The following is a 110,948-nucleotide window of genomic DNA, read 5'->3' on the forward strand; positions in this document are numbered from 1 at the left end:
GTTGATCGCGCGGGGGTTCTCGTTCCGCGCGCCGGCGCAAGTCTCAAACGCGCTGCCCCGGCCCGATTTCGTAGGGATGGGCGATACGCCGGAGGTACTCGGCGGGTCCGCGCGAAAGGCTCAGCGCCCCGCGTGAAAACGGCTATGCAGGGCCCGCACTCGCTCGGTCAGCTCCGGGAACGGTCCGGCGACAGGCACATTCGGGGCGACCTCATTGATGGCCAGCGGCGCCACCGGGGCGGGCGGTGCACCGAGCTCGGTCAGCCAGCCGACGAGTTGCTCGGTGGAGGCGGCATAGACGATGCGGCCCAGTCCGACCCAGGCATGCGCCGCCGAGCACATGGCGCAGTGTTCGCCGGAGGTGTAGACGGTCGCCGCGGCGCGCTCGGCCGGGGCCAGATGCTGTGCGGCCCAACGTGCCAGCGCGAATTCCGGATGCTGAGTGTGATCGCCGTCGGCCACGCGATTGCGATCCTCGGCGAGGACGCTGCCGTCAGCCGCGACCAGCAGGGAGCCGAAGGGTTCGTCGCCCGCATCGAGCGCCTCTTCGGCCAGTTCGACGCAGCGCTCGAGATAGCTCAGATCGTTCGCCATTCGACCAGTGTCGCCGAAGAACAGCGCCAGTTGTCCGCTGAGCGCCTGGTCGGAAGTTCTCCTCGTCATTCCGGCATGCTTTTGGTCGGAATCCACTGCCGTTCTCGGAGATCCCGGCCAAAAGCATGCCGGGATGACGGTGCGGTGTGCTCAGACAGCGAGCGGCGATCGGCCGAGCTCTTCGCGCAGTCGGTCCAGCGCCCGATGTTGCATCAGGCGGATCGCGTCGGGGCTGGTGCCCATGGCCGCGGCCGTGCGGTTCACGTTCCAGCCCAGGCCGACTCGCAGGAACAGCACGGTGCGGTGCAGCGGGCGCAGTCCGGCCATGGATTCGCTGGATAGCGCCCGCAGTGCGGTATCGGTCGGCCGATCGATGAGCCGCTCGGTCATGGCCGCACCTCCACTCGCATCTCATCGGGTTGTCCGCCCCGCATGCCGCCGCGATCCCAATCCGGCTGGCCGCCGGTCATACCGCCGCCATGCCAGTCGGGCTGCCCGCCGGTCATACCGCCGCGATCCGGGACCCACGGGTTGGCGGACCCGGGCGATCCGCTGGGCAGGAAGGCGTGGGCCGGGGCGGCCAGGACGACGGCGGCGCAGGCGCCGGCGAGGCCGGTGGCGAGGGCGCGGCGGACGGTGAACAGCGGCATGATTCTCCTGGTCGGAAGGGCGATATCGCCGGGTTGATCGGTTGCTTCCAGCCTAGGAACGGTGCTGTTCAGGGACGGCTAGCCGTTGGATAGAGATCGGTTAGAACGTGGTGGCGCTGACGGGTGAGCACCGGATGCGGGTACCGCGTGGCCCGTGGCTACTCGCGGTGGTATCGCTCCTGGGCGGTCGTGATGGCGCCGATATTGGACTCCAGGATCTCGATCAGGCCGATGAGCTGATCGGCGACCTGTGCGCCCAGATCGGTGAGGGTGTATTCGACGTGCGGCGGAATGGACTGCTGCACTTCGCGATGCACCATGCCGTCGCGTTCCAGGGTTTGCAGGGTCTGCGACAGCATGCGTTCGCTGATGCCGTCGACGCGCCGGCGCAGGGCGCTGAAGCGGTAGGGCCCGTCGCGCAGGGCGGCCAGGGCGAGCACGCCCCAGCGGCTGGCGACCTCCTGCAGGACGGGGCGGGAGACGCAGTTACGGGCGAAGACGTCGGCCTCCAGGGTGGGGTCGGACATCTCGGCCGGATCCGTGCTCATCATCCGAGATTACCTAACTTCCGGGTAGCGGTTCGGGAATAGCATGTGCTAACTATTAGTTAGTACATGCCGAGAGTGCAGTTCATTCCCTTACTCACCTGGAGGTAGTCATGACCGTCGCAGTCACCGGAGCCAGTGGTCAGCTGGGTCGTCTCGTCGTCGAGGCGCTGTTGAAGGAGGGGGCGAGCGTCGTGGCGGTGGTCCGCGATCCCGCGAAGGTCGCCGATCTCGCCGAGCGCGGCGTGGACGTGCGGCAGGCGAGCTACGACGATCCGGCCGCGCTGGACCGGGCGTTCGCGGGCGTCGACCGGGTGCTGCTGGTCTCCGGCAACGAATTCGGCAGCCGGGTCGCCCAGCACACCAATGTCGTGCGCGCCGCCGAGCGGGCCGGGGTGGAACTGCTGGCCTACACCAGCATTCCGAAGGCCGAGACGAACCCGATGATCCTGGCGCAGGAGCATCGCGGCACCGAGGCGGTGCTGGCGGAGGCGAGCGTGCCGACCGTGCTGCTGCGCAACGACTGGTACTGGGAGAACTTCGCGAGCGGCGTGCAGCAGGCGGCGCAGGGCGGCGTGCTCTACGGTGCGGCCGGGGCCGGCCGGGTGTCGGGTGCGGCGCGCGCCGATTACGCCGAGGCGGCGGCCAAGGTGCTGACCACCGACGGCCATGCCGGCAAGGTGTACGAGCTCGGCGGTGCGCCGCGCACCTATGACGAACTGGCGCAGGCTGTTTCGGAGGTGGCCGGCAAGCCGGTCCGCTATCAGGATCTGCCGCAGGCGGATTACGCGGCCGCGCTCGAAAAGGCCGGTCTGCCCGCCGATTACGCCGGTGTGCTGGCCGATGCCGACGCCGGGATCGCGAACGGCGTGCTCGATATCGACAAGGGTCATCTCGAGCAGTTGCTCGGCCGTCCGGCGACGCCCGCGGCCGAGGTCTTCCGCGCCGTGCTGGGCTGAGCGCCGTACTGAGCTGAGCTCGAAAGCGGCTCAGTACCAGTGGTTCGCCTGCCAGAACGCCCATGCGGCGTTCGGGCTGCCGTAGCGCTCGTTCATGTACCGATAGGCCCAGCGGAGCTGGGTGTGCGGATTGAACAGCCAGTCCGGTCCCTCGACGGTCATCTTGTGCGCGGGCAGGGCCTGCGGCAGCCCGTAGGCGCCGGAGTGCGGGTTGACCGCGAAGACCCGCCAACCGCTTTCGCGGGTGATGATCTGGTTGAACGACCACCACTGATCGGCCGGGACGATGGTGGCGGCCATGGCCTGCAGCGCCGGCCGCGGATAGTCGAAGGTGGGCTCGAGGGCGCTGCCCACCGAGGTGAGCACCGCGGCCATGCCCCGTCCGACGAGCGGGTCGGCCAGTAGCAGGTTCAGGGTGGTCGCGGCGGATCCGGCCCGGGTGGTCGCGCCCGCGAGGGCGTCGCCCAGTCCGGGATGGAATTCGGACAGGACCGCGGCGGCCTCGGGCGTCAGCTCGGACAGGGCCGCGAGGATCGCGGGATCGACGGGGGCCTCGGCCCGCGCGGGCGGGGCGGCCGCGATCGCCACGGCCGCGATGGCGGCCACGAGCAATCCGAGGCGACCCGGCATGTCCTGTCCTTTCGTGTCTGACGGTATTGATGCTGGTCACGCGATCACGAAAATCAGGACGAAGAGTATTTAAGAGCTGGCAGGACCGTCCAGTTGCTAACTCGCCGCGCCGGTCGGCGCGGCGAGTCGCATCCGTTTCACACTGGTCCGGCGACCGGTTACACCCACTGCACCAGCTGGATGACGATCCCGTTGGGGTCCTGCGCCTGGAAGTAGCGCTCACCCCACGGTTCGGTCTCGATCGGCGTCACGATCGGCACGCCCTCGGCGCGCACCCGCTCGTACTCGGCGTCGATGTCCTCGACCACGAACACCACGAGCAGCCCCTGTCCGGCCGCGCTCGCAATGCTCGCGGGCTTGAAGGTCGGCAGTCCGGTGCGCAGGTAGATGACAGTGAGGCCGGCGTCGTCGCGGCCCAGGGAGATGAAGCCGTCGGCCGACATCTTCTCGGCGAATCCGAAGTGGTCGATGAGGAACTGCGCCGAAGCGGTCGGATCGGCCACGTTCAGGGAGATGGCGGATTCGGTGATTTTCATGGGGCCCTCCTCGGCGTCGGTAATCTCTGTACTAAGTACGATATACTTTGTACGTAAATTCCCGCCGGGGTGCACTGTGACGCACCTCACGCCGATACCATCGCGGATGGAGGTGAGGCATGGGCGCACGTGAGCGAAGCGGTGCCGGAGACCCGGTGCGCACGCTGGAACTGCTGTGGCGCGAACCCGGACAGGGCGGTCCGGCGCGCGGGCCGAAGCAGCGCACGACACTGGATGCCGTCATCGCGGCCGCCATCGAGATCGCCGATGCCGAGGGGCTGAACGCGCTCACCATGCGGTCGGTGGCGGCGAAGCTCGGGGTGACGCCCATGGCCACCTACACCTATGTGCCGGGCAAGGCCGAACTCCTCGATCTCATGCTCGACACCGTGTACCAGCGGATGGAACGCACCGATCTCACCGGAATGCCCTGGCGCGAACGGGTTTCCGCGATCGCCGCCGAGAATCGCGCCATGCTGGCCGAGCATCCGTGGGTGGCGTACCTGCCCACCACCCGGCCGCCGCTCGGCCCGGGCGTGACCGTCAAGTACGACCATGAGCTGCAGGCCTTCGACGGTCTCGGGCTCAGCGATCTGGATATGGATTCCGCGCTCACCCATGTGCTCGGCTTCGTGAACTCGGTCGCGCGCATCGCCATCGACTCCGCGCGCGCGGCCGCCGACAGCGGGGAGAGCGATCACGAGTGGTGGGAGCGTGCCGCGCCGTTGCTGGAGCGCGTGTTCGACGCCGGCCGCTATCCGCTGGCGGCCCGGGTGGGCGCGACCGCCGGCCAGGCGCACGACAGCGCGTACAGCGCCGAGCACGCCTACCGGTTCGGATTGGCCCGCGTGCTGGACGGTTTGGCCGCCCTCATCGAAAACCGGTGAATCGCGCGCGACGCGCGGGCAGAATTTCAGCTATGCCGCATTCCATGCCGGCAATAGTCGCCGCCGAGATCTTCACCAAGGCAGCGCAGCCGGTGCTGCCGGTGGGCGAGGGCCTGGTGTTGCGGCCGTGGCTGCGCCGGGACGGGCCGGAGGTGTACGCGGCCTTCCAGGATCCGGCGATCCGGCGCTGGCATGTGCGCACCGCCGATTCGGTGGCCGAGGCGCAAGAGTGGGTGGAGACCTGGGCGCGCGCGTGGACCGGGTGCACGGACGCCAATTGGGCTGTGGCGGACAGCCGTTCGGGCCGGGTGCTGGGGCGGGTCTCGTTGCAGCACATGGTGCTGGCGCACGGTCAGGCGGCGGTGGCGTACTGGACCACGGCCGTGGCGCGCGGGCGGGGGATCGCACCGCGCGCGGTGCTGGCGCTGTCCGAATGGGCCTTCGAGGAGGCCGGATTCCATCGGCTGGAACTCCGGCATTCGGTGCACAATCGGCAATCCTGCCGGGTGGCGGCGAAGGCCGGATTCACTCTCGAGGGCGTGAATCGCAGCAGCTGGCTGCATGTGGACGGCTGGCACGACATGCATCTGCACGCGCGGGTGTGCGGCGATCCGATCGGCGCGGAGCGCGACGGCTACGACGATCAGTCCCGGGTGGTGACCAGGCCGATTCCGCGCACCCGGCGGCGGCACTGATGCGGAGCTAGTGGTCGGTCTGGATGCGCAGCGCGGTGATGGTGCTGGCCAGGCCCTCGTATTGGTTTGTCAGCAGCACGATTTCGATGAGCCGGCGCTCGTCGTAGTGCGCGGCCAGCGCCTTCCAGCCCTCGTCGTCGAGGTCGCGGGTGGTGACCAGCTGGTCGACGGCCGACAGCAGCGCGCGTTCCCGATCCGACCAGCCCGGGGCGGCGGGTCCGACGCGCAGGCGCTCGAGGATCTCCCGGGTGACCCCGGCGCGCTTGCCGAGCCGGATGTGATGCTCCATCTCGTATTCGCACTGCCGCAGATGGGCGACGCGCAGGATGACCAGTTCGGTGTCGTAGCGGCGCAGGCGGCCGCCGGGCATGAGCCGCCCGGAGTAGTGCAGCCAGCCGCGGAACAGTCCGCGGGTGCGGCCCAGCGTGCTGAACAGGTGGGCGTCCTCGGTGCCCGCCGCGCGGGAAAGTACCTGCCAGACGACCCAATTGATCGGTCCGAGCTCCCGGAAGCGGCCGGGGGCGATACGTGGCTCCATCGACACCATGCCTCACGCTAACAGGGTGTCCCAGTCAGCGGCTACCGCACGATCGGCCACGTCCCGGCGCGGTAGGGGTTACTCCCGTACGGCCTGTGCGAGTTTGGTGAGCTCCAGGGCGCGGCGGGCGCGGGTCAGCACGTGCGCCCGGGAGCTGGTGAGGTGGGCGTGCAGGGTGCGCAGGGCGGTATCCAGGTCGCCGGAGACCAGGTTCGTGGCAATGCCGATGTGGTCCTCGGTCATGGCGGCGATGCGTTCCGGGGTGGGCATGTCCAACGCGCGCACCGGCCGCACCCGGGCGTAGACCGTGTTCAAGGCGTCGGTGAGGGCCGCATTGCCGGAGGCCGCGAGCAGGGTGAGGTGGAACTGCTCGTCGGCGGCGGTGAGTTCCGCGCCGGGTTCGGGCGGCTGGTCGCGGAACCGCTGCCAGATATCGAGTTCCTTCTCGATGGCGGCGATATCGTGCCGCCGCGTGTGCGGTTCGAGATGGCGTTGAATTCCCCTGGACTCCAGCACTATCCGGAGTTCGTACAGGTCGCCGAGTTCGTCCACGCGCGGCCGATAGGGGTACAGGCCGTCGGGATGTCGTTCCAGCAGTCCGTCGGCGTAGAGGCGGGCGAGGGCCTCGCGGACGGGAGTGCGTGACACACCGTAGTTTTCGGCGAGCCGTTCCTCGCCGAGCCGTTCGGTGGGCACCAGCACCCCCGCCGCGAGATCTCGTTGCAGGGCCCGGTAGACCCGTTCGGACAGCGGGATACGCCCCCTGCGCGCCATCTCCGCGTCCGATCAGATCGCCATGGCCAGGCGCACGGCGGATTCCGCGCCCGCACCGCCCGCGCCCGAGGAGGTGACGCGACCCGATTGCAGGACGTAGTACTGGTTCGCGGCCTGCAGGGCGAAACCGATGTGCTGCTCCACCAGCAGCACGCTCAGGCCGCCGCGCTGGGTGAGATCGATAATGGTGCGTTCGATCTCGGCCACCACGGAGGGCTGGATGCCCTCGGTCGGCTCGTCGAGGATGAGCAGCTTCGGTTCGGTGATGAGGGCGCGGGCGATGGCCAGCTGCTGGCGCTGACCGCCGGAGAGCAGGCCGGCCTTGCGGGACAACAGCTCCCGCAAAGCGGGGAACAGGTCCAGGGATTCGGCGATCAGCTCCTTGCCGCGCTTGCGGCCGTCCGCGACCACTTGCAGGTTCTCCATGGTGGACAGCTGCGGGAAGGACTGCTGTCCCTGCGGCACATAGGCGATGCCCCGCTTGACCCGGCGCGACGGCGACAGCTTGGTGATGTCGTCGCCGTCGAAGCGGATGCGCCCGGACTTGGCGGGCAGCAGGCCGACGGCCGCGCGCAGCAGGGAGGTCTTGCCGGCGCCGTTGTGGCCCATGACGGCGACCACGCCGTCGGCGGGAACCGTCAGCGAGACACCGTGAATCACCTCGGTGCGGCCGTACGCCGTGTGCAGGTCAGTGATCTCCAGCATCGGCGGCCTCCTGTTCGTCGGCGGAGTCCGGGGCGGACTCGGTGCGGGTAGTACGGTCGGCGGCGGGCGGGAGTTCACCGGCGGCGGCGGTGCCGAGGTAGACCTCCTGCACCTTGGGATCGGCCTGCACCTGTTCGACGGTGCCCTCGCTGAGCACCCGGCCGCCGGCCAGCACGGTGACCGAGGTGGCGAAGGCGCGCATGAAGTCCATATCGTGCTCGACCACGATGACCACGCGGTCACCGCCGATGCGGTGCAACAGGTTTCCGGTCTCCTCGCGTTCCTCGGCGCTCATGCCGGCGACGGGTTCGTCGAGCAGCAGCACCGAGGCGTTCTGGACCAGCAGCATGCCTATCTCCAGCCACTGCTTCTGGCCGTGCGCGAGAATGCCGGCGGGCTTGTCGCGCAGCGCGGTGAGGCCGATCGTCTCGAGGGCTTCCTCGATGGCGGGCAGCACCGATCTGCGCCGGCGCAGCAGGGTCAGCGCGGAACGCCCTGCGCCGGCGGCGATATCGAGATTCTGCAGGACGGTGAGCTGCTCGAAGACGCTCGCGGTCTGGAAGGTGCGGCCCACGCCGAGGCGGGCGATCTGGTGCACCTTCTTGCCGATGAGTTCGGTGCCGGACTTCTGCGCGGAGCCGGTGGCGGGGACCAGGCCGGTGATGGCGTCGATGAGCGTGGTCTTGCCCGCGCCATTGGGTCCGATGAGGAACCGCAGATCGCCTTGCAGGACAGTGAGATCCACGTCGGAGACGGCCTTGAAGCCGTCGAAGCTGACCGACAGGCCCCGGATTTCGAGGTAGTCGCTGTCCATGCCGGCATTGCCGCCGATTTTGGGTTCGTGCACGGGGGCGGTCATCGCGCGTCCACCTTTTCTTCCGCGGGTGCTTCCGGTTCCGGGCTCTCGGCCTCGGCGACGATGGCCTCCGCCTCGTTCACCGGGGATGCGGTCTTCGCGGGCTTGGCTCCGCGCACCTTCTCCACCAATTGCTGTGCCAGCGAACCGAATCCGGCGAGACCGGCGGGCAGGAAGCCGACCACCACGATGAACAGCGCGCCCTGCAGATAGGTCCAGGCCGACGGGAAGTTCTCGGAGAAGGAGGTCTGCGCCCACGCCACGCCGATGGCGCCCAGCACCGGGCCCAGCAGGGTGGTGCGGCCGCCGATGGCGACGCCGATCAGGAAGGCGATGGAGGGGACGACGCCGATATCGGCGGGGGAGATGATGCCGACGATGGGGGTGAACAGCGCGCCCGCGATACCGGCGAAGAACGCGGCCACCACATACGCGACGATCTTGATATTGGCCGGGTCGTAGCCCAGGAAGCGCACCCGCTCCTCCTGATCGCGCACGGCCACCAGCAGTTCGCCGTAGCGGCTGTGCATGAGCTGGCGCGCGATGGCCACCACCGCGAGCAGCGTGCCCGCGGCGATGAAGAACAGCATCTGCCGATTCACCGGATCGCTGAGCCGGAATCCGAAGAAGGAGCGGAAGTCGCTGAGGCCGGTGAACCCGCCGATGGTCTGCTGCCCGGTGAGCAGGATGGCCAGCGCGGCCGCGAGCGCCTGGCTCAGGATTGCGAAGTACGCGCCCTTGACGCGGCGCTTGAACACCCCGTAGCCGAGCACGGCGGCAATGGCGGCGGGCAGCACCAGAATGCCGAGGATCGCCACCAGCGGAGACTCGAAAGGCTGCCAGTACGAGGGCAATTCGGCGATACCCGCGATCACCATGAACTCCGGCAGGCCCTCGCTGGACTTGGCGGCATCGGCCATCTGCATGTGCATGGCCATGATGTAGGCGCCGATGCCGAAGAACACGCCCTGGCCCAGGGTGAGCATGCCGCCGCGCCCCCAGGCCAGGCCGATGCCGACCGCGACGATGGCGAAGCAGAGGAACTTCGCGAGCAGGCTCAGCCGGAAGTCGCTGAGCACGGCGGGCGCCAGGCCGAACAGCAGCACGGCCGCGACCGCGAAACCGCCCCACACTCGAAGGGAAGACTGTGCGCCGAGACGCTGGACGATGGTCATGCCAGGCTCCTCGTACGGACGGTGAACAGACCTTGCGGGCGCACCTGCAGGAAGATCACGATCACCACGAAGACGATCACCTTGGCGACCGACGCGGTGGTCGAGTATTCGACGAACGAATTCAGCAGGCCCATGCCGAAGGCCGCGATGACGGTGCCCTTGATCTGGCCGAGGCCGCCGATGACCACCACGAGGAAGGCGTCGACGAGATAGGACTGGCCGATGGTGGGGCTGGTGGAGCCGATGAGGGTGAGCGCCACCCCGGCCACGGCGGCCAGGCCGGAGCCGATGAAGAAGGTGCTCACATCGGTGAAACGGCTGGAGATGCCGGAGGTTTCGGCGAGACTGCGATTCTGGACCACGGCGCGAATGCGGCGGCCCAGCGAGGTGGTCTTGAGCGCCATGGCCAGTGCGATCACCGCGATGACGGCCAGCACCATGATGAAGATGCGGGTCTTGGGGACCACGGTGCCGAGAATGTCGATGCCGCCGGTGAGGAATTCCGGGATCGACACGTTCTTGGCCTGTGCGTCGAAGATATTGCGGGCGGCCTGTTGCAGGATCAAGCCGACGCCGAAGGTGACCAGCAGGGTGTCCAGCGGCCGGTCGTACATCCAGCGGATGAGCCCCATTTCCAGGGCCGCGCCCAGCAGGCCGCCGACCAGGAAGCCGGCGAAGAGGGATATGATCAGCGCCACGCCCGTGGACGAAACCACTTGCTGCACAACGAAGGTGGTGTAACAGCCGGCCATGATGAATTCGCCGTGCGCCATATTGATCACGCCCATCTGACCGAAGGTCAGCGATAGGCCCAGCGCGGCGAGCAACAGAATCGAGCCGAGACTCAAGCCCGTGAAGAGCTGTCCGACAGCGACTTCCATGATGTGTACCTCGTGAGATCTTGCGGTGGGCGGAGCCGCCGAACGGCCGGTGCGACGCCCCGCACCGGCCGCCCCCTCATCGGCGGCTACCGAATTACTTGAGGCCCTTGGCCCACTCGTAGGACTTCAGGTACGGGTCGGGCTGCACGGCCTTGCCGGAGTCCCAGACCGTGTAGATGAGGCCGTCGGCGCGGATCTCGCCGATGCGCGCGGTCTTGGTGATGTGGTGGTTGGAGCCGTCGATCACGACGGTGCCCTCGGGGGCGTCGAAGCTGACGCCGTCGGCATTGGCCTGAATGTCGGCCACGGCGAAGGACTTCGCCTTCTCCACGGTGTTCTTCCACAGGAAGACCGAGGCGTAGGCGGCCTCCATCGGATCGGAGGTGGGCTTGCCGGCGCCGAAGGCGGCCTTGTACGCGTCGACGAACGCCTTGTTGGCGGGGGATTCGACGGTCTGGTAGTAGTTCCACGCGGTCAGCTGGCCGACGATGTTCTGCACGCCGATGCCCGCGACCTCCTCCTCGGCGATGGACACCGAAACCACCGGCATGTCAGCGGCTTTCAGGCCCGCATTGGCGTACTCGCGGAAGAAGGCGACATTGGAATCGCCATTGAGGGTGTTGAACACCGCGCCCGCCTTGGCGGAACGCACCTTGTTCACGATGGTGGAGAAGTCGGTGGAGCCCAGCGGCGCGTAATCCTCGCCCTTGATCTCCATGCCATTGGCGGCGGCCCAGGCCTTGATCTCGCGATTGGCGGTCTGCGGGAAGACGTAGTCCGAGCCGACCAGGTAGAGGGAGGTGACGCCCTTCTGCTTCAGGTAGTCCAGCGCCGGAATGATCTGCTGATTGGTGGTCGCGCCGGTGTAGAAGATGTTCTTGCTGTCCTCCAGGCCCTCGTACTGGACCGGGTAGTAGAGCAGCGAGTTCAGCGATTCGAACTTGGGCTTCATGGCCTTGCGGGACGCGGAGGTCCAGCCGCCGAACACCGCGGCCACGCAGTCGGAGGAGATGAGCTTCTCGGCCTTCTCGGCGAAGGTCTTCGGGTCGGACGCGCCGTCCTCGGTGACGATTTCGATCTTCTTGCCCAGCACGCCCCCGGCCGCGTTGATCTGGTCCACGGCGAGCTTGGTGGAGTTGGCGACGGTGACCTCGGAGATGGCCATGGTGCCGGTCAGCGAGTGCAGCGAACCGATCTTGATGGTGTCCTTCGAGGTGTCCACGCAGGACTCGGCGCCGGATCCGGTCGCGGTGTCGCCATCGCGCGACCCGCAACCGGTGATCAGCACCGCGGACAGCGCCAGCGCGGTAGGAATGGTGATCGCCTTGATCAGGCGCCGCGAGCGATCTCGGCGGATGGAATCTTGCATGGGGCGGACCCTTCTCACTTCACGATGTCCGGCAGCACCGAACCTTCCGAATACCGCCGCGTATACAGCGGTGTATTCGTGGGCAGAACGGTAAACGGGAAGTGTTGCGCCGGAATGACTCTCGGTGACACTCCGATTGCTGATGTTTCCGCGGCGTGAATTTCCGCTCACCGCGCTCCGATTCGAATCGGCAGGTGCGGTGTCGGCGCAGGTGAGAAGCCGGACGTCAGTGAATGACGTAGGGGGAGATGGAGCTTCGGTGTTCGCTGATGTCGAGGGTTTTGCCGAGGGGCGGGAAAGCGCGCTGGGGGCATTTGGTGCGCTCGCAGACGCGGCAGCCGGCGCCGATGGGGGTGGCCTTGGGGTCGTTGAGGTCCAGGCCGTCGGCGTAGACCACACGGCCGGCATGGCGGAGTTCGCAGCCCAGGCCGATGGCGAAGATCTTGCTGGGTTCGCCGTAGCGGGTGGCGCGGCGTTCGACGGTGCGGGCCACCCACAGGTATTTGCGGCCGTCGGGCATTTGGGCGATCTGGGTCATGATCTTCGCGGGGTAGGCGAAGGTCTCGTACACATTCCACAGCGGGCAGGTGCCGCCGGAGGAGGAGAAATGGAAACCGGTGGCGGACTGACGTTTCGACATATTGCCCGCGCGGTCGACGCGCACGAAGGAGAAGGGGACGCCGCGTAGTTTCGGGCGCTGCAGAGTGGAGAGGCGGTGACAGATCGTCTCGTAGCTCTGGGTGAAGAAGGCCGACAGGCGCTCGATGTCGTAGCGGAAGTCCTCGGCCACTTCGTGGAAATGGGTGTAGGGCAGGACGGTGGCCGCGGCGAAATAGTTGGCCAGGCCCAGTTTCGCCAGCACCCGGGATTCGGGGCTGGAGAAATTGCCCTCCTCGACGAGCTTTTCGATGAGGTCGCCGCATTCCAGATAGGCCAGTTCCGCGGCCAGTTTGAAGACCCGCTGGCCGCCGGAGAGATGCGGGGCGATCTCCAGGCGGCGCTGCTCGGGATCGTAGCGGTGCAGCACGCCGTCGCCCAGGTCGATGCGCTCGACGATCTGCACGCCGTGCGCGGTGGTCAGCCGGCGCGGGATCTCGCGTTTGAGATCGCCGCCGTGGAAGCGCATGCGATTGGTCAGCTCTTCGGCGGCGGTATCGAGTTCGTGAATGTAGTTCTGGCGCTGATAGAAGTAGTCGCGCACTTCCTCGTGCGGTTTGGAGATGGCGCCGGAACCGGAGCCGTCGGGGGCGAAACGGTCCTCGGTGGCGGCGGCCAGCTGCGCGGTCGTATTACGGTAGCGCCGGTGCATATTGACCATGGCGCGGGCCAGACCCGGGTGCGCGGACACCATTTCGGCGATTTCCTGGGCATCGGCCTCGATGCCCAATTCCTGATCCATGACGACCTCTTGCAGTTCCGCGATGAGGCGGGTGTCGTCCTGGGAGGAGAAGAAGCCGGCGTCCACCCCGAAGACCTCGCTGATACGCAGCAGGACCGGTACCGTGAGCGGGCGGACGTCGTGTTCGATCTGATTCAGGTAGCTCGCCGAAATCTCCAGCTTCTTGGCCAGGGAGACCTGGCTCAGCCCGCGTTCGGTACGCAGCTGGCGGAGCCGCGCGCCGACGTAAGTCTTGGCCATGTGCCCAGTTTATGGGCGGTTTCGCAGGCGTGCCAATCGGGAAATTAGCACTGCTGCTCGCGGCCCGGATTCCGGGCACGACGGCGAAGTCACGCAACCTGTCGGGGCTTGGGGATACCGTCGAATCGTGCTCTTGTCGGATGTGGTGGAAGCGTCGGCGGCGGTGCGGGCCACCTCGTCGCGGAAAAACAAGATCAAAACTTTTGCCGAGCTGCTGGGTGCGACCGCGCCGGAGGAATTGGCGCAGGTCGTGGCCTGGCTTTCCGGTGAATTGCCGCAGGGGCGGATCGGCACCGGATGGCGAACGCTGACCGCCATGGAGGTGCCCGCGGCGACGGCCCCGACCCTCACCGTCGGGGATGTGGACGCGGTCCTCACCGAACTGGCCGCGGTGAGCGGCAATGGTTCGACGGCCCGGCGGCGGGAATTGCTGGCTACCCTGTTCACGGCCGCCACCCGGGACGAATACGACTTCCTGCTGCGCCTGCTCACCGGGGAGATGCGGCAGGGCGCGCTGACCGCCATCGTGGCCGAGGCGGTGGCGGTGGCCTTCGGGGCGCCGATCGAAGCGGTCCGGCGGGCGCACATGCTGTCCGGGCGACTACCGGTGACCGCGGTGGCGGCGCGCGCCGGCGGGGCGGCGGCGCTGGCCGCGTTCCGGCTGGAGGTCGGGCGTCCCCTGCAGCCCATGCTCGCCTCGCCGGGTGCGGCGCTGGACGCGGCCATGGCGGAATTCGAGGGCGCGGTCAGCGTCGAGCACAAGATGGACGGTGCGCGCATCCAAGTGCATCGCCAGGGTGACCGGGTGTGGGTCTTCACGCGCACGCTGCGCGACATCACCGCGAGCGTGCCCGAACTGGTGGGACTGGTGCGCAAGCTCGACTGCGCGAGCGTGGTGCTGGACGGAGAAACGCTGGCGCTCAACGATTCCGGGCGGCCCCGGCCCTTCCAGGAGACCATGAGCCGGTTCGGCGCGACCAGCGCGCAGGAACTGCTGCTGCATCCGTACTTCTTCGACTGCCTGCACCTCGACGGCGTGGACCTGCTCGACGCTCCGCTGCGAGAGCGGCGCGCGGCGCTGACCGAAGTGGCGGGCGGGCTGAGCATTCCGGCGCTCATCACACCGGATCCGGAGGCGGCCGCCGAATACTTCGACGGCGCGCTGGCGGCCGGGCACGAAGGCATCATGATCAAATCGCTGGACGCGCCCTATGCCGCCGGGCGGCGCGGCCGCGCCTGGCAGAAGATCAAACCCACGCACACCCTCGATCTGGTCGTCCTGGGCGCGGAGTGGGGCTACGGCCGCCGCACCGGCTATCTGTCCAATCTGCATCTGGGCGCGCGGGATCCCGACGGCGGCGAGCCGATCATGGTCGGCAAGACCTTCAAGGGCCTCACCGACGCCCTGCTGCAGTGGCAGACGGCGGAATTCCCGCGCCACGAGCGCGAGCGCGACGCCACCACCGTCTACCTGCGCCCGGAACTGGTGGTCGAGATCGCCATCGACGGCGTGCAGGTCAGCCCCCGCTACCCGGGCGGCGTGGCGCTGCGCTTCGCCCGGGTGGTGCGGTACCGCCCCGACAAGGAACCCGACCAGGCCGACACCATCGACGCCATTCGCGCGCTACTACCCAAGGGCGCGGCCGCGATAGCCGACGCTGCGGTCGAGGCCTGACCACCTGGCCACAGCCCCCTCCCTGGTCATTCCGGCGTGCTTTTGGCCGGAATCCACACCGTGGAGCGAGATTCCGGCCAAGAGCACGCCGGAATGACAGTGGGCAGCACGCCGGAATGACAGTGGGCAGCACGCCGGAATGACAGTGGGCAGCACGCCGGGATGACGGTGGGCAGCACGCCGGGATGGCGGTGGGCTGTTCAGTACTCGTACTCCCGATTCCCGGTGAGGTTGGGCAGTCGCCGCCGCCCCGCGGCCAGTTCGTGCGCCAGATGCTCGTAGGCGATGGCCAGTTCGGTGAGGCGCTGGGCGGCCTCGTCCACCGCGTCGTCCGGGGAGGTGGCCAGGGTGAGGTAGGCCAGCGCCGAGAACTGGGCCAGCCGGTCCACCACCGTGCCCACGGTCTCGGTGTGCAGGTGCGCGTCCCGCTCCGCCTTGGGCAGCTCCGCTGCCACCCAGCGGTCGATATCGTGCACCAGCCGGGCGCGATCGTGGTCGATGTGACCGGTGGCCCCCGCCGCCGCGGTTAAACGCCGCTCGTGCAGATCCGCGAGTAGTCCGGCGCAGCGCAATACCGGGTGGTTGTCGGGCGGCAGTCCGCGGCAGGCCTGCAACAGCAGGTGTTTGGGTGGAAGCGAGTGCACGGCGGCCATACTGCCCCGCCAATATCTCCGATTGGCAACAAAATTCACTATGGCCTTTGCACGGCGGTAGTTCGCCCGGTGAGCGTTCCAGGAAACCGGGCATTGTGCCCAAATCGCAACTGCCGGTTGACACTCGGCGTCAGGGCAGGCCGACCATCCCGACGCGCCGGGTGAATTCCGCATAGGGCGTGTCGGCTCCTCGCCAGAGGTGCTGCGCCATGATCGGCAGGCGGGCGCGGACGGGGGCGATCATCTCCTGTTCGGTCTTGGCGTTCGGGTCGTCGCACCAGATGAAGACCTTCGAGCCGAGCAGCCGGGAGCGCTGATCGGGACGCAGGCGGGTGCCATTGACGAAAAGGCCGGGATCCCAGGCGTAGAGCAGTTCCGGCGGCGAGTTCAGATTCGCGGCGAGACCCCCGGTGACCCAGTAGGTAGGTGTGAAGGCCGCATTGCTGAGGGTGTAGCCCTGCTCGGCGAACGATTCCGGGCCGTGCTCAGTGCCGATCCACGGCAGGCGACCGCTGCCGGAGGTCCAGAAGTCCACGATGACCGAGCGGTCCACGGCAATGCGGCCGTGCGGGACGCCGTCGTTCCACATGCGCGCGGTCTTGCCGTGGGAACGCACGATGTCATTGGCCCGGTTGAAGAGATCGGCCACCAGATCCGGACCGTCGAACTCGGGTCCGAGCGTGGCGCGTGCGTACTCGCCGAGCTGCGGGAATCGGCCGAAATCGCTGATGTATTCGTCGCCGCCGAGATGGAAGTAGCGGCCCGGGAACAGCGGCAGGAACTCGCGCAGCAGGTCTTCGATGAGCGGGCGCGCATCCGGGTGGGTGATATCGATCCGCCCTTCCGCCGTGCCCGCGAGCAGCGCGTCGGTGAGGGCGTCGACCGGGCTGGTGGTCGCCGGATGCAGGACCAGTTCCGGATGCGGGGCGAGAATGGCGTTCATATGCCCCGGGAAACCGATCTCCGGCACCACCTCGATGCCGTATTCCTCTGCGTAGGACAGGATTTCGCTGATATCGGCGCGACTGTAGTGCTCGGCCGAGGTGATCTCGGGATGGGATTCGCTGGCCAGCCGGAACCCGTAATGGTCCGAGAGATGCAGTTGCAGCAGGTTCATCCGGTAGTAGGCCATCTCGCGAATGCGCTGCTTGATCCAGGCCACGCCGAGGAACTTCCGGCCGACATCCAGCATCAGCCCGCGCTCGGCATAGTCGGGCCAGTCGGTGACGGTGCCCGAGGGCAGTGTCGTGGTCTGCGAAAACCATTGCAGCAGTGTCTGCGTCGCGTACACGACGCCGCGATGGGTGCGCGCGGTCGCGGTCACGGTGTCGCCGATATCGATGCGGTACGACTCGTCCTGCGGCGGAGCGGAATCGTCGATGCGCAGCACGACATCGCCCGCACTCGGCGCGCCGAAGGCCACGGTCGCGGGGTGACCGGTGCGCGCCATATCGTCGGCCAGGCGTTGCGCGGTCGCTCCGGCGGCTCCCGAGGTCACGATGCGCGGGTGCGCGGCCAGCGTGAACTCGCCTGGGCGAGCGTCGAATTGCCGAACGCCGGGTACGGACACCGGCAGCGCGGAGACCTCGTCCGCGGCAGCGGGCGGCACGGGCAGCAGCGGCAGCACGCACAGGCTCACGGCGGCCCTGCCCAGCATCCGAATCAATTCGCATCGCATGGGCCACCCTGTCCGTAGAAGAGTTGATCAGGAACGATCAGACGAGGTCGACACGGACGCCCGCCTCCCGTATCCGCGCGACCGCGTCCGGATCGGCGTCGGTGTCGGTGACCAGCACCTGGACCTGATCGATCGGGCAGATTCGCGCCAGGGCGGAGCGGCCCAGCTTGTCCGAGGTGGCCGCCACGATCACCTGCTGCGAGCGGCGCACCATCTCCGCGTTCACGCCCGCCTCGCCCACGTGCGTGCACTGCGCTCCGCCCTCGACCGACAGGGCATTCACGCCGAGAATCAGGGTGTCCAAACGCAATTCGGCCAGGGACCGCTCCGCCAGCGGGCCGTGCAGCTCATAGGATTCCCGCCGCGCCATGCCGCCCAGGCAGATGGTGCGCAGCTGCGGCCGCAGTACCATCTCGGCCGCGATGTTCAGCGCATTGGTGATGACGACGAGATCGCTGCCCGATTCGGTGCGCCCGGCCAGGGCGCGCGCGGCCGCGGTCGTCGTGGTGCCGCCGTTGAAGCCCACCACGGCGTCCGAATCCACCAGTGCCGCAGCATGTTCGGCAATCCGCTGCTTCGCGCCGTCGCCCTGCCGGTAGCGGGCGGGCAGATCGTAGGCGACCGAGGTGGCCACGATCCCGCCGTGCGTGCGGGTGGCCAGCTGCTGATCGGCCAGCGCGGTGAAATCGCGGCGGACGGTGGCGGCGGAGACGCCCAGGCGCTCGGCGGCCTCCTCCACCGACAGCCGCCCGGTCTCGGCCAGCAGTTCCAGCAGCCGGTTCCATCGTGTGGACCGGTCGGCCGCAGCCGTCACCTGAACCCTCCTCGTTACTTCGCGCTCGTCACTTCACACTGCCGGCTGTCAGACCCGATACCAGGCGTTTCTCGATCACGGCGAAGAGGATGACGACCGGCACGATACCGACCGTAGAGATGGCGAAGACGTATTGCCAAGCCGTGTCGTACTGGCCGATGAACTTGGTCAGGGCCACCGACAGCGGCTGGTTCTTGTCGGTGGTCAGGATCACCAGGCTGGCGGCGAATTCGTTCCAGCAGGCGACCACGGTGAAGATGGTGGCGGTCACGATGCCGGGCCAGACCAGCGGCAGGCTCACCCGGGTGAGGATCTGCCGGCGCGAGAGCCCGTCCAGCTGGGCGGCCTCCTCGATCTCCACCGGCACCGAGGCGAAGAAGCTGTGCAGGATCCACACCGCGAACGACAGATTGAAGGCGGCGTTCACCAGGATCATGGCCAGCAGCGTGTCGTCGATGCCGAGGGTGAAGAACTCGCGCATGAGGCCCGCCACCAGGACCGTCGGCTGCAGCATCTGGGTGATCAGCACCAGCCCCAGGAAGGCCGCGCGGCCCGGAAAGCGGCGCCGCGCGGTGTAATACGCGGCGGGCACCGCCACCAGCAGCACCAGCACGGTCGCCACCGTGGAGATGATGAGGGTGCTCGCCAGGTTGTAGGGCAGCGGCGTCTCCGGGGTGTCCCACATGGTGGAGTAGTTGTTCGGATGCCACTGCTGCGGCAGATAGGTGGGCGGGATCCGCAGGATCTCGGCGCGCGATTTCAGCGAGCCGAGCAGCATGGCGATATACGGGATCAGGAACAGCGCGGCGAGCAGCACGCCCACCGCGGTGAGCCCCCAGCGCCGCCGTTTCGGCCGGGGCGCAGCGCCTTCCGCCGGTTCGACCGGCAGCGGCGCGGCAGTGGTCGTCGTCATGAGTCCACCCGATCGGCGGGCCTGATCACCTTCACATAGATCGCGATAATGGTGATGATCAGGACGAAGTTCAGCACGCTCATGGCCGCCGCGGTATCCACCTGCCGGTTCTGCTGGATCAGCTTGAAGGTCAGTGTGGTGGTGGTGTCGGCGTCGAATCCGGCGATGCTGCCGGTGAGCACCTGCAGGATCGGCAGCGAGTTGAACACATTGATGATGTTGATGATGGTGGCCACCGCAATGGCCGGACGCAGCTGCGGCAGGGTCAGATAGCGGTAGCGCTGCCAGGAATTCGCGCCGTCCACCCGGCCCGCCTCGTCCATCTCCGCCGGAATCGATTGCAGTCCGGCCAGAATCGTGTATGTGGTGAACGGGATCGAGACGAACACCGCCACCCCGATGGCCACCACGAACGCCTGCGTGGGCTGCTTGGTGAATCCGTAGCCGCGATCCAGCAGCCCGATGTCCACCAGGAACCGGTTGGCCAGGCCGACATCCGGATCCAGCAGGTAGTAGAAGATGGTCGTGGTCATCACCACCGAGGCCGCCCACGGCACCAGCACCGCCAGCCGCACCGCCGTGCGGCCCGGGAAATCCTTGTTCAGGAACTGCGCCAGCGCCGCCGACAGCAGCAGGGTGATCAGCACGACCGCCAGCACCCACACGATGGTGTGCCACAGGATCGAGCCCAGTTCCGGAATGTCGAACAGCGCACGGTAATTCGCCAGTCCGGCCGGGCCGCGGTCCTGGCCGTACTGGCTCAGATCGCGGGTGCTGGTCCAGATCATGTACCCGGCCGGGAAGACCACGATGGCCGCGATCAGCAACAGCACCGGGCCGATCCACGGCAGGGCGGCCAGCCCCGCCGTGAATCGCGTTCTGCCCTTGCTCAATTCGCCGCTGCCTGGATCTTCTTCAGCACCTCGGCCGGGTCCGCGCCCTGGGCGATGGTGCCCATGTTCTGCTGGATGGAGCCCTGCACCGCGGCCCAGTTCGGATTGTTGCTCGGGTAGAACCGGGCGACCGGCAGGGTGGCGCCGAAGATCTTGGTCACCGGATCGTCGGCGAGCGCGGTCACGGCGCTGGCGGTAATCGGAATGAAGTGCTCGTTCTTCACGAAATCGGCGTAGACGGCCGCGGAGTAGAAGTAGTCGAGGAACTTCTTGATCGCGGCCTGCTTGGAGCCGTCCTTCTTGAAGGCCATCAGATGATCGGCCACGCCGAGGGTCACCGGCTGGCCGGTCTCGGTCGGCGTCGGCGCGGTCGCGTACTTCAGGCCCGGATTCTTCTCGGCGATCTGGCCGATGGTGGGCGGCAGGCCCTCGATCATGCCGATCTTGCCCTGAATGAAGGAGTTGATCACGTCCTTGCGATCGGTGGCGCCCGGATTCGGCTGGGTCACATTGGCATCGGCCAGGGCCTTCATGGCGCGCACGCCGTCCAGGTTGTCCGGGGTGTCGATGGTGAGCTTGTCGCCGTCGGACCAGGTGCCGCCCGCGCCGAAGATCCAGATGGAGGACTCCGCCTGGGCCTCTTCCTTGCCGAGCGGCAGGCCGTAGCCGGAGACGCCGCCGCCGAGGGCCTGGATCCTCGTGGCCGCGTCGGTGAGCTCGGCCCAGGTCTTGGGCGGGGCCGCGATGCCGGCCTTCTCGAACAGCTCGGTGTTGTAGAACAGCGTGCGGGTGGAGGCGAACAGCGGTAGCGCCCACTGGGTTCCGTTGATGCTGGCGTTCTTCGCGAAGGCCGGCTGGATATCGGAGATCACCGAGGGGGAGACGATATCGGTCGCCGGGTACAGCATTCCGTCGGTGGCGAAGCTGGAGTAGGCGTCGATGTTCAAGATGTCCGGGGTGCTGTCCTGCGACTGGAGCTTGGTGCGCACCACATCGTTGATCGAGTTCCAGGACTCGATCTGCAAGTTGACCTTGATGTCGGAGTTCTGGCCCTGGAACCCTGCGATGATCTTGTCCCACAGGGCTTTCGTGCCGTTCGCGCCGTCGCTGTAGGACGGCACCAGCAGGTTGATGGTGTTCGGATCCTTGGCGGAGTCGTCATCGGAACCGAATCCGCAGGAGGTGATTGCGAGGGTGGCCGCGGTGAGCATCGCGACGCCTGCCACTACGCGGTGAAGTCGTCTATTCACGAATGGAGCCTTTCGATACACACACCCGGCCGGAATCGCGGATGATGAACTCGATCGGGTGATCGGTGTCGAATCTAACGCACTACATGATTGATATTGACTACTTTGGCTGTAAATTTGACATGAACGATCACTGGGCGCACGCTGTTCTCGTGCTGACGTATCTAGCCGCCGAGGTCGAGTCTCAGCCGGATTGCTGGGCCCGCGCCGCGGCCATCGCCGCCGACCATCGCGACCTGCTACCCGCGGACGGTGAGCGCGTGGCGGTGATCGGCTGCGGGACGTCCTACTACATGGCGAGAGCCATTGCCGCGCTGCGCGAATCGGCCGGACAGGGCCTCACCGACGCCTGGCCGGCCGGGCAGTTCCCGCACGGCCGCGACTACGACCGCTATCTGGTGATCTGCCGCTCCGGAACGACCACCGAGGTCATCGACGCGCTGCGGGCGCTGCCGGAAGTCAAGCCACGCACCGTGATCAGCTCCAGCCCCGGCACTCCCGTGCTCGAATTGGCCGCGCCCCTGCTCATCGACGAGGTCGACGAGCGCTCGGTCGTCCAAACCCGTTTCGCCACCACCACTCTGGCGATCCTGCGCAGCCACCTGGGCGAAGACCTGATCCCCGTGATCGCGCAAGCCCGCGAGGCCCTCGCCGAGGATCCCGCAGTCTCCCTCGCCGCCGTCCGCTACGCCGACCAGATCACCTTCACCGGAATGGGTTTCGCCGCCGCCCTGGCCGACGAGGCCGCCCTCAAACTCCGCGAATCCTGCCAATCCTGGACCGAGTCCTACCTGTCCACCGAATACCGCCACGGCCCCATCAGCATTGCCGCCCCAGGCCGCGCCGTCTGGGCCCTCGGCCCCCAGCCCGACAGCCTCCCCGCCGCGGTGACCGCCACCGGCGCCCACTACGAACACCGCCCCCTCGACCCCCTGGCCGAACTCGTTCGCGTGCACCGCCTCTGCGCCCTCCGCGCCGCCGACCTGGGCCTGGACCCCGACCACCCGCGCAGCCTCACCCGCTCGGTGGTCCTCGACTGAGCTGGAGCCCAGCAGTGCAGCAACACCCCGCCACGCCTCCCGAACCGCTCGCCGCGCCGAATCCGGCATTGGATCCCGACGCGCTGGTGCTCGGCCTCGACGTGGGCGGCACCACCATCAAGGGCGAGATCACCGACGCCGCAGGCGAAGTCCTGGCCGCCGATGCCATTGCCACCCCACATGGCCCGGCCGCCTTCGACGCCATGCTCGACCTGGGCGACCTACTGCTCGCCAAACTGACACCCGCCGACCGCCCCCGCGTCCACCGCGCCGCGGTCCTGCTCCCCGGCGTCGTCGACACCGCCAAGTCCATCGCCGTCTTCAGCGCCAACATCGGCTGGCGCGACATCCACGTCGGCCCCCGCTTCACCGACCGCTGGTCCATGCCCGTCCTCCTCGAACACGACGTCACCGCCGCCGGCTGGGCCGAATGGCGCTTCGGCGCGGGCAAATCCCGCGGCACCGTCCTGGTCGTCGTCATAGGCACCGGAATCAGCGGAACCCTCTCCGTAGGAGGCCGATTCGTGCGCGGCGGCCTCGGCCAAGCAGGCGAATACGGCCACATCCCGGTCCGCAAGAACGGCCTCCCCTGCCCCTGCGGGAATACCGGCTGTGTCGAGACCGTGGCCTCCGCCGCCGCCATAACCCGCGCCTACACCCGCCATACCGGCCGCGAATACAACAGCGCAGCAGATATTTTCGCGCGCCTCCCGGAAGACACGGTGGCTCAGGCGGTAGTCACCGACGCCGTGGAAGCCCTGGCGGACGGCCTGATCGGCATAGTCCACGCCGTCTGCCCCGAACTCATCGTCCTCGGTGGCGGCCTCGCCGGCGCAGGCGATGCCCTCGCCCACCCCCTCCACCGAGCTCTCGGCACCCGCCTCCGCGTCGCCCCCAGCCCCGAGGTCGTCATCGGAACATTCGGCGCCCGAGCCGGATTGACCGGCGCGGCCCTGCTCGCCCGCCAGGGAGCCCTGACGTGATGGACGGCCGGCCCGCTGTCGGCCCTCATCCGTCGGTCGCCCCCGGACAGCTTCCCCGCCGAGGTGAGCCAGAGGTCAGCTTGATCGTTGACGACGGTGCCGGTGGTCGTGGGGGCGAGCAGCGGTGAGCGGATGGGGTGCCGGGGGAAGCGCCGGGGTGCATCTTCGGGGGCGGATCGTTTCCGCCGCGCACGATATCGACGACGGCGTGGTGTCGGTGGAGGGCGAGCGGATCACCGGCGTGCGGACCGCGTCGGAATGGATGGCGGCACATCCGGATTGGGCGAGGTTGCCGCACTGGGGGACATTGCTACCAGGGCTGGTGGATATTCATAACCACGGTGGAGCGGGGCATCGGTTCGACACGGTCGATCAAGAGGAAGCGGCTGCGGCGGCCGCGTTTCATCGCGGTCGGGGAACCACGACCATGCTGGCCGGGATTGTGACGGCCGCGCCCGGCGTGATGGTCGACCAGGTCGCGGTGCTGCGGGAGCTTGCTGCGGACGGGGTGGTCGGCGGGATTCATGTCGAGGGGCCGTTTCTTTCCGGGTCCCGGTGTGGGGCACACGATCCGCGATTGCTGCTCGATCCGGACCCGGTGCTGGCCCGTCGGCTGCTCGCGGCGGCGGGCGGCCACCTGCGGGTCATGACCATCGCGCCGGAGCGGCCGGGATTCGCCGGTGTCGCACGACTGCTGGCCGAGCAGGGCGTGACGGTGTCTCTGGGGCACAGCGACGCCGGATTCGAGGACTTCCGCAATGGTCTGCGCCCCGGCGGTCCGGGTAGCTCGGTCACTCACCTGGGCAATGGCATGCCGCCGATGCACCACCGGTCTGCTGGGCCGGTGGCCGCTGCCCTGACCGCCGCCGCGCAGGGGCAGTCGGCGGTGGAACTGATCGGCGATGGAGTGCACGTTGATTCGGGTTTCGCGGCAATGGTGTTCGCGACCGCCCGCGATCGGGTCGCACTTGTCACCGATGCCATGGCCGCGGCGGGAATGCCGGACGGCGTCTACCGGCTCGGCCCGCAGGAAGTGCGGGTGAGCGATGGCGTGGCGCGGGTGGCCGGCGGATCCATTGCCGGCGGTACCGCGGACCTGCTGCGCTGTGTGGCCTGGGTGGTGCGGGAATGCGGTGTGCCCCTGCGGGACGCGGTCCGGGCGGCGACCCTGACTCCCGCTGCCACGGCCGGACTGGCCGATGTCGGTGAGTTGCGAGCCGGCGCCTACGCGGACCTGATCGTCGTCGACGACGAACTGCGGCTGCGCCGAGTTCTGCACCGCGGGCGGTGGGTGTCGTGATTCCCACCGGATCGACAGGGTCCGAACAGCGGCGATTGTCGCCGGCGGCCCAGCGTGGGTGGTCGGCGGCGTGATCATCACTGTGACGGCGAATCCCGCGTACGACCTGACGTATCGGCTGGATCGGTTCGAATATGGGGCGGTGCAGCGGGTTCCGGAGGTGGAGCAGCGGGCCGGGGGCAAGGGGATCAATGTCGCGCGGGTGCTGCGGGCGCTCGGGAGCGGTTGTGTGGCAACGGGATTCGCGGACGCGGGCTTTGCCGCGGCGGCGGGGCGCGAGCTGCCGGTCGACTTCGTGACCTGTCTGCCGTGGGTGCGGCGCACCGTGGTGATCAGCGAGGCCAATGGCACGACGACCGGATTGTGGGAACCGGGTGCACCGCTGGCAGATCCGGGGGCCGCGAGGCAGCTGCTGGCCAGGGTCGGTGAATTGCTGGCGCGGGCACGTGGTCTGGTGATCTCGGGGTCGCTGCCGGAGGGCGTGGATCCGAGCCTGCCGGGCGAGCTGGCGCGGCTGGGCCGCGCGGCCGGGGTGCCCGTCATCTGCGATGTGGACGGCGAAGCGCTGCGGCAGGCGGCGCAGGTTCCGGGCGTGGTGCTCATGCCCAATGCCGATGAATTGCGGGCACTCACAGGCGCCGTCACGAATACACCGGAAGAGGTGGCGACCGTCGCCGCGCCGCTGCTGGCCGCAGGCGTCGGCGCGATCATCGCCACTCGCGGCGCATCCGGCATGGTCGCGGTTACTCCCGGCGGCGTGTGGTCCGCCCGGCTGCCCGACCCGGTGACCGGCAACCCCACGGGAGCAGGTGATGCCGCCGCGGCCGCAATGATCACAGCCCTTGCCTCTCCGACCCGGATTCCCGGTCCACGCGCCGATACTCACCGCCACTCCTCCACGGATTGGCCCGCCGCGCTGGCCGCGGCGGTCGCCGTTTCGGCGGCCGCGGTGGTGATGCCGGTGGCGGGGGAGATCGACACGGATGTGCGGGATCGGCTGTTGCCGGCCGTTGTGGTGGAGCCGGTGAATGTACCGGATATTCAGGAGTTTCCATGCCTTTGACGCCCGTGCCCGAACTCATCGAACTGGCGCGGCCGGGTGGGTTGGGGGCTTTCAATGTGATCACGCTGGAGCATGCGGAAGGGATTGCGGCGGCGGCGGAAGCGGTGGGCAGGCCCGTGATTCTGCAGATCTCGGAGAACACGGTGAAGTATCACGGTGGGTTGAAGCCGCTGGCCCGGGCGTGTTTGCAGATCGCGGAGGACAGTTCGGCGGCGCTGGGGGTGCATTTGGATCACGCCACCGAGCGCGGGTTGATCGAGGAGGCGGTGGGGGTGGGGGTGAACTCCGTCATGTACGACGGGGCGCGGCTCGAGTACGGCGCGAATGTCGCGGCCACCGCGGACATCGTGCGGTGGTGCGCGGCGCGGGAGGTGTTCGTGGAGGCCGAACTCGGGGAGATCGGCGGGAAGGACGGTGCGCACGCTCCCGGTGTGCGGACCGATCCGGAGGAGGCGGCGGAGTTCGTGGCCGCCACGGGGGTGGGGGCGCTGGCCGTGGCGGTGGGGTCGGTGCACGCCATGCAGGACCGGGCGGCGACGCTCGACGACGGGTTGATCGCGCGACTGGCCGCGCGGCTGCCGGTGCCGCTGGTGTTGCACGGGTCCTCCGGCGTCCCGGACGAGGGGCTGCGGTCGGCGGTACGAAACGGCATGGTGAAGATCAATATCGGGACCCGGCTGAATATCGCCCTCACCGCGGCGGTACGGGCGGCGCTGGCCGGGAACTCCGGGTCGGATCCGCGAAAGTATCTGGGGCCCGGCCGATTCGGGATTCAGCAGGATGTGGTGAACCATTTGCGGGTGCTGAACGTATGACCGGATGCGGGTCGCGGCGCAGATGAGACGGCACGGACATTGAGTGCCATAGTGCGAACGAAAGCTTGCGTCCGGATATCCAGCGTGCAGAGTGGTACTGGTGATCCTCACCGTGACCATGAACCCGGCCTATGACATGACCTACCGGGTCGAGCATTTCGAGCGGGGGCGAGCACACCGGGTGCGATCGGTGGATCAGCGGCTCGGCGGACGTGGCATCAATGTGACGCGGGTGCTCAACCAGCTTGGGAAGTACGCGCGCGCCACCGGGTTCGCGGATCACTCGTTCGCGGCGGCGGCCTCGCTGGAGATGCCGGTGGATTTCGTGCACGCCCTGCCCTGGGTGCGGCGCACGGTGGTGATCAGCGAATCCGATGACGGGACCGCCACCGCCCTGTGGGAACCCGGGCCGCGCATCTCCGAACCGCGCGCCGTCGATCAACTACGGGTGCGGGTGGCCGGTCTGCTCTCCGATATGACCGGCCTGGTCATCGCGGGCTCCCAGCCCGGCGGCGTGGATCCGGGCCTGCCCGCCGAACTGGCGCGCCTGGCCATTGCCGCGGGCGTGCCCACCATCTGCGATTTCGATGGTCCGGCACTCGAACTCGCCGCCACCGTCCCGGGCATCACCCTCACGCCGAATACCGAGGAACTGGAACGCCTGACCGGGCGGCCCGCCACCACCGTCCCGGAAATCCTGGCCGCCGTCGAACCGCTCATCGCCGATGGCGCCGGCGCGGTCATCGTCACCCGCGGCGGCGCGGGCATGGTCGCGGTCACCCGCACCCGCGCCTGGTCCGCCGCCCTGCCGCAACCTCTGGCGGGCAACCCGACGGGCGCCGGGGATGCCGCAGTGGCCGCCATCATCGCCGCCCTCGCCGCCGATCCGGCCCCCGACTGGCCCGCCCTGCTGGCCGATGCCGTCGCCACTTCCGCTGCGGCCGTGGTCATTCCCGTCGCGGGCGAGATCGATCGCGTGCTGCGCGACCGCCTGCTTCCGACCGTCCGCGTCCGCGAACTGGAGCCGGTCGCAGCCCGTTCCTGAATGACTTGGAGACGAGAGCCCACTCGTCATCCCGGCATGCTTTTGGCCGGGATCCACACCGCTGGTGGATTCCGGCCACGAGCACGCCGGAATGACTGGGAGACTGCCCCCACAGCACGTCCGAGCTCCCTGCCGGCGGCGTGGTGGGGACTTTCCGGCCGGTCGGATTGGTACTGTCGTGCGGGTGTCGGACCTCGGATACCCGCAGGATCAAGGGTCGGGCGTGGACGACAGCTATCGCATGCCCCGCGTGGTGCGCGTGGCGCAGCTGTTCGCGGTGGGGCTGGCGCTGATCGGGGTGGTGTGCGCGGCCTCGGCCGGATGGCTGCTCGGCAGCAAGTCGGCCATGATGACGGCCGTGCCGTTCCTGCCCGCCTGGCTGCTCGGTCTGGTGGCCCTGACCTTCAATGCCGAAGGCCAATCGGTGCGCATCGGGGCGATCCTGCTCGCGGTCCTGAACATGTTGTGGACGGTGCCGTCGATCACCGACGGGCGGCCGCCGGGCCCGCTGGGCCCGCTCGTTTCGCTCGTGGTGATCGTGCTGCTGTTCCGGCGGGAGGCCCGCGACTGGTTCGAACCGTCCTATTGGTGAGCCGCGCCGGTGACCGGAACCGGTGGCCGGACGTAACAGCACGGAAATCTCGTCCGCGGATTCGCAATCTCCGTGCAATTCCCGGCTCCTACTGTGACGCCATGAGTTCGGAAGTGACCGCTGGTGGTACGGGTATTCACATCAGCGGGTTGAGTAAGACGTTCCGGTCGGGGCGGCGCACCGTGCAGGCGCTGGAGGCGGTGGATCTGCATACCGAGCAGGGCGCGTTCCTGTCGCTGCTGGGGCCGTCCGGATGCGGAAAGTCCACGATTCTACGAATTCTCGCCGGACTCGACACCCCGAGCGCCGGCACGGCGCGAATCAATCGCGAGACGCCGGCCGAGCTGCGGCGCCGCCACGAATTCGGTATCGCCTTCCAGGATTCGGCGCTACTGCCGTGGCGCAGTGTGGAATCCAATATCAAACTGCCCTTGCAGGTGGCCGGGCTGCCGGTCGAACCGCGGCTGATCGCCGACTTGATTCGCCTCGTCGGCCTGGAGGGTTTCGAGAAGTCGAAACCGGCGCAGCTGTCCGGCGGTATGCGGCAACGGGTTTCGATTGCCCGCGCACTGGTGGTGAAACCCAGCATTCTGCTGCTCGACGAGCCCTTCGGCGCACTCGACGATATGACCCGGCAGCGGCTCAATCTGGAACTGCTGCGCATCTGGACCGAAAAGCCCGCCACCACGCTCATGGTCACGCACGGCATCGCCGAAGCGGTATTCCTCTCCGATGTGGTCGCGGTCATGAGCCCGCGGCCCGGCCGGGTGGTGGAGGTCGTCGATATCGACCTGCCCCGGCCCCGCACCCCGGAGATGATGCGCAGCCCGGAATTCCACAAATTGCACGACTACCTGTCCGAGCTGCTGTTCGGCCGCAGCGGGCGCGGCGGGGTGACGGCGGAATGAGCCGGGGCAGCGAACAACTCCGCTTCCACTGGAAGGGCCTGGGCGGGCTCGCGGGTATCGCCGCCCTGCTCGCGGTCTGGTCGATCCTGGCCGCGCTGCGGGTGGCCGGCGACACCGTGCCCGGACCCTGGCGGGTGCTCCACACCATGTACACCGACGGCTGGGCGCTGTACGGCCCCAACTTCGGCGTCACGGCGCGCGGTGCGCTGCAAGGTTTCCTGTGGGGCAATCTGCTGGCCATCGCGCTCGCGGTGCTGGTGGTGCTGATCCCGCCCATCGAAATGCTGGTCACCCAGCTGGCCATCCTGAGCTACTGCACCCCGCTGCTCGCGCTCGGCCCGATCATCCTGGTGGTGTTCGGCGGCCGCACGCCGACGGTGTTCCTGGCCGCCATGTACTGCTTCTTCACCACCATGGTCGGCACCGTCTCCGGATTGCGCTCGGCCGACCGCACCAGCCTCGATCTGATTCGCGCCTACGGCGGCGGCCGCTGGCAGCAGCTGCGCCGCGTGCAGGTGATCGCGGCGCTGCCGAACACCCTGGCCGCCTTGAAGATCGCCGCGCCGTCGGCGGTGCTGGGCGCGATCATCGGCGAATATCTGGGCGGCGTGGACAGCGGAATCGGCGTCGCGCTCACCGCCGCGCAGAACGCCTACGAGGTGCCGCGCACCTGGGGCATGGCCCTCGCGGCGGCCGCGCTCGCCGGACTCGGCTACGCGGCGGTGGCGCTGGTGGCCCGGGTGGCGGTGCCGTGGATGCGGGCGGAGGCGTGATGAGGACTCTCGGGGTATTGCGGCCGATCGGGAAATTCCTGCTGCCGCTGCTGGTTTCGCTGGTGCTGCTGGTCGCGCTGTGGTGGGGTTTCCTGCAGCTCTATCCACAGGTCGGGCTGGTCGGCAAGACGCCGGCCGAGGTCTGGTCCTATCTGGTGACCGGCCCGACCTCCGATACCGTCCGCCGGTCCATTCTCGGCGAATTGCGGATCACCCTGCGCGATGCGGCGATCGGCTTCGGCCTGGGCATGGGCGGGGCCCTGCTGGTGGCCGCCCTGTTCGTCGGCGTGCCCGCGGTCGCGCAGGCGTTCCTGCCGGTCGCCATGCTGCTGCGCTCGGTTCCGCTGGTGGCGCTCACCCCGATCATCGTGCTGATCTTCGGCCGCGGCCTGCTCGGCGTCACCGTCATGGCCGCCATCGTGGTGTTCTTCCCCGCCTTGGTCATGATCATGACCGGATTGCGCTCCGCGCCGAAGCAGGCCATGGAACTGGTTGCCGTATACGGTGGTTCGCGGTGGACGGCGCTGTACACGGTCGCCGTTCCGGCGGCCCTGCCGTCGGTGTTCGCGGCGGCCCGCGTCTCGGTGCCCGGCGCTCTCATCGGCGCACTGCTGGGTGAATGGCTCGGCAGCGGCACCGGACTGGGCGCGGGCCTGATCCGCGCCATTCCGACCTTCCAATACAACCGGCTGTGGGCGTCCGTCGCGGTGGTGACGCTGGTGTCGGTGTTCGCCTATGCCGTCGTCGGCGTGCTGGAAAACCTGGTGCTGGCGCGTTTCGCGCCGCAGCCGGGAAAGGACTGAGAACACGAGTTAACCTGGCGCACACAAAGAGCGGGGTAACGGCAAAATATCCGAAATCGAGAACCCCTAGATTCGCTGCATGAGTCGTAAGTCCCGGCCGAGTCCGGTCTCTCAGTTGTCCTTGGATCGGCGATCCTTCCTCCGCTACGCCGGCCTCACCGGCGCCGTGCTGGGTGGAGCCGGCCTGCTCGCCGCCTGCGGTGACGACTCGTCCGGGACGGGCAATGGCACCATCGCCGACGGATCGAAATACGGCACCGTGGCGGTGCAGCTGTCCTGGCTGAAGAACATCGAATTCGCGGGCGAGTACTTCGCCGATTCCAAGGGGTATTTCAAAGACGCCGGTTTCGGCTCCGTCGATCTCATCGCCGGCGGTGCGGCCAGTACCTCGGTGGAGGCCGGCCTCGGCACCGGCAAGGTGTGGATCGGCATGTCCGCACCGCAGACCACGGCCCCCGCCATCCTGGAGGGCTTGAACGCCAAGATCGTCGGCGCGACCTACCAGAAGAACCCCTTCTGCATCGTCAGCGCCATGGGCAAGCCGATCCGCTCCCCGCAGGATATGAAGGGCCGCAAGATCGGTGTGCAGGACACCAATCAGCTCATCTTCAACGCCCTGCTCACCGCCAACGGCATGACGGCCGCCGATGTCACCATCGTGCCCGCGCAGTTCGATCCGACCCCGCTCGCCAACGGCGAGGTCGACGGCTGGGTCAGCTATGTCACCAATGAACCGATCACGCTGAGCAGCAAGGGTTTCCCCAACTACAACTTCTTGTTCGCCGACTACGGCCTGCCGTTGGTGGCCGAGACGCTCACCGTGAAGCAGGAGACCATCGACAACGAGCGCGAGAAGCTCAAGGCGTGGTTGCTGGCCGATATCAAGGGCTGGCGCGACGCGGTGGCGAGCCCGTCCGAATCCGCGCGCCTGGCGGTCGAGGTGTACGGCAAGGATCAGCGCCTGGACCTCGCCGAGCAGACCATGGAGGCCGGGGCGCAGAACGATCTGGTCGTCTCGGCCGAGACCAAGACCAGCGGGCTGTTCACCATGAGCGAGGAGCTGATCGCCAAGAACATCGCCGCCCTGGGCAAAGCGAAGATCGACATCGCCGCGGACAAGCTGTTCGACATGTCCGTTCTGCGGGAGCTCTACACCGAGCATCCGGAGCTGAAGGCGCCCTGAGCGCTCGAACCGGAGCTCGGGCCGGACCGCTACCGCACCAGGCTGGGCCGCAGCGGAATCTCCCCGCTGTGCGCCGAAAGCGGTTCCGCGGTCCGGCTGTTGCGCACGGCCAGCATTTCCGCGGCAATGGCGATGGCGGTCTCGGCGGGCGTGCGGGCGCCGATGTCCAGACCGGCGGGGGAATGCAGGCGAGACAGTGTCTGATCGGTGAAACCACCCGCCCGCAGCGCTTCGATGCGGCGGTCGTGCGCGGTGTGCGAACCCAGTGCGGCCAGGAATCCCACCTCGGGTAGTCGCAGCGCGATGGTGAGCAGCGGGATCTCGAACTTGGCATCGTGCGACAGCACGACAATCGCGGTGCTGGAATCGATTTCGCCCGCCGCCGCGAGGGTGTTGAGATACCGGTGCGGCCAGTCCACGACCACCTCGCAGCCGGGATACGCCTCCGAACTGGCGAAGGTGGGCCGGGCGTCGCAGACGGTCACCCGGTACCCCAGCAGCTTGCCCTGGACGGCCAGCGCAGCGGTGAAGGCATTGGCCCCGAACAGGATCAGCCGCGGCGGCCGCACGAACGAGGACACGAACACATCCGAATCGGGCAGCGACACCAGCTCGGTGGCATGCCGGCGATCGGTGACCAGATGCTGGCCGATCACATCCGGATCCGAATGCCACACCACCGTGAACACGGTGACCTGCCGCTGCGCCGCGATATCCGCCGCCACATCCGGGAATTCGGGAAAATGCCTGCGCGAGAACGGTTCCGTGAATACATCCAGGCTGCCGGGGCAATCCATGCCGGCATCGATCCCGCTGCCCGGCCCGAACCGGTGCAGTCCCCGGTGCCCGGTCCGCGCGGACTCCCGCGCCGCCTCGTAGGCCGCGGCCTCCGCGCAGCCCGCCGAGATCGATCCGAACGCCCGCCCCTCGGCGTCGACGACCATCGCCGTCCCGATCGGCATGGGCGTCGACCCTTGGGTCCGCACCAGTGTCGCCAATCCGCCCGTTCGCCCGCTGTGCCACACCCGCAATAGATCGTCGACGATATCCCGCATCTTTAACTTTGCTCCCGATCACCGTGTGCTGTCGCGCGGATAGTCCCGATCGATCCCCGTCGCCAAGTCATCACACGTGACGCACACCATATCCGCTCGTTGCTTTAAATAAGTGCCCGCCCCCGAATTTCCATCCGCCTTCGATACGGCCCCTGGCCAGTGCGCACGCCCCAGCACCACCGGGTGCCCGGGCTCCCCGCGAAATACCGCACGCGCCACACCGCTCGAACTTTCATATGCGGCGGCTATGACTCTGGCCACCGCATCACCGCCGATATCCGGCGTATCCACCGGCATGATCGCCACGAATTCCGGCGGCCCGGCGGCCGGACCGGTGTTCCCATCGGCGGCATTCCCATTCGCAGTAATCCTCGCCGCAACAGTCCCGCCCGCAGCCATCCGCGCGGCAAGATCATGCTCGAGTGCCGGTCCACCCGCTACCGCCGCGAGCCCGGCCCGCAGCGAAGCACTCACCCCGGCCGCCCAATCGGCCGCCCACACCGGCCGTGCGCCCGGCGGTATCGCGATGCGAGGAGTTTGCGAGACCAGCCGCGTCGAGTTCCCGTCCGGACCGTCCTCGCGCAGCGCCGGGCCCGTCGCGCCGAGCACCACGACGACGCGGGCGCAACCGCCGTCGTGCAGCGCGCCGACGGCCGCGCGCAGCCAGTCACCGTCTCCGGCCAGGACTTTCGGCATGCCGAAGCGGGTCCCCGCACCCGCGGCCAGGACGATGCCGTCGCAGCGCGCGAGGGTCATGCGGGCAAAAGTTCGGGGGTCATGCGGGCAGGGTAGCGCTGCCCGGTGATGTTCGCTCCCCGAGTGGCGTGCGCGATTGCCATGACCGATCCTGGGAGGACGATGACGGACGACAAGATCGACCTCGAGGGTTTCGCCGGACTGCCGCACGAGACCGCCACAGCGCTGTTGCTGACATGCTGCTCGTCCCTCGACTGGGCGCAGGCGGTGGCGGCGGGGCGGCCGTATGCGAGCGTCCATCAACTCCTCGCGGCCGCCGACCGGGCGCTGGCCGAGATCAGCGAAGCCGAGATCGATCGCGCACTGGCCGGGCATCCGCGCATCGGCGATCGCCCCGACAGCGCGAACTCGGCGCGCGAACAGGCGGGCATGGCCAGCGCCGGCGACGCCGTGCGGACCGCCATTGCCGAGGGAAACCGGAAGTACGAGGCACAATTCGGGCACGTGTATCTGGTGTGCGCCACCGGCAAATCCCCGGAGGAAATGCTGCGCATACTCACCGATCGGCTCGGAAACGACGCGGACACCGAAAGGCGCATCGTGCGGTCGGAATTGGCGAAGATCAACCGGATCCGGCTGCGGCGCCTGCTGAACGAGGAGGAGTGGTGAGCTCACTGAGTACGCACGTGCTGGACGCGGTGCGGGGAATGCCCGCCGCCGGGATTTCGGTGACGCTGTTCGAGGCGAGCGGGGCGGAATCGGCGACCGGCGTGACCGATGCCGACGGGCGGATCGCGGCGCTGGCGGGTGAGCTGCCCGCCGGGACGTATCGGCTGTCCTTCGGCACCGGAGACTACTTCGCCGCCCAGGCCGTCGAGACCTTCTATCCGGAGGTGACCATCGCGTTCACCGTGACCGGGGAACGGCACTATCACGTGCCATTGCTGCTGTCGCCCTTCGCGTTCTCGACCTATCGGGGCAGCTGATCGCCGCGGGCTAAGGATCGTCGGCCGAGAGGCGGGTCAGGTCGGCCCGGACCTGGTCGGCGCGTTTGACGCCCATGCTCTCGTAGAGGGTGAGGGCCTTGCGGAGGAATTCGCAGGCGCGCGAGGTCTTTCCGGCGCGGGCGGCGATATCGGCCAGGGCGTGCCAGGCATCGGCCTCGCCGTGCACGTCGCCGCCGCGGCGGGCGATGTCGAGGGAATCGGAGTAGAAGCCCTGCGCGGCGTCGAGGTCATTGGAATCGCGCTCGATGTGCCCGTGTCCGCGCAGCGCGTCCACCCGCAGCAGGGCGTCGCCGATCCGCAGGCCGATGCGATTCGCCTCGTCGAATTGGTCACGGGCGGTGGTGAAATCGCCGCCGACGCGATTCACATTGCCCAGGCCCCACAGCGACCAGCCCCGGCTGTAGTGATCGTCGATCTGGTCGGCGATGGCGAGGGCGGCGCTGTAGAAGCGGCGCGCGGTAAAGGGATCGCCGCCCATGCGCTCGATATGGCCCAGCCCGCGCAGGGTATCGCCTTCGAATTTGGGGTTCTGTAACTGCCGGGCGATGCCGAGCACATCGGCGTACGCCTGCCGGGCTCGGTCGTAATCGCCTATGTGCCTGGTGACTTCGGCATAACCCCAGAGCGCGGCGGCCTTGCGCGGCGGATCCTCGACCGCTTCGGCAATGGCGTGCGCCTCGTTGAAGCATTTCGAGGCCACGTCGTAATCGCAGGCCAGCCGGTGCACGGTGCCGAGCCCGTAGAGCACATCGCATTCGGCGATGCGGTCGCCATTGCCGCGGGTGATATCCAAGGCGCGCACGAACATTCGCTTCGCATCCGACCAGTGGCCCAGGCCGGACAGGTGCGAGGCGAGCAGCCGGGCCAGCTCGCCGGTATCCGCTCCCGAACCCGAGGCCTGGATGCAGCCGAGCAGCATTTCCCGTTCCCGGGTGAGCCATTCCCGGGCCTGCGCGATCTCCTCCGGCGGATCCGGGCTGGGCGGATTCGGGAAACTGCCCGCCACATCGAAAGGCCGTGGCGCACCGACCGGTTGCGCGATCTTCACGCTGTAGCGGATGAGCCGCCCGACCGCCGCGGTGTGCTCACTGGGCAGATCCTCCTGCGCCGCCTGGGCGCGGGCGAACAAGCGGGTCACATCGTGAATGCGATAGCGCTGCCCGCGCGGGCCGCTGCCCGCCGCATCCAGCAGGCCCACCTCGAAGATGCGGCGAATCAGCGCATGCGCCGCCTCCTGCGACAGATCCGCCATGGCGGCCAGGGTTTCGGCGCTGATCTCCGAACCCGGGAACCAGCCCAGCAGCCGCACCGCGCGCCGCAGATCCGGTTCCGGCAAGCGCTGATACGACAATTCGAAAGCGGCGCGCAGGGTTTCACCCTCGGCGGAGAAGCGGGAGAGAATATCGGCGGCGGGCGATTCCTCCGCGGCCGGCACATGTTCGAGCCGATCGCGCAGCTGCTGGAAGTCCCGGTCGGCGGCGGCGAGCATGTCCGGGCCGCCGTGCGCGAGCTGACCGGCGATCAGGCGCAGCGCCAAGGGCAGCCGCCCCGCCGTCTCCAGAATCCGGCGCACCGCCCCGACGTCGTAGCCGGGCGGCAGATGGCTCAGCGTCACCAGCAGTTCCTCGGCCTCCGCGCGCGGCATGGCATTCAATTGCAACGGCGCGGCCCCCACCAGCCCGGTCAGCTTGCGGCGACTGGTGATCAGCACGAAACAGCCCGGCGCGTGCGGCAGCAGATCGCGCACCTGCTTGGAGTCGAGCACATTGTCGAACACGATGAGCATGCGCCGATCCCGCATCTCGAACCGCCAGCGCTCCGCCCGCCGCGCCTGATCCGGCTCGATGGTCTCCGGTGGCACCCCGATCCGCAGCAGCAACTGCTCCAGCACCCCCGCCGGGGTACGCGGCGTGCGGCCCTCGGTGTGACCGCGCAGGTCCTCCCAGATCCAGCCGTCCGGATAACAGCCCGAATGCTCGGTCACCACATGGCGCGCCAGCGCGGTCTTGCCCATGCCCGCCAGGCCGTTGATCACGTGCACCGCGGGCCGATTCGCCGCCAAGTGCTCCTGCACCCGCCGGAACAGCTCGGAGCGCTGCTCCTCGCGGCCGACGAAAAGCATTGTCTCCTCGGGAATCCCGCGCCAGGTGGGCAAGGCCGTGCAGCGCCGCGCGACCGCATCCCGGAATGCCCCCACATCCGCGGCGGGCATATTCAGCAGATCCGTGGTGTCCACCAATTGATCCCAGCTGGTGCGATAGATCGCGGCCAGATTCTTCAACGCCTCCACCGTCGGCCGCGGCCGATTCCGCCCATCCTTGGGCCCGGGCCAGGATTCGTACTCCGAAATCCGCGCGGCCTTCATCGGCGCCGTCGGCTTTCCGGTGAGCCGGTTGTACTCCGAGGCCACCGCCTCCTGGGTCAGCTCGTTCGCCAGCCGCCACGCCTTGCGCGGCCGGCACCCCCGATGCCGTAGTTCCGCCGCCAGATGCTCGAGCAGCTCATGCTCGCGCAACCCGATGCCCAGCAGAATCCGGCGCAGTTCCTTCCGCGCGTCGGCGCCGACATCATCGGATTCACCGTTCTGGGGCACAGTGTGCCTCCCCGCCTCGGCGGCCGCACGGAATCCGCCGCGGCCGCTGTGAATATTTCCTTGGTACCGCGCGGATTTCGGCTGGTCAAGGTCACGTGATACGCCAAGAAATTCCGGGCAGCGCTGGGATTCGAAGTGACTCGCGATTTCGCGACCATTGAGCCACCACCAGGACCGGCGAAACAGGGGGCGGTCCGACCGGGCGGAAAGGATCGGGTCAATGGCAATCACCGCTTCCAACTGGCTCATCAGCAGCGATGTGGCGCAGGAGGTCGCCTTCCGGGTCGACGTACCCGAACCGCGACGCGGCCGCTGGGTGCTGTCCTACCTGCCCACCTCCATGCGCCTCACCCGCGAACAGGCCATGGCCGGCGTGGTGCTGGCCGAAATGGTCATTGCCGGACTGCTCAACCCCGGCGGCGAATTCGACGGGGAGATGGCCACCCTCAATGCGGGCATTCTCGGCGTCACCCTCACCGACGTCATGTGCCTGCTCGCCCTGCGCGGCAACGACCCGGAGGGGGAGGCGTCGGGATCCATGGGGTCCTGGCGCCGCCCGCAGGGCCGCTGCGATGCCACCCGCCGCGATCGGCACCGCGACGGCAGAGGAGCCACCCGATGATCCTCGACTTCGGCCCTTTCGTCTTCGTCATGCCGCTGCCGCGCTTCCACGCCGGCTGGTTCGCCGGATTGTTCACGGCCGTCATCGCTTTCGCGGTCATGGTGATGCTCGTCGTGGCGACCAGCTGCGGCGGCCCGACCGCCACGAGCCCGGGAGAGGAGGGCGTTCCGCAGACACGGGTGGCGGGGGACTGCTACCCGTTCTGCGGGACGTTACCGCTCGGCGAAACGCCGCATCCCGGCCAGGCGATCGCACCCGGGGAGGAGAGATGACCACCGCTTGCATCGAGCTGCTCCACGACGGCAGCTATGAACTGCGCATCGGCACCGCGGGATTCGGCAATGGGACGACCGCCGGTCTCGCCGGGCTGGCGGCCGGCGTGCTCGGCACCACCACCGACCGGATCCGCATCCGGCACACCGGCGAATTCGGTTCCGCCGACGCCGGTGTCGTGACCCGCTCCGCCTGCGAGCAGCTGCGACGGCGCATCATGCGGCGCACCGTGGCCCTCACCGGACTTCCCGCCGATATTCACACGCTCGAACCCGGCGGTGTTCGCGGCTACCAGGGACGGTTTCTCACCGCGGTGGAACTGCTGGCGGACGGCCCGTTGCACGCCACGGCCATTCGCTCAAGCGAAGAGGCCGCGCACGAACGGGAGTGAATCGACCAGCGAGGCATTGACCGCTCCGCTGTGGTCGGCGGCGTAGGTGCGCAGGGTGAAGGGCTGGCCGTTGGCCTGCACCTTCGCCGCGAAGGCCAACGTCGCCGGGGTGATCACATCGGTGTCCTGCAGCCCCTGACCCATGAATACCGGCTTGTCGTAACCGGTTTCGGGCAGGCCCATATAGCCGGCGAGCAGGCCGGGCAGGTTCGGGATCTGGGCGAAGGGGCGGGCGAACAGGTCGCCCAGGATCACGCGCTGTGCGCCGAGCTCCTGGCCGATGGGGTCCAGGCAGGACTGGCTGGAGCGGTCGAGCCAGTAGCGGCCCGAATCGGTCAGGTAGGACTCGATATTCAGGTCCGGGTAGGTGGTGCGCAGGCCGTTGAGGATGTAGAGGATGTACGCGGTGATGTGGTTGCCCAGTTTGATGGGCGGCACGTTCGGGGCCAGCGGGAGCATGGCGTTCTCGATGTAGGCGGGGACGCCGGTGCCGACCGCGCCGCGGTAATCCAGTTCCGGACCGCCGAATTCGGTGGCGTAGCGGGCGGTGGTGACGGCCGCGCCGCCGCCTTGCGACTGGCCGACGACCACCCATTTGTGCGCCAGCGACGGGTAGTGGCGGGTGGCGGCCTTGACGGCGTCGACCACATTGTGCGCCTCCACTATTCCGTTCAGGTACGGGTGGTCGCCGGGCGTTCCGAGGCCCGCGTAGTCGGCGGCGACAATCGCGTAACCCTGCTGCAGCCAGGTCCCCAGATAGGCCCAGTCGCGTTCGCGGGCCGCGGGTCCGGCAATGGAATAGGCGCAGTCGTCGCCGAGCCCGACCGTTCCGTGCGCCCAGGCTATGACCGGCCAGCCGCCGGCGGGCGCTGCCCCAGGCGGGAAGTAGACGGCCGCACTCGCGGTTGTATACGCCTCGCCCACGGTCGTACTGGTGTAGAGGATCCGTTCCGAACGCACCGATCCGGGCAGGATCGCGGCCTCCGCGAGGGGCTCCACCGCGGTGACCGCGCCCGTGCCGGGTACCGGTGTCGCGAGCGCCGGCGGGCCGCTGACCAGCGCGGCGATCGAAGTGACGGCGAGAGCGGCCGTGCACAGCCATCGATTCCGCATGGGTTCCTCCTAATACCGCTGTGACGGCGCGGCAGCCCTGGACATGCGATCAGATTAGGCCGTGTTTCGGACCCCGGGTGGCCTGCCCCACAACCATCAAGATCACAATCGACTGTGAAGGTGCTCACAAGTCGTCGGTTCCCGGCGAGTCGGGTTCCGGTGGCCGCGATCACGCTAACAGTACGAGCGTTATGCAAAACTGCACGTCAGGCCTACCGGCGAGTAGATTCCCCCGCTGCAATTAACAGGCAAATTTCGCAGAGTTAGCAATGAGCAGGTGAAACCTAGCGGGGATTCACACTTGCAACAGGTAGACGCACATTTTTTCCTGTGCCATCGTGTGGAAGTACACCCCGCGGGCCTAGCAAGCCTGCAAATTGCCGCTCCAGCAGAGATCGGATTCGCGAGAGTCCGACGAGCGGGGCCAACCGAGACCGAACGAAGAAGTGGAGTCAGAGATGTCGACTGTCGGCACCCCGAAGACCGCTGCGGAGATCCAGAAGGACTGGGACACCAACCCGCGCTGGAAGGGCATCACCCGCAACTACACCGCCGAGCAGGTTGTGAAGCTGCAGGGCACCGTCGTCGAGGAGCACACCCTCGCCCGCCGTGGTGCCGAGATCCTCTGGGATCTGGTCAACAACGAGGACTACATCAACTCCCTGGGCGCCCTCACCGGCAACCAGGCCGTGCAGCAGGTCCGCGCCGGCCTGAAGGCCATCTACCTGTCCGGTTGGCAGGTCGCCGGTGACGCCAACCTGTCCGGCCACACCTACCCGGACCAGTCGCTGTACCCGGCCAACTCGGTTCCGTCCGTCGTGCGCCGCATCAACAACGCGCTGCTGCGCGCCGACGAGATCGCCAAGGTCGAGGGTGACACCTCGGTCGCCAACTGGCTGGCCCCGATCGTCGCCGACGCCGAGGCCGGCTTCGGTGGCGCGCTGAACGCCTACGAGCTGCAGAAGGCCATGATCGCCGCCGGCGCCGCCGGTGTGCACTGGGAGGACCAGCTGGCCTCCGAGAAGAAGTGCGGCCACCTGGGCGGCAAGGTGCTCATCCCCACCCAGCAGCACATCCGCACCCTGACCTCCGCGCGTCTGGCCGCCGACGTCGCCGACGTGCCGTCGGTCATCATCGCCCGCACCGACGCCGAGGCCGCCACCCTCATCACCTCCGATGTGGACGAGCGCGACCGCGAGTTCCTGGACGGCACCCGCACCGCCGAGGGCTTCTTCGGCGTGAAGAACGGCATCGAGCCCTGCATCGCGCGCGCCAAGGCCTACGCCCCGTACGCCGACCTGATCTGGATGGAGACCGGCGTGCCGGACCTCGAGGTCGCGCGCAAGTTCGCCGAGTCCGTCCGCAGCGAGTTCCCGGACCAGCTGCTGGCCTACAACTGCTCGCCGTCCTTCAACTGGAAGGCGCACCTGGACGACGCCACCATCGCGAAGTTCCAGCGCGAGCTGGGCGCCATGGGCTTCAAGTTCCAGTTCATCACCCTGGCCGGCTTCCACTCGCTGAACTACGGCATGTTCGACCTGGCCTACGGCTACGCCCGCGAGGGCATGACCGCCTTCGTCGACCTGCAGGAGCGCGAGTTCAAGGCCGCCGCCGACCGCGGCTTCACCGCCATCAAGCACCAGCGTGAGGTCGGCGCCGGCTACTTCGACACCATCGCCACCACGGTCGACCCCAACACCTCGACCGCGGCGCTGAAGGGCTCCACCGAGGAGGGCCAGTTCCACTGAGTTGGAACCGGTTTCGAGGACCTGATCCGGGGCGGTAGTCGCATCACACCTTCCGCCGCCCCGGACCCTCGAACCCGTCGAAGGGGGCGCGAGTCCCCTTCGACGGTGTTCATCCGCCCTTCCCGTCGACAGCCCCGGCGGGGAGGGCATTTCCTTATAGCTTTGAGAACACAAGACCTTAAGAAGGCGCAGGGTCGCACCGTTAGTCCGACGCCTTCACCCATAGCCACGACGGCCAAACACAGCAGGAGCGGGACGTGAGCAGCGAAAAGATTCAGCGCGTCGGCATTATCGGCGCCGGACAGATGGGCGCGGGCATCGCGGAGGTCTGCGCCCGGGCACACGTCGATGTGCTCGTGTTCGAACAGACCCGTGAGCTGGCCGCCGCCGGCCGCGCTCGCATCCTGCGGTCGCTGGACCGCGGGGTGTCCAGCGGCAAGATCACCGAGCGCGAGCGGGAGCAGGCGGCCTGGCGGCTGCGCTTCACCTCCGACCTGGGTGATTTCGCCGACCGCCAGCTGGTCGTCGAGGCCGTGCTGGAGAACGAGGAAGTGAAGACCGCGATCTTCGCCGAACTCGACAAGGTCGTCACCGATCCGAACGCGGTGCTGGCCTCCAACACCTCCTCCATCCCGATCATGAAGATCGCCGTCGCCACCAACAACCCGGAGCGGGTGGTCGGCATGCACTTCTTCAACCCGGTGCCGGTGCTGCCGCTCGTCGAGCTCATCACCACCCTCAAGACCTCCGACGCCGTCACCAAGCGCGCCGAGCAGTTCGCCTCCGACATTCTCGGCAAGCAGGTCGTGCGCTCCGCCGACCGCTCCGGCTTCGTGGTCAATGCGCTGCTGGTGCCCTACCTGCTCTCGGCCATTCGCATGGTCGAATCCGGTTTCGCCACCAAGGAAGACGTCGACAAGGCCATGGTGCTGGGCTGTGCCCACCCGATGGGCCCGCTCGCCCTCACCGACCTGGTCGGCCTCGACACCGTGAAGTCCATCGCCGACTCCATGTACGCCGAGTTCAAGGAGCCGCTGTATTCCGCCCCGCCGCTGCTCATGCGCATGGTCGAAGCCGGCCTGCTGGGCAAGAAGACGGGTGCGGGTTTCTACCAGTACAACCGGTAGCGATCGGCACTCGGGTACCGGATTTTCCCGCCCCGTCGGGGCATAAGCTGCAAATAAAGGGTCGGTGTCACCGGCCGACCCGCCCCGGGTTCGACAGAGTCCACCCGGTTTCAGGGCGCAGAACTGTGCGGCGCGCACCCCTCGTGGTGAGCGCCGCACAGGTGACTTAAGGAGGAGTGGCGCGCTCATGGCCAACGTCACCGATGGCTTCGGATCGAGCATCCTGGGCTATCCCCGCATCGGACCGCATCGCGAACTCAAGCGTGCCCTCGAGTCCTATTGGCACGGCACGCTGGACCGGGACGCGCTGCTCGCGGTCGGGCGGGAGATTCAGGAAACTCAGTACCTGGAGCTGGCCGCCACCGGCCTCACGCAGGTCCCGGGCAACACCTTCTCCTTCTACGACCACGTGCTCGACAATGCGCTGCTGTTCGGCGCGGTGCCGAAGCGGTTCGAGCCGTACCGGGAAGGGCTGCACCCCCTCGACTTCTATTTCCTGATGGCGCGCGGCCGGCCCGATCTGCCGCCGCTGGAGCTGGTGCGGTTCTTCAATACCCCGTACCACTACCGGCAGCCCGAACTCGACACCGATACCGAGTTCTCGCTGCATCCGGAGGCGCTGCTCGACGAATTCGATCGCGCCAAGGCCTCCGGCATCGAACTGCGCCCGGTGGTGCTGGGCCCGCTGTCGCTGCTGCTGCTGTCGAAGACCGGGCACGTGCCCGGCGAAACCGAATTCGACAAACTGGTGCTGCTGGACAAGCTGCTGCCCGTCTACGAGGAGCTGTTCGAGATCCTCGCCAAGCGCGGCGCCACCTGTGTGCAGCTGGACGAGCCGTGCTTCACCAGCGACCGCTCGCCGTCCACCCTCGAGCTGTTCGAGAAGACCTACCAGCGGCTGTCGAAGGCGCCGCTGCGCCCGCGCATGCTGGTCACCGGGCAGTACGGCGATTTCGGCGAGGCGCTGGAGATCCTGGCGCGCAGCAATGTCGAGGCCATCGGCCTGGACCTGGCCAGCCACCGGATCCGGCCCGATGATCTGGCCAAGATTCCGGGCATCAAGCGCAAGCGGCTGTACGCGGGCGTCATCAGCGGCACCAATGTGTGGCGCGCCGACCGCTACGTCACCCTCGACTACCTGAATCAGCTCGCCCAGGTCTGCCCCGACATGGTGGTGTCCACCGGGGCGACGCTGCTGCACGTGCCCTACGACCTGCTCGTGGAATACGAGCTCGAGGATCACGTCGCCGACCGCCTGGCCTTCGCCAAACAGAAGGTCCTGGAAGTGGTTTCGCTCGCCAAGGCGCTCACCGAGGGCCCGAACGAGAAGTGGCGCAAGCGTCCCCGCGAGGTGCACTTCAAGCAGAAGCACGCGGTGCGCCAGCGCGTCTACAACGTGACCCCGCAGATGCGCGAGCGCGAACCCTACGAGACGCGAAAGATCGCGCAGCAGGCCCGGCTTCGGCTGCCGCTGGTCCCCGCCACCACGCTGGGCTCGTTCCCGCAGACGGTCGCCGCCCGCCAGGCCCGCTACGACCTCGGCCAGGGCAAACTGTCCCACGACGAGTACCGCAAGCGCATCGAGGCCGAGATCGAAGCGACGATCCGCCTGCAGGAGGACATCGGCCTCGATGTGCTCGTGCACGGTGAGCATGAACGCAACGACATGATCCAGTACTTCGCCGAACTGCTGGACGGCTTCGCCACCACCCATTTCGGCTGGGTGCAGGTGTACGGATCCCGCTGCGTCCGCCCGCCGATCCTCTACGGCGACGTCTCCCGCCCCGAGCCGATGTCGGTGTCCTGGACCACCTATGCCCAGTCGCTCACCGACAAGCCGGTCAAGGGCATGGTCACCGGACCGGTCACCATGCTGGCCCGCTCCTTCGTCCGCCAGGATCAGCCGCTGTATGAAACGGCTGACCAAGTGGCCCTTGCCATTCGGGACGAAGTGGTGGATCTGGAGAAGGCGGGCATCGCCATCATCCAGGTGGACGAGCCGTCCATCCGCGAGCTGCTACCGCTGCGCGCCAAGGGGCGCGCGGAGTACCTGCGGTGGGCCGTCGGCGCGTTCAAGCTGGCCACCTCCGGCGTCAAGGCCGAAACCCAAATCCACACCCACATCGGCTATTCCAGCCGTGAGGATGTGGTCCAGGCCATCGACGAACTCGACTGCGATGTGACCGCCATCGTGGCCACCCGCTCCATCGAATGGGTCCTCAAGGCCCTGACCGACGACTGCGCCGAAGGCCACGGCCTGACCCACGGCGTCGGCCCCGGCGTCTACGAGAGCCGCTCGGCCCGCATCCCGGACATCGACGAGCTGGACGAATTGCTCACGGCCGCAGCGGAAGCCGTCACCCCCGAACGCCTGTGGGCCAATCCGGACGGCGGCCTCAAGACCCGCCACCACTGGCAGCTGGATCCGTCCCTGCGCAATATGGTCGCGGCCGCCCGCCGCGTCCGCCGGCGCGCCGAGTCCTCCGGCGAGTAGCGCTCGGCGCTCCACGACAGAACGGCGGCACGGGATCGAAATTCCGTGCCGCCGTTCTGTGTCATTCGCCGAACCCCTCCACGAGGCAGTCATCGGCGCGCGTTGATAGATCGTGCCGTATAGATTCCACCTGATTGTCTATAATCTATATATGGCCTTGAGTATCAAGCACCCTGAAGCTGACCGGCTCGCGCGGGAGCTGGCTGCTCGAACCGGGGAGACGATCACCGACGCAGTCGTTATTGCACTGCGTGAGCGGCTCGCACGCGAAACGGGTCGCTCTCGTTCCGTACCTCTGCGCAAGGAACTGGCGGCCATTCGTCAGCGATGCGCCGCCCTGCCGGTCATCGACACTCGCAGCGCTGATGAAGTCCTCGGATACGACGAGCATGGCCTGCCCGGCTGATGGTTATCGACACATCGGCGGTCGTCGCCATGTTGAACAACGAGCCCGAGGCCGAACGCTACGAAGTGGCGATCGAGACCGACCCGGTTCGCTTGATGTCCACCGCTACGTATCTCGAGGTATCGATCGTCATCGAAGCCCGCTTCGGCGAACCCGGCGGACGCGAACTGGATCTGTGGCTCCATCGCGCGGGAGTCGAATTGATCGCTGTCCATCCCGAGCATGCTCACCGGGCTCGCATTGCCTACCGGGAATACGGTAAAGGACGTCATCCCGCAGCACTGAACTACGGAGACTGCTTCTCCTATGCTCTGTCCAAGATCAGCAACGAGCCTCTCCTGTTCAAGGGTGACGACTTCCCGCGCACAGATGTCACCGCCGTACAGCTGCCCGACCTCGGCGTCGAAGAACCGGACGAGAACCGCGACTGAATGGCCAGGGGCCGAGCACCTGGAGGGCTGCGGGCACCCCGAGGCGCGTCGTGATCAGTTGTTCAGCGGTAGTCGGCGATGGTCCAGAGGCGAATGGTCTGATCGGCGCTGCCGGTGGCGAGGAGGGTGCCGTCGGGGGTGAAGGCCACGGCGTGGACGGCGGCGGTGTGGCCGGTCAGGGGGTTGCCGATGGGGACGCGAGTTGCCATGTCCCACAGGCGGATTGTGCCGTCGCGGCTGCCGGTTGCCAGCACGCCGCTGTCGGGGGAGAAGGCTACGGCGAGGATGGGTTCGCTGTGGCCGCTCAAGGGGGTGCCGGAGAGTTGGTGGGTTGTCATGTCCCACAGGTGGATTGTGGCGTCGTCGCCGCCGGTGGCGAGCAGGGAGCCATCGGGGGTGAAGGCGAGGGTGCGGATGGAGCCATTGTGGCCGGTCAGGGGGGAGCCGGAGGGCTTGCCGGAGGCGGGATTCCAGAGGCGGGCGGTGGCGTCGGCGCTGCCGGTGGCGAGCAGGGCGCCGTTGGGGTGGAAGGCGAGGGTGCGGACTGCGCCGGAGTGGCCGGCGAGGGCGGGGGTGGCGGGTTGGCGGGTGGCCACGGTCCAGAGTTGGGCGGTGGTGTCCTCGCTGCCGGTGGCGAGAAGAGTGCCATCGGGGCTGAAGGCGACCGATCGGATCATATTGGTGTGGGCGGTGAGCGGGTTGCCGATGGGGGCGTGGGTGGCGAGGTCCCAGAGGCGGGCGGTGCTGTCTTCGCTGGCGGTGGCCAGGAGGGTGCCGTCGGGGTTGAAGGCTACGGCGCGGATCGAATTGGTGTGGCCGGTGAGGGGATCGGAGGTCTGCTCGCCGGTGTGGACGTTCCAGAACTGGGTGGTGTTGTCCTTGCCGCCGACGGCCAGGGTGGCGTCGGGGCTGAAGGCCAGGGCCATGATCTGGGTGCCGAGAGCCAGTTCGGTCGGTGTGGCCGTTGCGGTGCCTCCGCCACTGGAATCGCCCGCGTCCTTGGCGTCGCGGGAGGTGAGGGCGAGGGTGGTGGCGGTGGCGGCGCCCAGCGCGAGGGCGGCCGCGCCGCCGATCAGCAGCCTGCGGCGCGTGATCAACTGTGGCGCAGGGGGTTCCGCCGGCGCCGGCGTGCCTCGCGGGCCGAGAGGGTACGGGGGCGGCGGGCCGGGGCGGCCCGCGTGCGGCGACGGCAGGCCCGTTCGACCCGCCTGCGGCGATCGGACATCCTGTCGGCCGGACGGCGCGGGCGTGAATGGTTGCCCGGCTGCGGGAGTGGCGGATCGGCCGGAGACGGGCGTGAAAGGTTGCCCGGACGCGGGCGCGTACGGATGCCCGGGCGCGGGAGTGACGGGCTGTTCGGGGGTGATGGGCTGTCCGGAGGCCGGGGTGCGGCTCGGTTGGGCGAAGGGGAGATCCGAGCGGCTGGGATACAGCGGGGCGGGTGGTTCGCGGCGGCCGTGGGGGGAGGGCGCGGTTTCGGCCTCGTGGCCGAACCAGACCGGGGAATCCCGGGTTTCGGAGAGTTCGTCCGGGTCTGTTGTGATCGGGAGGCCCGCCACGGTTTCGCCGGAGCGTTCGACGGCGTCGCGGGCGGCGGCGGAGAAGGTGGCGCAGTCCGGATAGCGGGCGGCGGGGTGTTTGGCGAGGACCGTGGCGAGGACGGCGTCCAGGCCGCTGGGGAGGTCGGCGCGGAAGTCGCGGGGGCGTGGGGGTGGGGAGTGCAGGTGGGCGGCGATGACCGCGGCGTCGTCGGAGCGGGGGTAGGGCGGCTCGCCGGTGAGAAGTTTGAAGAGGGTGCAGCCGAGGGAGTAGATGTCGGCGCGGTGGTCGACGGGGCCGCCGCCGAAGCGTTCGGGGGCGGCGTAGGCGAGGGTGGCGCTGACCCGCGAACCGGTTTCGGAGTCCTCCAGGCTGCGGGCGATGCCGAAGTCGCTGACGACGGTGCGCAGCGGGCCGCGGATTCCCTTTTCCACCAGGAGGTTGGCGGGCTTCACGTCGCGGTGGACCACGCCGTAGCCGTGGGCGTGATCGAGGGCCTGGCCGGCGTCGGCGATCATGCGCACGGCTTGTTCGGCGGAGAGGCGGCCCCCTTCGCGGGCGAGCAGGGCGGCTGCATCGCCGCCCTCGACGTACTTCATGGAGATCCAGAGGACGTCGTCGCCGGGGGAGTTGCGGTCGTAGATGGGGACGATATTCGGATGGTCGAGGGCGGTGATGAGGGCCGCTTCGCGTTCGAAGCGGGCGCGGGCCTTGTCGTCCTTGGCGAAGGCGTCGTTCAACACCTTCAAGGCGACCAGTCGGTCCAAACGGGGATGGCGCGCCAGGTACACCACGCCCATGCCCCCGGCACCCAGCTGCCGTTCGATGGCGTAGCCCGCGAACATCGTTCCAGGTTGTAACCGCATCGGGCATCACCTCCCCGCAACCCGTGCGCCGTGACGCAACAGTACGCCGTGACCACTCACGATTCGGTCACGAATGCCCGTTTATCGTCCGGCGCACAGTGTTTCGATAACAGGAGGTAATCATGAACCCGAGCGAAAAAGGTGACCAGCCGCAGGACCCGCAGGGCCCCAAGCCGGGCAATCAGGCCAATGGGGACAAAGGCGACCAGGTGCATCCCGGACCGCCCTGGAAAACCGGGCAGTGACTCGGAAACCGGGCAGTGACTCGTCCGCGAACCGGCGGGGCGGTAGCGGAGTGCTCGGCCATCGAGCGACCGGCGGCTACGCTGCCGCCGTTTGCGCTATCGCCGTACCGCCGTTCGCGGCGTGACTCGGACCGTCGTCGGCCGGATCACGGGTATCAACGCCCTCAGTAACCGTTGCCGCCGCCATTGCCGCCGCCGTAACCGTTGCCGCCGTTGTGATCGCGCTTCCACTCGTCCTTGTAGTGCTTCCAGCAGTAGTCCCAGTCGTAACCACGGCTGTCGCGATCGCAGTAGTAGTGATAGCCCCGGTCATTGTTGTGATTGTCGGCGGAGGCGATCCCCGCGCCCGCCGGGAGCGCGAAGGCCGCGGCGGCCAGAACGACGAGGGTGCGCTTCAGGGTGTTCGACATGTGAATCGGTTCCTATTGCTTTCCGTGTGTCCGGGAGGTGTTTCCCTTGCAAGCAATAGTGCTGGTCGCGGGCTTTTCGTTCCGTATGCCGATACACACGCACAGTGCGTTCGCCCCGACACTTCGATTCAGCCCCGCTGGAACCGCTCCTTCAGCGATTTCCGTTGGCGCGGTTGCGATTTCATGGAATCCGTCGGCGCCTGCACCTCGTACCGCCGGATATAGGCCCCGATGAACGCCTGCCCGCTGGCCGTCACCGGAATGGCCAGCAACGCCCCCGTCGCCCCGAACAGGGCCGCACCCGCCAGCACCGCCCCGAAGGCCACCGCTGGATGCATATCCAAGGTGGTCGCCGTGATCCGCGGTTGCAGCACATAGTTCTCGAACTGCTGATACAGCACGATGAACCCGAGAATCCACAGCGCCGTGCGCGGACTCTGCGCCAGCGCCACCAGCACCGGCAGCGCCCCCGCCAGATAGGTGCCGACCGTCGGAATGAACTGCGAGACCACACCCACCCACAGCGCCAGCGCGAACGCCGACGGAATATCCAGCACCCGCATGGCCGCGTAATGCGCGATGGTCGAGCAGAGCGCCAGCAGCGCACGGGAATACAGATATCCGCCGGTCTTCTCCACCGCGATATCCCAGGCCCGCAGCACATGCTCCTGCCGCTTGGGCGGCAGCACCGAGCAGACCGCATTGCGGAACCGCGGCCCGTCGGCGGCGAAGTAGTAGGTGAACAGCAGCACGCCGAGCCCTTGGAAGAGCACGCCGATGGCGGTGGTGCCGATGCCCCACACATCCCCGGCCAGCCCCACCACATAGGACTCCAGCGTGGAACTGGCCTCGGTGGCCCACTTGGTGATGTCGTCGCCGGACAGCTCGGCGTGGAAGGTCGAATTGATCCAGTTGACGCCGTCCTCGGCGTACTGCGGCGCGTTCTGCACCAGCGCGGTCACCTGATCGACCACCAATTCGCCCATGGTCCAGACGAATCCGACCAGCACCACCAGCACGATCAGGAAGACCGCCCCGGTGGCCGGACCCCGCCGCCAGCCGCGCGCCGCCAGCCAGTTCACCGCCGGTTCGATGGCGAAGGCCAGGAACAGCGAGACCACCAGCACGGTGATCAGTCCCTGCAGCTTCTGCAGTCCCCAGAAGGTGATGACGATGCCCGCCACCGTGACCGCCGCCAGCAGATAGGCCCGCGGCAACCAGGCCGGAATCACCGACGAGAGGGATCTGGGTTCGGGCTGGGCGTCTTCTTCCTCGCGCTCGGACACACTGGCCAAGGTAATAGCGCGGCGGCCCGCCCGGTGGGAGGGCCGCCGCGGTGCGTGTTGCTAGATGGTCGCGGCGTCGATGACGAAGCGGTACCGCACATCGCTGGCGACCACCCGGTCGTACGCCTCGTCGATGCGATCGGCGGAGATGGTCTCGATCTCCGCCCCGATCCCGTGCTCGGCGCAGAAGTTGAGCATCTCCTGGGTCTGCGCGATGCCGCCGATCATGGATCCGGCCAGCGCGCGCCGGTAGCCGGCAATGGTGAAAGGCTTTACCGCGAGCGGATTCTCGGGCAGTCCGAGGATCACCAGCGTGCCGTCCAGGCGCAGCAGCTTCAGATAGTCGTCGATGGGCAGCTCGGCCGACACCGTGTTCAGGATCAGATCGAAATGCCCGCGCAGCTGCCGGAAGGTCTGCCGGTCGCTGGTCGCGTAGTAGTGCTGCGCGCCGAAGCGCTCGCCGTCCTCCTGCTTGCTCAGCGAATGGGACAGCACCGTCACCTCGGCGCCCATGGCCGCGGCGATCTTCACGCCCACGTGCCCGAGCCCGCCCATGCCGATGATGGCGACCTTCTTACCGGGCCCGGCATTCCAGTGCCGCAGCGGGGAGAACAGCGTGATGCCCGCGCACAGCAGCGGGGCGGCCACATCCAGGCCGATGCCCTCGGGGATGCCGACCACGAAGCCCTCGGTCACCACGACCCGGGTGGAGTAGCCGCCCATGGTGTAGCCGCCGGGCTGCACCTCGGGCGGGACCGTCGTGTTGTAGGTCATGGTCGCGCCGGGGATGCAGTACTGCTCCTCCCCGGCCAGGCAGGGTTCGCACGCGCCGCAGGAATCGACCATGCAGCCCACGCCGACCCGATCGCCCACCTTGTGCTTGGTGACCGCGGAGCCGACCGCGGCGACCAGGCCCGCGATCTCGTGGCCGGGCACGCACGGATATTTGGCCCCGCCCCATTCGTCCCGGGCGGTGTGAATATCGGAGTGGCAGATGCCCGCGTACTTCACATCGATCAGCACATCGTGGGGCCCGAGCTCGCGGCGCTCGATGGTGAGCTTCTCGAATCGGCCATCCGGTGCGGAGACGCCATAGGCGGCAGCAGTGCTCATGGACTCCATTGTCGCTCGCGCGCCCGGCGCGGCGCGCCCGGCGTCTGCCGACCGGTCGGCATGCTGAGCCAATGGCGATTCTGCTGGCGCTGGTGTCGATGTGCTCGACGCTCATCGGCGGGCTCGTGGCCGTCCGCATCGGCGAGCGCAAACGCCTGGTCCTCGGCCTGGCCGCCGGGCTCATGCTCGGGGTGGTGGCCTTCGATCTGCTGCCGGAGGCCCTCGAACAGGACACCCGCGTGGCGCTCGGCGTCCCCGTGCCGATCCTGGGCGCGGTGGTCGGCTTCTTCACCGTGCACATCCTGGAGAAGGGGGTGGCGCTGCACAGCGGGCACGAGGACGAATTCGGCGCGCACCACCACGATTTCGCCACCGTCGGCCTGCTGGCCGCCTCGGGCCTGGTGTTCCACAGTTTTCTCGACGGCCTGGGCATCGGCTTCGGCTTCCAGGCCGGGTCGGCGGTCGGCTTCGCGGTGGCGCTGGCGGTGATCAGCCACGACTTCGCCGACGGCTTCAATACCTTCACCATCACCACGCTGTACGGCAATGCCCGCCGCCGCGGCATCATCCTGCTCGTCGCCGATGCCGTCGCCCCGGTGCTCGGCGCCGTTGTGGGCACGCTGGTCAAGGTCCCGGAACAGCTGGTCGGTATGTATCTGGGATACTTCGCCGGATTCCTGCTCTACCTCGCCACCGCCGATATCCTGCCGGAAGCGCACGCGGGCAAGCCGTCCACATGGCCGCTGCTGTGCACCCTGGCAGGCGTGTGTTTCATGCTCGCAGTGACCGCACTCAGCCACTGAAACTGGTACACCAGTAGGTACAGACACGCCCACGACCGACGGGCGAACGCAGTCGGGAGGGTTCATGTACGGCCGCATCCTCGCACTCCTGCTCACCGCCGTCGTCGCGGTGACCGCCTTCCTCGGCTACCGCGGCGATCTCACCGGCTGGCCGTTCCGCGAGGACACCGTCACCGCCACCCTGATCGGCCCGCCGCTACCGCCCCTGGACACCGAACTCGTCTCCGGCGTGGTCGAACCCGCGCTGGTCAATATCACCGCCGGCATCCGCCCCTACGGTCTGGGCGCGGCCGGTTCGGGCATCGTCCTCACCGCCGAGGGGCAGGTGCTCACCAGTCATCACGTCATCAAGGGCGCGGACACCGTGACCGTGTCGGATGTCCGCACCGGCGCCACCCGGCAGGCCGTGGTGCTCGGCTACGACTCCGGCGCGGATATCGCGCTCATCGAATTGTCCGGGGCGGACGGCCTTCCCATCGCCCGCATCGGCAGTTCCGCACCGCTGCGGCTCGGCGATCAGGTGCTGGCCATCGGCAATGCCGGGGGCACCGGCACGCCCACCGCGGTCGGCGGCGCGATCACCGGATTGAACAGCGATATCGTGGCCCGCAATTCGGCCGATTTGAGCCGGAAGACCTTGCACGGCTTGATCGAAGTCGCCGCCCCGGTCAGCGCCGGGCAATCCGGCGGGGCGCTGGTGGACCGGTACGGGGCCATCGTGGGCGTGGTCACCGCCGCCTCGGGGGAGTTGTCGAAGGCATTGGGCAACGGCCCCAACGGATATGCGGTGCCGATCGACGCCGCCATGGAGGTGGTGCACCAGATCCGTTCCGGCACACCCACCGACACCGTGCACGTGGGTCCCACCGCGACCCTCGGCATCGTGACCTCCGATGCGGAGCAGCCCGCCGGCGCACGCATCGATGTCGCCGTCTACGGACAGCCCGCGTATGCGGCCGGGCTCGTCGAGGGCGAGGTGATCACCGCCCTCGACGGCCGCGAGATCCGCACCGCCCAGAATTTGAAGGCCGCGCTCAACCTGCGCAAACCAGATGACGTGGTGGAGTTGCAGATTGCCGTGCCTGGCGGCGGCCGCCGCACGGTGAGCGTGACGCTCACCGTGGGCCCGCCGAACTAGAAGGCGGTGACCGCCGGCATGGCCAGCGACCGCCAGTGATCCTGGAACTGGATGTACACGATGAGAATGACCACCGCGTAGTACACGGCGACCACGGTCCACCGCCACTCCACCACGATCTGCAGGAAGCCGCGCGACTTACCCCACAACTGCCCGGTCACTATGGCCAGCAGCGGCGGCACCACCGCCCACACCACCATGCACCACGGGCACAGCGCGCGGATATTGAAGACCGCCTCGTAGATCAGCCAGCAGATGAACGCCACACCCAGTAGCAGGCCGAACCACAGCCCGCCCCAGATCCAGCGCGGGAAAGCGATGCCCGCCACCGCGAGCACCCCGAGCGTCACCACCACCGAGAACCCGACCACGCCGATGATCGGATTCGGGAAACCGAACGCGTTCGCCTGATCCGACTGCATGACCGTCGTGCACGCGACCACCTGGTCGATATTGCACAGCGGCTGGAAACCCGGATCGGTGAAGAGCTTGAACTTGTCGACCAGGAGCGTCACCGACGCGCCCCAGCCGATCAATCCGCCCAGCAGCAACGGCCAGGCGGATCGAGGCGGAGCCGCGATCATCACTTGGCCGCGGCCTCGATGACCGATTTCAGGCCATCCGGGCTCATCAGCGACTTGCTGTCCTGCACCTGCTCGCCATTGACGTACACCGACGGGGTGGACTTGATGCCGGTGTCGAAGACCGCCTTGGTCTCGTCCTTCACATAGGCGACGTAGGTCTGGTCCTTGATGCCCTGCGCCACCGACGGATCGGTGTAGCCGGCCTCGGTGGCGATGGCGATGAGCTGATCGTCGGTCATGCCCGAACCGCCCTCCTCGGGCTGCTTGTCGAACATGAGCGACAGCCAGTTCTGGAACTTGGCCGGATCATTGGCGGCCACCACGTAGGCGGCATTGGCCGCGCGGGTGGAGAACATATTGTTGCCCGAGGCCCGGTCCAGGAACGAGATGATGTTGTACTCGACCTTGGCGGTGCCCTTGGCGACCGCGTCCTCGAGGGCCTTGGAGTTGGCCTGCTCGAACATCTTGCAGGCGGGGCACTGCATATCGGCCACGACCTGCACCCGCACCTTGGCGTCGGACTTGCCGACGACGATGGCCCCGCCCTCGGTGACATTCGCCGGCTTCGCGGCGGAGCTCGAGACGACCGGCGCGAAGGCCCCCGATGCGTCCTTGCTGTCGGACTTGCGCATGGCCAGACCGATGCCGATCGCAGCGACGAGGCCGACCAGTACGGCGGCCACGCCCACCTGAATGAAGATCTTTCGATTGCGATCGGCCCGCGCCGCCTTCGCGAGCGGATTCTTGCGATCACCCGGCTTGCTGCTCACCTGTGCGCTCACCACGCCTTTCGTCGTCACGAATCGTGCGGGCCCCATCTTCGCCCGTGAACCTGAGAGATTCCTTTTGAAGCAGGTCTGGGGAGCGGCGCGGTGCGGCCCGGATCACGCCGAGGCCAGCCGCGCCTTCTGCTCTTCCACATCGAAATTCGCGGGCGGCCAGTCCAGCTTCAACCCTTGCAGGGCGTCGATCAGCAGTTCGGTGACGGCCAGCCGCGAGTACCACTTGTGATCGCAGGGCAGCACATGCCAGGGCGCGTACTCGGTGCTGGTGCGATCCAGGACAGCTTGGTACGCATCCTGATACGCGGGCCAGTAGGCGCGCTCATCGATATCGTTCGGATTGAATTTCCAGTATTTGTCGGTGCGCTCCAGCCGCTCCATGAGCCGGCGCTTCTGCTCCTCGAGCGAGACGAACATGGCCACCTTCACCACGGTCGTGCCGCTGTCCACCAGCTTGGCCTCGAACTTGTTGATCTCGTCGTAGCGCTTCTCCCACACCTCGGGCGCCACCAGATCGTGCACCCGCACCACCAGCACGTCCTCGTAGTGTGAGCGGTCGAACACGCCGATCTGCCCGGCGCGCGGCAGCTGCCGGCGAATGCGCCACAGGAAGTGATGCTTCTTCTCCTCGGCGGTGGGCACGCCGAAGGCCGCGTGGTCCACGCCCTGCGGATCGACCGAACCGATCACGTGCCGGACGATGCCGCCCTTGCCCGCGGTGTCCATGCCCTGCAGCACCAGCAGCACATTGCGGGTGTCGCCGGAACGGCCGTTGGCGTAGAGCTTCTCCTGCAGATCCGACAGCAGCAGCGAGCGTTCGGCGAGCAGCTGCTCACCGGCGCGCTTGTCGCCCTGGAAACCCGGTGTGGCGGAGGTGTCGAGATCGCGCACCTTCACACCGTCGGCCTGCAGGACGGTGGTGACCGGTTTCGACCAGGACGGAGTCTTCGAGGTGTGCTCGGACTTCGCCGCCTTCTCGGACTTCGGCGCCTTCTCCGACTTCAGCGCCTTGTCGGACTTCGAGGCCTTCCCGGACTTCGCCGCTTTCCCGGATTTCGCTGCCTTCTTCTTTGAAGCTTTAGCCATCCCACATGGTTAACACGGGGTGTCCGATCGTGCAGGCAAGCGCGCCGAAAAGTTCAGCCGCGCGCAACCTTGCTCAGATCCGCGCCAGATACATGAGCTGTTCGGCCAGTTCGGCATCGGTGACCGGGGTGAGCGTCAGATCCGTGGCGGTGGTGAGCAGGTAGCGGCCGTCGCCGGAGAAATCCAGCCAGGTGCGGTGCCGGGTCGGCGGGGACAGCGGATTCGCGGGTTCCACGGTGACGGTGATGAATCCGCGCCCGTCCACCGGTTCCCGTAATTTGCGGCGGAATCGTTCGCCCTCGTCCACGGCCGGTGCGGGACCCAGCACGGTCTGCTGCGATTCACGCATGACGTCCAGCCGCCCCGCCGGCGCCGACCCGATGATCTCCACCAGTTCCTGCCCGAGCTGCTCGGCCGGGCACATCAGCACGGTCACGGTCTCCGGCAGCGAGACCAGAATGCCCGCTCGCTGCTGAGCCACCGCCGCGAAGGCGAGAATCCGGCGCGGATCCGGTCCGCTGGTGCGTTCGCCGTACAGCGTGACGGTGGTGGTGTCGGTGCGGGCGCAGAGCATGAGCGCCGCCGTCAGCTCCGGATCGATGCGGCGCAGCAGGTGATTGCGCAATCGCGGTGCGCCGGCGCTGTTCTCGGCCGGGAGCGGCAGCGTGTCGAGCGGGTAGGGGCGGCGCTCCAGATCGGTTTCGCGGGTCCAGACCAGGGCGAACTCATCCGGGGTCAGCATCCATTTCACGTGGCCGACCCCCCTTTCTGCGGTACGACCTCGGTCCCGTTCGCGACCCTACCCGAGGGGATTCGCGGTGGGGACCGGTCCGTCAACGCCCCTTACTGTGATGTAGCGCACGTCGATTGCTCTCATGCACCGAGCCCCCGCCGGGACGTGATCGGCGGGGGCTCGGGTCCGTGCGGTGGTGCGAATCAGACGGTGGTGACCTCGATGGTCATGTCCGCCTTGCGAAGTCGGTCGGTCAGGGCGTCGCCCATGGCCGAGGCGGGGGTGAGGATGCCCGCGATCTCGGGGAGCTTGTCGAAGGCCAGCGCCAGACCGGACTGGCCGAGCAGAACCGAGGTGGCCTGATAGCCCGGATCGCCCTGGGCGGCGAAGGTGCACAGGTACTTCGCGCCCGAGGTGGTGTGGGCGAAGGTGCGCATGGTGAACCAGCCACTGCGGCGGGCCTTTTCGTCCGGGCCGGTGCCGGGCTTGGGAACCACGCGGTCGAGCAGCTTGCGGCCGAAGCCGACTCGGGACAGGACCGCGCCGGCCGCCATGGTCGCCACGATGCCGCCGCTGATACCGGCCGCCACCAGCGGGGCCGCGGGGGAGGATCCGGCCGACATGACCTCGCGGTAGCGGAAGTTCTTGCCGTACGGCCAGCCCAGCAGCCCATTGGTGCGGCGCACGATCTTGGTGTTGTGCGCGGCCATGACGAAGGTCGCCACCCAGCCGCGCAGGCTCGGATCGATGTTCTCGGCGCGTTCCAGGGCCTGATCGGTCTGGCGGCCCACATCCGGATCCATGGTCTTGTCCGGGCTCAGCGAGTACGGATGCGACATGATCGACGCCTTCTTCGGGTCGGCCGCAATGGCTTCCATCATGGCGCGACCGGAATCGATGGTGCCGCCGCTGGCGCCGCCCTTCAGGGCGGCCACCAGGGTGGTGTCGGTGAGCTCGCCGGCATTGTCCGCGACACTGCGCTTGTACAGCTCGTACACGCTCAGATCCGACGGAATCGAGTCGTAGCCACAGGAATTCACGATCTTCGCGCCGGTCTCGGCGGCCTTGTCGCCGAACCGGTCGATACAGTCGCGAACGAACAGCGGCTCACCGGTCAGATCGGCGTAGTGGGTGCCGTTCTCGGCGCAGGCCTGCACCAGCGGCAGACCGTAGCGCAGGTAGGGGCCGACGGTGGTGACGACGACCTTGGTGCGCGCCGCGAGGGCGTCCAAGCTGGCCTGATCATTGGAATTGGCCTGTACCAGCTGCCATTCCGCGGCCGCCGGCCCGAGTTCGTCGCGCACGGCGGCGAGTTTCTGCGGCGACCGGCCGGCCAGGGCGATGCGCGCCCCCGCGGGGGCGGCCTCCCGCAGATATTCCGCGGTCAGCTTGCCGACGAAACCGGTCGCGCCGAATAGCACGATGTCGAATTCGCGTTCTGCCATGATGTTCCGTCCGTTGGTGGGGCTACGCCTTCGCGGCGCGCTTCTTGGTCTTCTTGGCGGGCGCGGTGGTGGGGGCGGCGGCCGGGCGGCCGGCCAGCCATTCGTGATGGGCGATACCGAGTTCGGTGACCGGATCGTCGCCGTAGAGCCATTCGCGGGCGATGCGATGCCAGTTGCCGGTGGCCTCGAGCTGGCCGAGCATGCCGAAGGTCAGGAAGTCGGCACGGCGCGAGAACAGGTGTTCCGGCGGCAGATTCTGCTGCTTCATCCCCGCGAACTCGCTCGCTCGCGGGTCCACCGCCAGCACGAACGCGCCCGAGGCCAGCTCGGGGGTGATGGTGAGTTCCTCGTCCACCAACGCCCATTCACAGGCCGCCAGTACATATTCGAGGCACTCCTCCGGCGTGATCTCCTCCGGCGATTCGATGATCCCGCGTTCGACCATGAGATTGCGCAGGTCTTCGGCCCGCTCCTCGGCGGCCGCGCGAATGCAGATGGCCTCGAACTGCACGTGTTCGGGATCCATCCGGTTGTAGAGCCCGAAATCCAGGAACGCCACCCGCCCGTCCGGCCCGAGCAGCAGATTGCCCGGATGCGGATCACCGCAGAATTCATTGAAGGTGAACAGCGAACCCACATAGAACCGGTAGATGATCTCGCCGATCCGATTGCGTTCCGCGGCGGGCAGTTCCCGGATCTCCTCGAACCCCTTGCCCGCGAAGTACTCGCTCACCAGCACTCGCGTGGTGGACAGCTCCGGCATGGTGCTCGGCACGAAGATGAACGGATGCCCGGTGAACAGTTCGGCGATCTGCTTCTGGGTGGTCGCCTCGGCGACGTAGTCGAGTTCGCTCTCCAGATTCAGCCGCAGCTCGTCCAGCACCGCGGGCGTCACCCACGGCATGGCCTGCTGCAGGATGCGCCGGAACATGGCCAGGTTCTTGAGATCCGCGCGCACCGCCGCGTCGATGCCCGGGTACTGCACCTTGACCGCGACCTCCCGGCCGTCGTGCAGCGTCGCCTTGTAGACCTGCCCGATGGAGGCGGCCGCAATGGGTTCGGGATCGAATTCCGCGAACACTTCCTTGATGGGTTTGCCGTAGTCCTCTTCGATCACGGCCTGCATGACCTCGAACGACACCGACGGCGCACTGTCGCGCAACACCGCCAGCCGCCGCTGGAACCGCTCCCGATGCTGCGGCGGCACCAGATCCAGATCCAGCACCGACAGCATCTGCCCGAGCTTCATGGCGACGCCCTTCATGGTGCCCAGCACCATGACCATCTGCTCGGTCGCCCGGATCATGGATTCCTCGGCCATGCGCGCCCGCACCGCCTCCGACCGTCCCCGCATGGAACGCCGGGTGCGCTGCGCGCGTATGGCATTGCCGGCCACGGCCATTCCCAGCTTCGTCCCCCGCGCGAGCCTGGATGTGGGCAGCTCTTTCGCCATCAGTGACCCTCCATAGGAGCCGGCGCCCCCTTCGGAGCCGGCGCGGCGGATCACCCCGGTGTGCCCGCCTCGGTTCAGCCTAACCACACAGCGATCTTCGAGCCCAGCGTCGAATCGGCCAGGCTTTCCGGAGCCCGGCTCAGTCCACGTTCTCCGGATCCGGCAGCACGTGCTGCCGGGAGTTGAACCACACGCGATCTCCGCCCGCGCGCACCATGCCCTCGATGGCGCTCCACGCCATCATGGTCAGGTAGTCGAGCATCTCCTCGCTGGACATGGTGCGGTTGGTGATCCACCAGTCCGTCGCCAGCTGCACGCCGCCGACCAGCACGTAGGCCCACAGCATGGCGCCTTCGGTCTGCACCTTGCGGTCGAAGGCCTTGTCGATGATGACGGCCGACACCACCTGCGCGAAGAGCTTCTCGAAATCGGCGAGGGTGGAGGTGTCGGTGGACGCGCCGTTGCCCATGATGAAGCGGTAGACGTCGGTATCGGCGTCCACGGTGTGCACGTACGCGGCGAGCGTATTGCGCACCAGCTGGTATTCGTCGAGATCGTCGCTGATGGCCTCGTAGATGCGCGGCATCAGCGTGGTCTCGATGAACCGCTCCATGGTGGCGCGGGTGAGATCCTGCTTATCGGAGAAATACCGGTACAGCACGGTTTTCGAGACGCCGATCTCGGCGGCGATCTCGTCCATGCCCACATCCCCGCCGCGCTTGCGGATGGCGGCGAGGGTGCCGTCCACCAATTCCTCGCGACGATCGATCTTGTGCTGCTGCCAGCGCCGCTTGCGGCCGTCCACCCGGCCCGCCGTGCGGGTGCTGCCGGCGGCGTCGAGGGCGGCGCTCACGGTGCCCTTGGTGCTCACGCTTCCGTACCTCCTGCGAACCCTGCGCGGCTATCGGTGTCGACGACTGTTCGGTTAGACAGCGTGGGCTCCTTGTTCGCGTGTTGTGCTGGGCCTATTCAGCTTAAGCCTCGCATGCTCGGGTACGCCGTTGTTCGGGACCGGCCCGGTAAGAGGGAGTAGGTCACAGCAAGCAGCAGAATGGAACATATGGAGCAACCTGCCGGCAGCGCCGGGGTACTCGAGAAGAGCGGGCGAGCGCCGAAGCCGACCGCCCCGCCGGGCGGAGCATTCGCCGACCTCATGGACGAGGAGGGCAAGAAGCGCGAACTCTGGCGCATGAAGGCGATCGCCACCGGATTCCTGCTGGTGGCGACGGTGATCTACCTGTTCTGCCGCTGGACCGAATCACGCGGCGCCGGCGGGGAATGGGTGGGTTATGTGCGGGCCGCGTCGGAGGCGGGCATGGTCGGCGCGCTGGCCGACTGGTTCGCCGTGACGGCGCTGTTCCGGCATCCGCTGGGCCTGCCCATCCCGCACACCGCCATCATCCGCAAGAAGAAGGATCAGCTCGGCGCGGGCCTCGGCGATTTCGTGCGGACCAATTTCCTGTCCCCCGACGCCGTCGCGGAGAAGGTGAATTCCGCGCAGATCTCGTTGCGGCTGGGCCGCTGGATGGCCGATCCCGAGCACGCCGCGCGGGTCTCGGACGAGAGCGCGACCATTCTGCGCGCGGTCGTCGGCGTGTTGCGCGACGAGGACGTCGAGCAGATCATCGACCAGACCATCGTCAAACGCATTGCCGAACCGCTGTGGGGCCCGCCCATCGGCAAGGTGCTCGACGAGCTCATCTCCGAGAACCGGCAGGCTCCGCTGCTGGATCTGCTGGCCGAGCGCGCCCACCAGTGGGCCCTCGACTCGCAGGAGACCATCGACCGCATCGTGAATCGCGACGCCCCGGGCTGGGCGCCGAAATTCGTGAACTCGCTGCTGGCCGAGCGGATTTATCGGGAACTGGTGGAATTCACCTGGAAGGTGCGCACCCAGCCCGATCACGAGGTGCGGCTGGCGGCCAATCGGTTCCTCGAGGATTTCGCGCGCGATCTGCAATTCGACGACGCCATGATCAAGAAGGCGGAGCGGATCAAATCCGAGCTGATGGGCCGCGAGGAGATCACCGGCCTGGCGCACGCGACCTGGCGCGCGGCCAAGCGGATGATCCTGGAATCGGCCGAGGACCCCAATTCCACGCTGCGCCGCAAGGTGCAGGAGAACGTGCAGACCCTCGGCGAGCGGCTCTCGACAGATCCGGAGATGCGCGACAAGGTGGACGGGTGGCTGGAGCGCGGCGTCCGGTATCTGGTCGCCAACTACGGCGACGAGTTCGCGACGCTGGTCAGCGATACGGTTGCTCGCTGGGACGGCGAGGAGGCCAGCCGCAAGATCGAATTGGCGGCGGGCAAGGATCTGCAATTCATTCGCATCAACGGCACGGTGGTCGGCTCGCTCGCGGGCCTGGCCATTTATACGGTTTCCCATTTGCTCTTCAATGGCTGATCGTTTGTCCAACAATGGCCGCCGACGTGGCCGCCGGGCGTTTGCCCATCAGGTGCTAGCAGACTGCTTGCAAGAGCTAGCACCCCGCTCTAGAATTGACCGTACAACCGCCGGAAGGTGAGTGATGAAACACGATCCCGAGGTTCCCGAACCGGCCGACGGCGACAAGGCGGAGACGTCCGCCGACGCCGAAGACCTGACGGGCCGCGTCGCCAGCGCGGCACACGACATCGGGGGCTTCATCCGGGCGCAACGCGAGGCCGCCCAGGTCTCCTTGCGTCAGCTCGCACAGCTGGCGGGGGTGAGCAATCCGTACCTGAGTCAGATCGAGCGCGGACTGCGAAACCCGTCCGCCGAGGTGCTCGCGCAGATCGCGAAGGGTCTGCGGGTGTCCTCGGAGGTCTTGTACATGCGGGCCGGGTACCTCGAACAGAGGCCGCACGGCCCGGTCCGGGACGCGCTGCTGGCCGATGCGCATCTGACCGAACGCCAGAAACAGGTGCTCCTGGACATCTACGAATCGTTCCGCCGGGAGAACCAGGCGAACGAGGACCGAGGGGACGCGACGGACCCGAAGGGGGGCGTCCCAGGGGGAATCGGGGGCAGCACTGCCCCCAGGGACAACGAGGTTCCGCACCAAACCGAAGTTCCGCCACGCCAGGAGAACGAACCATGACCGAACCGAAGATCAGCACCGCCACCGTGACCAAGCCGCTCTACGCCGGCATCGGCGCCGGTGACGCCATCTACGCCTCCTTCCTCGACATTGTCGAGAAGCTGCGCACCCGCGCCCAGTCCGCCGATGTGAGCGGCCGCGTCGAAGAGGCCCGCGAGCGTTTCGCCAACCTGCCGGCCGACGTCCAGGAGCAGGTCGAGGTCATCCGCCAGCGCGTCGCCGCGCTGCCGTCCGAACTGCCCGAGGACCTGGCCGAGCTGCGCGAGAAGGCCACCCCCGAGGAGCTGCGCCGGCTGGTCGACCAGTACTACCACTCGCTGCTCGACCTCTACGCCGATCTCGCCGCCCGCGGTGAGGAGACCGTCGAGAAGCTGCGCGCCAACCCGACCTTCGAGGAGCGCTTCGAGCAGGTCGAGTCCCTCTACAAGGACCTGGTCGCGCAGACCCAGGACGTCGTGGAGAAGGTCTCCGACCAGGTCGCCCCGCTGCTGGGCCGCCCGGCCAAGGAAGAGGCCGAGGAGGAGACCGTGGAGGCCGAGGTCGTCGGCGTGACCACCGAGGCCGAGCCCGCCGCGCCGGCCCCGGCCGCCAAGAAGGCCGCCCCGGCCAAGAAGGCGCCCGCCAAGAAGGCCCCGGCCAAGAAGGCCGCGCCCGCCGCCAAGAAGTAATCCGGCTCGGGCACGAAAGTTGCTGCGGCCCTCGCGCATTCCGTGTGCGAGGGCCGCGGTCGTGTGCGGGGGGCGCGCGCCGCTCGCGTTTTCAGCGGGTGACCGGCGCGCCGCCCGCATATGATGGATCGGGTGATGGGAATTCCCGGAATCATTCTGACCGTGATTCAGCTCGGCGCGATCGCCATGACGGTGTTCGCGCTGATTCATGCCATCCGGCAGCGTCCGGACGCCTTCACCGCCGTCGACAAGCTGAGCAAGCCGATCTGGATCGCCATTCTGGCGGCCGCGCTGGGTGGTTTGCTGCTGGCCCGGACCCCGGTCGGGTTGCTGGGCATCGCGGCCATTGTCGCGACCGGCGTATACCTGGCCGATGTGCGTCCCAAGGTGGATGAGATTCAGCGCGGTCCGCGCTGGTAGCGCCTACGACTCGGGCCGTCGCACCCCATGTCGGGTGCGGCGGCCTTTTTGCTTTTCGGAGGGGGGTGCGGGAGCCGGGCCCCGACACGCCCTTTTGGTGCTAGCTCTAGCTAGCGCACCCGTAGGTGGGTTACTGTATCTGTCAGTAACACAAAGGAGTGTCCTATGCGGGCAATGCTGCGATCGCACCGGGCGGACCTGCGCACCCGGACCTACGGCAATGCGGACCTGAATCCGCCCGCCGGGCCGTACGAGGTCGTCCCGGTGACCGCGACCGACGGCGCGCGGCTGCGGGTGCATTCCTACGGGCCCGCCGACGGCGATGTCATCGTGCTGGTGCACGGCTGGACCTGTTGCCTCGAATACTGGAATCCGCAGATCAACGCCTTCGCCGGCGAGTACCGCGTGGTCGCCTACGATCAGCGCGGTCACGGCGAGAGCGAATTGGGCACCGCCCCGCTCACCACCGATCGGCTCGCCGACGACCTGTCGGCCGTGCTGGCCGCGGCGTTGCAGCCCGGGCAGCGGGCCGTGCTGGTGGGACACAGCCTGGGCGGCATGACCATTCAGGCCTGGGCCGGGCGGTACCCCGAGCAGGTCGAGCAGCGTGCGCTCGCGGTGCTCATGACGAATACGGCCCCCGGGAATCTCATTGCCGAGACCACCGTGGTGCCGCTGTTCAATCGCGGCCTGCTGCGCCTGCCGTTCGTGGTCGGGCTGCTCGGTTTGAGCGCGCGCCTGGTGTTCCCGCCCATCGCGCCCGTGCAATGGCTGTTCCGGCGGCAGATCATGAGCCTGGATTCGGTCGGCGATATCGCCGATTTCGGCATGAATATCGTGCGGTCCTGCCCGGCGCGGGTGCGCGGCAAGTTCGGCACGCTGCTGTCGTATCTGGATGTGGGCCGGGGCGCGGTCAATCTGACCGTCCCGACGAGCCTGGTGGCCGGGTCCGCGGACGATATGACGCCCGTGGTGCACACCGATCGGATCGCCGACATGCTCAGGGAGGCGGGCAGTCTCGACGGCTACCTGGTTCTGCCCACCGGCCACCTCGGGAATGTCGAGGCGTACCGGGAGTTCAACGGCGAGCTGGCGCGAGTCGCCAAGTCCGCGTTCGGGATTCCGGCACAAGCGGTCGGTTTGTGACTTGGTCGATGAATGCCCGTGCGGCCGAACGGGTAATCAGGAATAGCGGGCCGCATGCGGCAGGATCGAAAGATTTTTGCTGCTTGCTCTAGCAAGCACTACTGCTAACGCGGTAGTGTGGCCTGGAACACAAAGGAGTGCTCATGCTGGTGAAGCTGCCCGAGGCGGGCGCGGACATGGTGACCGCCCCCTTCCGTACCGCATTGCGGTCCCGCACCTACGCGACCGAGTCGCTGAACACCCTGGCTCCCGCCGAGGTCGTCCCCGTCACCACCGCCGACGGCGCGACCCTGCGCGTGCAGGCCTACGGCCCCGCCGACGGCGAGGTCATCGTCTTCATCCACGGCTGGTCCTGCGCCATCGAATACTGGAACCCGCAGATCAACGCCTTCGCCGGCGACTATCGCGTGGTCGCCTACGATCAGCGCGGCCACGGCGAATCCACCATGGGTTCCCGGCCTTTCGACGCCGATCAGCTCGCCGACGATCTCTCCGACGTCCTCGACGCGGTACTGCGTCCCGGGCAGCGTGCGACCCTGGTCGGTCATTCCATGGGCGGCATGACCATTCAGGCGTGGGCGCGGCGCTATCCGGAGCAGGTCGCCACCCGCGCCTCGGCCGTCGTGCTGGCCACCACCGCCGCCCGGCAGATCCCGCAGCGCGCCACCGTGCTGCCGCTGTTCAACGATGTGATCCCGGCCCCCGAATGGCTGGCCAAGGTCATGTTCGGCACCCCGCTTCCGCTGCCCGGCGGCCGGGCCGTACACCTGGTCGCCAAGTCGCGGCTGTGCAATCCGGCCGCGACGGCCGATCAGGTCGCCTTCGGCACCGCCATCGTCCGCTCCTGCCGTCCCTCCGCGCGCGCCGCGGTCGCGCGCGGCCTACTCCGCCTGGACATGCACGGCGCAGCCGCCAATCTGACGGTCCCCACCAGCGTCATCGCCGGCGCGCACGACCGCCTGCTCCCCGAGCTGCACTCCCGCGAAATCGCCGACACCCTGGCCGATTCCGGCTACCTCGACCGCTACCTCATCCTCCCCACCGGTCATCTGGTGAACATCGAGGCCGAGGAAGCCTTCAATACCGAGGTGCACCGCCTGATGGCCAAGGCGCGCCGCGGCTCCATCGCCGTCGCGGGCTGACGCCGCAACGACATTCGACGCTCACCCCGTTCGTGCGAAAGCACGGGCGGGGTTAGTTCTGTTGCGGCAGAGTGGATATAGGGGGATCGCGCCCACGTCGTGTGATTCGAGAAGTTCCGCCGATAGTCGATCGAGGGAGTCGAGATGAAACTGCAAGCCGGACAGGTCGCGGTGGTGACCGGTGGCGCCAATGGCATCGGGCGGGCGATCGCGGAGGCATTGCACGCCCGCGAGATTCATTGCGTGCTCGCCGATATCGACGAAGCCGCGGTCGCGAAGACCGCCGGCGAGATCGGCGCCGATGTCCTGCCGATGACGGTCGATGTCGCCGATCCGGCGCAGGTCCAGCAGCTGGCCGACACCACCCTGGAGCGCTTCGGCCGGGTCGACCTGGTCTTCAACAATGCCGGAATGGGTGTGGGCGGGCCCATCTGGCTGGTGGAACCCGAGGACTGGCAACGACTCTGGTCGGTCAATGTGTAGGGCGTGGTCAATGGCCTGCGCGCCTTCGTCCCGCATCTGATCGCGGCCGGGCGGGGCCACATCATCAATACCGCCTCACTGGCGGGCGTCACCACCGGCCCGCTCAATGCCCCCTACACCGCCAGCAAGCACGCGGTCGTCTCGCTCAGCGAAGCCCTGCAGGGCGAACTGGCCATCCTGTCGCCCGGTATCGGCGTCACCGTGGTCTGCCCGGGGCCGGTCGACACCCAGCTGCTGCGCGGCGCCACCGAGGGCCTCGAATCCCTGCTGGGTGACGGCGATTCCGTCCCGCCCCAGCCCGCCGAAGGCTGGTACGCCCAGCTCACCCCGGACCAGTGGGAACGCCTCGCTGGCGTCCTCGGCTCGTTCGCCGGCCACTTGTCCGATGACATCATGCCCGCCGCCGAGGCCGCCGAAATCATCCTCACGGCAATCGAATCCGATCGCCTCTACGTCACCACCCACCCGAGCTGGTCCCGGTACGCCGCCGACCGAGTCGCAAAGATCGTGGCCGACTTCCAGGCGTGACGGCCGAGAACGGCCGGCCGGCGGGTGGTGCACGGGCAGGGGGTCATCGGGCGGCGGCTTCGTGGTGGGCGGTGGCGCGGACGGCGTCGGCGATGGCGCGGAAGTCCTTGCGCAGGATGTGGGAGTGGTTGCTCGGGACCTGGGCGCTGATGGTGATGTTGGGGTTGGCGGCCAGGATCGGGTCGAGTGACGCGCGGGCGGCGGCCATGTCCTCCGCGCTGCCGCCGAGGTTGGAACCGGTGGCCAGGACGTAACGCACGGGGCGCGTGACGTTTTCGAGGACCCCGGCCATGGTGGTGGCCGAGATTTCATTGATCTCGATATTGATCTCGGCGTGCTCGTCGGCGCTCATGCGGGCGGCCATGCCGAACGGGCGGGCCAGCGGCAGCAGGAAACGCATGCGGCGGAAGATCTTCCGGATCTGCTCGCGGCCCTCCTCGCCGGCCAGGCCGTAGGGCATGGCGCCGTCGGCGGAGACCACGCCCAGCACGCGGCCGGGGTTCTGCTCGGCGTAGTGCACGGCCAGTGAGGCGCCGTAGGACCAGCCCACCAGGATCGCCTGCCGCACGCCGACGGCGTTCAGCACCGCGTCGATATCCCGCAGGCACGCGGCGAAGGAGTAGTCGAACGAGGTCTTCGACTTGCCGCGGGCCCGGGCGTCGAAGGTGATGTGCCGGAAGTCCGGGCCGAGTTCGGTGATCGTCTGCTGCCAGTGCTTCTGATCGGCGTAGCAGCCGTTCAGGTAGACGACCGCGATGCCGGGGCCGCGGGTGTCGGTCACCGCCAGCGCGGTGTCCTCGGTCGCCACCATGCCGGTCCAAGGGGCGGCGGTCGCGGTGGTGGTGGTCGAGCGGGTCATGGCGTCCTCCAAGTTTTGTTCGCTTCCGTCTGAAGCAATGACCAAAGACTAGATTGCGTTTACAGATACGTCAACACTAATCCCGAAGAAAATGTGGCAGTGGCAAGGCAGAATGCATATTTTGCAATGAACATGGAAGTGAACGCAAAGTAATCAACGGGCCGAATTTTGCAATGAGGTTCGTTCGGTTGCATACTTGCTCGCGAACGAGGAGGAGGACGCCGATGCCTGGAGGCAGGCTGACCAGCGAGGACCGGCAGCGCATTGCCGCGGGACTGGCCGAGGGACTCGGATATACGGAAATCGGCGAGCGCCTGGGCCGTCCGCCGTCGACCATCATGCGAGAGGTCACTCGCAACGGCGGCTTGACCGGATACCAGGCGGACCGGGCGGACGAGGCCACGAAGGAACGCGCCCGCCGGCGCAAACGGGCCCGCCCCCCGGCCCGGCCGATCCCCGCGCCCGGCCACGGCCGCGATCCGAGCGCGGTCCAGGACTTCACCGAGTCCTACATCGAACTTCTCGTCGGATCGGGCCTGCCGCAGATGATGGCCAGGGTGATGGCCTGCCTGCTCGTCACCGACTCCGGCGCCCTCACCGCCGCCGACCTGGTCGAGCGCCTGCGCATCAGCCCGGCCTCGGTCTCACACGCCGTCACCTACCTGGAACAGCAGGGAATGGTCACGCGTGAACGCCCGCCCGGCGAGCGCCGCGAGCGCTATGTCATCGACGACCGGATCTGGTTCCGCTCCACCGTCGCGGCCCGCCAGATGAACGACATCCTCGCCACCGCCTCCCAGCGCGGCGCCGAAATCCTCGGCCCCGCAACACCCGCCGGCGCCCGCTTCGCCTCCACCGCCGAATTCGTAGAACTCGTCAGCGAATACCTCGGGAAGGCGCTGGACGAGTGGGAGCGGATCCAACCGGACCGCGTCGAAAGCGATTCCGTCAGGTGAGGACCGGGAAGTTGGCGCGGAAAACGCCTTTCGGGTCGCGGTCGCGTTTGATGTCGCGCAGTCTGGCCAGCGTGTCCGCGCCGAGGGCGTCCGCCGCACTCTGACCGGGCGCCAGGAAACTGAAAGGGGTACGGCCACTGGGGATCAGGCCGAGTCGGCCGAGATAGTCGCGGACCCGCTTCTGGAATTCGGTGGCAGCGGACGGGTTCGTCGCCAGCCCGTAGCAGGTCAGGCAGAACGGTTCGGGCACCGCGCCCGCCGCGCTGTCCGACGGGCGCGCGAGCGCGCCGCCGAGATGCCGGATCTGCACGCTGACCAGCGGTGAAATCGACTCGGCCAGCAGGGTTTCGACGACGGTGTCGGTGAGATCGGTCAGCAGCGCGGTGTGATGGAGGCTGGGGGTGGGCTTCGTCGGCTCCGCGGTGATCGTGCCGATATCGGTGAGCTGCATCAGCGCACGGGTATCCGCGATTCGCCCGCCGATGCGGTCCAGCGGTGCCAGCAGGGCCTGTCCCGTCCCCGCATCGCCGAGGTAGGTGACGCTGACGCTGATCAGTGCCGGGGCATTGGGGAATTGCGACAGGCTGCACCAGAGTGTCAGCTCCTCGGGCGCGCCGGCGACGATCTCCCGGAAGGCCGCCATGACCTCCCGGGCACGGTCGACCGGCCACGCCATCCGTCCGCCGTAGAGGGCGGGAACCGGGTGCAATGCCAACTCCAGCGCGGTGACCATGGCGTAGTCGCCCCCGCCGCCCCGCAGCGCCCAGAACAGATCGGGTTCCGACGAGGCGGTCACCCGCAGCTTCCGGGCGTCGGCGTCGATGACCTCGAATGCCGTGACATTGTCCGCGGCCCAACCGTATTTGCGGGAGAACCAGCTCAATCCGCCACCGAGGGTGAAGCCCGTGATCCCGACCTGGGGCGCGCTGCCGGTCACGCCGGTCCGCCCGTGCGCCCCCGGGGCGGTCAGCACCCGGGCCCAGGTAGCGCCCGCGCCCACCCGCGCGGTGCGCGCGCCCGGATCCACCCGCACCTCGTCGAATCGATTGGTGCGCACCAGTATTGCCCCGGCCAGAGCATCGGAGGCGCCGTGGCCGCTCGATTGCACGGTCAGCGTGTGCCCCGCATCGCGGGCGTACCGGACCAGCCTCGCCGCGTCATCGGCATCGGCGGGCTCGACCACGGCCCGCACCGACTGCTCGACCGTCAGATTCCACGGCTGCCGCGCCTGCTCGAAACCCTCGTCCCCGGACAGCAATACGCGCCCGCGCACGGCCGACCGGAGCCGCTCGTCCCCGCCCGCCGCCCGGCCGTCCGGCGCACACGCCGCCGCGACCAGCCCACCGCCCATGACCAGCAGACCTCGGCGATTCAGTCTCGGCGCCACACGATCCGTGCGGTGGTCGGCACTCATCCATTCCTCCTCGATGACTGCCGCCCAACGTATCGACCCGAGATCAGCGCTCAGCGCCGGAAAACCGTGCGCGGAGCCGAAAGTGATCGCCTGCTGATCGGATCTTGACCGGTGGGGTCAGTTGAAGACGACGGTGCGGCGGCCGTGGACGAGGACGCGGCCTTCCAGGTGCCAGCGCAGACCGCGGGCGAGAACCACGCGTTCGATATCGCGGCCCTGGCGGACCATGTCGTGGACGGTGTCGGCGTGGTCGATGCGGGAGACGTCCTGCTCGATGATGGGGCCGGCGTCCAGTTCGGCCGTCACGTAGTGGCAGGTGGCGCCGATGAGTTTCACTCCGCGCGCGAAGGCCTGGTGGTAGGGGCGGGCGCCGACGAAGGACGGCAGGAAGCTGTGGTGGATATTGATGGCGCGGCCGGTCCAGTGCTCGCAGAGGCTCTCGGGGAGGACCTGCATGAAGCGGGCCAGGACCACGGCGTGCGGGTCGTGGGCGTCGACCAGGGCGCGGACCTGTTCGAAGGCTGGGCCGCGTTCGGCGGGATCCTTGGGGAAGGGCACGTAGTGGAATTTCACGCCGTGCGCCTCGGCCGTGGGGGCCAGGTCCGGATGGTTGCCGATGACGGCTTCGATGGTCGCGGGCAGTTCGCCGCTGGAGGCGCGACCCAGGAGATCGTGCAGGCAGTGGCCGTCCTTGCTGACCAGCAGCACGGCGCGGCGCTTCTCGCCGGAGTCGTGCACCTGCCACTCGGTTTCCGGGCCCAGCTCGGCGGCGACGGCGAGGAAGCGGTCGCGCAGTTCCTCGAGCGGGAACGGGACGGTGGCGGCCTTGATGGCCTGACGGGTGAAGAACCACCCGGTCTCCAGGTCGGAGTGGTATCCGGCCTCGACGATCGAACCGCCGAAATCGGCGATGAAGGACGTGATGCGGGCGATGATGCCCGGACGGTCCGGGCAGCCCAGGGTCAGCACGTAACGACGATCATCAGGGTTGCCGGGGGTGGAACTCATACCGGCAATCCTCCCAGGACCGGTACGCCGTCGAGTTGCCGGGGTGAGGCGCTCAGAGCTCGTAGAAGGGATCCGCGTAGCGGAACTCGCCGGTGATCTCGGCTTCGTAGGCGCTCAATGGCCGCACCTGGAAGTGCGAGGTCCAGTCGGCCTCGTCCGGGACGATCCCCAGCCGCACGCCCGGCACGAAGCCGAAGCGGGGGTAGTAGTCGAGGCTGCCGAGCAGCCCGATCAACGGCTCGTCGAGGGCGTCGGCCGCGCCGAGGGCGGCATGCATGAGCGCGGAGCCGACCCCGCCGCCCTGATGGTCGGTGCGGACCCCGATGGGGCCGAGCGCCAGCACCGGAAACGGCCCGATTCCGGCGCGGGTGAGGCAGACGTGACCGACGACGTCATCGTGCTGGACGGCCACCATGGACAGTGTCGGCATCCAGGCGGAGTTGTCGCGGAGCTGCCGGACCAGGGCCACTTCGGGCGGGTCCGCGGGCAGGCGGGCGGCGGTCTCGGGCCGGTCGCCGTTGGCGGGTGCGTAGTGGGCGGCGAATGCGCTGCGGTGCACCGCGTCGATCGCGGCGGCATCGCCGGGTCGTTCACGACGGATCAGCACCCTACGAGTGTGCGCGACGGCGGCGGCGGCCCGCAACGAAATTCGCTACCGATATGCCAAACTCGGTGCTCATGGACCGGATTTCCCGTGCGGACGTGGCCGCGATGATCGATCACACCCTGCTCGCCCCCGAAGCGACCGCTTCGGATGTCGACGCGCTGATCAAGGAGGCCCGAGAGCTAGGCGTGTTGGCAATCTGCGTCTCACCGTCCATGCTGCCGGTGCGCGCACCCGGTCTGGTGGTGGCCACCGTCGCGGGATTCCCCTCCGGCAAACATCATTCGCTGGTGAAGGGCGCCGAGGCGCGGCTCGCGGTGGATCAGGGTGCGGCCGAGGTGGATATGGTCATCGACGTGGGCGCGGCCCGCGCCGGCGACTACAACGCCGTGCTCGCCGATATCGTCGCGGTGCGCGAGGCCATCGGCGATCGCGCCCTGCTGAAGGTGATCATCGAATCGGCGGCGCTGACCGATGAGCAGATCGTCGAGGTGTGCCGGGCGGCCGAACAGGCCGGGGCCGATTTCGTGAAGACCTCCACCGGATTCCATCCCGCCGGCGGCGCGAGCGCGCACGCGGTGCGATTGATGGCGGAGACGGTCGGCGGCCGGCTCGGGGTGAAGGCCAGCGGCGGTATCCGCACCGCGGACGCGGCGGCCGAGCTCATTGCCGCCGGCGCCACGCGGTTGGGATTGTCGCGCTCTCGTGAAGTGCTGGAAGGGTTTCCGGCCTGACCGCGCTCAGCAGCGGTAGTTGGCGCTCTGCTGCGAGGTCTTGCTGCTGTCCGGGGCGGGCAGTTCGCTGCGCCCGCCGTCCAGGGTGACCGCCAGGCCGTCCGTGGTGACCTTGACGGCGGTGGGCTTCATATCGAACGGGTAGCTCTGCAGGCTCTGCGAGAGCAGATCCACGATGCCCGAGACCAGATCGGTGGGCAGTCCGAAGCCGAGCAGGCTGGCGGACATGGTCTCCACCTCGACCTTGTCCCCGACCACCTTCGGCTTCACCTGCAATTCGGCGATACCGCCCAGCACCGCGAAGTTCAGCGTCCCGGCCGCGGGATCGGAGGTGGTGTTCGACACCAGCCCGCCGAGCGTTTTGGTGATGCCGTCGTTGCTCCAGGTCACGTCGGCCGAGGAGCTGCCGATGGTGCCGCCCTGGCGCCCTTGGTCTTTCACCTCGATGTCATTGAAGGTGGCGTGCACGACCATGCCGACGGCGGGGCCGAACTTGGTGTCGTCGCTGTCCACCGTCACCTTGCCGACCTTCCCGTCGAACATGGTGATCAGCAAGGGCTTCCAGCCGAAGGACACATCGATCTGGGAACCCATCTCCGCCTCGAAGCCCGACGCGATGCAGTTCTCCACCGAGCGGCGGGCATAGGCCTCGCCGCCGGCCAGCCCGGCCACGGCGAGCAGGGCCACCACCAGGCCGATGATGAGCAGGGTCCGCTTGCGGCGCATACCGGAGGGGCCTCCTTGTCCACCAGCCGGATTCGCCGGCGGCGGGGGTGTGAGCGGCGGCTGCTGGTAGCCGCCGGTGACCGGGCCGTAGGAATCGCTCGGTAGCGCCCCGGCCTCCGCCGCGTACGCCGCCTCACCCGGATGCAGCGCCTTGGTGTCGTGCCGGCCGAGCACTTCGGTTTCCCGCGTATCGCTCACCGGCGGCTGCGCGCCGAGCTGCTCGGTCTGGTCGCCCGAGTTGTTCTTGCCTGCGTCGTCCGAGGTGGGGTTCGAACTCATGCGGCCGATTCTTCCGAAAGTTTCTGTGCGGGCTCTGTGCTTCCGGTGAGGTGTCGCTAGGGTCCCACCGGATTGTGACATAACACACAGCGGTCGGCGTAGCCTGGTTTCCATGGCTGGGCAGCCCGCGGCGGAGCAGGATCCGGAAGACAGTTGGCGACTATTACGGGAGTTGGCCGGGCAGCACGCCGGGTACTTCACCACGCGGCAGGTGCTGCACACGGGTTGTGAGAACCGCATTCGCGACGCCCTGCGCGACGGGTCGGTGGTGCGCGCCGGGGTCGGACTGCTGCGCCTGGGCGATTGGCCGGAGGGGCCGCTGGACGAGTACGCCATGTGGTCGGCGTGGTTCGACGGGGCCGCGGCCGTCTCCCATCACAGCGCAGCCGAACTGCACGGTCTGGGCCGGCTGCGGCCGCGGTTCGTGCACATGTCCGCCCGCATCGGCCGGTTCCCGCTCTCTCCGCGCCTGGTGGTGCTGCGGCGCGCCTTCGCCCGCACGGATGTGGAGTCGGCGGGCGCCTTCCTGGTGACGACGCCGCTGCGCACGGTCCTGGACCTGGCCGAGGCCGGTATCGGGCAGTCCGCGCTGGACGAGGTGGTGGCCGACGCGGTGGCCATCCACCGCTGTGCGCGCGCCGAGATACGTTCCGCCAGTAGCGCTCTCCCGCCCCCGACGGCTGCTCGCCTGCACCGCGCCCTGATCCGTGTCTGAGCTGTTCCCCGGACCGCCCGATCTACGCGGCGCCGCGTGGCGGGTATCGCGTGCTCGTCTCGAGTTTCGCGCGGGCTGTTGACGTGGCAATGTGATCGAGCATGGGGACGGTCGGCACTGGCATGTGGGATCTGGCTTTTCCGCCCGGCCCGCCCGATCAGATCGCGGAGATGTTCTCCGCGGCGGTGGTCGCCGACGCGGTGCGGCCCTATGACGCCGATCTGGCGCAATCGGTGGAGACCAGCCGGAACTGGCGGCACGACCATCGGTACAGCTTCCGCGGCATGACCGCGCTGGCGGTGAGCGCACCGCTGATCTCACTCGGCATCGCCCGGGCCGGACTGCATTCGATGCGCACCATGCTGCGCTTCGCGACCGGCCGCACCGTCACCTCGCTGGAAGCGGTCGATCTGGAGGCCGAGGCCGCGGCGACACCCCTGGAAACCCGCGAGGTCGCCGGGATCGCCGCGCCGGCCGGGCGGCTCGAGCTGCCGTGGCAGGGAAAGCTGCTGGCGGAGGACGCATTACGCGAGCAGCTCGACGCCTGGGAGCGGCACGGCATTCTCGAACCCGGGTTCACCGCTGCGGTGCGACGGGTGGTCGATCATCCGGAATGGTTGCGGCTACCCGGTTTCCGCGTGGTGCTCGTCGGCGCGGGCGCGGAATTGAGCCCGCTGCAACCACTGCTGGCCTGGGGTGCGGACGTGCTCGCGCTGGATCTGCCCGGCCGCGGGCGCTGGGAGCGGCTGTGCGCGCTGGCCCGCGCCGGTGCGGGCGCCATGAGCTTCCCGGTCACCGCCACCGGGCCGGGCGCCGATATCGCCAGAAGCTTTCCGGCGCTGGCCCACTGGATCGCCACCCACACCGATGCCCGGCCGGTGCTCGGCCTGTACGCGGGCTCGCCCGGCGCGACCGGCCTGCGGATCGCCGCGGCCTCGGACGTGCTGGCCGAGTCGGTGCTGCGCCGGCATCCGGATGCCGCGCTGGCCTGGCTGGGCTCGCCGACCGACTGCTACGCCGTCCCCGAGTCGGTGGTCGCCGCCGCGCGGGAACAGCTGGCGCGGCGCGGGATTCGCGGCACCGCCCAGGATCTGCTGCATCGCCTGGCGCCGAGTTCGCTGTACCGGCTCAACTACACCGATCCGGTCCGCGATGCGGAGGGCGCGCAGTGGAGCCTGTTCGACAATCTGCCCTATCTGGCGGGACCGGATTACGCCCTGGCGCAGCGACTCCCGCGCTGGCGGGCGGTGCTGGCCCGCTCGGCGGGGCACGCCGTGTCCTATACCGTGGCCCCGCCCACCTGGACGACCGGCACCGACGAGAGTGTCTGGCGGACGGCCGCCTACCGAGCGGCCACCCGCTTCGGCATCGAGATCTTCGATCCGGGCACGGCGCGGACGCTGCTGGCGGCCAAGCTGGTCGCCGATGTGATGGATCCCGCCCCGGGACCGGATCGAAATCCGGAGGCCCTGTTCAGTAATGGCGCCGCGCACGGCGGGCTCTGGCGGCAGCCCTTCGCCCCGCGCTCACTGCTCGCGCCCGCCGCGGTCTCCGGATCGGTGCAGGCGCTGCGCGATCTGGCTCAGGAGAGCGGCGCGACCGCCTTCCACGGCACGGTCAGGATATTGTCGCGCGTCGGGCGCCGGTAGACGCGCAGCGGAAAGCCCTGCTCGCGCAGCAGGTTCGCGGCCTGCCGCCACCGGATGCGCGGGCCGTAGGGCGCCAGCGGCGCGGCGTGCGTCCACGCGCGGTCGGCGGCGGTGAGCAGTGCGTGCACGGCTTCGCCCGGAATATTGCGGTGGATCAAGGCTTTCGGCAGCCGCTCGGCGATATCGGAGGGCTTGTCCACGGTGAACGGATCCCAGGCCAGGGTGAGCGAGAGCGGCCCGTCGCGATCCAGGATGATCCAGGCGCAGCGGCGGCCCAATTCGTCACAGGTTCCGTCCATGAGCAGCCCCTCGGGCGCCAGACCGGACAGGATGGTCCCCCAGGCGTCCGGGACCGCCTCCTCCGGATACTGCCGCAGCACATTGAAGGCCCGCACCAGATTCGGCCGCAGGCCCGCCAATTCGAAACCGCCGCGGGCGAAGACGACGCCGTCGCGGCCGGGGACCACGCGCTCGGGATCGATTTCGAGTCCGGTGACGCGAAGGTCGGGCCGCAGCGTGCGCAGTCGCGCCGCCAGCTCGAGGGTGGTCACCGGGCTCGCACCGTAGCCCAGATCGACAACGAGCGGCGGCTCGGCGGGGGCCAGCAATCTCTTGGCGATCAGTGCGTCGTGGACGAGCCAGCGGTCCCCGCGGCGCAGTCGATTGATGCCGGTGGTGCCGCGGGTGATCGTTCCGAGGGGTTTGGTCAGCCGACCGGGTGTCGCTCGTCCAGCCACTGCTGGGTCACCTTCGCCTCGGCGCGGAACAGGTCGATCAGGTTCACCAGCATCATCTGCTCGAGCTTGCGACCCAGGAACGGGATGAGCACCTCGGCCCGGGAGGAGGTGCGCAGGGTGCATCCGGTCTCGGTGGGGAACAGGTGCGTGCTGCCGCCGAGAGTGCCCGGACCGCGCGGGATCTCGGCGGTATAAGTGCCGGTCACCTCGGGTCCGAATGGTCCGTAGGTCTCGGTGCGGCTGATCACCATGTCCTTGCCCATGATCGCCTGCGCCATCTCCGGCAGGCTCTCGCGCGGGAGCACATGGCGCAGCTCGACGGTGATGCCGTGATCGCCGGCTTCCAGGCGCACCAGATCATTGGGCGAGTACTTCCGCAGCTCATCCATCCGCGCCTCCCAGTGGTCGCGGTTCATGAGCGCTGCGTACACCTCCTCGGTGGTGTGCAGCGGATAGCGTGCGGAGTAGTCGAGTCGGCGAGGCACGATCGCCCAGACTACTGCCGGAAAGACTCCGTCAGTGCGAACTCAGCCAATTGTCGGTGAACTCGGCTTCGCGCTGCAGCAGATCGAGCAGGTTCTCCTGAATGGCCGCCTCGATCTTCTTGCCGAACAGCGGCACCTTCACCTCGATGGCGGCGTCCACGATGAACTTGGAGCCGGCGCCGTCATCGGACATGTCGAGGGTGCCCTTGACCGTGGCGGGCGCGCCCTCCACATAGGCGTCGACGCTGCCGCCGCTGCCGGTCCAGGTCTCGGTGCGCGGAATGATCAGATCGCCGGGGCGGACCGCGGTCAGCTGGGCGGGCAGTTCCTCCGCCGGAATGGCCTGCACCATCTCGACTCGCACATTGCCGCCGTCGATCTGGATGGAGTCGATGCGCGCGTTCGGGCCGCCGACCGCTTCGATGCGGTCTTTCCAGTACTGCTCATTGGCGAGGGCCGCGCGCACGGCGGCGGTGGAATGGGTCGAGTGCGCAGTGAAGGCCAGAGGTGTCGCCATGGTCGGACAGGCTACCGTCTGTGGCTGTGCGTACTACTGGGGTGGTGTCCTTCGACGACGTGGCGGACCGGCTCGCGGCGACCGGTGCGCGGCTGCGCGCCGCCGTCCCGCTGGCGGAGCTGACCACGCTGCGGGTCGGCGGGCCGGCCATCGTGGCCGACTGCGCGAGCACCGAAGCGCTGGTGGCGACGGTGCGGGAGCTGGACGCGGCCGGAATTCCGGTGCTGCTCATCGCGGGCGGGTCGAATCTGCTCATCGCCGATGCGGGTTTCGCGGGCGTCGTGGTGCGGATCGCCACCGCGGGCGTGACCCTCGCTGGCGACTCGGTGCTCGCGGAGGCGGGCGCGAATTGGGATGCCGTGGTGGCCGCGACCGTCGAGGCGGGCTTCGGCGGGCTCGAATGTCTTTCGGGGATCCCGGGTTCCGCGGGCGCCACGCCGGTGCAGAATGTCGGCGCGTACGGCGTGGAGGTGGCGACGCTGCTGCGCCGGGTGCAGCTGCTGGATCGGGCGAGCGGTGCGATCCGCTGGGTCGAGCCGGGGGAGCTGGGATTCGGATATCGCACTTCGGTGCTCAAGCACAGCGATCACGCGGTGGTGCTGGCGGTGGAGTTCGCGCTGCGCCCCGATGGCTCGAGCGAGCCGCTGCGGTATCGCGAGCTGGCGGCCGCGCTGGGGGCCGAGGAGGGCGAATCGCGTCCGGTCGCGCAGGTGCGCGCGGAGGTGCTGCGGTTGCGCGCGGGCAAGGGGATGGTGCTCGATCCGGCCGATCACGACACCTGGAGTGCGGGTTCCTTCTTCACCAATCCGGTCGTACCGGACACTCAGGTGGATGCGGTGCGGGCGGCGATCGCCACACATGTCGGGGCGGATGTGGCGGTGCCCACCTGGCCCGTCGCGGGCGGGGTGAAGTTCTCCGCGGGATGGCTCATCGAACGCGCGGGATTCGCCAAGGGCTTCCCGGGCGAGGATGCGCCGGCGCGGCTGTCCACCAAACACACGCTGGCCCTGACCAATCGGGGGACGGCCACCGCCGAGGATCTGGTGACGCTCGCGCGCACAGTTCGCCAAGGAGTAGCTGAACGTTTCCGGATCCGCCTCGAACCGGAACCTGTCACAGTGGGTGTTGCCCTGTAGAACGTGTCTCGGGCCACTTCTCCGCGTCCGGCCGACTCGGTTTGCGGCGGTATCGTCGAGAAAGTGAGCAATCGAGGAGGAGTGTCCGTGCGCCGGGTGACCGCCGTGCTGGCCGCGCTGCTGGCGCTGGTCATGGTCGTGGCCGGTTGTAGTACCGACAAGGGCGGCGGTCCCGCCAAGCCCGCCGAGCCCGCCGCGCAGGTCACCCTGGAACCCGGTGACGGGGCCCAGGACGTCGACCCCACCGCGCCCGTCTCGGTCTCGGTGAGCGGCGGCCGCATCGATCAGGTGGCGCTGACCAATCCCAATGGCAAGCAGGTCACCGGCGAATTCAATGCCGACCGCACCAAGTTCACGATCACCGAGCCGCTCGGCTACAACGTGACCTACACCTGGTCCGGCACCGCCGTCGGCACCGACAACAAGCCGGTGGCCATCGACTCCAAGTTCACCACCTTGACGCCGAAGAACCAGATCTCGGCGACCATCAATATCGCCGACAACCAAGAGGTCGGCATCGCGGCCCCGATCATCGTGCAGTTCAACAAGCACATCGACGACAAGGCCGCCGTCGAACGCCGCATGACCGTCACCACCACCCCCGGCGCCGAAGGCTCCTGGGCCTGGCTGCCCGACGACAACGGCGGCTCCCGCGCCCACTGGCGGCCCCGCGAATACTGGGTGCCCGGCACCACCGTGCACGTCGACCTGAAGCTCTACGGCCAGAAAATGGGCGACGGCTCCTACGGCGCCGCCGACCTCACCTCCGACTTCCGCATCGGCCGCGCCCAGATCGTCAAGGGCGACGCCCCCAGCCACCGCATGCAGGTGGTCCGCGACGGCCAGGTCATCTTCGACTTCCCGGTCTCCTACGGCGAAGGCAACGAGGACCGCAATGTCACCCGCTCCGGCATTCACGTGGTCACCGAGAAGTACGAAGACTTCATGATGTCCAACCCGCCGTACTACGAGAACGTCCGCGAACGCTGGGCCGTGCGCATCTCCAACAATGGCGAGTTCATCCACGCCAACCCCGAATCCCTCTCCGCCCAGGGCAATACCAACGTCACCAACGGCTGCATCAACCTCAGCCCCGGCGACGCCCAGCAGTACTTCCCGACGGCCCTCTACGGCGATCCCGTCGAGGTGACCGGCACCCGCATCCCCCTCTCCGCGGCCGACGGCGACATCTACGACTGGACCATCGACTGGAACACCTGGAAGTCCATGTCCGCCTTGGACAACGACAATTCCTCCGGCGTCAGCGCCACCCCGCTGGCTCCCCAGCCCCCGGCCGGCAACTGACCTTCAGCGCCGCTTGCCGAGAGCGCTCATGATCAGCTCGCGCGCCGCTTTGCCGGTCACGGCTTGGCGCGCGAGCGTATCGAAGGCGCGGCCGTAGAGGGCGACTTCGCGCGGCTGTGTAATGGTCAGCTCGGCCGCTGTCCCCTCGACCATGACCATGCGGTTGTCGAACAGGACGAAACTCGTCGACACGACCAGCACTTCGGCGACCGCGGGGATGACTCCGAGGGTCACGCGGGGCATTCCGATCATCGATGCCAGGCGATCGAGCTGACCGGCCATCACATCGTCGGAGCCCACGGTCGAATAGAGCGCCTGCTCGGCGAGGAGGAAGTGGAACCGATGATCGCGCTGGTAGAGGATGCGCTGCCGTTCCATGCGAGTCGAAACGCTCTCGTCCAGATCATCGGGGATCCGGTGGAACTCGATGGACCGCTTCAGTAGCGCGGTCGCGTACTCCGCTGTCTGCAGCAAGCCGGGCACGACCTGCGTCTGGTAGCCGCGCAGGAATGTCGCGGCCGCTTCGATCTTCAGCGACTTCTGCTGGCGGCGCTTCAGGCCCGTGCCGAGAATCCGCCGCCACTCCAGATAGGCGGTGTCGATGGTGTGCAGCGTCGCCAGCAGGTCGGGTAGCTGATCCGCCGCGCCAGAATGCTCGCAATAGGCCCGAATGTCCGCATCCGATGGCCTGATTCGCCCGTACTCGATCTTGGAGACCTTGGATTCATGCCACCCGGACAGCGCCGCCAGCTTGCGGCCGCTGAGCCCCGCCCGTCGGCGAAGCTCTCGGAGCCGCGCCCCGAGAGCTTCCTGTGCCTCATCGAATCCCGAAGTCACCGCCGTGCGTAGTCGCTCTCGACGTACTCCGAATAGGGAACGGCAAGCTCCCAGAGCCGTTGCCGCACACCCTGGCAGTACTCGATTATCCGTGGATCGGTGCTGGCGGCCATTGCCGGTGCCGAAGCACCGTTCTCGGCGGCCAGGTTGAACACCACCCGTTCGCTGTCGAACATCCACCAGTCATCCGGCGGCACCTCCCCGGCCAGATGCCTGGGGACATAACGGATATCCTCGCCGGCCGCGACATTGCTGTCGGTCACCGACAACAGCCACCGCTGATAGTCGCTGTGCGGGACCGTGACCACCCGTATGCGGCCCATTGCGATACCGCGCCCGGTCGTTTCCCGCACCAGCTCGAGCCAATCGCTCTTGTAGTCGTCCACCAGCGGGGGCTCACCGCTCAAGAACCGGCGCAGCGGTTCGGACTCCTGTGGAACACCGTAGACATCTCTGACCTCGAAATGAAACGCCTGCTCCTTGCATCCGCGAAAGAGCTCCGCCCATACCGCCGGGTCATTCTGCAAGTACTGCACCGTAAACCGTCCTCCGTGTCATCGGCACGGCAATGGCCGTCTCGTCATCGGCCAGATCCAACTGGCTCAGTGTTTCAGGGTCGGTGATCGGCCTGCCGGTCAGCGTGAACGTCCCACGGCCCGTGTCGGTCAGTGTGGTCCCGATGTAGGTGTCCGGCTCCAGGAACCCGAGCAGTAGATGGGGAATTTCAATGGTTTCAGGCCGGTCGGTCTTCCAGCCTTGTGCGAGATAGCCATTGCCGGTGGCATAGAGGCTGGGGCATCCGGTGACGTCTGATCCGCCCTTGCCGAGGAATTTCAAGCACATGATTCGACCCCCGTCGTGTGCTGTGCACGGACTTTCCATGCTGCGTTCAATGATCCTCCGCCCTGCTCGGAGCCACGACCGCATGAAGAAAATAAATCAAAGTCGTGCAAACTTCTGGAGTCGCTGTCGTACGGGAACTTAGCGTCGACGCAACAGACCACGGATCTGGCTGGAGTCGAGATGGTTTGGCGTACACAACTTGTGGCGTTTCCCGGCGGCGTCCTGGAGACCCGCGTCTACGAAGACGAAGCCGATGCAGAGCGGGATGAAGGGGTGGAGATGCGGTACAGGCCGACGGCATTGGGTTATCTGCGGACGGATGTGTCCGGGATTGCGCAACTCTGGGACGAGTCGCGGATTCGGGAGCTCGCCGAACGGCTCGGGTACGACTTCGCGGGCATGGTGGTGTACGACCCTGGAAGCGGTCGGGCGCCGCTGGCTCGGCTGAAGGCGCAGGCCAAGCGGCTGGATGCCGAGGCCGTCGTGGTGGCGGGGCCCGAGCATTTCGACGGTGGGAGGATTCCCGAATCGCTGGTGCGGCAGGTCGAGGTGATTACCGTGAGCGGTCGTTGATCGGCCGGGTCGCGATTCGGACGGGTGCCCACTATCGTTTCGCGCAGGGGAGCGCAGCGGAGAGGTCGGGCAGTGGTTGCGAGAGTGGCAACGGCGGCAATGACTTTCGCGCGGCCATTGAGTCCCTCGGAGCGGTGGTTCTGGATCATCGATCAGATTTCGCCCGCCAATTGCAGTGGGCGGGTGCGGTTGTACGGGCGGCTGCCGCTGGAACGGCTGGAACGAGCGGCGGCGGCACTGGTGGCGGAGTATCCGCTGCTGCGGGTGGGAGTGCGGGATACGGCGGGCGGGCCGCGCTTCGGTGGGCTGGCCGAGTCGCGGCTACCGGTGCGCCGGGTGGTTTCCGCCGATCCGGAAGCCTGGCTGCGTGAACTCGATGCGGAGATGGTCGAGGGCTTCGAGGTGGGGATGGGCCTGGCGCGGGTGGTGGATGTGGTCCGGCATCCGGATACGCCCGCCGAACAGCACGACATCATTCTCACGATCTCGCACGTCATCGTGGACGGCCGCTCGCTCGTGGCGGCGCTGCGCAAGCTGATCGAATTCGCTGATCCTCCCGCTGCGGTCGAGGGACGGGGCGACGCCGCGGTCTCGCCCGGACGGCTGCCGATCCCGCCGTCGGACGAGCTCATTCCGGTTGGGGCGCGCGGGTTCTGGCGCTACGCGTATACGACGCTGTACGACCAGCTGGCAGCCCTGGCCTTGCGGCCGCGACGGCTGCGCGGCACGCGACCGGTCCCCTTGGGGCACCGGCGGACCCGAATCGTGCACCGGGTGCTGGAGGCCGAGGCCGTGGCCGGCCTCACCTCCGATTGCCGCCGCGCGGGTGTGACGGTGCACGGCGCGCTGGCGGCGGCGGTGGCGCGGGCGGTGGCCGAGCGCGCGGGGCCGGAGGCGGCGGGGGTCGTGGGTATCGGATCCCCCGTGGACTTCCGGGATGCGCTTGTGCCGCAGCCGGATCGGGACGAACTGGGAATCTACGCACCGGTGCTGTCCGGATTCGTGCGCTACGGGCCGGGAATGTCGCTGTGGGATATGGCGCGATCGGTGAATCGCCAAGTGGCGCGTGGGGTGCGGCAGCGGCGGCATCTGGCGACGGTGGCGGGCATGCGGTTCGGGACGCCGCGATCGGTGAAATCCGGCTGGCGCATAGTCGAATTGATCGATCGGCGCGCGCCGTGGAATGTGTCGGTCACCAATCTGGGCCGGGTCGAGTTCCCGGACCGGGTGGGGGAGTGGGAGCTGTCGGGCCTGCTGCTGGCGGCGTCGAATTCCTGCGTGAGCGCGCTGACCGTGGCGATCACGACCGCGCACCGGGAGATGCAGTTCGGATTCTGCTATGTCGACGGCATGCTGACCGGCCGCGAGGCGGAAGCCTTCGCGGACCGGGTGCTCGGCGAGCTGACGGCGCGCCCGGATTCGCTGGTGGAGCAGGTCAGCGCGCGGTAGCCGCGAGCCGCGCTCGCAGGGCGGCGCGGTCGGGCTTTCGGGTGCGGCCGCTCACCGGGATCTCCGGAACCACGACGATCTCGTCGGGTAGCGCGGAAGTGTCGATGAGCGAAGGCAATTCGCGGCGCAACCGGTCCGCGATATCGGCCGCGCCCGGATCGGCGACCACGGCGAGCACGATGCGCTCATCGCCGATCTCGTCGGGAATCCCGACCATGATGGCCTGGCGCACGCCGTCGACCGCGGTGATGGCCGGTTCGTACAGCCCGGGATAGATATTGGTCTTGCCGCGGATCATCATGTCCTTTTTGCGGCCCATGAGAATCACGGTGTCCCCGTCGAAGCGCGCCAGATCACCGGTGTGGATCTCCTTCAGCTCCGGTTCGCCGAGATAGCCGCGGCACAGGTTGGGGCCGGACAGAATCAGCTCGCCGTCGTCGGCGAGGCGCGCGTCGACACCGGTGACCGGTGCTCCGAGCGGATCGCCCGCGTCCTCGAACGCCAGCTTGGCGGTTCCGGAAGTGATTGCCACCGGCAGGATTTCGGTCATGCCGTAGATGGCCAGGAATTCACAATCCGGCAGCGCCGCGCGCGCCCGGCGGAGCAGCGCGGTGGTCACCGGCGCACCGCCGAGCGAGACTTCGCGCAATGTGGTGGGCGCGGTCAGCCGGCCGGATTCGATGGTGTTGAGCACCACCGCCAGATCCGCGGGCGTGAAGAACGCATGCGTCGCACCGTCCAGGGTGCGCGCGAATCCGATCGGGTCGATATGGGTCCCGAAACGCGGATACCGCGGCATGGACCAGCGCGCCCCGGCCATGAGCGCGGGCAGCCCCATCATCAACTGCTCGGTGTGCAGATGCGTGCCCGGGCCGAGCGTGCTGCGCCCCGCCATGGCCGCCAAACCCGCGCCGAGCGAACCACGGGTGTGTACAACGGCTTTCGGTGCAGCGGTGGTCCCGGAGGTGAACACGATCAGCGCCTCGGCCTCCGGATTGGCGACCGCCGCCCCGCCCGCGCCCGCTTCGGAGCCGAGCAGCTTGCGCAGCGGAATCGACGCGGACGGCGTGCCGGGCAGCCGCGGCCCGCTGTGAATGTGCCGGACGGGCAGACGCCCGAACGCCGGCAGCGACAGCCCCAGTGCGCGGCCGAGCCGGTTCGCCGGCCCGCTGAGCGAATAGAGCAGCGATTCCGTTGCCGCCCAAGCGGGTTGGACCAGTTCGATGCGGCGCGCGAACAACTCCGGCCCCACACCCGGATCCACGAAGACGATGGTGCCGCCCGCGGCGATGGTCCCGAAGGCCAGCACCACCGCATCGGCGCACGGCCGGATCGAGAACAGCATCCGATCCCCGGGCCGGAAACCATTGTCGTGCAATCGCTTAGCGGTGGTCGCGATCCTGGCCTCGAGTTCGGCGAAGGTGAGCGGCGGCGCGCCGATCATGCCGAGCGCGGGCGCGTCCGGATGCCGTCGCGCCTGTTCCCGCAATAGCGCGACGAAATCCGTCTGGGCGGCGGGACCCGGTGCGGTCACCGGATATCCACCAACTCCGGCTTGTAGCGGTGATCGGCATACCACTCGAGCGTGCGCCGCACGCCCCACGCGCGGACCCGGCGATTGGAGGCCAGGACCCGGACATCGCGGCGCAGGCCGTAGTCGGTGGTGAGCATGCGCACGGCGTTCACCAGCGCCCGGTCCTCGTGCAGGTCCTCGATGGCCGTGCGCGGGAATCCGCCTGCGGCTTCGTACAGTTCGGCCGTGATGGCCATATTGCAGCCGGGCGTCATGACATAGGGCCCGAGATAGCGCGGGTCCTGATTGCCGGGCCGGAACTTGCCGAAGGTGGACGCCACCTCGAGCACCACGCGGATGATCGTCCGATCCCGCCAGCGCACGCCCTCGTCCGTGCGCGGAATCAGCTGCCCGCTGATCAATCGCAGCCCGGCGTCGAAGGCCGCGTGGATGCGCGTCGTCCAGTCCGGCGCGGGCAGGCAGTCGGCATCGGTGCGCGCCAGCCGCCGCGCCCCGGCCGCGATGGCATGCCGCATCCCGGTGTCGGAGGCCGCGCCGGTGCCCTTCTGCTCCTCGTGCACGACCTCGATGGTCATCTCCGGATGCGCCACGGCGAACGCCTTCACCACGTCCACCGTCCGATCGGTGGAGTTGTTGTCCACCACGACCAGCGTGAAGTCCCGATCCTGCTGGGCGGCGAGCGCGTCCAGGGTGGCGGTGATGCCGTGTTCCTCGTTGTAGGCGGGCACGATCACCCAGAGTCTGCTCACCGATGGTCCTCCCGGCTCAAACTTTCGGCAGCCGGTAGGCGATGGCCGCCGCGGCGGGTCCCGCGCCGGCCGCCACGAACAGCGCCACGTCGGCTCCATCCAACCGTCCCGCGTCGCGGGCCGCCACATAAGCGGTGGGCAGGGCGGAGGTGTGGGCGTCGCCGGTGTGGTGATCGGCCCAGCCTTCGATGGCATCGGTGCACACGGCTTCGACGGGCAGCCCGAGACGGCCGGCCAGCAGCGCCGGGAACTCGGGCGTGGGCCGATTGCACAGCAGCACGGTTCGCTCGATGGCGGAATCGGCTACCTCGAGCGCCTCGCTGGCCGCCGACACCGCATGGTGCAGCATCTCTTCGGTGGTATTCACCGACCGGTCGACGGTGATGGTCGACCGCCCGGAGGAGCCCATCTCGGACAGCCGCACGAATCCGGCCGCGGCGGGAACGCCGTCGGTCGAGCTGATGTGCAGCGCGCCGAAACCCGCTGACCCGTTACCTTTTTCGAGCATGAGCGCGGCGCCGACCGGTTTGATCGGGAACCCGGGTTGCGGTTCCGGCGATTTCGACGGGTGGGCGTCCCCCGACACGATGACCACCCGTTCCACGGTCGGCGCCGCCAGCAGCGCCTGGCTCACCTGAATGGCATTGAGCACTCCGCACGCGCCGTTCATGAGGTCGAACGACAGGCAGGGCACATCCCCGCTGCGGTACTCCAGCCCGATCCCGGCCTGCTGCTGGATGAGCGCGGACATGGCCGGTTCCACCATGTTCGAGTCGCGGTACACGCCGGTATTGATCAGGGCGTCGATCCGTTCCGGAGTGCTGCCCGCCTCCGAGATCGCGCGGCGGGCGGCCGCCGCGGCCTGTTCGATGGAGCTGCCGCCGCCCATTTCCACGGCAACGGAGGACATCACGATAGCCATCTTCATCACACCCGTAGTTCGCCGAGAGTCACCGATAGGAACCCGGCTACGACACCGGAGGCGGCGGGCACCATCAGTACTTTCGCACCGGACGCTATCCGGTCCTGTTTCAACGCGTCGTGCAAAACCACGAAATGCGAGGTGGACGCGGTGTTGCCGTAGCGGTCCAGCACAGCCGGACCGGGCGGAACGGGCGCGTCGAATTCGCGTTCGGCGATCTTGTTGATCAATTCCACGGCGGGACCGCTGAATTGATGATGAATCACGTATTCGTAGTTCTCCGAGGCGAAATCGGTACCGCGCGCGGTGAGGAAATCGCGTTGCCGCGTCGTCCACAGCAGATACCGCGACTCGTTGTGCATGGCCCGATTGTCGGTGTAGAGCGCGATTCCGGGCGTGCGATCCGAGGGCATGCCCAGGCACAGTTGCGCGAAGGCGGCGCTGGTATTCAGCTCGATGTAGTCGATGCCCTCGTCCGCGCTGCCCCGGTCGTCGAGGATCACCGCCGCCGCCCCGTCGCCCACGGTCAGCGAGGCGAATTGCGGATCGTATTTCTCCGACATCTCGCGTACCGCGGTATCGGAGATGGGCGTGATGTACTCCCCGGACACCACCAGCCCGCGCCGCACCGTACCCGCACGAATCATGCGGTCCAGCACCAGAACTCCGGTCAGCATGCCCGCGCAGGCATTGGACACGTCGAAGTGGATCGCGCCCGCCGCGCCCAGTTCATTGCGCAGCATGAGCGCGAAGGACGGCTCCACGCAGAACTCGTCGCCGCGAATGCGGGTAATCGAGCAGGAGATGACGATGTCGAGCTCGGCGGCACAGTAGCCGGAATTGGCCAATGCGCCGCGCGCGGCCGCCATAGCGACGGTGAATGAATCCTCCGCCCGGCCTTCGCTATCGGTGCCGCAGCGCCGCCGCGCCCGAACCCCGCTGACTTTTTCCAGGTCGATGGGCGATTCGACGGCCAGTTGCGCCAGCAACTCCGCCGTCGACACCTCCGCGGTGGGCAGATATGACCCGATGGCCTCGATGCGAGTTCTCGCCATGTGTTCACTTCCAAACCGAACTGAGTTGCGGGCGACGCTAGCAGCGTGCAGATTTCCTTATTGAAAAATCTCTAGTTCAGATCGTGTGAAGTGAACAACACCGCCGCGCTATGCCGATTCGCATTACGCAGTACGGAGCACCCATGCCGAAAGCCGCCGTCCGCCACGAACTCGCCCTGCTCGCCGCCGGACAGCCCTGGCTGCCGGCCCTGCTGCTGGCCGGCCGGGCCGCCAAACCAATTCGCAAAGTGCCCAAACTCGGCTGGTTCGTCGCCGACCCGCTGGTGGCCCGGCAGATCTACAACGACAGCGCGCACTTCAGCATCGTGGCCGAGGGCGCGGCCGGGCACTGGTGGGCGCAGGTCATCGGCGACTGGGTGGAGGACCTGTTCGAAGGTCCGGGGCACACCGAGCTGCGCAATCAGGTGCGGGACCTGTTCATCGCCAAGCACACCGACGCCCTGGTCCAGCGGGTCCTCGGGCCCGCGCTGCAGGAGATCGCCTCCGAGCTGTCCGCCGGCCGCACCGTGGACATCGCCGAGCGGGCGCGAGTCCTGGTGGGCCGCAGCGTCTCCGATCTGGTCGGCATGGAACCCGCCGATATCTCCGCCATCTTCGCCGACGGCCGCCTGGTGACCGGTCACGGTCCGGGCGAACCCGATGATCCGGACGAGCCGTTCCGCATTCTGTTCGACCACGTCGAGGAACTGGTGAACCTCGGCATCGGCACCATGGCCTCCACCACCCTCGATCCGGTGGCGGTCGAGCGCGCCCGCACCCTCGCCACCAAGCTCGCCAGCTCGGTCCCCGCCGCGTATGCCCGCGCCGACGGCAACACCACGCTGGGCCGCTGCCGCGAACTCGGCCTGCGCCTCGAACACGCCTCGGGCCTGGCCATTCTCATGGCGGTCGCCGGGACCGACACCCTGGCCAGCGCCATGACCCGCATGGTCGCCATCCTGCACGACAGCGGTGAGCAGCACGCCCTGCTGGCCGCCCCCGAGCGCACCCCCGACGCGGTGCGCGAAACCCTGCGCGTCACCAGCCCGGCCTACCTGGTCGGCCGCTCCGTCACCGCCGACGTCGAGGTCGCGGGCCGCCGGCTGCGCGCCGGTGAGCACGTCAAGATCCTCACCTGGTCGATCAACAATGCGGTCGGCGACTTCCGGGTGCACCGCGACTACGTCCCCGAGACCCGCCAGCTCTGGTTCGGCGGCGGCCGGCACCTCTGCCTGGGCGCGCAGCTCGTGCATTCCGAGCTGGAAGCCCTGCTGGAGGCGCTGACCGCCAATGGCCGTCCCTGGGAGATCGTCGAACGTCGTTATCGCCGAAAGGTTTTCATCCCGACCTACGAAACCCTCCGGATCCGCCTGCGCTGATCAGGCGCGGGTGAACCAGCTGACCTGGGTGCCGTTCTCGAACTCCAGCCGCCGCTGGAGCTTGAAATCGGCCGGGCGGAAGTTGCCGGCCAGCGCCTGGGTGCCGTCGCCGGCGATGACCGGATAGCTCTTGATGACCAGCTCGTCGATCTCGTCGATGAGCTGTGCGCCGAGCTTGCCGCCGCCCAGCCAGATATCGAGACCGTCCTCCTTCTTGAGCCGCTGCACGAGCGCGACCGGATCGCTCTCGACCAGCCGGACCGGTTCGGGCACCTCGCCCAGCGTGCTCGACACGACATAGGTCGTCAGATGTTCGTACGGGTTGGCCAGCCCGGCCAACTGGCCGGGTTCGTAGGTGCCGCGGCCCATGACGATGGTGTCGTAGTGCCGGTTCGGCGCGTCTGCGGGAATGCCGAAGTGCGGGCGTGCCGCGGTCGGCAGCGTCTCCGGGTATTCGCTGCCGAGCCAGGCCACGAACTCCTCGCTCAGGGGCATGAAGTCGATGTTGTGGCCCGGACCGGCGATGTAGCCGTCGAGGGACATTCCGACGAAGTAGCTGAGCTTTCGCATTGGTGAGCCGCCTTCATTGTTGTACTCTGTTTGAAGTGGTTTCAACGTAGTACTACGAACGGAGTGGTGTCAAGTGGTTCGCACGAATCCCGAACGCCGGAACGCCCTGCTGGACGGCGCGATCGAAGTCCTGGCCCGCGACGGCGCGCGCGGCCTCACCTTCCGCGCGGTGGACAAGGAGGCCGCCGTCCCCGCGGGCACGGCCTCGAACTATTTCGCCAATCGCGACGACCTCATGGTGCAGGTGGGCAATCGCTACTACGAGCGCCTGATCCCCAGTGAGGAGACCATGGCCCAGGTCGCCGTCGGCGAGCGCAGCCGGGAGAAGATCGCCGAGCTCATGACCGAGGTGGTCGACCGGGTCGCCACCTTCCGCACCGGCTATCTCGCCCAGCTGGAACTGCGGCTGGAGGCCACCCGCCGCCCGGAATTGCAGACCCTGCTCACCCAGCGGGTGCGCGCCGATCTCGATTTCAATATCCGCACGCACCTCGACAATGACATGCCCGGCGACGAGGAGACGGTAGTACTGCTGTACCTGGCGTTGAACTGGCTCATCCTCGACCGCCTCACGCTGCCCGGCATTTTCAGCGAGGAGCAGAGCCGCAAGCTGGTCGAGATCGCCGTCGATCGCGCCGTGGGCAAGGACTGAAACCCGTGGGCGGCAACGGGATCAGCCCTCCGGCGCCTCGGGCGGATTCTGCTGATCCCGGGTGGCTCCCACGCACGCCACGATGACGCAGCCGATGGCGAGCCACTGATATCCGGACAGCATCTCGCGCAGCACGATCAGCCCGACCAGCGCCGCCACCGCCGGTTCCAGGCTCATCAGAATCCCGAACACGCGGGCGGGCATGCGCCGCAAGGCCTCCAGCTCCAGCGAGTACGGGATCAGCGAGGAGAGCAGGCCGACGGCCAGGCCGAGCAGCAGCAGCTTCGGATCCAGCAGCGCCGAACCGCCCGCGCCGACACCGGCGGGCAGCATGACGATCGTGCCCACAATGCTGGCCAGCGCCAACCCGGTCTGACCCGGAAAGCGTTGCCCGGTGGCCGAACTGAGCAGAATGTACGCGCCCCAGCCGGCGCCGGCCAGCAGCGCGAACGCGATACCGGCGGTGTTCAGCTCACCGCCGCCCTCGGCCAGCAGCACCACGCCCGCCGCCGCCAGCACCACCCAGATCAGATCGCGCGCCCGCCGCGAGGCGATCACGGCCACCGTCAACGGGCCCAGGAACTCGATCGTCACCGCCACACCCAGCGGGATCCGTGAAAACGACTGGTAGATGGAGAAATTCATCAAGGCCAGCGACAGTCCGAACCCGGCCACCAGCGCCAGCTCGCGCATCGAGTGGTCCCGCCACACCGTGCGCAGGGCCTTGCGCGCCAGGAACCCCAGCACCAGCGCCGAGGTGAGCAGCCGCAGCATGACCACCGCATTCGGCGGCAGCTGATCGAACAGATGCTTGGCAATGCCCGCACCGGCCTGCACCGAGACGATGCCGAACAGCACCAGCGCCGGCGGCGGCACCGCCGCCAGTGCGGAATGGGTACGGCCGCCGGGCTTTTCCGTGAGTGCCATGCACTACTCCGTAGCGATCAGTCGCGCCGCGCGAAGCGGCCGGCATCGGCCTGGTCCCGGGGTTTCACCACAATGGTGTCGAGATTGACGTGCGCCGGCCGGGAGGCCACGAAGCCGATGATCTCGGCGATGTCCTGCGCGTACAGCGGGTCGATGCCCTTGTACACGTTCGCGGCCCGCTCGGCGTCCCCGCCGAAGCGCACCAGCGAGAACTCGGTCTCCACCGCGCCCGGCGCGATCTCGGTCAGCCGCACCGGCTGTCCCAGCAGCTCACCGCGCAGCGTGCGGTGCAGCACCGCCTGGGCGTGCTTGGCCGTGGTGTACCCGGACCCGTTGTCGTAGGCCACGAACGCGGCCACCGAGGTGATGGTGACGATCAGCCCGTCCCCGGAGGCGATCAGCTTGGGCAGCAGCGCCTTGGTGACCCGCAGCGTGCCGAGCACATTGGTCTCCCACATCCACCGCCAATCGTCCAGATCGGCCTCGGCCACCGGCGCCAAACCTTTTGCGCCACCGGCATTGTTGACCAGGATGTCGCAGCGCTCGACGGCCTCGGTGAAGGCGCGCACCGACTCCTCGTCGGTCACGTCCAGCGGCAGCGCGGTCCCGCCGATCTCCTTGGCGAGCGCCGCCAGCCGATCGACCCGCCGCGCGCCCACGTACACGTGGTACCCCTGCTTGGCGAGCTCACGGGCAGTGGCCTCCCCGATCCCCGAACTGGCTCCGGTCACAACAGCGGTACGAGTGCTCATGCCCTGAGCTTAAGCACGGCATATCGGGCGAAGCGCGTCCCCCTGTCCCCCTACCTCGTACCCCGCTGCCCATGCAGCGGGGTGCGAGAGCCAGGAGAACCCCGGATTAGCCTTGCGCTATGGCGATACGCGAAGCGGTGAGTGCGGACGGAACCAGCATCGTTTACCGGGTGACCGGGCCGGAGGGCGCGCGCCCGCTGGTATTGCTGCACGGCTGGGCGGGAAATCTGCGGAATTGGGGACAGGCCGCCGACCTGCTCGCCGAGCATTTCCGGGTGCTCGCGGTGGACCTGCGCGGCCACGGCTACTCCGACGCTCCGGAGACCGGCTACGACGATCCGAAGAATTGGGCCGCCGATATCGCCGCCGTGCTCGCCAACGAGAGCATCACCGCCGGCGCCATCCTGCTCGGCTGGTCCTACGGCGGCATCGTCCTCACCGACTACCTCGCCACCTACGGCGCCGGCGCGGTGGCAGGGGTGGTTTACACCGGTTCCATGGCGAGCATCGGCCGCGATGTCCCCGGCGCTGTCACCGGCCCGGCCATGGTCAAGGCCATTCCGGACGTCTTCGAGGAGAGTTCCGCGCGGGCCATGCGCGGTTTCGCCGCCTTCGGCAATGCCAATACCGGCAAGGGGCCGGACAAGGGTCCGGATGCCCAGCGCCTGTTCGGCGGCAGCATCTCCACCCTCCCGCGGGTGCGCAAGGCGCTGTTCTATCGCACCGTCGACAACACCGAAACGCTTCGTGCACTGGATATTCCGGTGCTGGTCATGCACGGCACCGCCGACCCGGTGGTGCCCGTGGAGAACGGCCGCTACATTGCCGAGACCGCCCCGCGCGCCCGCACCTCCTACTGGGAGGACTCCCTGCACGGTCTGTTCATCGAGGATCCGGTCCGATTCGTGGCCGAGGTCACCGACTTCGCCGCCGCGCTGTCCTGATCACGCCCGAAACGGCTTGTGACTCAGGTCACTTGGGAAGGTAGTGCGGGTATGTGACGTTATGTCAGCCATGCACACTGGAGTGGTGAGTCAACGTACCGACCTGCGGCCTGACCGCATCGCCGTCCTGTCGGTACACACCTCCCCACTAGCGCAGCCGGGAACCGGTGATGCCGGCGGCATGAACGTGTACGTGCTGCAGACGGCCATCGAGCTGGCCAAGCGCGGCACCCAGGTCGAGATCTTCACCCGCGCCACCTCCTCCAATGACGAACCCGTCGTCGAGGCCGCCCCCGGCGTGCTGGTGCGCAATGTGGTGGCCGGGCCGTTCGAGGGCCTGGACAAGAACGACCTGCCGACGCAGCTGTGTCCGTTCGCGGCCGAGGTGCTGCGCACCGAGGCCCGCAACCTGCCGGGGCACTACGACCTCATCCACTCGCACTACTGGATGTCCGGGCAGGTGGGCTGGCTGGCCCGGGACCGCTGGCGCACGCCCATGGTGCACACCGCGCACACCCTGGCCGCGGTGAAGAACGCCTACCTGGCCGAGGGCGACTGCCCGGAACCGGCCGCGCGCGAGATCGGCGAGAAGCAGATCGTGGCCGAGGCCGACCGGCTGGTCGCCAACACCGGTGAGGAAGCCCGGCAACTGGTCGAGCTGTACGGCGCCGACCCGGACCGCATCGACGTGGTGCTGCCCGGCGCGGATCTCACCCGCTACCACCCCGGCGACAAGGCCGCGGCCCGCGCGGAGCTGGGCCTGTCCGCCGAGGAGCGGATCGTCGCCTTCATCGGCCGCATCCAGCCGCTCAAGGCCCCCGACGTGCTGGTCCGCGCGGCCGCGCAGATGCTCGCCGACGAGGCCGTGCAACCGCATCGGCCGGAGCGCCCGCTGCGCGTGCTCATTGTCGGCGGCCCGTCCGGCAGCGGTCTCAAGCGCCCGGAGGCGCTCATCGAATTGGCCGCGGCCCTGGGCATTTCCGATCGCGTCACCTTCCTGCCGCCGCAGCCGCCGCACCGCCTGGTGCAGGTGTACCGGGCCGCGGACCTGGTGGCGGTGCCCAGCTACAACGAATCCTTCGGCCTGGTCGCCATCGAGGCGCAGGCCAGCGGGACCCCCGTTCTCGCCGCCGATGTGGGCGGTCTGGGCACGGCCGTGCGCGACAAGGTCTCCGGTCTGCTGGTCCCCGGGCATCGCACCCCCGATTGGGCGGCGGCGCTGCGGTCGCTGTTCGACGATCCGGCACGGCTGGAGCGCATGGGTGTGGCCGCGGTGGAGCATGCCGCGAACTTCTCCTGGGCGCACACCGCTGAGGGACTGCTGGACAGCTATGCCGCGGCCCTGTCCCAGTCGAAGGAGGTGCGTGGTCGCAGCGGTAGCGTGCACTCCGATAGCTATCAAGCGCGATCTTGGGCAAGGTCTGTTGGAAGCCCGAGAACATTACGCGGTGAGGCCGAGCCGGCATGGCGACGGCGGATGGGAGTCGTACGCCGATGACCGACGAGCACTCGGATCCGACCGCGCCCGTCGCGCCGCGCCCGCACGAGAGCATCGGGCAGCTCAATGACGACACTGCCCGCGCCACCGCGCAGCTCATCGAGGAGACCCTGCGCGATCGCGAGATCGAGTTCACCCGCGACGCCCCCGACCTGTTCGTGGTGGTGCTGCCGGGCGAGCGCAAGCTCAAGACCGTCATCGGCGTGACCGTCGGCAAGCACGGCGTGCGCATGGAATCCTTCGTCTGCCGCAAGCCCGACGAGAACTTCGAGGGCGTCTACAAATTCCTGCTGCGCCGCAATCGCCGCCTCTACGGCGTGGCCTACACCCTGGACCGGGTCGGTGACATCTACCTGGTCGGTCGCCTGTCCAATCACGCCGTCACGGCCGATGAGCTCGACCGCTGGTTCGGCTCGATCCTGGAGGCCGTGGACGCCGATTTCAATACCCTGCTCGAACTCGGCTTCGCCGAATCCATTCGGCGGGAATGGAAATGGCGCGTTTCCCGCGGCGAATCCCTGAAGAATCTGCGTGCCTTCGAACATCTGGTGGACGCGGCCGACAAACCCTGACGATCCTTCGCGATGGCGGTTCACTCGCTCCGTTCGTACACCCGGACATAGTCGACCAGCAGCTCGGCCGGGAACACGGTGGCCGCATCCGGCGGACCGGGCCAGACGCCGCCGACCGCGAGATTCAGCAGTGCGTAGAAGGGGTGATCGAATACCCAGCGCTGCCCCGGGGCAATATCGTCTTCGGTGACGCTGAAGTACGAGGTGCCGTCCAGGAACCAGTCGATGCGGGCCGGGCCCCATTCCACGGAGTAGAGGTGGAAGCCGTCCGCCAGGGCTTGTCCGCCGGGCATCCGGTAGCTGTCGGTGAATCCCGGATCCGCGAAACCCGGGCCGTGGGCCGAACCGTGCACGGTGCCCGGATCATCGGCGACCGATTCCATGACGTCGATCTCGCCGTTGTCCGGCCAGGGGTTGGCGTCGATATCCACGCCCATCAACCAGAAGGCAGGCCACATTCCTTTACCCGCAGGGATTTTCATGCGCGCCTCGAAGCGGCCGTAGCTCTGCGCGAAGCGGTCGAGGGTGGTGATCCGCCCCGAGGTGATATCGCAGGTCCCGTACGGGCATCCGGCCATTTCCGGCAGCCGCTCGCGCCGGGCGGAGATCACCAGATTCCCGCGACCGTCAACCGAGACGTTCTCGGGCCGGTCGGTGTAGTACTGCCATTCGGCGTTGCCCCACTGCGGTTCACCGCCGGTGTCGTACCGCCACTTGGCGGGATCGGGCCGGGCGCCGGAGGGCCCGTCGAACTCGTCCGACCAGGTCAGCCGCCAGTCCGACGCGGAAGTGCCGAGGGTATCGGCGGTTTCGCTGGTCGAGCAGCCCGTCGCGGCGGTGACCACCGCGAGCGCTGCGGCGGCGGTGCGGGCGAATACGGCGCGTCGCATGGTTTGCGATCTCACTTTCTCGGGAAGCGGTTCGGCTGCTGCGGATTCCCCGTCGCCGCGGTGGCGGGCAGCGTGCCGGCGGTCGCCGCGGTATCGAGTGCGGTCATGACCGACAGGTAGCTGGCCAGACCGGGGGTGGGCCGCTCGGCGGCGCGCACGCGGTCCTGGTCGAGGGGTGCCGTTCCGGCTCGAATAAGTCGTTCCACGCCGTCGACGCCATAGGCGGCAGCCGCATTCTCCAGTGCGTAGACGGGAATCGATGTCGCGCCCAGCGCGCGGGCCAATCGCACATCGTCGACGAGGGTGTCGAGGTCGCCGTAGACGCCGTCACCGGCCACGCCCAGGGTGACCAGGCCCCGTTCCGAGCCCAGGGTGCGTTGCGCCAGTCGCAGATAGTGGGCGATGAGCGCCGACCCGGGATCGGCTCCCATCACCTCGGCGATGGTGCTCCGGTAGGCCTGGAAGAACAGGGACTGCGCGCCGTCCGGCAGACCCCACAGGTCGAGCGAGTTCTGTAGTGCGAGATCGTCATTGGCCAGGTCGTCGAGCGCGAAGGGCACCGGCGCGCCGATCGCCTGCGCGAAATGCTCTCGCGCATAGTCGTATACGGCCTCGTACTGTCGAATCGCGTGGTGTTGCGCGGCCGGATCGAGCGATCGCACGGGTCGGCTCGGATCGAATCGCCCTGCCGCCAAGGCATTCACCGTCTCGAGCGGCGGCTCTTGGTCGTAGGCGATGCCGGCGAGCTCGAGACGATTGTCCCGGGCCCAGCCGTCCAGGGCGACGGTGGCGGCCATCTGCACCTCCGCATTGCTCTGCGTCGCCCAATAGCCGTCCTCGTAAGGCACTGCGACCCAGGCGAATACGGGGACGCCGAGGCTGTTGGCCCGGTGAATGATCGACAGCGCGCCGGTGTCGGACGCCCCCGCGCCGAAGTCCTGTCCGTAGCGGAGGTGGAAATACACCGGCGTCCGGTGGCGTCGCAGTACCTCCCACAGCTCGGGGGTCCACGAGCTCAGGTCCCGTTCGGCCCGGTATTCGCCCGGACCTGCCGGATAACCCGACTTCGACCGCCCATCCACGAGGTATTGCTCGCCGGCCCAGAATCCGACCGCCGCTGGTTCGGCCGGTGCCGTATCCGCCGCTGCGGCGGGCGAACCCGGCAGCAGGCCGAGGGCCGCGCAGCACAGCAGTAGGGATAAGAGTTTGCGCATGCTTTCGCTCCGTTCATTCACCGATTAGGTGCCCGAGCATATAGGTGTGCATGCACATAGGTGTATCAGCGGCTAATATCTGTGAGCGACCGCATAGGAGGCCGGATGCTCGACCACGTGATCCTCGGAACCCTGGCATTGCGCCCGATGTCCGGCTATGACCTGGGTAAACGTATGGACGGGCCGGGGCGATTCATCGGCTACCGGGTGTCGCGGCCGCAGGTCTACCGCACCCTCGTCAAGCTCGCCGAGCGCGGACTCGTGGACTTCGAGGTCGATCCCCGCGAAGGCCGCCCGGACGCCAAGGTGTACCGGCTCACCGCGATCGGCCGCCAGGCCCTGCTGGACTGGGCGCACGGCCCCTACGATCCCGCGCCGCGGCCGATGGATCCGGATTTCATGCTCCGGTTCCTGTTCGCCGGAATCTTCGGTCCCGAGGTGGCCGTCCGCCTACTGCGCACCGAACTCGAGTACCGTCGCGCACAACAGCACGACCCCATGACCATCGACGAGCTCATCGCCGACAGCGATCCGATCGCCGAGATCGATCCGGCCTGGGCGGCCCGCATCATGCGCACCGCGCACGAGAACGGCCGCGACTCCATGGACGGCTATATCGCGTGGCTCGAGACCGTGCTCGCCGAATACGAAGACGCCGCCGTGGCGGCGCGGTAGGAATACCTGACATCGCCGGACACCGGCATCGAGTGTGAAATCGGAGGATCGACGCCATGACGGTGCTGGCGCTGGATATCGGAGCCACGAAATTCGCTGCGGGGATAGTGGATTCGAACGACACCGTGCAGGACGTCCGGCGGGTCGCGGTGCCGGAGTCGGATGTGTGGGACGCCTGCCGGGCATTGCTGACCACCGTCGCAGGCGCTTCCGAGGTGGCCGCCATCGGCATCGGCTCGGCCGGGCCGATCGATGTGCGCGCCGGATCGACCGGTCCGCTGAACATCCCGGAATGGGCGGACGGCTTCGCGCTCGTGGACTCGGTGCGGAAGCTGTTCCCGCAGGCCGAGATCCGCTTCGCCATGGACGGCGTCTGCCTGGCGCTGGCCGAACAGCGCTGGGGTGCGGCGAAGGGGGTGCCGGACTTCCTCGCCATGACCGTGTCCTCGGGCATCGGCGGCGGGGTCATGTCCGATGGCCGGGTCGTCATGGGCCGCACCGGCAACGGCGGACATGTCGGCCACATTGTGGTGGCGGGTAGTGAAGAACCCTGCGCCTGTGGGGGATTCGGCTGCGTGGAAGCCGTCGCGAGCGGGAAGTCCTCGGTGCGCTGGGCGCGCCGCCAGGGCTGGACCGGGCACACCGGCGTCGAATTGGCGCAGGCCGCGCGCGCCGGCGACGAGATCGCGGTGGCCGCGCTGGCCCGCGCGGGCACGGCGCTGGGCATGGCCATCGCCTCCGCGGCGGCGCTGCTGGATACCGACCTGGTCGTGGTCGGCGGCGGTTTCGCGCAGTCCGGGGAACTGCTCTGGGGTCCGCTGCGCGCATCGACCGCGAAGCACGCGCGCCTCACTTTCCTGCGCGAACTGCGGGTGGTCCCTTCCGAACTCACCGATCAGGCGACACTCGCGGGCGCGGCCCTGCTTGCGGTGCAACCGTGAATTCCGCCGCTACCCTGGGGCGGCGTGGGGATAACCGAGTTCGCTCAGGGTGATGTCGTCTACCTCTCGGACGGGCCGTTCAGCGGCGCGTGCGGTGTGGTCTGGGGTGTGGACGCCGGTCGCTCCGAACTACGCCTGGAACTGGTCGTGCGCGAGTCCGGCGGCAAACGGCACCGGCAGACGGTGGGTATGACGGTCGGATTCCACGAGGTGGAGTGGCCCTAGCGGCCGCCGAAACCGGGAGAGGGTGCAGGTCGCCGGTTCATCCGCCCGTGGCAGGATGACCCCATGACGTACACCCTCGTTTTGCTGCGCCACGGCGAGAGCGAATGGAATGCCCTGAACCTGTTCACCGGTTGGGTGGACGTCCGTCTTACCGAGAAGGGCATTGCCGAAGGCAAGCGTGCCGGTGAATTGCTGGCCGAGCACGGCATTCTCCCGGATATCGTCTACACCTCGCTGCTGCGCCGGGCCATCAGCACCGCCAACAATGCCCTCGATGCCTGTGACCGGCATTGGATTCCGGTGGTGCGGGACTGGCGTCTGAACGAGCGGCACTACGGTGCGCTGCAGGGCAAGAACAAGGCCGAGATCAAGGCCGAGTACGGCGACGAGCAGTTCATGCTGTGGCGCCGCAGTTACGACACCCCGCCGCCGCCCATCGATCCGGCCAATGAGTACAGCCAGACCGGCGATCCGCGCTACGACGGCATCGAGGTCCCGCTGACCGAGTGCCTCAAGGACGTCGTGGCCCGCATGGTGCCGTACTGGGAGGACACCATCTCCGCCGATGTCCGCGCAGGTAAGACGGTTCTCATTGCCGCGCACGGGAATTCGCTGCGCGCGCTGGTGAAGCACCTGGAGGGCATCTCCGACGAGGACATCGCCGGGCTGAACATCCCCACCGGCATTCCGCTGAAGTACGAGCTGGACGAGAACCTGCGCCCGCTGGGCAAGGGCGAATACCTCGACCCGGAGGCGGCCGCCGCCGGCGCCGCCGCCGTCGCCAACCAGGGCGGCAAGTAACCCTGTAACGCGGGACGCGTCGCGGCCGAATTTCTCGGCTGCGGCGCGTTTTTCATTTCCCGATCGAATTGTCTGAAATACCCTACGGTTCCGTAATGCGATGCGTATCACAGTGCGTCGATGGATGATTCACCGAACCGATGGCATCTGCCTGCACTCAATTTGCCGAAGTATTGCCCGTCAAAAGCTGGTAACAGTAACCCCGCTTTGCAACTTACTTTTGAGTAGCTATGCTCTGGTCGTTCGACCATTTGCGAGAGGTAGATCACGTTCGATGAAGCACGCGCTACGGGCCACGGTTTTCACCGCCGCGGCCGCTCTGCTCCTCCCGATGACCGCCATCAACGCGGCGGATGCGGCAGTCACCTCCACCGGCCCCGACGGCGGCGCCGCGGGCGCGGCCTGGACCGCGACCGAGGACGGTCCGCAGCAGTATCCGAACGTCGCCATCGAATGGGACGTGCCCATCACCATGAGTGACGGCACCGTGCTCAAGGGCAATGTCTACCGCCCCGCGGATGCCTCCGGCCGCGCCATCGACGCGCCCATGCCGACCATCGTGAACATGACGCCCTACACCAAGCTGGTGTCGAACGTCGCCGACAGCGCCTTCGCCATTCCGGGCCTGTCCGACGCGCTGGTCAACCTGTTCCGATCCATCAACCTGACCGGCACCCCCATCTCCGGCTTCGGCGAACTGCTGAACGCGGCGGGCAACGGCCAGCTGCGCAACTTCAGCGTCGACCGCCAGCTCATCAAGTCCGGCTACACGCAGGTCGTCGTGGACGTGCGCGGCACCGGCTTCTCGCAAGGCGAATGGGACATGCTGCGCCAGCGCGAGCAGGCCGACACCGTCGAGGTCATCGACTGGGCGTCGCGGCAGGGCTGGTCCAATGGCAAGGTCGGCATGAACGGCCTGTCCTACTCGGCCATCAACCAGGTGCAGGCCGCCGAGCAGCAGCCGCCCGCGCTGCAGGCGATCTTCCCGGTCGTCCCGGGCAGCGACCTCGTCAATGACGTGCTCGCGCCCGGCGGCGGCTTCGGCTTCAACTTCATTCCGCTGTGGCTGGGCGCCATCAACGGCCTCAAGTGGGTGCCGGATCTGGCCGCCATCGCCCAGGGCAAGTTCGACTTCCAGTGGCTCAACGATCGCGTCGGCGATCCGTACACCTACCTCGACGTGCTCATGTCGGCGTACACCAGCACCGATATGGCCAACCTGGACCCGCGCGTCCAGGGCCTGCTCAACGATCTCTCGGTGGCCCGACAGGGCTGGCTGGGCGATCCGAGCCGGATCCGGGCCGCGACCTTCGTGGTCGGCGGCTGGCACGATCTGTTCACCTACTCGGAATCCAAGATCTACAACGAGATTCCGCTGGCGGCCGGGTCACAGAAGCAGCTGCTCATGGGCAATGGCTACCACATCACCTCCGGCGCCGAGGCCGGCAAGCCCGGCCTGCCGCCGCGGCTGGACGTGCTGCAGCGCGCCTGGTTCGACAAGCACCTCAAGGGCATCGACAACGGTATCGAGACCTACGGCCCGGTGACGCTGCGCCAGCAGGGCGGCGGCTGGATCACCCAGCACGGCTTCGGGGAATCCGCGGCCGTCAACGAGGCGGCCCGCTACCGCCGCATGTACCTGTCCGCGCAGCAGAGCGGCACCGCCAACAGCGTGTACGACGGTTCGCTATCCGCCGACGCCACCGGCGACACCGCGCGCCTGTCGGTCGCCCCGGGCCTGAGCACCCTGTGCTCGAACGACGCCGCCCAGGCCACCGCCGGCTTCCTGTCGCTGATCGACGCCTGCGCCAAGGACTCTCGCATCGCCGAGACCAACGGCCTGACCTTCACCAGCGCCCCGGTGCTCGAGGCCGCCACCATCTCGGGCCCGATCGCGGTGCGCCTCAATACCGTTCAGGACGCCGAGGACGGCTACTGGACCGTCACCGTCAATGACGTCGCCCCCGACGGCACCTCCACGGTGCTGACCTCGGGCCAGGTCGTGGCCTCGCTGCGGGCCGTGGACGAGGACAGCAGCGCCCGTTCCGAGAACGGCGACTACACCGATCCGCGCCTGTTCACCTCGCTGGACAAGCAGCTGCCGGTGGTGCCGGGCGAGGCCACCACCCTCGACATCCCGCTCAGCGGCACCGAGGCCGTCCTGCAGCCGGGACACCGGCTGCGCGTGGACGTCTTCGCGGGCAACTTCCCGAAGGGCCTGCCCATCCTGCCCATGCTCCTGGACACGGGCCTGAAGCCACAGCACATCCAACTGGATCCGAACCGGCCGAGTTTCGTGAACATCCCGGTCCGCGGGAACACCGGCTGGTGATTCCGTCCCTTCGGGGATGAACTCCCCGGGCGTGCACAACGGCGTGCACACCCGGGGTTTTTCTATTTTGTGCAGTTACACCATTTTTCGGCGATCCGCCTCCGAAGCTCCTGCCGCACCCTACTTTTGGGTAGGTTTTGATCGGCATAGAAGTGGTTGGGGCACTATGCGCTTGTTACTGAAATCCCTGGTGGCCATGGCCGCGGCGGTCGCCCTGCTCGCGCCGGCAGCGGCCGCGACGCCTGCGGTGAGCGGACCTGACGGCGGCCCGGCGGGGCTGGAATGGGCTGCGGGGCATGACAGTCCACAGCTTTATCCCAATGTGTACATCGAGTGGGATGTGCCGATCACCATGAGCGACGGCACCGTGCTGAAGTCCAATGTGTATCACCCGGCCGACGCCTCGGGGCGGCCCATCACCGAGCCCACGCCGACCATCGTGAATTTCACGCCCTACACGAAACTCGGCTCCATGATCGCCGATTCGGCGATGTCGGTGCCGGTGCTGTGGAGCCTCATCGAACAACTGTCGCGGAACATCGATCTCACCGGCACGCCGTTCTCCGGGCTCACCGATCTGACCAAGGCGCTCGGCGGCGGGCTCATGCGCACCTTCACCGTGGACCGCCAGCTCATCAAGTCCGGCTATACCCAGGTCGTGGTGGACGTGCGCGGAACCGGCTTCTCCCAAGGCATCTGGGATCTGCTGGGGGAGCGGGAACAACAGGACACCATCGAAACCATCGACTGGGCTGCACGTCAGCCCTGGTCCACCGGGGATATCGGCATGACCGGCGTCTCCTACTCCGGGCTCAACCAGTTGCAGGCGGCGGCGAAACAACCACCCGCGTTGCAGGCCATCTTCCCGGTTGTCCCCAGCCGCAACCCCTTCCGCGATCTGGTCGCGCCCGGCGGCGCCATCGGCGTCACCTTCATGCCCATGTGGCTGGCGGCGGTCAACGGCGGCAAGCTGGTGCCGGACATGGTCTCGCTGCTGCAGGGCCGCTTCGATATGAAGTGGCTGTCCGATCGGCTCGCCGACCCGTTCACCTTCGTCGACGCGCTGCTGGAAGTGTTCCTGCAACCCGACATCGATTCATTGAGCCCGAGGGTGCGCCAGCTGCTCGATGCCGACAGCCCCACCCGGCTCTCCTGGGAGACCGCTCCCGAGAACATCACCGCGCCGGCCTTCATCACCGGCGGCTGGCACGACGTCTTCGTCGCCTCACAGGCCGACGTGTACCGGCGAATGCCCTTGGCCCCCGGCGCGAAACAGATCCTCATCGGCGACGGTTACCACATCTCCAACGGTAATGAATCCGGTCGGCCGGGACAGCCGCCGCGCATGGATGTGCTGCAGCGGGCCTGGTTCGACAAGTGGCTCAAGGGGATCGACAACGGCATCGACGAATTCGGGCCGATCACCATGAAAGAGCAAGGCGGAGGCTGGATCACCGCCTCGGACTTCCCGCAGGAGGGCGCGGAATACCAGCGCATGTACCTGTCCGCCGCGCCCAGCGGCACCGGCGGCCACAGCGTGCACGACGGCTCATTGCTGACCGAGCCCGGCGACCTCGCCCGCCTCACCGTCGCGCCGGGCCTGACCGGACTGTGCTCGCGGGACGCGGCGCAGCAGACCATCGGCGTGCTATCGGTCTTCGACGCCTGCGGAAAGGATTCCCGCATCTGGGAATCCAATGGCCTGACCTTCACCAGCGCGCCGGTCGCCGCGGCGACGACCGTCTCCGGCCCGATCGCCGTACACCTCAACACCGTGCACGACGCCGCCGACGGCTACTGGGTCGCCACCGTCAACGACGTCGCGCCCGACGGCACCTCGGTGACGCTGTCCTCCGGCCAGCTCGTCGCCTCCCTGCGCACCATCGACGAATCCCGCAGCATCCGCCTCGCCAATGGCGACTTCACCGATCCGGTCCCGGATCTGTCCCTCGACACCCGGCAGCTCACCGTGCCCGGAGTGCCGGTGCCCCTGGACATCTCGATTCCCGGGGTGGAGGCCGTCCTGCAACCCGGCCACCGCCTGCGCGTGGACGTCTACGCCGGGAACTTCCCGAAGGGGCTGCCGCCGACCGCGATCCTCATGGACACCGGCTTCCGGCCGCAGCACCTGCTGCTCGATCCGGACGCCCCCAGCTACGTGAACCTCCCGATCCGCGGCAACCCTGGTTGGTGATTGCCGCCGCCGCCCGGGCGAGCACAGCGTTGTGCGCGCCCGGCTCCGGTCGCAGCCTCCCTTGTCATCCCGGCGTGCTTTTGGCCGGGATCCACCACCGCCCAGTGGATTCCGGCCAAAAGCGTGCCGGAATGACGAAGAGGGCTTTCTCAGGATGTCTACTCGCCGTCCGGTACGGCAAATGCCGCTTCCAAGGGCGGGAACATCGCCCGCGCGTCGTGCCCGCCGAACCACAGGCCGACGGCGAATACCGATGCGGCTTCGAGGTATCGGGCCTGCCGCAGCCCGCCCGCGTGCACCGGCCGCAGCTTCAGGTCCTCCGCGAGCGCCGCCACCCGCGCCACGGCCGCCGCGTCATCGCCGCACAGCGGAACCATGAGCGTGCGGCCCTCGAATTCCCGCTGCGGGGATGCCCAGACCTCGGCGGCGCACAGGTTGAACGCCTTCACCACGTGCGCCCCCGGCACGGTCGCCGCAATGCGTTCGGCCACGGCGTCCTCGGAGAGGGTGAAGCCGCCGCTGTCCGGAGCGAACGCATTGGCGCAGTCGATGAGGGTGTGCCCGGTGAACACGACGCCGACCTCGGACAGCACGTCGGTCAACGCGCTGACCGGCAGTGCCAGCAGTGTCGCCTCGCCCCAGGCCGCGGCCGCGGCGATGGTGGCCCCGCGCGCCCCGTGGCCGACGGCCGCCGCCGTCTGCTCCGCCCGCGCGATATCGCGCGCCCCGATCACGATCTCGTGCCCGGCCGCCGCCCAGCCGCCGCCGAGCGCCCGCGCCATCTGCCCGGCTCCGATGATTCCGATTCGCATGTGAACCCCTAGTTCGTGCCTACGAATCGGACGCTACGAATTCCGATGCGCACCTGCGGGTGCGCATCGGCGCTGACATGCTGGAACGGTGACGATCGAGACGGATATCGGGCAAGTGGAATTCCCGGCCTACGGCGATTACGAATCCGATTGCCCGGCCCGGCTTGCCGTGGACATCTTCGGGAACTCCTGGCTGACTGTGATCGTCTACACACTCCGGGACGGGCCTCTGCGCCCGGTGGAACTGCGGCGCGCCATCGGCGGCATCAGCCAGAAGATGCTCACCCAGACTCTGCGGCGCATGGAGCGGATGGGATTGCTGGAACGTCGCCGTTATGCGGAGGCCCCGCCGCGGGTGGAGTACGCCCTCACCCCGGCCGGAATCGACCTGCTGACACCGATTTTCGCACTCGGCGCCTGGGCGGACACGCACGGCGACGCCGTGCGCGCGGCCCTGTACGGGGATCCCGGGGACTGAAGCCGACGCGCCGACCGCAGTTGCCCGAAATCTGCCGAAATTCCGCCCCGCACAGTCCGAACAATGCGTAAACGACGGGCTAACAAGCAAAGAAGTGCCTGTGACCTGCGTGAAACTTCCCCCACCCGGGGTTTGACCACTGGTCGGCGACCGTACGATTCAAAGTGTGAGCGTTCCACAGGCCGTGCTGTTGGCAGTCCTGGCGGCCGTCGTCGGACTGGCTGTCGGTGGATTGCTCATCCCGTATGTGAACGCCCGCCAAGAGCAGCGGCGCGCCGCCGCGGATCCGGGCCTGACCATGTCGCAGGTGCTGGACCTGATCGTGCTCGCCTCCGAGAGCGGTATCGCGGTGGTCGACCAGTACCGGGACGTCGTGCTGGTGAACCCGCGCGCCGAGGAATTGGGCGTGGTGCACGACAGGCTGCTCGACGAGCGGGCCTGGGCCGCCGTGCAGACGGTGCTGGCCACCGGAAACGACGTCGACTTCGAGCTCACCGCCAAGATTCCGCTGCCCGGCCGCGCCCGGCTGGCCGTCCGCGGCGTCGCCCGCCCGCTGTCGCAGGAGAACCTCAATTTCGTGGTGCTCTTCGCCGACGACGATTCCGAGCAGGCGCGCATGGAGGCCACCCGCCGCGACTTCGTGGCCAATGTGAGCCACGAGCTCAAGACCCCGGTGGGCGCCATGAGCCTGTTGGCCGAGGCATTGCTGGAGTCGGCCGACGATCCCGATTCGGTCCGGCATTTCGGCGAGCGCCTGCACGGCGAGGCCCGCCGCATGGGCAAGATGGTCACCGAGCTGATCGCGCTGTCCCGCCTGCAGGGCGCGGAGAAGCTGCCGGAGCTCGAGGCCGTCGACGTCGACACCGTGGTCACTCAGGCCATCGAGCGATCCCGCACCGCCGCCGAGGCCGCGGGCATCACGGTGAGCACCGATGCCCCCGGCGGTCTGGAAGTGCTCGGCGATCAGACCTTGCTCGTCACCGCGCTGTCGAACCTGGTGGAGAACGCCATCGCGTACTCCCCGCGCGGTTCGCACGTGTCGGTGAGCCGATCGCTGCGCGGCGGCTGCGTGAACATCGCGGTGACCGATCGCGGCATCGGCATCGCCAAGGAAGACCAGGAGCGCGTGTTCGAGCGTTTCTTCCGGGCCGACAAGGCGCGCTCGCGCGCCACCGGCGGTACCGGGCTGGGGCTGGCTATCGTCAAGCACGTGGCCGCCAACCACAACGGTGAGATCACCCTGTGGAGCAAGCTGGGCACGGGGTCCACGTTCACGTTGCGCATCCCGGCCCACCCCGCCGATCCCGAACACGGCGACAAGAGACTTTCCGCCGGGAATCCGGCGGCGAAGAAGGAAACCGGCCCGCGCTCCCTCGGACGGGCCAGAACCAACGGTGTGGAGGCAACCCGATGACGAGTGTGCTGATCGTCGAGGACGAGGAGTCGCTGGCCGATCCGCTCGCGTTCCTGCTGCGCAAGGAGGGTTTCGAGGTCACTGTCGTCGGCGACGGTCCCTCCGCCCTGGCCGAGTTCGATCGGTCCGGCGCAGACATCGTGCTGCTCGACCTCATGCTCCCGGGCATGAGCGGCACCGACGTGTGCAAACAGCTGCGCGCCCGCGGCAGCGTCCCGGTCATCATGGTGACCGCGCGCGACAGCGAGATCGACAAGGTGGTCGGCCTGGAACTGGGCGCCGACGACTACGTCACCAAGCCGTACTCCTCGCGCGAGCTCATCGCCCGCATCCGCGCGGTGCTGCGCCGCGGCGCGGGCGAGGAGACCGACAACGGCGGTGAGACCAGCGTGCTGGAGGCGGGCCCGGTCCGCATGGACGTGGACCGCCACACCGTGCAGGTGAACGGCAAGGCGGTGACCCTGCCGCTCAAGGAGTTCGACCTGCTCGAGTACCTGCTGCGCAATTCCGGTCGCGTGCTGACCCGCGGCCAGCTCATCGACCGCGTCTGGGGCGCCGACTACGTCGGCGACACCAAGACCCTGGACGTGCACGTCAAGCGCCTGCGCTCCAAGATCGAAGCCGATCCCGCCAAGCCGGAACACCTGGTGACCGTCCGCGGCCTCGGCTACAAGCTGGAGGCGTAGACCCGCGAAATACAGTGCGCCCGCTCCGGATTCCGGAGCGGGCGCGTTGTGCGTCCATGGGCGGGTCCGTATCAGGCGTTCGGGTCCGCCTGGCCGGTGTAGACCCAGCCCTTGCCGAGCGCCGGGATCTCCTGTTCCTGCAGGTTGATCCAGCCCAGCGAGTCCTGCTGCTTGCAGTCGTAGTAGGCCACGTCCTTGCCGTTGCCGCGGCAGGCGATGGTCGCCGAGGTGCCGTAGGGGCTGACGATGATCAGCTTGCCGTTCTCCTTGGCGCTGAGCACGTTCAGATCGTTGTAGGGCACGAATTCGGCGGTGACGTCGGAGAACTTGGCGGGATCGACATTATCGGCGCCGGCGGCCGGCGCAAGGGCGAGCACGGCTCCGGCGGCCAGGGCGGCCACGGCGAAGGTTTTCTTGATCATGGCCACGATGTCTAACACGTATTGGTGAATAAGTGTTGACCTACGTGTAGCGCGCACACTTCCGGCTACTCACTCGCCGGACATCCGCCGAGGTCAGCTCGCGCTGCCGGTGCGACTTCCGAGTAGCCCGCCCAGCATCTTGTCCACGCTCCCGCCGCCTCCGCCCGGATTGCCCGGTTCGGTGGGCTTGGATGGATCCACGACGGTAATCGCGATGGTCTTGGTGCTGCCGCCCTGCGACGCGGTGATCAGGTGCTGACCCTCGGTGCTGGGCTTCCAGGTGATGCTGGACTTCCCGACCGGCCACGGCACCTTGCCGGCGGGAGTGAGGTTCTCGCCGTTGTCGGACCAGTAGACGAGCAGGCCGATGCCCGCGCCGCTGAGGTCCGCCGTCAGCGTGTACTCGGTATTGATCTTGTATGGCGCGCTGCCCGAGACGCTCACCGCGTCCACGGTCGCGTGCGCCTGCGGCGCGGCGAACACGGCGACCGCGGCGGCGGTCGCCAATCCGGCAATCCCGCCGCCGATCCGGGAGATGGTGGTGCTCATGGGTTTTCCTGTCCTGTTCGATCGGCCTAGTTGCCCGGGGTGGTGCCGCTGCTGCCGCTGCCCAGCGGCCCGCCCGGCCCGAATCCGCTGCCGGTGCTGGAACTGCCCGAGCCGAGCGGGGCGTCCTTGACGTTCACGATGATCGATTTGGTGTAGCCGCCCTGCTCGACGGTGATGATGTGCTGTCCCTTGGTATCCGGCGTCCACTCGATGCTCGAGTGCCCGGGCGGCCACGGCACCTTCGCGCCGCCGATGAAGTTCCCGTTGTCGCTGAAGTACACGAGCAGTCCGGCCGCCGCCCCGCTGAGGGTGGCGGAGATGGTGTACTCGGTGCCCACCCGGTGGTCGGAGCCGTCCACGGTCACCGAGTCGACGGTGGCGAAGGCCGAGGGGGCCGTCAGCACGGCGGCCGCCGCCAGGGCGGCGAATCCGGTGACGCCCACGCCGGCTCGGCGCGCGGTGATTCGCTGAGGTGTATTGCGCATGGCTGTTCGCTCTCCTGTGTCGTCCGCGCCGGTCAGTTGCTGCCGGAGCCGCTGCCGCTGAACAGGCCGCGCAGAATCCGGCTCGCGCTGCCGGTGCCGCTGCCGGAACTGCCGCTGTTCGGCTTGGTCTCCTCCGCCGGTGTGGTGGTCGTGGGCGGCTGCGTCGCCGGGGGAGTGGTGACCGGCGGGGTCGTGGTCGGCGGCGTGGTGGCGGGCGGCGTGGTGGAGCCGTCGGTGACCGTCACGACCAGGGTCTGGGTGCTGCTGCCCTGCGAGGCGGTGATGATGTGCCGGCCCGGGGTGCGGGGCGTCCAGTCCAGGCTGGCCTCGCCCGGCGGCCACGGCACTTTGCCTGCGGGCGTGAGACTTTCGCCGTTGTCGCTCCAGTAGACGAGCAGGCCGACCGACGCCCCGCTCAGCGCGGCGTGCAGCGTGTAGGTGCCGCCGACCTGCGGGATGGCGCTGGAGACGGTGATGGCGTCCACGTTCGCGTTCGCGGTGGGCGAGACGGCGACGACCACGGCCGTGGCGGTCGCCAGGGTGAGACCGGCCAGCCCGGCGCCGATCCGGCGCCCGGAGGTGGTGATGTGCATGAGTTCTCCTGTGCTGCGGCCCACGCGGGGTGGGTCTGTGCACAGTAAGTGAAACGTGTTCTGAAATATTGAGATTTCAGAAAACTAGTGCCAGGTCGCTACGCCTTTTTCGCGGTGGCCGCCTTCTTGGCGGTGGCCTTGCCGGTCGCCTTGGCCGCCCGCTTCTTGGCGGGAGCCTTCTTCGCGGGCGCGGCCTGCGCGGCCTCCTCGGCGGCCTTCTCCTCGGCGATGACCGTCGCCGGATGCACCGCGACGATGCCCAGCCCCTGCCGGCGCTTGCAGTGCTGCGCCAGCTCGTCGTACGCGGGCTTGCCGATCAATTCGATCAATTCGGGTGCGTAAGCCTCCCAGACGGGACGCGTCCCGACATGCGCGTCCGGCGACCCGGTGCAGTACCACTCCAGGTCCAAACCGCCCGGACCCCAGCCGCGCCGGTCGTATTCGGTGATCACCGTGCGCAGGATTTCCACCCCGTCGGGCCGGTCCACCCACTCCTGGGTGCGGCGGATGGGCAGCTGCCAGCACACTTCCGGCTTCACCGTCAGCGGCTCCAGGCCCTTGCGCAGCGCCATGGTGTGCAGCGAGCAGCCGATGCCGTTCGCGAACCCGGGCCGGTTCAGGAAGATGCAGGCGCCGTCGAACCGGCGGGTGCGCAGCGCGGGCTCGTCATCGAGGTCGTCCTCCTCGAGATAGAGCTTCTTGCGGACCTTGCCCTTGTCGTCCATGGCCTGGTCCATGAGCTGCCAGTCCTCGGGTGTGAGCATTTTCACAGCCTGGTGCAGCTTCTTGCCGTCCTCTTCGTCGGAGAGGAATGCCCCGTGTGAGCAGCAGCCGTCGTTCTCCCGCCCGGCGATGATGCCCTGGCACGCGGGCGTGCCGAAGACGCAGGTCCAGCGCGACAACAACCACGTCAGGTCGGCCGCGATCAGGTGCTCGTCATTAGCTGGATCCACGAACTCGATCCATTCCCGGGGGAAGTCGAGTTCGACCTCGGGAGCCGGGTCGATCTTCGCCGCTGGTCGCAGCCCGGTCGGACCACTCGCGGATGCACCTGCCGTCACACCGCGGAACGCTAACAGCTCAGTCGCCTGGCCTGAAGACGTGACGCACCCAGTACCGTGTTCTTGTGCGGCT

The 110,948-nt window shown here is 68.1% G+C and carries 118 protein-coding genes and 1 pseudogene (1 of these 119 running past the window's edge); 58 read left to right on the forward strand and 61 right to left on the reverse strand.

Annotated elements, in window-relative coordinates:
* Positions 1–120 precede the first annotated feature (120 nt).
* From ACFVIV_RS26715 to ACFVIV_RS26730, 4 genes are all read right to left on the reverse strand, one after another.
* Complete coding sequence (locus tag ACFVIV_RS26715) at positions 121–594, reverse strand: nucleoside deaminase (protein ID WP_379201079.1); 474 nt, start codon at positions 592–594, stop codon at positions 121–123.
* Between the two features lie 150 nt (positions 595–744).
* Positions 745–984 carry a sigma factor-like helix-turn-helix DNA-binding protein gene (locus tag ACFVIV_RS26720; protein WP_379200844.1) on the reverse strand — a complete coding sequence of 80 codons (240 nt, stop codon included), beginning with the start codon at positions 982–984 and terminating at the stop codon, positions 745–747.
* Positions 981–1,244 carry a hypothetical protein gene (locus tag ACFVIV_RS26725; RefSeq protein WP_379200846.1) on the reverse strand — a complete coding sequence of 88 codons (264 nt, stop codon included), beginning with the start codon at positions 1,242–1,244 and terminating at the stop codon, positions 981–983. Before ACFVIV_RS26725 ends, ACFVIV_RS26720 begins: the two co-directional genes overlap by 4 nt.
* Before the next feature lie 158 nt (positions 1,245–1,402).
* The gene (locus ACFVIV_RS26730; protein ID WP_379200848.1) at positions 1,403–1,792 is read right to left on the reverse strand and encodes a winged helix-turn-helix transcriptional regulator; all 390 of its coding nucleotides are present in this window, start codon (positions 1,790–1,792) and stop codon (positions 1,403–1,405) included.
* A gap of 110 nt (positions 1,793–1,902) precedes the next feature.
* Between ACFVIV_RS26730 and ACFVIV_RS26735 the strand changes: the two genes are divergently transcribed.
* Positions 1,903–2,748, forward strand: coding sequence for an SDR family oxidoreductase (locus ACFVIV_RS26735; protein WP_379200850.1), 846 nt, complete (start codon positions 1,903–1,905; stop codon positions 2,746–2,748).
* A gap of 30 nt (positions 2,749–2,778) precedes the next feature.
* Here the strand turns inward: ACFVIV_RS26735 and ACFVIV_RS26740 are convergent, their stop codons facing one another.
* Positions 2,779–3,378, reverse strand: a complete 600-nt coding sequence (locus tag ACFVIV_RS26740; protein WP_379200852.1) for a transglycosylase SLT domain-containing protein — start codon at positions 3,376–3,378, stop codon at positions 2,779–2,781.
* Between the two features lie 158 nt (positions 3,379–3,536).
* Positions 3,537–3,914 (reverse strand): VOC family protein, encoded by a 378-nt coding sequence (locus tag ACFVIV_RS26745; protein ID WP_379200853.1) that lies wholly within the window; start codon positions 3,912–3,914, stop codon positions 3,537–3,539.
* 119 nt (positions 3,915–4,033) lie between these two features.
* Here ACFVIV_RS26745 and ACFVIV_RS26750 point away from each other — a divergent pair, with 119 nt between their 5' ends.
* The gene (locus tag ACFVIV_RS26750; RefSeq protein WP_379200855.1) at positions 4,034–4,801 is read left to right on the forward strand and encodes a TetR/AcrR family transcriptional regulator; all 768 of its coding nucleotides are present in this window, start codon (positions 4,034–4,036) and stop codon (positions 4,799–4,801) included.
* Between the two features lie 32 nt (positions 4,802–4,833).
* Positions 4,834–5,496, forward strand: coding sequence for a GNAT family N-acetyltransferase (locus ACFVIV_RS26755; protein ID WP_379200857.1), 663 nt, complete (start codon positions 4,834–4,836; stop codon positions 5,494–5,496).
* Positions 5,497–5,503: 7 nt separating this feature from the next.
* Here ACFVIV_RS26755 and ACFVIV_RS26760 read toward each other — a convergent pair whose 3' ends face one another.
* The 8 genes from ACFVIV_RS26760 to ramB all read right to left on the reverse strand — a co-directional run bounded on the left by ACFVIV_RS26760 (position 5,504) and on the right by ramB (position 13,433).
* The gene (locus ACFVIV_RS26760; protein ID WP_379201081.1) at positions 5,504–6,034 is read right to left on the reverse strand and encodes a carboxymuconolactone decarboxylase family protein; all 531 of its coding nucleotides are present in this window, start codon (positions 6,032–6,034) and stop codon (positions 5,504–5,506) included.
* Positions 6,035–6,112: 78 nt separating this feature from the next.
* Positions 6,113–6,808, reverse strand: a complete 696-nt coding sequence (locus ACFVIV_RS26765; protein WP_379200859.1) for a GntR family transcriptional regulator — start codon at positions 6,806–6,808, stop codon at positions 6,113–6,115.
* A gap of 12 nt (positions 6,809–6,820) precedes the next feature.
* Positions 6,821–7,513, reverse strand: coding sequence for an urea ABC transporter ATP-binding subunit UrtE (gene urtE, locus ACFVIV_RS26770; protein WP_379200861.1), 693 nt, complete (start codon positions 7,511–7,513; stop codon positions 6,821–6,823).
* Positions 7,497–8,372 carry an urea ABC transporter ATP-binding protein UrtD gene (gene urtD / locus ACFVIV_RS26775; protein WP_379200863.1) on the reverse strand — a complete coding sequence of 292 codons (876 nt, stop codon included), beginning with the start codon at positions 8,370–8,372 and terminating at the stop codon, positions 7,497–7,499. The genes urtE and urtD overlap by 17 nt, the downstream gene beginning before the upstream one ends.
* Entirely contained in the window at positions 8,369–9,544 is a 1,176-nt protein-coding gene (gene urtC, locus ACFVIV_RS26780) for an urea ABC transporter permease subunit UrtC (protein WP_379200864.1), read from the reverse strand. The genes urtD and urtC overlap by 4 nt, the downstream gene beginning before the upstream one ends.
* Positions 9,541–10,425, reverse strand: a complete 885-nt coding sequence (gene urtB / locus ACFVIV_RS26785; protein WP_379200866.1) for an urea ABC transporter permease subunit UrtB — start codon at positions 10,423–10,425, stop codon at positions 9,541–9,543. Before urtB ends, urtC begins: the two co-directional genes overlap by 4 nt.
* Positions 10,426–10,519: 94 nt before the next feature.
* On the reverse strand, positions 10,520–11,794 hold the full coding sequence (gene urtA, locus ACFVIV_RS26790) for an urea ABC transporter substrate-binding protein (protein WP_379200868.1): 1,275 nt from the start codon (positions 11,792–11,794) through the stop codon (positions 10,520–10,522).
* 226 nt (positions 11,795–12,020) lie between these two features.
* Positions 12,021–13,433, reverse strand: coding sequence for an acetate metabolism transcriptional regulator RamB (gene ramB, locus ACFVIV_RS26795; protein ID WP_379200870.1), 1,413 nt, complete (start codon positions 13,431–13,433; stop codon positions 12,021–12,023).
* Positions 13,434–13,560: 127 nt separating this feature from the next.
* Here ramB and ACFVIV_RS26800 point away from each other — a divergent pair, with 127 nt between their 5' ends.
* Positions 13,561–15,108 carry an ATP-dependent DNA ligase gene (locus ACFVIV_RS26800; protein ID WP_379200872.1) on the forward strand — a complete coding sequence of 516 codons (1,548 nt, stop codon included), beginning with the start codon at positions 13,561–13,563 and terminating at the stop codon, positions 15,106–15,108.
* 200 nt (positions 15,109–15,308) lie between these two features.
* Here the strand turns inward: ACFVIV_RS26800 and ACFVIV_RS26805 are convergent, their stop codons facing one another.
* The 6 genes from ACFVIV_RS26805 to ACFVIV_RS26830 form a co-directional block, all read right to left on the reverse strand.
* The gene (locus ACFVIV_RS26805; protein WP_379200874.1) at positions 15,309–15,752 is read right to left on the reverse strand and encodes a DUF4254 domain-containing protein; all 444 of its coding nucleotides are present in this window, start codon (positions 15,750–15,752) and stop codon (positions 15,309–15,311) included.
* A 139-nt stretch (positions 15,753–15,891) separates the two neighbouring features.
* On the reverse strand, positions 15,892–17,439 hold the full coding sequence (locus ACFVIV_RS26810; RefSeq protein WP_379200876.1) for a family 20 glycosylhydrolase: 1,548 nt from the start codon (positions 17,437–17,439) through the stop codon (positions 15,892–15,894).
* A gap of 37 nt (positions 17,440–17,476) precedes the next feature.
* Positions 17,477–18,253, reverse strand: a complete 777-nt coding sequence (locus tag ACFVIV_RS26815) for a DeoR/GlpR family DNA-binding transcription regulator (protein ID WP_379200878.1) — start codon at positions 18,251–18,253, stop codon at positions 17,477–17,479.
* A gap of 28 nt (positions 18,254–18,281) precedes the next feature.
* Complete coding sequence (locus tag ACFVIV_RS26820) at positions 18,282–19,166, reverse strand: carbohydrate ABC transporter permease (protein ID WP_379200880.1); 885 nt, start codon at positions 19,164–19,166, stop codon at positions 18,282–18,284.
* Entirely contained in the window at positions 19,163–20,059 is an 897-nt protein-coding gene (locus tag ACFVIV_RS26825; RefSeq protein WP_379200882.1) for a carbohydrate ABC transporter permease, read from the reverse strand. The genes ACFVIV_RS26820 and ACFVIV_RS26825 overlap by 4 nt, the downstream gene beginning before the upstream one ends.
* Positions 20,056–21,309 (reverse strand): extracellular solute-binding protein, encoded by a 1,254-nt coding sequence (locus ACFVIV_RS26830; protein ID WP_379200884.1) that lies wholly within the window; start codon positions 21,307–21,309, stop codon positions 20,056–20,058. Before ACFVIV_RS26830 ends, ACFVIV_RS26825 begins: the two co-directional genes overlap by 4 nt.
* A gap of 122 nt (positions 21,310–21,431) precedes the next feature.
* Between ACFVIV_RS26830 and ACFVIV_RS26835 the strand changes: the two genes are divergently transcribed.
* From ACFVIV_RS26835 to ACFVIV_RS26885, 11 genes are all read left to right on the forward strand, one after another.
* Complete coding sequence (locus tag ACFVIV_RS26835; protein WP_379200886.1) at positions 21,432–22,349, forward strand: SIS domain-containing protein; 918 nt, start codon at positions 21,432–21,434, stop codon at positions 22,347–22,349.
* A 14-nt stretch (positions 22,350–22,363) separates the two neighbouring features.
* Positions 22,364–23,332, forward strand: a complete 969-nt coding sequence (locus ACFVIV_RS26840; protein ID WP_379200888.1) for an ROK family protein — start codon at positions 22,364–22,366, stop codon at positions 23,330–23,332.
* A 157-nt stretch (positions 23,333–23,489) separates the two neighbouring features.
* A complete protein-coding gene (locus ACFVIV_RS26845) occupies positions 23,490–24,632 on the forward strand; it encodes an N-acetylglucosamine-6-phosphate deacetylase (RefSeq protein WP_379200890.1) in 1,143 nt (380 codons plus the stop codon).
* A gap of 70 nt (positions 24,633–24,702) precedes the next feature.
* Positions 24,703–25,695: a hexose kinase gene (locus tag ACFVIV_RS26850; protein ID WP_379200894.1), complete on the forward strand. Its 993-nt coding sequence runs from the start codon at positions 24,703–24,705 to the stop codon at positions 25,693–25,695.
* Positions 25,686–26,510, forward strand: a complete 825-nt coding sequence (locus tag ACFVIV_RS26855) for a class II fructose-bisphosphate aldolase (RefSeq protein ID WP_379200896.1) — start codon at positions 25,686–25,688, stop codon at positions 26,508–26,510. Before ACFVIV_RS26850 ends, ACFVIV_RS26855 begins: the two co-directional genes overlap by 10 nt.
* A 100-nt stretch (positions 26,511–26,610) precedes the next feature.
* A complete protein-coding gene (locus ACFVIV_RS26860) occupies positions 26,611–27,555 on the forward strand; it encodes a hexose kinase (protein ID WP_379200898.1) in 945 nt (314 codons plus the stop codon).
* Positions 27,556–27,739: 184 nt separating this feature from the next.
* The gene (locus ACFVIV_RS26865; RefSeq protein ID WP_379200900.1) at positions 27,740–28,147 is read left to right on the forward strand and encodes a hypothetical protein; all 408 of its coding nucleotides are present in this window, start codon (positions 27,740–27,742) and stop codon (positions 28,145–28,147) included.
* A 101-nt stretch (positions 28,148–28,248) separates the two neighbouring features.
* Positions 28,249–29,055 carry an ABC transporter ATP-binding protein gene (locus ACFVIV_RS26870; RefSeq protein ID WP_379200902.1) on the forward strand — a complete coding sequence of 269 codons (807 nt, stop codon included), beginning with the start codon at positions 28,249–28,251 and terminating at the stop codon, positions 29,053–29,055.
* A complete protein-coding gene (locus tag ACFVIV_RS26875; RefSeq protein WP_379200903.1) occupies positions 29,052–29,828 on the forward strand; it encodes an ABC transporter permease in 777 nt (258 codons plus the stop codon). Before ACFVIV_RS26870 ends, ACFVIV_RS26875 begins: the two co-directional genes overlap by 4 nt.
* The gene (locus ACFVIV_RS26880) at positions 29,828–30,631 is read left to right on the forward strand and encodes an ABC transporter permease (protein WP_379200905.1); all 804 of its coding nucleotides are present in this window, start codon (positions 29,828–29,830) and stop codon (positions 30,629–30,631) included. Before ACFVIV_RS26875 ends, ACFVIV_RS26880 begins: the two co-directional genes overlap by 1 nt.
* Before the next feature lie 79 nt (positions 30,632–30,710).
* Entirely contained in the window at positions 30,711–31,814 is a 1,104-nt protein-coding gene (locus ACFVIV_RS26885; RefSeq protein ID WP_379200907.1) for an ABC transporter substrate-binding protein, read from the forward strand.
* Between the two features lie 29 nt (positions 31,815–31,843).
* Here the strand turns inward: ACFVIV_RS26885 and ACFVIV_RS26890 are convergent, their stop codons facing one another.
* Both ACFVIV_RS26890 and ACFVIV_RS26895 read right to left on the reverse strand, forming a co-directional pair.
* Positions 31,844–32,869: an XdhC family protein gene (locus ACFVIV_RS26890; protein WP_379200909.1), complete on the reverse strand. Its 1,026-nt coding sequence runs from the start codon at positions 32,867–32,869 to the stop codon at positions 31,844–31,846.
* Positions 32,870–32,887: 18 nt separating this feature from the next.
* Positions 32,888–33,625 carry an NTP transferase domain-containing protein gene (locus ACFVIV_RS26895; protein ID WP_379200911.1) on the reverse strand — a complete coding sequence of 246 codons (738 nt, stop codon included), beginning with the start codon at positions 33,623–33,625 and terminating at the stop codon, positions 32,888–32,890.
* 102 nt (positions 33,626–33,727) lie between these two features.
* On the opposite strand from ACFVIV_RS26895, the gene uraD reads away from it, so the two are divergent.
* A complete protein-coding gene (uraD, locus tag ACFVIV_RS26900; protein ID WP_379200913.1) occupies positions 33,728–34,234 on the forward strand; it encodes a 2-oxo-4-hydroxy-4-carboxy-5-ureidoimidazoline decarboxylase in 507 nt (168 codons plus the stop codon).
* Entirely contained in the window at positions 34,231–34,551 is a 321-nt protein-coding gene (gene uraH, locus ACFVIV_RS26905) for a hydroxyisourate hydrolase (RefSeq protein ID WP_379200915.1), read from the forward strand. The genes uraD and uraH overlap by 4 nt, the downstream gene beginning before the upstream one ends.
* A 10-nt stretch (positions 34,552–34,561) precedes the next feature.
* On the opposite strand, the gene ACFVIV_RS26910 is transcribed toward uraH, so the two are convergent.
* A complete protein-coding gene (locus ACFVIV_RS26910) occupies positions 34,562–37,165 on the reverse strand; it encodes a tetratricopeptide repeat protein (protein ID WP_379200917.1) in 2,604 nt (867 codons plus the stop codon).
* A 220-nt stretch (positions 37,166–37,385) separates the two neighbouring features.
* On the opposite strand from ACFVIV_RS26910, the gene ACFVIV_RS26915 reads away from it, so the two are divergent.
* From ACFVIV_RS26915 to ACFVIV_RS26925, 3 genes are read left to right on the forward strand one after another with little or no spacing between them, the layout of a single operon-like run.
* Entirely contained in the window at positions 37,386–37,787 is a 402-nt protein-coding gene (locus ACFVIV_RS26915; RefSeq protein WP_379200919.1) for a hypothetical protein, read from the forward strand.
* Positions 37,784–38,059, forward strand: a complete 276-nt coding sequence (locus ACFVIV_RS26920; RefSeq protein WP_379200921.1) for a hypothetical protein — start codon at positions 37,784–37,786, stop codon at positions 38,057–38,059. The genes ACFVIV_RS26915 and ACFVIV_RS26920 overlap by 4 nt, the downstream gene beginning before the upstream one ends.
* The gene (locus tag ACFVIV_RS26925; RefSeq protein WP_379200923.1) at positions 38,056–38,451 is read left to right on the forward strand and encodes a molybdopterin cofactor-binding domain-containing protein; all 396 of its coding nucleotides are present in this window, start codon (positions 38,056–38,058) and stop codon (positions 38,449–38,451) included. The genes ACFVIV_RS26920 and ACFVIV_RS26925 overlap by 4 nt, the downstream gene beginning before the upstream one ends.
* Here the strand turns inward: ACFVIV_RS26925 and ACFVIV_RS26930 are convergent.
* Positions 38,419–39,564 carry a lipase family protein gene (locus tag ACFVIV_RS26930; protein ID WP_379200925.1) on the reverse strand — a complete coding sequence of 382 codons (1,146 nt, stop codon included), beginning with the start codon at positions 39,562–39,564 and terminating at the stop codon, positions 38,419–38,421. The two genes, ACFVIV_RS26925 and ACFVIV_RS26930, sit on opposite strands and share 33 nt — an antisense overlap.
* A 458-nt stretch (positions 39,565–40,022) precedes the next feature.
* Here ACFVIV_RS26930 and aceA point away from each other — a divergent pair, with 458 nt between their 5' ends.
* The 5 genes from aceA (at position 40,023) to ACFVIV_RS26955 (ending at position 45,770) form a co-directional block, all read left to right on the forward strand.
* Positions 40,023–41,312: an isocitrate lyase gene (gene aceA, locus ACFVIV_RS26935; protein WP_379200927.1), complete on the forward strand. Its 1,290-nt coding sequence runs from the start codon at positions 40,023–40,025 to the stop codon at positions 41,310–41,312.
* A gap of 257 nt (positions 41,313–41,569) precedes the next feature.
* Complete coding sequence (locus ACFVIV_RS26940; protein ID WP_379200929.1) at positions 41,570–42,439, forward strand: 3-hydroxybutyryl-CoA dehydrogenase; 870 nt, start codon at positions 41,570–41,572, stop codon at positions 42,437–42,439.
* 187 nt (positions 42,440–42,626) lie between these two features.
* A complete protein-coding gene (gene metE / locus ACFVIV_RS26945) occupies positions 42,627–44,933 on the forward strand; it encodes a 5-methyltetrahydropteroyltriglutamate--homocysteine S-methyltransferase (RefSeq protein ID WP_379200931.1) in 2,307 nt (768 codons plus the stop codon).
* Between the two features lie 151 nt (positions 44,934–45,084).
* Positions 45,085–45,339, forward strand: a complete 255-nt coding sequence (locus tag ACFVIV_RS26950) for a type II toxin-antitoxin system VapB family antitoxin (RefSeq protein ID WP_379200933.1) — start codon at positions 45,085–45,087, stop codon at positions 45,337–45,339.
* Entirely contained in the window at positions 45,339–45,770 is a 432-nt protein-coding gene (locus ACFVIV_RS26955; protein ID WP_379200935.1) for a type II toxin-antitoxin system VapC family toxin, read from the forward strand. The genes ACFVIV_RS26950 and ACFVIV_RS26955 overlap by 1 nt, the downstream gene beginning before the upstream one ends.
* A gap of 62 nt (positions 45,771–45,832) precedes the next feature.
* Here ACFVIV_RS26955 and ACFVIV_RS26960 read toward each other — a convergent pair whose 3' ends face one another.
* Positions 45,833–48,175, reverse strand: coding sequence for a protein kinase (locus ACFVIV_RS26960; RefSeq protein WP_379200937.1), 2,343 nt, complete (start codon positions 48,173–48,175; stop codon positions 45,833–45,835).
* A gap of 122 nt (positions 48,176–48,297) precedes the next feature.
* On the opposite strand from ACFVIV_RS26960, the gene ACFVIV_RS26965 reads away from it, so the two are divergent.
* A complete protein-coding gene (locus ACFVIV_RS26965) occupies positions 48,298–48,420 on the forward strand; it encodes a hypothetical protein (RefSeq protein WP_379200939.1) in 123 nt (40 codons plus the stop codon).
* 164 nt (positions 48,421–48,584) lie between these two features.
* On the opposite strand, the gene ACFVIV_RS26970 is transcribed toward ACFVIV_RS26965, so the two are convergent.
* From ACFVIV_RS26970 to ACFVIV_RS26980, 3 genes are all read right to left on the reverse strand, one after another.
* Positions 48,585–48,830, reverse strand: a complete 246-nt coding sequence (locus tag ACFVIV_RS26970; protein ID WP_379200941.1) for a hypothetical protein — start codon at positions 48,828–48,830, stop codon at positions 48,585–48,587.
* A 128-nt stretch (positions 48,831–48,958) separates the two neighbouring features.
* On the reverse strand, positions 48,959–50,116 hold the full coding sequence (locus ACFVIV_RS26975) for an AI-2E family transporter (RefSeq protein WP_379200943.1): 1,158 nt from the start codon (positions 50,114–50,116) through the stop codon (positions 48,959–48,961).
* A gap of 60 nt (positions 50,117–50,176) precedes the next feature.
* The gene (locus ACFVIV_RS26980; protein WP_379200945.1) at positions 50,177–51,229 is read right to left on the reverse strand and encodes an NAD(P)-dependent alcohol dehydrogenase; all 1,053 of its coding nucleotides are present in this window, start codon (positions 51,227–51,229) and stop codon (positions 50,177–50,179) included.
* A 71-nt stretch (positions 51,230–51,300) separates the two neighbouring features.
* Here ACFVIV_RS26980 and ACFVIV_RS26985 point away from each other — a divergent pair, with 71 nt between their 5' ends.
* Both ACFVIV_RS26985 and ACFVIV_RS26990 read left to right on the forward strand, forming a co-directional pair.
* On the forward strand, positions 51,301–52,032 hold the full coding sequence (locus ACFVIV_RS26985; RefSeq protein ID WP_379200947.1) for a ZIP family metal transporter: 732 nt from the start codon (positions 51,301–51,303) through the stop codon (positions 52,030–52,032).
* A gap of 64 nt (positions 52,033–52,096) precedes the next feature.
* Positions 52,097–53,170: a S1C family serine protease gene (locus tag ACFVIV_RS26990; RefSeq protein ID WP_379200949.1), complete on the forward strand. Its 1,074-nt coding sequence runs from the start codon at positions 52,097–52,099 to the stop codon at positions 53,168–53,170.
* Here ACFVIV_RS26990 and ACFVIV_RS26995 read toward each other — a convergent pair.
* The 7 genes from ACFVIV_RS26995 to ACFVIV_RS27025 form a co-directional block, all read right to left on the reverse strand.
* Complete coding sequence (locus ACFVIV_RS26995) at positions 53,167–53,754, reverse strand: vitamin K epoxide reductase family protein (RefSeq protein ID WP_379201083.1); 588 nt, start codon at positions 53,752–53,754, stop codon at positions 53,167–53,169. The genes ACFVIV_RS26990 and ACFVIV_RS26995 overlap by 4 nt on opposite strands.
* The gene (locus ACFVIV_RS27000) at positions 53,754–54,554 is read right to left on the reverse strand and encodes a DsbA family protein (protein ID WP_379200951.1); all 801 of its coding nucleotides are present in this window, start codon (positions 54,552–54,554) and stop codon (positions 53,754–53,756) included. Before ACFVIV_RS27000 ends, ACFVIV_RS26995 begins: the two co-directional genes overlap by 1 nt.
* 84 nt (positions 54,555–54,638) lie before the next feature.
* Complete coding sequence (locus ACFVIV_RS27005) at positions 54,639–55,622, reverse strand: polyphosphate kinase 2 family protein (protein ID WP_379200953.1); 984 nt, start codon at positions 55,620–55,622, stop codon at positions 54,639–54,641.
* Positions 55,623–55,695: 73 nt separating this feature from the next.
* Positions 55,696–56,364, reverse strand: a complete 669-nt coding sequence (locus ACFVIV_RS27010; protein WP_379201085.1) for an ESX secretion-associated protein EspG — start codon at positions 56,362–56,364, stop codon at positions 55,696–55,698.
* A 194-nt stretch (positions 56,365–56,558) separates the two neighbouring features.
* The gene (locus ACFVIV_RS27015; RefSeq protein WP_379200954.1) at positions 56,559–57,800 is read right to left on the reverse strand and encodes a saccharopine dehydrogenase family protein; all 1,242 of its coding nucleotides are present in this window, start codon (positions 57,798–57,800) and stop codon (positions 56,559–56,561) included.
* Positions 57,801–57,822: 22 nt separating this feature from the next.
* On the reverse strand, positions 57,823–59,253 hold the full coding sequence (locus tag ACFVIV_RS27020) for an ABC1 kinase family protein (protein ID WP_379200956.1): 1,431 nt from the start codon (positions 59,251–59,253) through the stop codon (positions 57,823–57,825).
* 139 nt (positions 59,254–59,392) lie between these two features.
* Positions 59,393–60,124 (reverse strand): TetR/AcrR family transcriptional regulator, encoded by a 732-nt coding sequence (locus ACFVIV_RS27025; RefSeq protein WP_379200958.1) that lies wholly within the window; start codon positions 60,122–60,124, stop codon positions 59,393–59,395.
* Positions 60,125–60,313: 189 nt separating this feature from the next.
* Here ACFVIV_RS27025 and ACFVIV_RS27030 point away from each other — a divergent pair, with 189 nt between their 5' ends.
* From ACFVIV_RS27030 to ACFVIV_RS27060, 7 genes and pseudogenes are all read left to right on the forward strand, one after another.
* Positions 60,314–61,660, forward strand: a complete 1,347-nt coding sequence (locus tag ACFVIV_RS27030) for a DUF445 domain-containing protein (RefSeq protein WP_379200960.1) — start codon at positions 60,314–60,316, stop codon at positions 61,658–61,660.
* A gap of 124 nt (positions 61,661–61,784) precedes the next feature.
* Positions 61,785–62,336 (forward strand): helix-turn-helix domain-containing protein, encoded by a 552-nt coding sequence (locus ACFVIV_RS27035; RefSeq protein ID WP_379200962.1) that lies wholly within the window; start codon positions 61,785–61,787, stop codon positions 62,334–62,336.
* Positions 62,333–63,004 (forward strand): heparin-binding hemagglutinin, encoded by a 672-nt coding sequence (locus tag ACFVIV_RS27040; RefSeq protein WP_379200964.1) that lies wholly within the window; start codon positions 62,333–62,335, stop codon positions 63,002–63,004. Before ACFVIV_RS27035 ends, ACFVIV_RS27040 begins: the two co-directional genes overlap by 4 nt.
* A 123-nt stretch (positions 63,005–63,127) precedes the next feature.
* On the forward strand, positions 63,128–63,424 hold the full coding sequence (locus ACFVIV_RS27045) for a DUF2516 family protein (protein WP_379201087.1): 297 nt from the start codon (positions 63,128–63,130) through the stop codon (positions 63,422–63,424).
* Positions 63,425–63,589: 165 nt separating this feature from the next.
* The gene (locus ACFVIV_RS27050; RefSeq protein WP_379200966.1) at positions 63,590–64,570 is read left to right on the forward strand and encodes an alpha/beta fold hydrolase; all 981 of its coding nucleotides are present in this window, start codon (positions 63,590–63,592) and stop codon (positions 64,568–64,570) included.
* 143 nt (positions 64,571–64,713) lie between these two features.
* Entirely contained in the window at positions 64,714–65,712 is a 999-nt protein-coding gene (locus tag ACFVIV_RS27055) for an alpha/beta fold hydrolase (RefSeq protein WP_379200968.1), read from the forward strand.
* Positions 65,713–65,856: 144 nt separating this feature from the next.
* Positions 65,857–66,723: pseudogene (locus ACFVIV_RS27060) on the forward strand (SDR family oxidoreductase).
* A 43-nt stretch (positions 66,724–66,766) separates the two neighbouring features.
* Here the strand turns inward: ACFVIV_RS27060 and ACFVIV_RS27065 are convergent.
* Positions 66,767–67,582: an alpha/beta fold hydrolase gene (locus tag ACFVIV_RS27065; protein WP_379200970.1), complete on the reverse strand. Its 816-nt coding sequence runs from the start codon at positions 67,580–67,582 to the stop codon at positions 66,767–66,769.
* Between the two features lie 224 nt (positions 67,583–67,806).
* Here ACFVIV_RS27065 and ACFVIV_RS27070 point away from each other — a divergent pair, with 224 nt between their 5' ends.
* A complete protein-coding gene (locus ACFVIV_RS27070; protein ID WP_379200971.1) occupies positions 67,807–68,538 on the forward strand; it encodes a helix-turn-helix domain-containing protein in 732 nt (243 codons plus the stop codon).
* On the opposite strand, the gene ACFVIV_RS27075 is transcribed toward ACFVIV_RS27070, so the two are convergent.
* From ACFVIV_RS27075 to ACFVIV_RS27085, 3 genes are all read right to left on the reverse strand, one after another.
* Entirely contained in the window at positions 68,531–69,952 is a 1,422-nt protein-coding gene (locus tag ACFVIV_RS27075; RefSeq protein ID WP_379200973.1) for an FAD-binding oxidoreductase, read from the reverse strand. The two genes, ACFVIV_RS27070 and ACFVIV_RS27075, sit on opposite strands and share 8 nt — an antisense overlap.
* A gap of 117 nt (positions 69,953–70,069) precedes the next feature.
* The gene (gene purU, locus ACFVIV_RS27080; protein WP_379200975.1) at positions 70,070–70,960 is read right to left on the reverse strand and encodes a formyltetrahydrofolate deformylase; all 891 of its coding nucleotides are present in this window, start codon (positions 70,958–70,960) and stop codon (positions 70,070–70,072) included.
* 52 nt (positions 70,961–71,012) lie between these two features.
* On the reverse strand, positions 71,013–71,567 hold the full coding sequence (locus tag ACFVIV_RS27085; RefSeq protein WP_379200977.1) for a GNAT family N-acetyltransferase: 555 nt from the start codon (positions 71,565–71,567) through the stop codon (positions 71,013–71,015).
* A gap of 53 nt (positions 71,568–71,620) precedes the next feature.
* On the opposite strand from ACFVIV_RS27085, the gene deoC reads away from it, so the two are divergent.
* Entirely contained in the window at positions 71,621–72,298 is a 678-nt protein-coding gene (gene deoC / locus ACFVIV_RS27090; RefSeq protein ID WP_379200978.1) for a deoxyribose-phosphate aldolase, read from the forward strand.
* 6 nt (positions 72,299–72,304) lie between these two features.
* Here the strand turns inward: deoC and ACFVIV_RS27095 are convergent, their stop codons facing one another.
* Positions 72,305–73,024: a DUF2993 domain-containing protein gene (locus tag ACFVIV_RS27095; protein ID WP_379201089.1), complete on the reverse strand. Its 720-nt coding sequence runs from the start codon at positions 73,022–73,024 to the stop codon at positions 72,305–72,307.
* A gap of 391 nt (positions 73,025–73,415) precedes the next feature.
* Here ACFVIV_RS27095 and ACFVIV_RS27100 point away from each other — a divergent pair, with 391 nt between their 5' ends.
* Together ACFVIV_RS27100 and ACFVIV_RS27105 are read left to right on the forward strand one after the other, a co-directional pair.
* Positions 73,416–74,018, forward strand: coding sequence for a type IV toxin-antitoxin system AbiEi family antitoxin domain-containing protein (locus tag ACFVIV_RS27100; RefSeq protein WP_379200980.1), 603 nt, complete (start codon positions 73,416–73,418; stop codon positions 74,016–74,018).
* A 101-nt stretch (positions 74,019–74,119) separates the two neighbouring features.
* A complete protein-coding gene (locus ACFVIV_RS27105; RefSeq protein WP_379200982.1) occupies positions 74,120–75,667 on the forward strand; it encodes a hypothetical protein in 1,548 nt (515 codons plus the stop codon).
* Here the strand turns inward: ACFVIV_RS27105 and ACFVIV_RS27110 are convergent.
* From ACFVIV_RS27110 to ACFVIV_RS27120, 3 genes are read right to left on the reverse strand one after another with little or no spacing between them, the layout of a single operon-like run.
* Positions 75,601–76,404 (reverse strand): class I SAM-dependent methyltransferase, encoded by an 804-nt coding sequence (locus ACFVIV_RS27110; protein ID WP_379200984.1) that lies wholly within the window; start codon positions 76,402–76,404, stop codon positions 75,601–75,603. The genes ACFVIV_RS27105 and ACFVIV_RS27110 overlap by 67 nt on opposite strands.
* Positions 76,374–76,889 (reverse strand): DUF2505 domain-containing protein, encoded by a 516-nt coding sequence (locus ACFVIV_RS27115; RefSeq protein WP_379200986.1) that lies wholly within the window; start codon positions 76,887–76,889, stop codon positions 76,374–76,376. Before ACFVIV_RS27115 ends, ACFVIV_RS27110 begins: the two co-directional genes overlap by 31 nt.
* A 31-nt stretch (positions 76,890–76,920) precedes the next feature.
* Positions 76,921–77,406 carry a DUF2505 domain-containing protein gene (locus tag ACFVIV_RS27120; protein WP_379200987.1) on the reverse strand — a complete coding sequence of 162 codons (486 nt, stop codon included), beginning with the start codon at positions 77,404–77,406 and terminating at the stop codon, positions 76,921–76,923.
* A gap of 44 nt (positions 77,407–77,450) precedes the next feature.
* Between ACFVIV_RS27120 and ACFVIV_RS27125 the strand changes: the two genes are divergently transcribed.
* Positions 77,451–78,542: a UDP-N-acetylmuramate dehydrogenase gene (locus tag ACFVIV_RS27125; RefSeq protein WP_379201091.1), complete on the forward strand. Its 1,092-nt coding sequence runs from the start codon at positions 77,451–77,453 to the stop codon at positions 78,540–78,542.
* A 132-nt stretch (positions 78,543–78,674) separates the two neighbouring features.
* Positions 78,675–79,847, forward strand: a complete 1,173-nt coding sequence (locus ACFVIV_RS27130; RefSeq protein WP_379201093.1) for an Ig-like domain-containing protein — start codon at positions 78,675–78,677, stop codon at positions 79,845–79,847.
* A 3-nt stretch (positions 79,848–79,850) separates the two neighbouring features.
* Here the strand turns inward: ACFVIV_RS27130 and ACFVIV_RS27135 are convergent, their stop codons facing one another.
* The 3 genes from ACFVIV_RS27135 to ACFVIV_RS27145 are packed head-to-tail and all read right to left on the reverse strand — an operon-like array spanning position 79,851 to position 81,527.
* The gene (locus tag ACFVIV_RS27135) at positions 79,851–80,684 is read right to left on the reverse strand and encodes a DUF5753 domain-containing protein (protein WP_379200989.1); all 834 of its coding nucleotides are present in this window, start codon (positions 80,682–80,684) and stop codon (positions 79,851–79,853) included.
* Positions 80,681–81,220, reverse strand: coding sequence for a DUF6879 family protein (locus ACFVIV_RS27140; protein WP_379200991.1), 540 nt, complete (start codon positions 81,218–81,220; stop codon positions 80,681–80,683). Before ACFVIV_RS27140 ends, ACFVIV_RS27135 begins: the two co-directional genes overlap by 4 nt.
* Positions 81,201–81,527, reverse strand: a complete 327-nt coding sequence (locus tag ACFVIV_RS27145) for a hypothetical protein (RefSeq protein WP_379200993.1) — start codon at positions 81,525–81,527, stop codon at positions 81,201–81,203. Before ACFVIV_RS27145 ends, ACFVIV_RS27140 begins: the two co-directional genes overlap by 20 nt.
* A 180-nt stretch (positions 81,528–81,707) precedes the next feature.
* Here ACFVIV_RS27145 and ACFVIV_RS27150 point away from each other — a divergent pair, with 180 nt between their 5' ends.
* Both ACFVIV_RS27150 and ACFVIV_RS27155 read left to right on the forward strand, forming a co-directional pair.
* Entirely contained in the window at positions 81,708–82,100 is a 393-nt protein-coding gene (locus ACFVIV_RS27150; RefSeq protein ID WP_379200995.1) for a hypothetical protein, read from the forward strand.
* Between the two features lie 84 nt (positions 82,101–82,184).
* On the forward strand, positions 82,185–83,549 hold the full coding sequence (locus ACFVIV_RS27155; RefSeq protein ID WP_379200997.1) for a hypothetical protein: 1,365 nt from the start codon (positions 82,185–82,187) through the stop codon (positions 83,547–83,549).
* On the opposite strand, the gene ACFVIV_RS27160 is transcribed toward ACFVIV_RS27155, so the two are convergent.
* The 4 genes from ACFVIV_RS27160 to ACFVIV_RS27175 are packed head-to-tail and all read right to left on the reverse strand — an operon-like array spanning position 83,536 to position 87,809.
* Entirely contained in the window at positions 83,536–85,083 is a 1,548-nt protein-coding gene (locus tag ACFVIV_RS27160; RefSeq protein WP_379200999.1) for a class I adenylate-forming enzyme family protein, read from the reverse strand. The genes ACFVIV_RS27155 and ACFVIV_RS27160 overlap by 14 nt on opposite strands.
* Positions 85,080–85,832: a glycosyltransferase family 2 protein gene (locus ACFVIV_RS27165; protein WP_379201001.1), complete on the reverse strand. Its 753-nt coding sequence runs from the start codon at positions 85,830–85,832 to the stop codon at positions 85,080–85,082. The genes ACFVIV_RS27160 and ACFVIV_RS27165 overlap by 4 nt, the downstream gene beginning before the upstream one ends.
* Before the next feature lie 16 nt (positions 85,833–85,848).
* Positions 85,849–86,745 carry a hypothetical protein gene (locus ACFVIV_RS27170; protein WP_379201003.1) on the reverse strand — a complete coding sequence of 299 codons (897 nt, stop codon included), beginning with the start codon at positions 86,743–86,745 and terminating at the stop codon, positions 85,849–85,851.
* 14 nt (positions 86,746–86,759) lie between these two features.
* Positions 86,760–87,809, reverse strand: coding sequence for a 3-oxoacyl-ACP synthase III family protein (locus ACFVIV_RS27175; RefSeq protein ID WP_379201005.1), 1,050 nt, complete (start codon positions 87,807–87,809; stop codon positions 86,760–86,762).
* 143 nt (positions 87,810–87,952) lie between these two features.
* Between ACFVIV_RS27175 and ACFVIV_RS27180 the strand changes: the two genes are divergently transcribed.
* Entirely contained in the window at positions 87,953–89,188 is a 1,236-nt protein-coding gene (locus tag ACFVIV_RS27180; RefSeq protein WP_379201007.1) for a cytochrome P450, read from the forward strand.
* On the opposite strand, the gene ACFVIV_RS27185 is transcribed toward ACFVIV_RS27180, so the two are convergent.
* Complete coding sequence (locus ACFVIV_RS27185) at positions 89,189–89,758, reverse strand: dihydrofolate reductase family protein (RefSeq protein WP_379201009.1); 570 nt, start codon at positions 89,756–89,758, stop codon at positions 89,189–89,191.
* 73 nt (positions 89,759–89,831) lie between these two features.
* Between ACFVIV_RS27185 and ACFVIV_RS27190 the strand changes: the two genes are divergently transcribed.
* Positions 89,832–90,410 (forward strand): TetR/AcrR family transcriptional regulator, encoded by a 579-nt coding sequence (locus ACFVIV_RS27190; RefSeq protein WP_379201010.1) that lies wholly within the window; start codon positions 89,832–89,834, stop codon positions 90,408–90,410.
* 21 nt (positions 90,411–90,431) lie between these two features.
* Here the strand turns inward: ACFVIV_RS27190 and ACFVIV_RS27195 are convergent, their stop codons facing one another.
* Positions 90,432–91,337 (reverse strand): DMT family transporter, encoded by a 906-nt coding sequence (locus tag ACFVIV_RS27195; RefSeq protein ID WP_379201012.1) that lies wholly within the window; start codon positions 91,335–91,337, stop codon positions 90,432–90,434.
* A gap of 17 nt (positions 91,338–91,354) precedes the next feature.
* A complete protein-coding gene (locus tag ACFVIV_RS27200) occupies positions 91,355–92,089 on the reverse strand; it encodes an SDR family NAD(P)-dependent oxidoreductase (RefSeq protein WP_379201014.1) in 735 nt (244 codons plus the stop codon).
* A 119-nt stretch (positions 92,090–92,208) separates the two neighbouring features.
* Between ACFVIV_RS27200 and ACFVIV_RS27205 the strand changes: the two genes are divergently transcribed.
* From ACFVIV_RS27205 to ACFVIV_RS27215, 3 genes are all read left to right on the forward strand, one after another.
* Positions 92,209–93,033, forward strand: a complete 825-nt coding sequence (locus tag ACFVIV_RS27205) for an alpha/beta fold hydrolase (protein ID WP_379201016.1) — start codon at positions 92,209–92,211, stop codon at positions 93,031–93,033.
* Positions 93,034–93,103: 70 nt separating this feature from the next.
* Positions 93,104–94,531 (forward strand): D-inositol-3-phosphate glycosyltransferase, encoded by a 1,428-nt coding sequence (gene mshA, locus ACFVIV_RS27210; protein ID WP_379201018.1) that lies wholly within the window; start codon positions 93,104–93,106, stop codon positions 94,529–94,531.
* Positions 94,528–95,103 carry a YbjN domain-containing protein gene (locus ACFVIV_RS27215; RefSeq protein WP_379201020.1) on the forward strand — a complete coding sequence of 192 codons (576 nt, stop codon included), beginning with the start codon at positions 94,528–94,530 and terminating at the stop codon, positions 95,101–95,103. The genes mshA and ACFVIV_RS27215 overlap by 4 nt, the downstream gene beginning before the upstream one ends.
* Before the next feature lie 20 nt (positions 95,104–95,123).
* Here ACFVIV_RS27215 and ACFVIV_RS27220 read toward each other — a convergent pair whose 3' ends face one another.
* Both ACFVIV_RS27220 and ACFVIV_RS27225 read right to left on the reverse strand, forming a co-directional pair.
* Positions 95,124–95,993 (reverse strand): family 16 glycosylhydrolase, encoded by an 870-nt coding sequence (locus tag ACFVIV_RS27220; protein WP_379201022.1) that lies wholly within the window; start codon positions 95,991–95,993, stop codon positions 95,124–95,126.
* An 11-nt stretch (positions 95,994–96,004) separates the two neighbouring features.
* The gene (locus ACFVIV_RS27225) at positions 96,005–97,207 is read right to left on the reverse strand and encodes a hypothetical protein (protein WP_379201024.1); all 1,203 of its coding nucleotides are present in this window, start codon (positions 97,205–97,207) and stop codon (positions 96,005–96,007) included.
* A 105-nt stretch (positions 97,208–97,312) separates the two neighbouring features.
* On the opposite strand from ACFVIV_RS27225, the gene ACFVIV_RS27230 reads away from it, so the two are divergent.
* From ACFVIV_RS27230 to ACFVIV_RS27255, 6 genes are all read left to right on the forward strand, one after another.
* The gene (locus ACFVIV_RS27230; protein ID WP_379201026.1) at positions 97,313–97,882 is read left to right on the forward strand and encodes a PadR family transcriptional regulator; all 570 of its coding nucleotides are present in this window, start codon (positions 97,313–97,315) and stop codon (positions 97,880–97,882) included.
* Between the two features lie 56 nt (positions 97,883–97,938).
* Positions 97,939–98,823 carry an ROK family protein gene (locus ACFVIV_RS27235; RefSeq protein WP_379201028.1) on the forward strand — a complete coding sequence of 295 codons (885 nt, stop codon included), beginning with the start codon at positions 97,939–97,941 and terminating at the stop codon, positions 98,821–98,823.
* Positions 98,824–98,847: 24 nt separating this feature from the next.
* Positions 98,848–99,048, forward strand: a complete 201-nt coding sequence (locus ACFVIV_RS27240) for a hypothetical protein (protein ID WP_379201030.1) — start codon at positions 98,848–98,850, stop codon at positions 99,046–99,048.
* A gap of 63 nt (positions 99,049–99,111) precedes the next feature.
* Positions 99,112–99,849, forward strand: a complete 738-nt coding sequence (locus tag ACFVIV_RS27245; protein WP_379201031.1) for a phosphoglyceromutase — start codon at positions 99,112–99,114, stop codon at positions 99,847–99,849.
* A 274-nt stretch (positions 99,850–100,123) separates the two neighbouring features.
* Entirely contained in the window at positions 100,124–102,181 is a 2,058-nt protein-coding gene (locus tag ACFVIV_RS27250; RefSeq protein ID WP_379201033.1) for a CocE/NonD family hydrolase, read from the forward strand.
* A 166-nt stretch (positions 102,182–102,347) separates the two neighbouring features.
* Positions 102,348–104,375: a CocE/NonD family hydrolase gene (locus tag ACFVIV_RS27255; RefSeq protein ID WP_379201035.1), complete on the forward strand. Its 2,028-nt coding sequence runs from the start codon at positions 102,348–102,350 to the stop codon at positions 104,373–104,375.
* Positions 104,376–104,533: 158 nt separating this feature from the next.
* Here the strand turns inward: ACFVIV_RS27255 and ACFVIV_RS27260 are convergent, their stop codons facing one another.
* Complete coding sequence (locus tag ACFVIV_RS27260) at positions 104,534–105,187, reverse strand: NADPH-dependent F420 reductase (RefSeq protein WP_379201037.1); 654 nt, start codon at positions 105,185–105,187, stop codon at positions 104,534–104,536.
* A gap of 88 nt (positions 105,188–105,275) precedes the next feature.
* Here ACFVIV_RS27260 and ACFVIV_RS27265 point away from each other — a divergent pair, with 88 nt between their 5' ends.
* From ACFVIV_RS27265 to ACFVIV_RS27275, 3 genes are all read left to right on the forward strand, one after another.
* Positions 105,276–105,665, forward strand: a complete 390-nt coding sequence (locus ACFVIV_RS27265; protein WP_379201039.1) for a winged helix-turn-helix transcriptional regulator — start codon at positions 105,276–105,278, stop codon at positions 105,663–105,665.
* Positions 105,666–105,831: 166 nt separating this feature from the next.
* Positions 105,832–107,079: a sensor histidine kinase gene (locus ACFVIV_RS27270; RefSeq protein WP_379201041.1), complete on the forward strand. Its 1,248-nt coding sequence runs from the start codon at positions 105,832–105,834 to the stop codon at positions 107,077–107,079.
* Positions 107,076–107,765, forward strand: a complete 690-nt coding sequence (locus ACFVIV_RS27275) for a response regulator (RefSeq protein ID WP_379201042.1) — start codon at positions 107,076–107,078, stop codon at positions 107,763–107,765. The genes ACFVIV_RS27270 and ACFVIV_RS27275 overlap by 4 nt, the downstream gene beginning before the upstream one ends.
* Before the next feature lie 71 nt (positions 107,766–107,836).
* Here the strand turns inward: ACFVIV_RS27275 and ACFVIV_RS27280 are convergent, their stop codons facing one another.
* The 5 genes from ACFVIV_RS27280 to ACFVIV_RS27300 form a co-directional block, all read right to left on the reverse strand.
* Positions 107,837–108,205, reverse strand: coding sequence for a hypothetical protein (locus ACFVIV_RS27280; RefSeq protein ID WP_379201044.1), 369 nt, complete (start codon positions 108,203–108,205; stop codon positions 107,837–107,839).
* Positions 108,206–108,280: 75 nt separating this feature from the next.
* Complete coding sequence (locus ACFVIV_RS27285; protein ID WP_379201046.1) at positions 108,281–108,736, reverse strand: hypothetical protein; 456 nt, start codon at positions 108,734–108,736, stop codon at positions 108,281–108,283.
* Between the two features lie 26 nt (positions 108,737–108,762).
* Entirely contained in the window at positions 108,763–109,221 is a 459-nt protein-coding gene (locus ACFVIV_RS27290; protein WP_379201048.1) for a hypothetical protein, read from the reverse strand.
* Between the two features lie 32 nt (positions 109,222–109,253).
* A complete protein-coding gene (locus ACFVIV_RS27295; protein WP_379201050.1) occupies positions 109,254–109,814 on the reverse strand; it encodes a hypothetical protein in 561 nt (186 codons plus the stop codon).
* Between the two features lie 98 nt (positions 109,815–109,912).
* Positions 109,913–110,875, reverse strand: a complete 963-nt coding sequence (locus ACFVIV_RS27300) for a hypothetical protein (protein ID WP_379201052.1) — start codon at positions 110,873–110,875, stop codon at positions 109,913–109,915.
* Between the two features lie 65 nt (positions 110,876–110,940).
* On the opposite strand from ACFVIV_RS27300, the gene ACFVIV_RS27305 reads away from it, so the two are divergent.
* On the forward strand, positions 110,941–110,948 hold the 5' portion of the coding sequence (locus tag ACFVIV_RS27305; protein ID WP_379201053.1) for a hypothetical protein. Its footprint extends 985 nt past the window's final position; the window shows 8 of its 993 coding nt (coding positions 1–8); the start codon lies at positions 110,941–110,943; the stop codon falls past the right edge of the window.

Origin of the sequence: Nocardia sp. NPDC127526 (assembly GCF_042672265.1) — a bacterium.
In the GTDB taxonomy this organism is placed as follows: Bacteria; Actinomycetota; Actinomycetes; order Mycobacteriales; family Mycobacteriaceae; genus Nocardia.

Bases quoted from the DNA above. Each gene is read 5' to 3' on its own strand.
- ACFVIV_RS26960 (WP_379200937.1), bottom strand. From the start codon at position 48,175: ATGCGGTTACAACCTGGAACGATGTTCGCGGGCTACGCCATCGAACGG.
- ACFVIV_RS26895 (WP_379200911.1), bottom strand. From the start codon at position 33,625: ATGACCCTCGCGCGCTGCGACGGCATCGTCCTGGCCGCGGGTGCGGGG.
- ACFVIV_RS27145 (WP_379200993.1), bottom strand. From the start codon at position 81,527: ATGTGCTTGAAATTCCTCGGCAAGGGCGGATCAGACGTCACCGGATGC.
- ACFVIV_RS27180 (WP_379201007.1), top strand. From the start codon at position 87,953: ATGCCGAAAGCCGCCGTCCGCCACGAACTCGCCCTGCTCGCCGCCGGA.
- ACFVIV_RS26755 (WP_379200857.1), top strand. From the start codon at position 4,834: ATGCCGCATTCCATGCCGGCAATAGTCGCCGCCGAGATCTTCACCAAG.
- urtA (WP_379200868.1), bottom strand. From the start codon at position 11,794: ATGCAAGATTCCATCCGCCGAGATCGCTCGCGGCGCCTGATCAAGGCG.
- ACFVIV_RS26990 (WP_379200949.1), top strand. From the start codon at position 52,097: ATGTACGGCCGCATCCTCGCACTCCTGCTCACCGCCGTCGTCGCGGTG.
- ACFVIV_RS27175 (WP_379201005.1), bottom strand. From the start codon at position 87,809: ATGGCGAGAACTCGCATCGAGGCCATCGGGTCATATCTGCCCACCGCG.
- ACFVIV_RS27120 (WP_379200987.1), bottom strand. From the start codon at position 77,406: ATGGCGACACCTCTGGCCTTCACTGCGCACTCGACCCATTCCACCGCC.
- ACFVIV_RS26995 (WP_379201083.1), bottom strand. From the start codon at position 53,754: ATGATCGCGGCTCCGCCTCGATCCGCCTGGCCGTTGCTGCTGGGCGGA.
- ACFVIV_RS27095 (WP_379201089.1), bottom strand. From the start codon at position 73,024: ATGCGCCGCAAGCGGACCCTGCTCATCATCGGCCTGGTGGTGGCCCTG.
- ACFVIV_RS27070 (WP_379200971.1), top strand. From the start codon at position 67,807: ATGCCTGGAGGCAGGCTGACCAGCGAGGACCGGCAGCGCATTGCCGCG.
- ACFVIV_RS27260 (WP_379201037.1), bottom strand. From the start codon at position 105,187: ATGCGAATCGGAATCATCGGAGCCGGGCAGATGGCGCGGGCGCTCGGC.
- ACFVIV_RS26980 (WP_379200945.1), bottom strand. From the start codon at position 51,229: ATGAGCACTGCTGCCGCCTATGGCGTCTCCGCACCGGATGGCCGATTC.
- ACFVIV_RS27200 (WP_379201014.1), bottom strand. From the start codon at position 92,089: ATGAGCACTCGTACCGCTGTTGTGACCGGAGCCAGTTCGGGGATCGGG.
- ACFVIV_RS26965 (WP_379200939.1), top strand. From the start codon at position 48,298: ATGAACCCGAGCGAAAAAGGTGACCAGCCGCAGGACCCGCAGGGCCCC.
- ACFVIV_RS27285 (WP_379201046.1), bottom strand. From the start codon at position 108,736: ATGAGCACCACCATCTCCCGGATCGGCGGCGGGATTGCCGGATTGGCG.
- ACFVIV_RS26970 (WP_379200941.1), bottom strand. From the start codon at position 48,830: ATGTCGAACACCCTGAAGCGCACCCTCGTCGTTCTGGCCGCCGCGGCC.
- ACFVIV_RS26835 (WP_379200886.1), top strand. From the start codon at position 21,432: ATGAACGATCACTGGGCGCACGCTGTTCTCGTGCTGACGTATCTAGCC.
- ACFVIV_RS27235 (WP_379201028.1), top strand. From the start codon at position 97,939: ATGACGGTGCTGGCGCTGGATATCGGAGCCACGAAATTCGCTGCGGGG.
- ACFVIV_RS26915 (WP_379200919.1), top strand. From the start codon at position 37,386: ATGGCAATCACCGCTTCCAACTGGCTCATCAGCAGCGATGTGGCGCAG.
- ACFVIV_RS26750 (WP_379200855.1), top strand. From the start codon at position 4,034: ATGGGCGCACGTGAGCGAAGCGGTGCCGGAGACCCGGTGCGCACGCTG.
- ACFVIV_RS27230 (WP_379201026.1), top strand. From the start codon at position 97,313: ATGCTCGACCACGTGATCCTCGGAACCCTGGCATTGCGCCCGATGTCC.
- ACFVIV_RS26925 (WP_379200923.1), top strand. From the start codon at position 38,056: ATGACCACCGCTTGCATCGAGCTGCTCCACGACGGCAGCTATGAACTG.
- ACFVIV_RS27020 (WP_379200956.1), bottom strand. From the start codon at position 59,253: ATGGCGAAAGAGCTGCCCACATCCAGGCTCGCGCGGGGGACGAAGCTG.
- urtD (WP_379200863.1), bottom strand. From the start codon at position 8,372: ATGACCGCCCCCGTGCACGAACCCAAAATCGGCGGCAATGCCGGCATG.
- ACFVIV_RS27205 (WP_379201016.1), top strand. From the start codon at position 92,209: ATGGCGATACGCGAAGCGGTGAGTGCGGACGGAACCAGCATCGTTTAC.
- ACFVIV_RS27220 (WP_379201022.1), bottom strand. From the start codon at position 95,993: ATGCGACGCGCCGTATTCGCCCGCACCGCCGCCGCAGCGCTCGCGGTG.
- ACFVIV_RS26820 (WP_379200880.1), bottom strand. From the start codon at position 19,166: ATGACGACGACCACTGCCGCGCCGCTGCCGGTCGAACCGGCGGAAGGC.
- ACFVIV_RS27050 (WP_379200966.1), top strand. From the start codon at position 63,590: ATGCGGGCAATGCTGCGATCGCACCGGGCGGACCTGCGCACCCGGACC.
- ACFVIV_RS26810 (WP_379200876.1), bottom strand. From the start codon at position 17,439: ATGCGATGCGAATTGATTCGGATGCTGGGCAGGGCCGCCGTGAGCCTG.
- ACFVIV_RS26920 (WP_379200921.1), top strand. From the start codon at position 37,784: ATGATCCTCGACTTCGGCCCTTTCGTCTTCGTCATGCCGCTGCCGCGC.
- ACFVIV_RS26735 (WP_379200850.1), top strand. From the start codon at position 1,903: ATGACCGTCGCAGTCACCGGAGCCAGTGGTCAGCTGGGTCGTCTCGTC.
- ACFVIV_RS27185 (WP_379201009.1), bottom strand. From the start codon at position 89,758: ATGCGAAAGCTCAGCTACTTCGTCGGAATGTCCCTCGACGGCTACATC.
- ACFVIV_RS27225 (WP_379201024.1), bottom strand. From the start codon at position 97,207: ATGCGCAAACTCTTATCCCTACTGCTGTGCTGCGCGGCCCTCGGCCTG.
- ramB (WP_379200870.1), bottom strand. From the start codon at position 13,433: ATGGCCAAGACTTACGTCGGCGCGCGGCTCCGCCAGCTGCGTACCGAA.
- ACFVIV_RS26955 (WP_379200935.1), top strand. From the start codon at position 45,339: ATGGTTATCGACACATCGGCGGTCGTCGCCATGTTGAACAACGAGCCC.
- ACFVIV_RS27040 (WP_379200964.1), top strand. From the start codon at position 62,333: ATGACCGAACCGAAGATCAGCACCGCCACCGTGACCAAGCCGCTCTAC.
- urtC (WP_379200864.1), bottom strand. From the start codon at position 9,544: ATGACCATCGTCCAGCGTCTCGGCGCACAGTCTTCCCTTCGAGTGTGG.
- ACFVIV_RS27295 (WP_379201050.1), bottom strand. From the start codon at position 109,814: ATGCACATCACCACCTCCGGGCGCCGGATCGGCGCCGGGCTGGCCGGT.
- ACFVIV_RS26730 (WP_379200848.1), bottom strand. From the start codon at position 1,792: ATGAGCACGGATCCGGCCGAGATGTCCGACCCCACCCTGGAGGCCGAC.
- ACFVIV_RS27150 (WP_379200995.1), top strand. From the start codon at position 81,708: ATGGTTTGGCGTACACAACTTGTGGCGTTTCCCGGCGGCGTCCTGGAG.
- ACFVIV_RS26715 (WP_379201079.1), bottom strand. From the start codon at position 594: ATGGCGAACGATCTGAGCTATCTCGAGCGCTGCGTCGAACTGGCCGAA.
- ACFVIV_RS27015 (WP_379200954.1), bottom strand. From the start codon at position 57,800: ATGGCAGAACGCGAATTCGACATCGTGCTATTCGGCGCGACCGGTTTC.
- ACFVIV_RS27195 (WP_379201012.1), bottom strand. From the start codon at position 91,337: ATGGCACTCACGGAAAAGCCCGGCGGCCGTACCCATTCCGCACTGGCG.
- uraD (WP_379200913.1), top strand. From the start codon at position 33,728: ATGACGGACGACAAGATCGACCTCGAGGGTTTCGCCGGACTGCCGCAC.
- ACFVIV_RS26855 (WP_379200896.1), top strand. From the start codon at position 25,686: ATGCCTTTGACGCCCGTGCCCGAACTCATCGAACTGGCGCGGCCGGGT.
- ACFVIV_RS27275 (WP_379201042.1), top strand. From the start codon at position 107,076: ATGACGAGTGTGCTGATCGTCGAGGACGAGGAGTCGCTGGCCGATCCG.
- ACFVIV_RS27045 (WP_379201087.1), top strand. From the start codon at position 63,128: ATGGATCGGGTGATGGGAATTCCCGGAATCATTCTGACCGTGATTCAG.
- ACFVIV_RS26930 (WP_379200925.1), bottom strand. From the start codon at position 39,564: ATGCGGAATCGATGGCTGTGCACGGCCGCTCTCGCCGTCACTTCGATC.
- ACFVIV_RS26880 (WP_379200905.1), top strand. From the start codon at position 29,828: ATGAGGACTCTCGGGGTATTGCGGCCGATCGGGAAATTCCTGCTGCCG.
- mshA (WP_379201018.1), top strand. From the start codon at position 93,104: ATGCACACTGGAGTGGTGAGTCAACGTACCGACCTGCGGCCTGACCGC.
- ACFVIV_RS27245 (WP_379201031.1), top strand. From the start codon at position 99,112: ATGACGTACACCCTCGTTTTGCTGCGCCACGGCGAGAGCGAATGGAAT.
- ACFVIV_RS27055 (WP_379200968.1), top strand. From the start codon at position 64,714: ATGCTGGTGAAGCTGCCCGAGGCGGGCGCGGACATGGTGACCGCCCCC.
- ACFVIV_RS27130 (WP_379201093.1), top strand. From the start codon at position 78,675: ATGGTCGTGGCCGGTTGTAGTACCGACAAGGGCGGCGGTCCCGCCAAG.
- deoC (WP_379200978.1), top strand. From the start codon at position 71,621: ATGCCAAACTCGGTGCTCATGGACCGGATTTCCCGTGCGGACGTGGCC.
- ACFVIV_RS27010 (WP_379201085.1), bottom strand. From the start codon at position 56,364: ATGCTGACCCCGGATGAGTTCGCCCTGGTCTGGACCCGCGAAACCGAT.
- ACFVIV_RS26985 (WP_379200947.1), top strand. From the start codon at position 51,301: ATGGCGATTCTGCTGGCGCTGGTGTCGATGTGCTCGACGCTCATCGGC.
- ACFVIV_RS27005 (WP_379200953.1), bottom strand. From the start codon at position 55,622: ATGGCTAAAGCTTCAAAGAAGAAGGCAGCGAAATCCGGGAAAGCGGCG.
- ACFVIV_RS26765 (WP_379200859.1), bottom strand. From the start codon at position 6,808: ATGGCGCGCAGGGGGCGTATCCCGCTGTCCGAACGGGTCTACCGGGCC.
- urtE (WP_379200861.1), bottom strand. From the start codon at position 7,513: ATGCTGGAGATCACTGACCTGCACACGGCGTACGGCCGCACCGAGGTG.
- ACFVIV_RS26885 (WP_379200907.1), top strand. From the start codon at position 30,711: ATGAGTCGTAAGTCCCGGCCGAGTCCGGTCTCTCAGTTGTCCTTGGAT.
- ACFVIV_RS26760 (WP_379201081.1), bottom strand. From the start codon at position 6,034: ATGGAGCCACGTATCGCCCCCGGCCGCTTCCGGGAGCTCGGACCGATC.
- ACFVIV_RS27035 (WP_379200962.1), top strand. From the start codon at position 61,785: ATGAAACACGATCCCGAGGTTCCCGAACCGGCCGACGGCGACAAGGCG.
- ACFVIV_RS27065 (WP_379200970.1), bottom strand. From the start codon at position 67,582: ATGACCCGCTCGACCACCACCACCGCGACCGCCGCCCCTTGGACCGGC.
- ACFVIV_RS27215 (WP_379201020.1), top strand. From the start codon at position 94,528: ATGACCGACGAGCACTCGGATCCGACCGCGCCCGTCGCGCCGCGCCCG.
- ACFVIV_RS26740 (WP_379200852.1), bottom strand. From the start codon at position 3,378: ATGCCGGGTCGCCTCGGATTGCTCGTGGCCGCCATCGCGGCCGTGGCG.
- ACFVIV_RS27255 (WP_379201035.1), top strand. From the start codon at position 102,348: ATGCGCTTGTTACTGAAATCCCTGGTGGCCATGGCCGCGGCGGTCGCC.
- ACFVIV_RS26745 (WP_379200853.1), bottom strand. From the start codon at position 3,914: ATGAAAATCACCGAATCCGCCATCTCCCTGAACGTGGCCGATCCGACC.
- ACFVIV_RS27030 (WP_379200960.1), top strand. From the start codon at position 60,314: ATGGAGCAACCTGCCGGCAGCGCCGGGGTACTCGAGAAGAGCGGGCGA.
- ACFVIV_RS26870 (WP_379200902.1), top strand. From the start codon at position 28,249: ATGAGTTCGGAAGTGACCGCTGGTGGTACGGGTATTCACATCAGCGGG.
- ACFVIV_RS26725 (WP_379200846.1), bottom strand. From the start codon at position 1,244: ATGCCGCTGTTCACCGTCCGCCGCGCCCTCGCCACCGGCCTCGCCGGC.
- aceA (WP_379200927.1), top strand. From the start codon at position 40,023: ATGTCGACTGTCGGCACCCCGAAGACCGCTGCGGAGATCCAGAAGGAC.
- ACFVIV_RS26950 (WP_379200933.1), top strand. From the start codon at position 45,085: ATGGCCTTGAGTATCAAGCACCCTGAAGCTGACCGGCTCGCGCGGGAG.
- urtB (WP_379200866.1), bottom strand. From the start codon at position 10,425: ATGGAAGTCGCTGTCGGACAGCTCTTCACGGGCTTGAGTCTCGGCTCG.
- ACFVIV_RS27290 (WP_379201048.1), bottom strand. From the start codon at position 109,221: ATGCGCAATACACCTCAGCGAATCACCGCGCGCCGAGCCGGCGTGGGC.
- ACFVIV_RS26720 (WP_379200844.1), bottom strand. From the start codon at position 984: ATGACCGAGCGGCTCATCGATCGGCCGACCGATACCGCACTGCGGGCG.
- purU (WP_379200975.1), bottom strand. From the start codon at position 70,960: ATGAGTTCCACCCCCGGCAACCCTGATGATCGTCGTTACGTGCTGACC.
- ACFVIV_RS26890 (WP_379200909.1), bottom strand. From the start codon at position 32,869: ATGCGGGATATCGTCGACGATCTATTGCGGGTGTGGCACAGCGGGCGA.
- ACFVIV_RS26875 (WP_379200903.1), top strand. From the start codon at position 29,052: ATGAGCCGGGGCAGCGAACAACTCCGCTTCCACTGGAAGGGCCTGGGC.
- ACFVIV_RS27100 (WP_379200980.1), top strand. From the start codon at position 73,416: ATGGCTGGGCAGCCCGCGGCGGAGCAGGATCCGGAAGACAGTTGGCGA.
- ACFVIV_RS27250 (WP_379201033.1), top strand. From the start codon at position 100,124: ATGAAGCACGCGCTACGGGCCACGGTTTTCACCGCCGCGGCCGCTCTG.
- ACFVIV_RS27105 (WP_379200982.1), top strand. From the start codon at position 74,120: ATGGGGACGGTCGGCACTGGCATGTGGGATCTGGCTTTTCCGCCCGGC.
- ACFVIV_RS27075 (WP_379200973.1), bottom strand. From the start codon at position 69,952: ATGAGTGCCGACCACCGCACGGATCGTGTGGCGCCGAGACTGAATCGC.
- metE (WP_379200931.1), top strand. From the start codon at position 42,627: ATGGCCAACGTCACCGATGGCTTCGGATCGAGCATCCTGGGCTATCCC.